General features: G+C 67.5%; 119 protein-coding genes, 3 tRNA genes and 1 pseudogene (1 of these 123 cut by a window edge). 48 read left to right on the top strand and 75 right to left on the bottom strand.

Annotated features, from left to right (window positions below):
- The first annotated feature begins 299 nt into the window (after nt 1-299).
- The gene (locus F793_RS0100895) at nt 300-545 is read left to right on the top strand and encodes a hypothetical protein (RefSeq protein WP_018881934.1); all 246 of its coding nucleotides are present in this window, start codon (nt 300-302) and stop codon (nt 543-545) included.
- 399 nt (nt 546-944) lie between these two features.
- On the top strand, nt 945-1,364 hold the full coding sequence (locus F793_RS0100890; protein ID WP_018881935.1) for an SRPBCC family protein: 420 nt from the start codon (nt 945-947) through the stop codon (nt 1,362-1,364).
- Nucleotides 1,365-1,367: 3 nt separating this feature from the next.
- Here F793_RS0100890 and F793_RS13455 read toward each other — a convergent pair.
- Nucleotides 1,368-1,460: pseudogene (locus tag F793_RS13455) on the bottom strand (peptide deformylase); the annotation flags it as partial.
- Between the two features lie 176 nt (nt 1,461-1,636).
- Between F793_RS13455 and F793_RS0100880 the strand changes: the two are divergent.
- Nucleotides 1,637-1,897 carry a type II toxin-antitoxin system Phd/YefM family antitoxin gene (locus F793_RS0100880; protein WP_018866580.1) on the top strand — a complete coding sequence of 87 codons (261 nt, stop codon included), beginning with the start codon at nt 1,637-1,639 and terminating at the stop codon, nt 1,895-1,897.
- Nucleotides 1,890-2,153, top strand: a complete 264-nt coding sequence (locus F793_RS0100875) for a Txe/YoeB family addiction module toxin (protein ID WP_018866579.1) — start codon at nt 1,890-1,892, stop codon at nt 2,151-2,153. The genes F793_RS0100880 and F793_RS0100875 overlap by 8 nt, the downstream gene beginning before the upstream one ends.
- A 101-nt stretch (nt 2,154-2,254) precedes the next feature.
- Here F793_RS0100875 and def read toward each other — a convergent pair whose 3' ends face one another.
- The 8 genes from def to moaC all read right to left on the bottom strand — a co-directional run bounded on the left by def (nt 2,255) and on the right by moaC (nt 9,043).
- Nucleotides 2,255-2,806, bottom strand: coding sequence for a peptide deformylase (gene def / locus F793_RS0100870; RefSeq protein ID WP_026280342.1), 552 nt, complete (start codon nt 2,804-2,806; stop codon nt 2,255-2,257).
- Nucleotides 2,807-2,871: 65 nt separating this feature from the next.
- Nucleotides 2,872-3,672: a nucleotidyl transferase AbiEii/AbiGii toxin family protein gene (locus F793_RS0100865; protein WP_255349400.1), complete on the bottom strand. Its 801-nt coding sequence runs from the start codon at nt 3,670-3,672 to the stop codon at nt 2,872-2,874.
- A 376-nt stretch (nt 3,673-4,048) separates the two neighbouring features.
- Nucleotides 4,049-4,648, bottom strand: a complete 600-nt coding sequence (locus F793_RS0100860; protein ID WP_018866576.1) for a type IV toxin-antitoxin system AbiEi family antitoxin domain-containing protein — start codon at nt 4,646-4,648, stop codon at nt 4,049-4,051.
- Nucleotides 4,649-4,831: 183 nt separating this feature from the next.
- Nucleotides 4,832-4,907 (bottom strand) — tRNA-Phe (locus F793_RS0100855).
- A 101-nt stretch (nt 4,908-5,008) separates the two neighbouring features.
- Nucleotides 5,009-5,284, bottom strand: coding sequence for an oxidative damage protection protein (locus F793_RS0100850; RefSeq protein ID WP_018866575.1), 276 nt, complete (start codon nt 5,282-5,284; stop codon nt 5,009-5,011).
- Nucleotides 5,268-6,326: an A/G-specific adenine glycosylase gene (gene mutY, locus F793_RS0100845; RefSeq protein ID WP_018880981.1), complete on the bottom strand. Its 1,059-nt coding sequence runs from the start codon at nt 6,324-6,326 to the stop codon at nt 5,268-5,270. The genes F793_RS0100850 and mutY overlap by 17 nt, the downstream gene beginning before the upstream one ends.
- A 51-nt stretch (nt 6,327-6,377) precedes the next feature.
- Nucleotides 6,378-8,558, bottom strand: a complete 2,181-nt coding sequence (locus tag F793_RS0100840; protein WP_018881937.1) for an AsmA family protein — start codon at nt 8,556-8,558, stop codon at nt 6,378-6,380.
- Nucleotides 8,555-9,043, bottom strand: a complete 489-nt coding sequence (gene moaC, locus F793_RS0100835) for a cyclic pyranopterin monophosphate synthase MoaC (protein ID WP_018881938.1) — start codon at nt 9,041-9,043, stop codon at nt 8,555-8,557. Before moaC ends, F793_RS0100840 begins: the two co-directional genes overlap by 4 nt.
- A gap of 45 nt (nt 9,044-9,088) precedes the next feature.
- Here moaC and moaD point away from each other — a divergent pair, with 45 nt between their 5' ends.
- Nucleotides 9,089-9,322 carry a molybdopterin converting factor subunit 1 gene (moaD, locus tag F793_RS0100830; RefSeq protein ID WP_018876739.1) on the top strand — a complete coding sequence of 78 codons (234 nt, stop codon included), beginning with the start codon at nt 9,089-9,091 and terminating at the stop codon, nt 9,320-9,322.
- A gap of 1 nt (nt 9,323) precedes the next feature.
- The gene (locus F793_RS0100825; RefSeq protein WP_018881939.1) at nt 9,324-9,761 is read left to right on the top strand and encodes a molybdenum cofactor biosynthesis protein MoaE; all 438 of its coding nucleotides are present in this window, start codon (nt 9,324-9,326) and stop codon (nt 9,759-9,761) included.
- 142 nt (nt 9,762-9,903) lie between these two features.
- Here F793_RS0100825 and F793_RS0100820 read toward each other — a convergent pair whose 3' ends face one another.
- From F793_RS0100820 to F793_RS0100800, 5 genes are all read right to left on the bottom strand, one after another.
- A complete protein-coding gene (locus F793_RS0100820) occupies nt 9,904-11,253 on the bottom strand; it encodes a DegQ family serine endoprotease (RefSeq protein WP_018881940.1) in 1,350 nt (449 codons plus the stop codon).
- A gap of 28 nt (nt 11,254-11,281) precedes the next feature.
- The gene (locus tag F793_RS0100815) at nt 11,282-12,202 is read right to left on the bottom strand and encodes a DnaJ C-terminal domain-containing protein (RefSeq protein WP_018880194.1); all 921 of its coding nucleotides are present in this window, start codon (nt 12,200-12,202) and stop codon (nt 11,282-11,284) included.
- A 211-nt stretch (nt 12,203-12,413) separates the two neighbouring features.
- On the bottom strand, nt 12,414-12,845 hold the full coding sequence (locus tag F793_RS0100810; protein ID WP_018867691.1) for an Hsp20/alpha crystallin family protein: 432 nt from the start codon (nt 12,843-12,845) through the stop codon (nt 12,414-12,416).
- Between the two features lie 88 nt (nt 12,846-12,933).
- Nucleotides 12,934-13,155, bottom strand: a complete 222-nt coding sequence (locus F793_RS0100805; protein WP_018881941.1) for a DUF2835 family protein — start codon at nt 13,153-13,155, stop codon at nt 12,934-12,936.
- 3 nt (nt 13,156-13,158) lie between these two features.
- Nucleotides 13,159-14,022: a YicC/YloC family endoribonuclease gene (locus tag F793_RS0100800; protein ID WP_018881942.1), complete on the bottom strand. Its 864-nt coding sequence runs from the start codon at nt 14,020-14,022 to the stop codon at nt 13,159-13,161.
- A gap of 84 nt (nt 14,023-14,106) precedes the next feature.
- Here F793_RS0100800 and rph point away from each other — a divergent pair, with 84 nt between their 5' ends.
- The 5 genes from rph (at nt 14,107) to F793_RS0100775 (ending at nt 17,434) form a co-directional block, all read left to right on the top strand.
- Entirely contained in the window at nt 14,107-14,826 is a 720-nt protein-coding gene (rph, locus tag F793_RS0100795) for a ribonuclease PH (RefSeq protein ID WP_026280346.1), read from the top strand.
- A 3-nt stretch (nt 14,827-14,829) separates the two neighbouring features.
- A complete protein-coding gene (rdgB, locus tag F793_RS0100790) occupies nt 14,830-15,450 on the top strand; it encodes an RdgB/HAM1 family non-canonical purine NTP pyrophosphatase (RefSeq protein WP_018881943.1) in 621 nt (206 codons plus the stop codon).
- A gap of 276 nt (nt 15,451-15,726) precedes the next feature.
- Entirely contained in the window at nt 15,727-16,995 is a 1,269-nt protein-coding gene (gene hemW, locus F793_RS0100785; RefSeq protein ID WP_018880974.1) for a radical SAM family heme chaperone HemW, read from the top strand.
- Complete coding sequence (locus F793_RS0100780) at nt 16,995-17,189, top strand: CPXCG motif-containing cysteine-rich protein (RefSeq protein ID WP_026279307.1); 195 nt, start codon at nt 16,995-16,997, stop codon at nt 17,187-17,189. Before hemW ends, F793_RS0100780 begins: the two co-directional genes overlap by 1 nt.
- The gene (locus F793_RS0100775; RefSeq protein WP_018867684.1) at nt 17,186-17,434 is read left to right on the top strand and encodes a transcriptional antiterminator, Rof; all 249 of its coding nucleotides are present in this window, start codon (nt 17,186-17,188) and stop codon (nt 17,432-17,434) included. The genes F793_RS0100780 and F793_RS0100775 overlap by 4 nt, the downstream gene beginning before the upstream one ends.
- Nucleotides 17,435-17,675: 241 nt before the next feature.
- On the opposite strand, the gene rho is transcribed toward F793_RS0100775, so the two are convergent.
- Together rho and trxA are read right to left on the bottom strand one after the other, a co-directional pair.
- Nucleotides 17,676-18,935: a transcription termination factor Rho gene (gene rho / locus F793_RS0100770; protein ID WP_018867683.1), complete on the bottom strand. Its 1,260-nt coding sequence runs from the start codon at nt 18,933-18,935 to the stop codon at nt 17,676-17,678.
- A gap of 189 nt (nt 18,936-19,124) precedes the next feature.
- On the bottom strand, nt 19,125-19,451 hold the full coding sequence (trxA, locus tag F793_RS0100765) for a thioredoxin TrxA (RefSeq protein ID WP_018867682.1): 327 nt from the start codon (nt 19,449-19,451) through the stop codon (nt 19,125-19,127).
- 114 nt (nt 19,452-19,565) lie between these two features.
- Between trxA and F793_RS0100760 the strand changes: the two genes are divergently transcribed.
- On the top strand, nt 19,566-20,852 hold the full coding sequence (locus F793_RS0100760; protein ID WP_018880972.1) for a DEAD/DEAH box helicase: 1,287 nt from the start codon (nt 19,566-19,568) through the stop codon (nt 20,850-20,852).
- Nucleotides 20,853-20,884: 32 nt separating this feature from the next.
- Here F793_RS0100760 and F793_RS0100755 read toward each other — a convergent pair.
- From F793_RS0100755 to F793_RS0100745, 3 genes are all read right to left on the bottom strand, one after another.
- A tRNA-Thr gene (locus F793_RS0100755) sits at nt 20,885-20,960 on the bottom strand.
- 63 nt (nt 20,961-21,023) lie between these two features.
- Nucleotides 21,024-21,461 (bottom strand): Fur family transcriptional regulator, encoded by a 438-nt coding sequence (locus tag F793_RS0100750; RefSeq protein WP_018881944.1) that lies wholly within the window; start codon nt 21,459-21,461, stop codon nt 21,024-21,026.
- 103 nt (nt 21,462-21,564) lie between these two features.
- A tRNA-Gly gene (locus tag F793_RS0100745) sits at nt 21,565-21,638 on the bottom strand.
- Nucleotides 21,639-21,704: 66 nt separating this feature from the next.
- Between F793_RS0100745 and thiS the strand changes: the two genes are divergently transcribed.
- Genes thiS through trmB form a run of 3 tightly spaced genes read left to right on the top strand, consistent with a single transcriptional unit; the run spans nt 21,705 to nt 23,492 of the window.
- Entirely contained in the window at nt 21,705-21,911 is a 207-nt protein-coding gene (gene thiS, locus F793_RS0100740) for a sulfur carrier protein ThiS (RefSeq protein WP_018867679.1), read from the top strand.
- Between the two features lie 43 nt (nt 21,912-21,954).
- Nucleotides 21,955-22,761 carry a thiazole synthase gene (locus F793_RS0100735; protein WP_018881945.1) on the top strand — a complete coding sequence of 269 codons (807 nt, stop codon included), beginning with the start codon at nt 21,955-21,957 and terminating at the stop codon, nt 22,759-22,761.
- A gap of 2 nt (nt 22,762-22,763) precedes the next feature.
- On the top strand, nt 22,764-23,492 hold the full coding sequence (gene trmB, locus F793_RS0100730; protein ID WP_018881946.1) for a tRNA (guanosine(46)-N7)-methyltransferase TrmB: 729 nt from the start codon (nt 22,764-22,766) through the stop codon (nt 23,490-23,492).
- A gap of 21 nt (nt 23,493-23,513) precedes the next feature.
- Here the strand turns inward: trmB and F793_RS0100725 are convergent, their stop codons facing one another.
- Nucleotides 23,514-24,374 (bottom strand): universal stress protein, encoded by an 861-nt coding sequence (locus F793_RS0100725; protein WP_018867676.1) that lies wholly within the window; start codon nt 24,372-24,374, stop codon nt 23,514-23,516.
- Nucleotides 24,375-24,628: 254 nt separating this feature from the next.
- Here F793_RS0100725 and F793_RS0100720 point away from each other — a divergent pair, with 254 nt between their 5' ends.
- From F793_RS0100720 to F793_RS0100690, 7 genes are all read left to right on the top strand, one after another.
- A complete protein-coding gene (locus tag F793_RS0100720; protein ID WP_018878800.1) occupies nt 24,629-26,467 on the top strand; it encodes an SLC13 family permease in 1,839 nt (612 codons plus the stop codon).
- A gap of 48 nt (nt 26,468-26,515) precedes the next feature.
- Nucleotides 26,516-27,406, top strand: a complete 891-nt coding sequence (locus tag F793_RS0100715; protein ID WP_018867674.1) for a phosphoribulokinase — start codon at nt 26,516-26,518, stop codon at nt 27,404-27,406.
- Nucleotides 27,407-27,540: 134 nt separating this feature from the next.
- Complete coding sequence (locus F793_RS0100710; RefSeq protein WP_018878799.1) at nt 27,541-27,999, top strand: hypothetical protein; 459 nt, start codon at nt 27,541-27,543, stop codon at nt 27,997-27,999.
- On the top strand, nt 27,996-29,126 hold the full coding sequence (locus F793_RS0100705; RefSeq protein WP_018881947.1) for an FIST C-terminal domain-containing protein: 1,131 nt from the start codon (nt 27,996-27,998) through the stop codon (nt 29,124-29,126). The genes F793_RS0100710 and F793_RS0100705 overlap by 4 nt, the downstream gene beginning before the upstream one ends.
- 27 nt (nt 29,127-29,153) lie before the next feature.
- Entirely contained in the window at nt 29,154-30,188 is a 1,035-nt protein-coding gene (locus F793_RS0100700) for an NADP(H)-dependent aldo-keto reductase (protein WP_018881948.1), read from the top strand.
- A gap of 16 nt (nt 30,189-30,204) precedes the next feature.
- Nucleotides 30,205-30,987, top strand: coding sequence for a TatD family hydrolase (locus tag F793_RS0100695; protein ID WP_018881949.1), 783 nt, complete (start codon nt 30,205-30,207; stop codon nt 30,985-30,987).
- Entirely contained in the window at nt 30,984-31,724 is a 741-nt protein-coding gene (locus F793_RS0100690) for a ThiF family adenylyltransferase (protein ID WP_018881950.1), read from the top strand. The genes F793_RS0100695 and F793_RS0100690 overlap by 4 nt, the downstream gene beginning before the upstream one ends.
- 150 nt (nt 31,725-31,874) lie before the next feature.
- Here the strand turns inward: F793_RS0100690 and F793_RS0100685 are convergent, their stop codons facing one another.
- The 4 genes from F793_RS0100685 to glyQ form a co-directional block, all read right to left on the bottom strand.
- Entirely contained in the window at nt 31,875-32,516 is a 642-nt protein-coding gene (locus tag F793_RS0100685; RefSeq protein ID WP_018881951.1) for a hypothetical protein, read from the bottom strand.
- Nucleotides 32,506-33,261, bottom strand: coding sequence for a 1-acyl-sn-glycerol-3-phosphate acyltransferase (locus tag F793_RS0100680; protein ID WP_018881952.1), 756 nt, complete (start codon nt 33,259-33,261; stop codon nt 32,506-32,508). Before F793_RS0100680 ends, F793_RS0100685 begins: the two co-directional genes overlap by 11 nt.
- Nucleotides 33,262-33,270: 9 nt before the next feature.
- Nucleotides 33,271-35,352 (bottom strand): glycine--tRNA ligase subunit beta, encoded by a 2,082-nt coding sequence (gene glyS / locus F793_RS0100675; protein ID WP_018881953.1) that lies wholly within the window; start codon nt 35,350-35,352, stop codon nt 33,271-33,273.
- 62 nt (nt 35,353-35,414) lie between these two features.
- Nucleotides 35,415-36,359: a glycine--tRNA ligase subunit alpha gene (gene glyQ, locus F793_RS0100670; RefSeq protein ID WP_018881954.1), complete on the bottom strand. Its 945-nt coding sequence runs from the start codon at nt 36,357-36,359 to the stop codon at nt 35,415-35,417.
- A gap of 162 nt (nt 36,360-36,521) precedes the next feature.
- Here glyQ and F793_RS0100665 point away from each other — a divergent pair, with 162 nt between their 5' ends.
- Both F793_RS0100665 and glnA read left to right on the top strand, forming a co-directional pair.
- Nucleotides 36,522-37,745, top strand: a complete 1,224-nt coding sequence (locus F793_RS0100665) for a cation diffusion facilitator family transporter (RefSeq protein ID WP_018876757.1) — start codon at nt 36,522-36,524, stop codon at nt 37,743-37,745.
- Between the two features lie 218 nt (nt 37,746-37,963).
- A complete protein-coding gene (gene glnA, locus F793_RS0100660; RefSeq protein ID WP_018881955.1) occupies nt 37,964-39,373 on the top strand; it encodes a glutamate--ammonia ligase in 1,410 nt (469 codons plus the stop codon).
- Nucleotides 39,374-39,623: 250 nt separating this feature from the next.
- Here glnA and asnB read toward each other — a convergent pair whose 3' ends face one another.
- The 8 genes from asnB to F793_RS0100620 form a co-directional block, all read right to left on the bottom strand.
- Complete coding sequence (gene asnB, locus F793_RS0100655; protein WP_018881956.1) at nt 39,624-41,642, bottom strand: asparagine synthase (glutamine-hydrolyzing); 2,019 nt, start codon at nt 41,640-41,642, stop codon at nt 39,624-39,626.
- Between the two features lie 95 nt (nt 41,643-41,737).
- Nucleotides 41,738-42,811 (bottom strand): aspartate carbamoyltransferase, encoded by a 1,074-nt coding sequence (locus tag F793_RS0100650; RefSeq protein WP_018878265.1) that lies wholly within the window; start codon nt 42,809-42,811, stop codon nt 41,738-41,740.
- Entirely contained in the window at nt 42,808-42,930 is a 123-nt protein-coding gene (locus F793_RS14215; RefSeq protein WP_018867660.1) for a hypothetical protein, read from the bottom strand. Before F793_RS14215 ends, F793_RS0100650 begins: the two co-directional genes overlap by 4 nt.
- Nucleotides 42,927-44,384, bottom strand: a complete 1,458-nt coding sequence (locus F793_RS0100640; RefSeq protein ID WP_018881957.1) for a sodium:solute symporter family protein — start codon at nt 44,382-44,384, stop codon at nt 42,927-42,929. Before F793_RS0100640 ends, F793_RS14215 begins: the two co-directional genes overlap by 4 nt.
- The gene (locus tag F793_RS0100635) at nt 44,381-45,124 is read right to left on the bottom strand and encodes a cysteine hydrolase family protein (RefSeq protein ID WP_018867658.1); all 744 of its coding nucleotides are present in this window, start codon (nt 45,122-45,124) and stop codon (nt 44,381-44,383) included. The genes F793_RS0100640 and F793_RS0100635 overlap by 4 nt, the downstream gene beginning before the upstream one ends.
- A 25-nt stretch (nt 45,125-45,149) precedes the next feature.
- The gene (locus F793_RS0100630; RefSeq protein WP_018867657.1) at nt 45,150-46,391 is read right to left on the bottom strand and encodes a Zn-dependent hydrolase; all 1,242 of its coding nucleotides are present in this window, start codon (nt 46,389-46,391) and stop codon (nt 45,150-45,152) included.
- Nucleotides 46,392-46,469: 78 nt separating this feature from the next.
- Nucleotides 46,470-46,871: a hypothetical protein gene (locus F793_RS0100625; protein WP_018867656.1), complete on the bottom strand. Its 402-nt coding sequence runs from the start codon at nt 46,869-46,871 to the stop codon at nt 46,470-46,472.
- A gap of 24 nt (nt 46,872-46,895) precedes the next feature.
- Complete coding sequence (locus F793_RS0100620) at nt 46,896-47,432, bottom strand: MarR family winged helix-turn-helix transcriptional regulator (RefSeq protein ID WP_018867655.1); 537 nt, start codon at nt 47,430-47,432, stop codon at nt 46,896-46,898.
- 371 nt (nt 47,433-47,803) lie between these two features.
- Between F793_RS0100620 and F793_RS0100615 the strand changes: the two genes are divergently transcribed.
- A complete protein-coding gene (locus tag F793_RS0100615; RefSeq protein WP_018878263.1) occupies nt 47,804-49,015 on the top strand; it encodes a hypothetical protein in 1,212 nt (403 codons plus the stop codon).
- Nucleotides 49,016-49,120: 105 nt separating this feature from the next.
- On the opposite strand, the gene F793_RS0100610 is transcribed toward F793_RS0100615, so the two are convergent.
- Together F793_RS0100610 and F793_RS0100605 are read right to left on the bottom strand one after the other, a co-directional pair.
- Nucleotides 49,121-50,530 (bottom strand): AmpG family muropeptide MFS transporter, encoded by a 1,410-nt coding sequence (locus F793_RS0100610; protein ID WP_038037015.1) that lies wholly within the window; start codon nt 50,528-50,530, stop codon nt 49,121-49,123.
- Between the two features lie 18 nt (nt 50,531-50,548).
- On the bottom strand, nt 50,549-51,322 hold the full coding sequence (locus F793_RS0100605; protein WP_255349399.1) for an exodeoxyribonuclease III: 774 nt from the start codon (nt 51,320-51,322) through the stop codon (nt 50,549-50,551).
- Nucleotides 51,323-51,436: 114 nt separating this feature from the next.
- On the opposite strand from F793_RS0100605, the gene pyrE reads away from it, so the two are divergent.
- Nucleotides 51,437-52,072, top strand: a complete 636-nt coding sequence (gene pyrE / locus F793_RS0100600; protein WP_018879245.1) for an orotate phosphoribosyltransferase — start codon at nt 51,437-51,439, stop codon at nt 52,070-52,072.
- Between the two features lie 225 nt (nt 52,073-52,297).
- Here pyrE and F793_RS0100595 read toward each other — a convergent pair whose 3' ends face one another.
- From F793_RS0100595 to soxY, 13 genes are all read right to left on the bottom strand, one after another.
- The gene (locus F793_RS0100595; RefSeq protein WP_026280833.1) at nt 52,298-52,654 is read right to left on the bottom strand and encodes a cupin domain-containing protein; all 357 of its coding nucleotides are present in this window, start codon (nt 52,652-52,654) and stop codon (nt 52,298-52,300) included.
- Between the two features lie 8 nt (nt 52,655-52,662).
- Nucleotides 52,663-54,213, bottom strand: coding sequence for a 2,3-bisphosphoglycerate-independent phosphoglycerate mutase (gene gpmI / locus F793_RS0100590; RefSeq protein WP_018881961.1), 1,551 nt, complete (start codon nt 54,211-54,213; stop codon nt 52,663-52,665).
- A gap of 102 nt (nt 54,214-54,315) precedes the next feature.
- A complete protein-coding gene (gene tatC / locus F793_RS0100585) occupies nt 54,316-55,503 on the bottom strand; it encodes a twin-arginine translocase subunit TatC (RefSeq protein ID WP_018881962.1) in 1,188 nt (395 codons plus the stop codon).
- Nucleotides 55,500-56,207, bottom strand: coding sequence for a Sec-independent protein translocase protein TatB (tatB, locus tag F793_RS0100580; protein ID WP_018876771.1), 708 nt, complete (start codon nt 56,205-56,207; stop codon nt 55,500-55,502). The genes tatC and tatB overlap by 4 nt, the downstream gene beginning before the upstream one ends.
- 44 nt (nt 56,208-56,251) lie before the next feature.
- Nucleotides 56,252-56,542 carry a twin-arginine translocase TatA/TatE family subunit gene (gene tatA / locus F793_RS0100575; RefSeq protein WP_018867646.1) on the bottom strand — a complete coding sequence of 97 codons (291 nt, stop codon included), beginning with the start codon at nt 56,540-56,542 and terminating at the stop codon, nt 56,252-56,254.
- Nucleotides 56,543-56,740: 198 nt separating this feature from the next.
- Nucleotides 56,741-57,109, bottom strand: coding sequence for a phosphoribosyl-ATP diphosphatase (locus tag F793_RS0100570; RefSeq protein ID WP_018878256.1), 369 nt, complete (start codon nt 57,107-57,109; stop codon nt 56,741-56,743).
- Nucleotides 57,106-57,900: an imidazole glycerol phosphate synthase subunit HisF gene (hisF, locus tag F793_RS0100565; RefSeq protein WP_018876773.1), complete on the bottom strand. Its 795-nt coding sequence runs from the start codon at nt 57,898-57,900 to the stop codon at nt 57,106-57,108. The genes F793_RS0100570 and hisF overlap by 4 nt, the downstream gene beginning before the upstream one ends.
- Nucleotide 57,901: 1 nt before the next feature.
- Entirely contained in the window at nt 57,902-58,630 is a 729-nt protein-coding gene (hisA, locus tag F793_RS0100560) for a 1-(5-phosphoribosyl)-5-[(5-phosphoribosylamino)methylideneamino]imidazole-4-carboxamide isomerase (protein WP_018867643.1), read from the bottom strand.
- A gap of 10 nt (nt 58,631-58,640) precedes the next feature.
- Nucleotides 58,641-59,297 (bottom strand): imidazole glycerol phosphate synthase subunit HisH, encoded by a 657-nt coding sequence (gene hisH / locus F793_RS0100555; protein ID WP_018880955.1) that lies wholly within the window; start codon nt 59,295-59,297, stop codon nt 58,641-58,643.
- Nucleotides 59,298-59,320: 23 nt separating this feature from the next.
- A complete protein-coding gene (gene hisB / locus F793_RS0100550) occupies nt 59,321-59,914 on the bottom strand; it encodes an imidazoleglycerol-phosphate dehydratase HisB (protein WP_018881963.1) in 594 nt (197 codons plus the stop codon).
- 68 nt (nt 59,915-59,982) lie between these two features.
- A complete protein-coding gene (locus F793_RS0100545) occupies nt 59,983-60,363 on the bottom strand; it encodes a hypothetical protein (protein WP_018867640.1) in 381 nt (126 codons plus the stop codon).
- A 128-nt stretch (nt 60,364-60,491) separates the two neighbouring features.
- Nucleotides 60,492-60,776: a thiosulfate oxidation carrier complex protein SoxZ gene (gene soxZ / locus F793_RS13300; protein ID WP_038032872.1), complete on the bottom strand. Its 285-nt coding sequence runs from the start codon at nt 60,774-60,776 to the stop codon at nt 60,492-60,494.
- Between the two features lie 46 nt (nt 60,777-60,822).
- Nucleotides 60,823-61,293 carry a thiosulfate oxidation carrier protein SoxY gene (gene soxY, locus F793_RS0100535; RefSeq protein WP_018867638.1) on the bottom strand — a complete coding sequence of 157 codons (471 nt, stop codon included), beginning with the start codon at nt 61,291-61,293 and terminating at the stop codon, nt 60,823-60,825.
- A 339-nt stretch (nt 61,294-61,632) separates the two neighbouring features.
- Here soxY and F793_RS13440 point away from each other — a divergent pair, with 339 nt between their 5' ends.
- The 8 genes from F793_RS13440 (at nt 61,633) to hslU (ending at nt 68,265) form a co-directional block, all read left to right on the top strand.
- Entirely contained in the window at nt 61,633-61,773 is a 141-nt protein-coding gene (locus tag F793_RS13440) for a lipoprotein (RefSeq protein WP_018867637.1), read from the top strand.
- A 20-nt stretch (nt 61,774-61,793) separates the two neighbouring features.
- Nucleotides 61,794-63,098: a diaminopimelate decarboxylase gene (gene lysA, locus F793_RS0100525; protein WP_018881964.1), complete on the top strand. Its 1,305-nt coding sequence runs from the start codon at nt 61,794-61,796 to the stop codon at nt 63,096-63,098.
- The gene (locus tag F793_RS0100520) at nt 63,095-63,769 is read left to right on the top strand and encodes a trans-aconitate 2-methyltransferase (protein WP_018876777.1); all 675 of its coding nucleotides are present in this window, start codon (nt 63,095-63,097) and stop codon (nt 63,767-63,769) included. Before lysA ends, F793_RS0100520 begins: the two co-directional genes overlap by 4 nt.
- Complete coding sequence (gene dapF / locus F793_RS0100515; RefSeq protein ID WP_018867634.1) at nt 63,769-64,605, top strand: diaminopimelate epimerase; 837 nt, start codon at nt 63,769-63,771, stop codon at nt 64,603-64,605. Before F793_RS0100520 ends, dapF begins: the two co-directional genes overlap by 1 nt.
- A complete protein-coding gene (locus F793_RS0100510) occupies nt 64,602-65,339 on the top strand; it encodes a DUF484 family protein (RefSeq protein WP_018881965.1) in 738 nt (245 codons plus the stop codon). Before dapF ends, F793_RS0100510 begins: the two co-directional genes overlap by 4 nt.
- Entirely contained in the window at nt 65,311-66,249 is a 939-nt protein-coding gene (xerC, locus tag F793_RS0100505; protein ID WP_018880954.1) for a tyrosine recombinase XerC, read from the top strand. Before F793_RS0100510 ends, xerC begins: the two co-directional genes overlap by 29 nt.
- 92 nt (nt 66,250-66,341) lie before the next feature.
- The gene (hslV, locus tag F793_RS0100500) at nt 66,342-66,884 is read left to right on the top strand and encodes an ATP-dependent protease subunit HslV (protein ID WP_018141092.1); all 543 of its coding nucleotides are present in this window, start codon (nt 66,342-66,344) and stop codon (nt 66,882-66,884) included.
- A gap of 46 nt (nt 66,885-66,930) precedes the next feature.
- A complete protein-coding gene (gene hslU / locus F793_RS0100495; protein WP_018881966.1) occupies nt 66,931-68,265 on the top strand; it encodes an ATP-dependent protease ATPase subunit HslU in 1,335 nt (444 codons plus the stop codon).
- 15 nt (nt 68,266-68,280) lie between these two features.
- Here the strand turns inward: hslU and F793_RS0100490 are convergent, their stop codons facing one another.
- A complete protein-coding gene (locus F793_RS0100490) occupies nt 68,281-69,192 on the bottom strand; it encodes a lysophospholipid acyltransferase family protein (protein WP_018881967.1) in 912 nt (303 codons plus the stop codon).
- Nucleotides 69,167-69,970, bottom strand: a complete 804-nt coding sequence (locus tag F793_RS0100485) for a tRNA 2-thiocytidine(32) synthetase TtcA (protein ID WP_018881968.1) — start codon at nt 69,968-69,970, stop codon at nt 69,167-69,169. Before F793_RS0100485 ends, F793_RS0100490 begins: the two co-directional genes overlap by 26 nt.
- Before the next feature lie 252 nt (nt 69,971-70,222).
- Here F793_RS0100485 and F793_RS0100480 point away from each other — a divergent pair, with 252 nt between their 5' ends.
- The 3 genes from F793_RS0100480 to dtd are packed head-to-tail and all read left to right on the top strand — an operon-like array spanning nt 70,223 to nt 72,022.
- Nucleotides 70,223-70,537, top strand: coding sequence for a hypothetical protein (locus tag F793_RS0100480; protein WP_018867628.1), 315 nt, complete (start codon nt 70,223-70,225; stop codon nt 70,535-70,537).
- 55 nt (nt 70,538-70,592) lie between these two features.
- A complete protein-coding gene (gene pip, locus F793_RS0100475) occupies nt 70,593-71,579 on the top strand; it encodes a prolyl aminopeptidase (RefSeq protein ID WP_018878248.1) in 987 nt (328 codons plus the stop codon).
- Nucleotides 71,576-72,022 carry a D-aminoacyl-tRNA deacylase gene (gene dtd / locus F793_RS0100470; protein ID WP_018881969.1) on the top strand — a complete coding sequence of 149 codons (447 nt, stop codon included), beginning with the start codon at nt 71,576-71,578 and terminating at the stop codon, nt 72,020-72,022. Before pip ends, dtd begins: the two co-directional genes overlap by 4 nt.
- A gap of 310 nt (nt 72,023-72,332) precedes the next feature.
- Here the strand turns inward: dtd and F793_RS0100465 are convergent, their stop codons facing one another.
- The 21 genes from F793_RS0100465 to rpmH form a co-directional block, all read right to left on the bottom strand.
- On the bottom strand, nt 72,333-72,629 hold the full coding sequence (locus F793_RS0100465; protein ID WP_017943077.1) for a hypothetical protein: 297 nt from the start codon (nt 72,627-72,629) through the stop codon (nt 72,333-72,335).
- A 102-nt stretch (nt 72,630-72,731) separates the two neighbouring features.
- Nucleotides 72,732-74,582 (bottom strand): glutamine--fructose-6-phosphate transaminase (isomerizing), encoded by a 1,851-nt coding sequence (gene glmS / locus F793_RS0100460; RefSeq protein WP_018881970.1) that lies wholly within the window; start codon nt 74,580-74,582, stop codon nt 72,732-72,734.
- A gap of 3 nt (nt 74,583-74,585) precedes the next feature.
- Nucleotides 74,586-75,968, bottom strand: coding sequence for a bifunctional UDP-N-acetylglucosamine diphosphorylase/glucosamine-1-phosphate N-acetyltransferase GlmU (gene glmU / locus F793_RS0100455; RefSeq protein ID WP_018881971.1), 1,383 nt, complete (start codon nt 75,966-75,968; stop codon nt 74,586-74,588).
- 79 nt (nt 75,969-76,047) lie between these two features.
- Nucleotides 76,048-76,467 (bottom strand): F0F1 ATP synthase subunit epsilon, encoded by a 420-nt coding sequence (locus tag F793_RS0100450; RefSeq protein WP_018867623.1) that lies wholly within the window; start codon nt 76,465-76,467, stop codon nt 76,048-76,050.
- A gap of 13 nt (nt 76,468-76,480) precedes the next feature.
- Nucleotides 76,481-77,857 carry a F0F1 ATP synthase subunit beta gene (gene atpD, locus F793_RS0100445; RefSeq protein WP_018867622.1) on the bottom strand — a complete coding sequence of 459 codons (1,377 nt, stop codon included), beginning with the start codon at nt 77,855-77,857 and terminating at the stop codon, nt 76,481-76,483.
- Between the two features lie 58 nt (nt 77,858-77,915).
- Complete coding sequence (atpG, locus tag F793_RS0100440; protein WP_018867621.1) at nt 77,916-78,776, bottom strand: F0F1 ATP synthase subunit gamma; 861 nt, start codon at nt 78,774-78,776, stop codon at nt 77,916-77,918.
- A gap of 12 nt (nt 78,777-78,788) precedes the next feature.
- Nucleotides 78,789-80,330: a F0F1 ATP synthase subunit alpha gene (gene atpA / locus F793_RS0100435; RefSeq protein WP_018867620.1), complete on the bottom strand. Its 1,542-nt coding sequence runs from the start codon at nt 80,328-80,330 to the stop codon at nt 78,789-78,791.
- Between the two features lie 13 nt (nt 80,331-80,343).
- Nucleotides 80,344-80,880 (bottom strand): F0F1 ATP synthase subunit delta, encoded by a 537-nt coding sequence (locus tag F793_RS0100430; RefSeq protein WP_018867619.1) that lies wholly within the window; start codon nt 80,878-80,880, stop codon nt 80,344-80,346.
- Nucleotides 80,881-80,889: 9 nt separating this feature from the next.
- Entirely contained in the window at nt 80,890-81,360 is a 471-nt protein-coding gene (locus F793_RS0100425; RefSeq protein WP_018867618.1) for a F0F1 ATP synthase subunit B, read from the bottom strand.
- Between the two features lie 53 nt (nt 81,361-81,413).
- The gene (atpE, locus tag F793_RS0100420; RefSeq protein ID WP_012983953.1) at nt 81,414-81,650 is read right to left on the bottom strand and encodes a F0F1 ATP synthase subunit C; all 237 of its coding nucleotides are present in this window, start codon (nt 81,648-81,650) and stop codon (nt 81,414-81,416) included.
- A gap of 53 nt (nt 81,651-81,703) precedes the next feature.
- Complete coding sequence (atpB, locus tag F793_RS0100415) at nt 81,704-82,546, bottom strand: F0F1 ATP synthase subunit A (protein ID WP_018867617.1); 843 nt, start codon at nt 82,544-82,546, stop codon at nt 81,704-81,706.
- A gap of 31 nt (nt 82,547-82,577) precedes the next feature.
- Nucleotides 82,578-82,964 (bottom strand): ATP synthase subunit I, encoded by a 387-nt coding sequence (locus F793_RS0100410; protein ID WP_018867616.1) that lies wholly within the window; start codon nt 82,962-82,964, stop codon nt 82,578-82,580.
- Between the two features lie 167 nt (nt 82,965-83,131).
- A complete protein-coding gene (locus F793_RS0100405; RefSeq protein ID WP_018881972.1) occupies nt 83,132-83,974 on the bottom strand; it encodes a ParB/RepB/Spo0J family partition protein in 843 nt (280 codons plus the stop codon).
- A gap of 44 nt (nt 83,975-84,018) precedes the next feature.
- Nucleotides 84,019-84,774, bottom strand: a complete 756-nt coding sequence (locus F793_RS0100400; RefSeq protein ID WP_018867614.1) for a ParA family protein — start codon at nt 84,772-84,774, stop codon at nt 84,019-84,021.
- A 3-nt stretch (nt 84,775-84,777) separates the two neighbouring features.
- The gene (rsmG, locus tag F793_RS0100395; protein WP_018867613.1) at nt 84,778-85,401 is read right to left on the bottom strand and encodes a 16S rRNA (guanine(527)-N(7))-methyltransferase RsmG; all 624 of its coding nucleotides are present in this window, start codon (nt 85,399-85,401) and stop codon (nt 84,778-84,780) included.
- The gene (gene mnmG / locus F793_RS0100390) at nt 85,391-87,265 is read right to left on the bottom strand and encodes a tRNA uridine-5-carboxymethylaminomethyl(34) synthesis enzyme MnmG (protein ID WP_018881973.1); all 1,875 of its coding nucleotides are present in this window, start codon (nt 87,263-87,265) and stop codon (nt 85,391-85,393) included. Before mnmG ends, rsmG begins: the two co-directional genes overlap by 11 nt.
- 111 nt (nt 87,266-87,376) lie before the next feature.
- Entirely contained in the window at nt 87,377-88,693 is a 1,317-nt protein-coding gene (gene mnmE, locus F793_RS0100385) for a tRNA uridine-5-carboxymethylaminomethyl(34) synthesis GTPase MnmE (RefSeq protein ID WP_018881974.1), read from the bottom strand.
- 7 nt (nt 88,694-88,700) lie between these two features.
- Nucleotides 88,701-90,401: a membrane protein insertase YidC gene (gene yidC / locus F793_RS0100380; RefSeq protein WP_018881975.1), complete on the bottom strand. Its 1,701-nt coding sequence runs from the start codon at nt 90,399-90,401 to the stop codon at nt 88,701-88,703.
- An 8-nt stretch (nt 90,402-90,409) separates the two neighbouring features.
- The gene (gene yidD, locus F793_RS0100375) at nt 90,410-90,667 is read right to left on the bottom strand and encodes a membrane protein insertion efficiency factor YidD (RefSeq protein WP_017943060.1); all 258 of its coding nucleotides are present in this window, start codon (nt 90,665-90,667) and stop codon (nt 90,410-90,412) included.
- A complete protein-coding gene (rnpA, locus tag F793_RS0100370; protein WP_018867609.1) occupies nt 90,664-91,017 on the bottom strand; it encodes a ribonuclease P protein component in 354 nt (117 codons plus the stop codon). Before rnpA ends, yidD begins: the two co-directional genes overlap by 4 nt.
- 22 nt (nt 91,018-91,039) lie before the next feature.
- Nucleotides 91,040-91,174, bottom strand: a complete 135-nt coding sequence (gene rpmH, locus F793_RS0100365; protein WP_018141118.1) for a 50S ribosomal protein L34 — start codon at nt 91,172-91,174, stop codon at nt 91,040-91,042.
- 153 nt (nt 91,175-91,327) lie between these two features.
- On the opposite strand from rpmH, the gene dnaA reads away from it, so the two are divergent.
- The 9 genes from dnaA to F793_RS0100320 all read left to right on the top strand — a co-directional run bounded on the left by dnaA (nt 91,328) and on the right by F793_RS0100320 (nt 103,993).
- Entirely contained in the window at nt 91,328-92,698 is a 1,371-nt protein-coding gene (gene dnaA, locus F793_RS0100360) for a chromosomal replication initiator protein DnaA (RefSeq protein WP_018881976.1), read from the top strand.
- A 246-nt stretch (nt 92,699-92,944) separates the two neighbouring features.
- Nucleotides 92,945-94,048: a DNA polymerase III subunit beta gene (gene dnaN, locus F793_RS0100355; RefSeq protein WP_018879268.1), complete on the top strand. Its 1,104-nt coding sequence runs from the start codon at nt 92,945-92,947 to the stop codon at nt 94,046-94,048.
- A gap of 324 nt (nt 94,049-94,372) precedes the next feature.
- Nucleotides 94,373-95,455, top strand: coding sequence for a DNA replication/repair protein RecF (locus F793_RS0100350; RefSeq protein WP_018881977.1), 1,083 nt, complete (start codon nt 94,373-94,375; stop codon nt 95,453-95,455).
- Nucleotides 95,456-95,580: 125 nt separating this feature from the next.
- On the top strand, nt 95,581-98,010 hold the full coding sequence (gyrB, locus tag F793_RS0100345) for a DNA topoisomerase (ATP-hydrolyzing) subunit B (RefSeq protein ID WP_018867605.1): 2,430 nt from the start codon (nt 95,581-95,583) through the stop codon (nt 98,008-98,010).
- A 35-nt stretch (nt 98,011-98,045) separates the two neighbouring features.
- Nucleotides 98,046-98,561, top strand: coding sequence for a hypothetical protein (locus tag F793_RS0100340; RefSeq protein ID WP_018881978.1), 516 nt, complete (start codon nt 98,046-98,048; stop codon nt 98,559-98,561).
- A gap of 129 nt (nt 98,562-98,690) precedes the next feature.
- Complete coding sequence (locus tag F793_RS0100335; RefSeq protein ID WP_018881979.1) at nt 98,691-100,739, top strand: M3 family metallopeptidase; 2,049 nt, start codon at nt 98,691-98,693, stop codon at nt 100,737-100,739.
- Nucleotides 100,736-101,503 (top strand): exodeoxyribonuclease III, encoded by a 768-nt coding sequence (gene xth, locus F793_RS0100330; protein ID WP_018878235.1) that lies wholly within the window; start codon nt 100,736-100,738, stop codon nt 101,501-101,503. The genes F793_RS0100335 and xth overlap by 4 nt, the downstream gene beginning before the upstream one ends.
- 42 nt (nt 101,504-101,545) lie before the next feature.
- On the top strand, nt 101,546-103,009 hold the full coding sequence (gene ubiD / locus F793_RS0100325) for a 4-hydroxy-3-polyprenylbenzoate decarboxylase (protein WP_018867601.1): 1,464 nt from the start codon (nt 101,546-101,548) through the stop codon (nt 103,007-103,009).
- 3 nt (nt 103,010-103,012) lie between these two features.
- Entirely contained in the window at nt 103,013-103,993 is a 981-nt protein-coding gene (locus F793_RS0100320) for an alpha/beta fold hydrolase (protein ID WP_018881980.1), read from the top strand.
- Here the strand turns inward: F793_RS0100320 and F793_RS0100315 are convergent.
- Entirely contained in the window at nt 103,990-104,577 is a 588-nt protein-coding gene (locus F793_RS0100315; protein WP_018876800.1) for a hypothetical protein, read from the bottom strand. The genes F793_RS0100320 and F793_RS0100315 overlap by 4 nt on opposite strands.
- Before the next feature lie 178 nt (nt 104,578-104,755).
- Between F793_RS0100315 and F793_RS0100310 the strand changes: the two genes are divergently transcribed.
- Nucleotides 104,756-105,784 carry a CDP-6-deoxy-delta-3,4-glucoseen reductase gene (locus F793_RS0100310; RefSeq protein ID WP_018881981.1) on the top strand — a complete coding sequence of 343 codons (1,029 nt, stop codon included), beginning with the start codon at nt 104,756-104,758 and terminating at the stop codon, nt 105,782-105,784.
- A 230-nt stretch (nt 105,785-106,014) separates the two neighbouring features.
- Here F793_RS0100310 and F793_RS0100305 read toward each other — a convergent pair whose 3' ends face one another.
- The 4 genes from F793_RS0100305 to F793_RS0100290 all read right to left on the bottom strand — a co-directional run bounded on the left by F793_RS0100305 (nt 106,015) and on the right by F793_RS0100290 (nt 109,680).
- Entirely contained in the window at nt 106,015-106,845 is an 831-nt protein-coding gene (locus F793_RS0100305; protein WP_018881982.1) for a uroporphyrinogen-III synthase, read from the bottom strand.
- Nucleotides 106,846-106,849: 4 nt separating this feature from the next.
- Nucleotides 106,850-107,794, bottom strand: coding sequence for a hydroxymethylbilane synthase (hemC, locus tag F793_RS0100300; RefSeq protein ID WP_081618404.1), 945 nt, complete (start codon nt 107,792-107,794; stop codon nt 106,850-106,852).
- Nucleotides 107,795-107,929: 135 nt separating this feature from the next.
- Nucleotides 107,930-108,652, bottom strand: coding sequence for a LytTR family DNA-binding domain-containing protein (locus tag F793_RS0100295; protein WP_018879277.1), 723 nt, complete (start codon nt 108,650-108,652; stop codon nt 107,930-107,932).
- Nucleotides 108,649-109,680: a sensor histidine kinase gene (locus F793_RS0100290; RefSeq protein ID WP_018880938.1), complete on the bottom strand. Its 1,032-nt coding sequence runs from the start codon at nt 109,678-109,680 to the stop codon at nt 108,649-108,651. Before F793_RS0100290 ends, F793_RS0100295 begins: the two co-directional genes overlap by 4 nt.
- A 115-nt stretch (nt 109,681-109,795) precedes the next feature.
- On the opposite strand from F793_RS0100290, the gene argH reads away from it, so the two are divergent.
- Nucleotides 109,796-110,251, top strand: partial view of an argininosuccinate lyase gene (gene argH, locus F793_RS0100285; RefSeq protein ID WP_018867593.1) — the 5' portion only. Its footprint extends 993 nt past the window's final position; only the first 456 of its 1,449 coding nucleotides appear in the window; its start codon is at nt 109,796-109,798; its stop codon lies off the right edge, out of view.

The raw sequence follows: 110,251 nt of genomic DNA, 5'->3' as shown, positions 1-110,251 counted from the left end.
CTTGTGGGGTCCGCACTCCGCTTGGACGTGCTCGGTTCTGAAACGTGGAACTTCGGAACTTTGGGGTCAAACCTTGCCCTTCGGAACTTTGGGGTCAAACCTTGCCCTTTGCGCAGCGGTTTCTCGCCTAGTGAAGCATTCCACCATGCCTATGATGAGCGACTCGTTGAGCTCTTCCCCATCGCTTCCGGGGTCACCTTTGACCGCCTCGGGAACGCGGTCTAGCGTCCAAGGGAAGGGGCAGGAAACGGCCCGGCGAAATCCGTCGCAACCTCGCGGGATCGCGAAGGAGGCACACCATGCGGAGCGTAGACAACATGCCGGTGCTCGACTGGCAGGACGGCAAGAACGCCATGCGGGCGAAGTTCCAGGTGATGCACGAGGAGCCGGTGGTGCTGAAGATGCCGGCCGACATGGACTGGTCGGTGAATGGCGGCGAATTCGGCTGCACGCTGGACGACAACGGTGTCCCGCGCGATTGTGAAGGCGGCAGCCTGCTGCATCGTCTGGCGGAGCTCAATGAGATGCCCGGAGGGAAACACTGACCCATGTACACACTCGCGTTGGTACCCCAGGTTTTCCGAGGCAAGGCGCGGCGTGCAGCGGGTAGTGGTTCTACCCGCAAGCGGTGCAACGCAGGATCGGGGAACCTGGGGTGCCAACCCCGAAGGGGCTCGGCCGCTTTTGTGTGCGCACGGCGTTGCGGCTCCCTTGTGCAGAATGACTGCACGGCAGTCACCGCGCCTTGTTCGCACGCAAAAGCGACTCGAGCGCGAGCGTGTACATGGGTCAGTGTTTCCCTTTAGGACATCGCGAAGGCCTGCGCCTACTCCAGCTCCCGCGTGGATATCGACGCCGCGGGCTCCCGTATCATCGTGCACGACTGATCGGGCCTGGGCCGTCGGTCCGACCGGCGGCGCTTCTTCAACCTGGACCGGTGGGCGATGTCGGTGATCCACCACGAGATGGAGATCGACGCCGCTCCGGAGGCGGTGTTCGAGCTGATGGCCCGGGTGGAGGCGTTCGCCGCCTACAGCGAGGCCATCGAGTCCATCACCTGCGTCGGGCCCGAGCGCTACCGCTGGCGTGTGCGGGTGGCCGGGGTGCCGCTGATCTTCGATGTGGAGGTGCTGGTCGCCGTCCCGCCGCGTCTGCTCGGCTGGCGCGCGCTGGCTGGGTTGTCCTGCGAGGGCTGCTACCGGCTGACGCCGAGCGCGCGCGGTACGCATCTGGAACTGGCCGTGCGCTGCGGCGAGGAGAATCCCCTGACCGATGGCCTGCTTGGCCTGGCGGCCCACCCGCTGCTGGACGCGCTGGGGGCGGAGGTGGTGCGCAACGCATGGCCGCGCCTCCACGGGGCGTGATCCCTACGCCTGCGCGTGGAACTCGCGGTATTCATCGAGGAAGGCGAGGCGGGTAGTTTCGGTGACGCGATCGATGAACAGGGTACCGTCGAGGTGGCCCGAGGCAGCAGGCTCGCGCCCCGCGCGGTGAACACGGGGTCCACCAGCGTCAGGCGAGTGGCTGTCAGGTAACCGGTATTTCACTCGGCGACGCGATAGCACAACCTGCACAGTTGGTTGTACATGTGGGCCGGCCGGCCTATACTTGTACAAGTCAAGGTACAGGAGGCGCCATGAAGATTGTTTCATTCACCGAGGCTCGCAACGGTCTCAAGGCCGTACTGGATGGGGTGGTCAACGATGCCGACACCACGGTGATTACGCGCCGTGATTCGGAGGATGCAGTGGTCATGTCGCTTGATCACTACAACAGCCTGATGGAAACGGTGCATCTTTTGCGTTCCCCTGCCAATGCAGAGCACCTCAACAGGTCCATTACGCAATACAAGGCAGGAAAGGCGACCGAGCGTGCGTTGGTAGGTGGGGATGAGTAGTCGGTTGCTTTGCTGGACCGACGAAGCATGGACTGACTACCTCTACTGGCAACGTCAGGACAAGAAGACCCTGAAGCGGATCAACAAGTTGATAGAAGACGTGAGGCGGTCTCCATTTGAAGGCATTGGCAAGCCGGAAGCCCTCAAGGAGAACCTGGCGGGTTTCTGGTCGCGTCGGATTGATGACACCAATCGACTTGTGTATGCGGTGGAGGATTCGTCTATCACGATCATCTCCTGCCGATATCACTATTAAGTGCGAGGTCGACTACCGACGCATCCTGTATCGGCGATCGACGGTACCGTCCTAGTAGCCGGAGGAAGTCGGGCCCATTCGGATGGCCAGCAGGGGCGGGCTTACGTGGGCTTTGACGAGGGTGCCGCGTGGAACTCGCGGTATTCGTCGAGGAAGGCGAGGCGGGTGGTGTCGGTGACGCGGTCGATGAACAGGGTGCCATCGAGGTGGTCGATCTCGTGCTGGAAGACGGTGGCGAGGAACCCTTCGGGTTCCAGGTGGCGGGGCGTGCCGTCGGGCTCGTAGTAGTCCACGGCGATGTGGCGCGGCCGGGCAACCTCCCCGCGCAGCCCGGGTACGGACAGGCAGCCTTCCCAGTAGCGTTGCGGGGTTGGGTCCAGCACGGTCACGGTCGGGTTGACGAGGACCAAGCGGCCGGTCGGCACGGCTCCGGGGTAACGGGTATTGCCCGGCTGGATCTCGATCACGGCTACGCGTAGCGGAACGCCGATCTGGGCAGCAGCCAGGCCGAGGCCTTCGCTGGCGTGCATGGTATCGACGAGGTCGTCCACCAGGGCGTGCAGCCCAGGGCTGTCAAAGTCCGAGTCGGGTACCGGGTCGCAGACGCGACGCAGATCGGGGTGCCCCATGCGCAGAATACGGCGAATGCTCATGGAAACGATGGTGCCACGGCGCCGCATCTTCCGCTGCTGCGGGAGATGCGCGATGGAATCGCGTGTTAGCTGGAAGGCGTCCAGCCATGCCCGGCATGCCAGGTTTCCCGAAACACCGCACGTTGTTTGATCGCGCGCAGCGGACGCGACAGGAACGCTCGCAGATCCGTTACTACATCGGAAAGCGGGAGGTGTGCCAGGGTGTTTTTCTTCAGGAATGCCTGCCACTGGATCTGCTTCGATCGGTCCTGTGCGAAGTCGTCGCTCAGGCCGAACGGGGTACCTACCGGCAGCGGTGTCATGCGGCGTTCGAATGTCGCGTGAATGGCCTGGTACAGAATTTCGCCTTCGAAATCGGCATAACGCGACAAGACCCAGAGATCGAAGTAATCCTTCATACGACTGTTGGCGATGCCAAGCGACACCAGGGCCTCCAGCTTTTCGGCGACAACGGTCGAGCGGGGATAGGCGCGAAGCCTGGGGGCAGGCATGTCGGGCAAGATCACCGGGAACTCGATGGCGTCGGGGCCTGGTGTCACGGCATCGCCAAAACCCACGTCGATCTGCGTGTGACAGCGCGCACCGTCCAACAGCCCTATCAACGTGATCCGCACACCGGAGTAGCTGGCCTCCTTGCGAATCGCCTCCGCCCGTACCGAGTCGGCCTGAAAATGGATTCCATCGTCCTGCTCCACCGAACAGACATCCCGAAACACAGCCTCAAGATGTGGCAGCTCGGCTGACCCAAAGCCCAGGAGGTCGGCATCACGCGTCGGTCGGTGCGGGATGTCGAACCACAGATCGAACAGCAAGGCGCCCTTGAGAAGGAACTGGTCTGCATGGGAGGAGGTGCTCAGGCGATACAGGAACCGTTCAAGGGCATAGCGGGTTAGGGAAACCCTGATCCATGTACACGCTCGCGTTGGTGTCCCAGGTTTTCCGAGACAAGGCGCGGTGCGCAGCCGGTAGTGGCTCTACCCGCAAGCGGCGTAATGCAGGATCGGGGAACCTGGGGTGCCAACCCCGAGGGGCTCGGCCGCTTTTGCGCGGGAACGGCGTTGCGGCTCCCTTGTGCAGAATGACTGCACGGCAGTCGCCGCGCCTTGTTCGCACGCAAAAGCGACTCGAGCGCGAGCGTGTACATGGACCAGGGTTTCCCTGGTACGAGGTTGTAGTCCTGCTTGTGGTTTCGGGCGTTTTCGAGCAGTCGGGCACGCACCGAGGCGGCGGGGTTTTTGGGACTCACGTCAGGCTCTCCAGATAAGGGCGCATGACATTGCCGACCCGGCACAGCCTGGCAAACTGCCAGAGTTCGTCCATGCGCACCCGCTTCTCACTCCAGGCCTCGCGCAGGGCCTCCAGAGCGACATCCAGGCCAATCTTGTTGCGGTACTTGAAACAGTCCGCGACCGTCCTGGCAATACCGGTAACGCGTACCGGAACCCCTTCGATCAAGTGTTCCTCGACGCCTTCGGCAAGAAGAGGATCGGAAAAGCGGACAATACGCAGGGCCGGGTAGTCGATCCGGGGAGCGCGGGCCTTGTTGGGGATGGCAAGCCAGACCTCGAATGGCGACTGGGTGGTGAGATTATGGAAACGCAATGCCGAGAGCAGGCACACCACCGCTCGCGGATGCTTGCGCGCGGTCTCGGCCAGCGCGGTGTGTTCCGAGACAGGACGGTCCGGCAGCGCATAGAGGCCGCGCGCAACCCGCGCGAGCATGCCCTGACGGACGAGACGCGTCAGCGCAACTCTTGGCAGGCCCAGTGGTTCCAGGTCGCGCGACCGGATCAGTCCGCGTTTGCGCGCGAGATCGAGGATGGCTTCTGCGCTATTGCCCATGCCGGCATGCTGTTCCGTTATGACGGTAGAAGTCAATCACTACCGACAAAAAGAAACACCCTGATTGTCCACGACCGCGAGCGACGGATACGGTGCGGCGTCGCAGATACGACGCAGATCACGGTATCCACGGGCAGGATACGGCGGACGCTTATGGGGAGGATGGTGCTACGGGAAAGATAATGGTGGCCGGGGACGGAATCGAACCGCCGACACGGGGATTTTCAATCCCCTGCTCTACCAACTGAGCTACCCGGCCATACTGCGGGGGGATTCGTCCTGCGGACGAAGGGCGGTATTAAAGCGGCCCGGCGCCGCCACGTCAAGCATGCCGGGCCGGTCGCCGCTGAAAAGCCCGGATCAGGAGGCGTTCGGGTCGACGAAGCCTTCCGGCTTCTCGGAGCCTTCCCCGAACAGGAACTTTTCCATTTCCTCTTCCAGGAACTTGCGCGCCTTGGGATCGACCGGGGTCAGGCGGTATTCGTTGATCAGCATGGTCTGGTGGCTCAGCCAGGCCTGCCAGGCCTCCTTGGACACGTTCAGGTAGATCTTCTTGCCCATCTCGCCGGGATAGGGCGGGAAGTCCAGGCCTTCGGCCTCTTGCCCGAGTTTTACGCAGTTAACGGTTCGTGCCATTGCCGGGATCCTTGTCGTCGTGCAGATAACGCTGGATGGGGGCCGGGATGCCGACCGCCCGTGATGTGCCGGGTTTATACCAAATCACCCTGTCGCCTTCCATGATCCCACACGCGCCAGCCGGGAGGTCGAAGGGGCGGATGCGCAGATCCAGGCGGTAGTGGCTGAAGCTGTGCTGCAGACCGTGATCGGTGGCGGCCGGCGCGGCGCCGGGCCACTGGGCCAGCACCCAGTCCTCCAGGGCTTCGGGGGTTTCGGCCTCGGGCAGGCTGTAGAGCCCGCCCCATATGCCGTCCTGCCCGCGCTGCACCAGGGCGATGCCCTCGGGCGCGCGCAGGCAAGCGGCCCAGCGGGTGCGGGTGGGCAGGTCGCGGCGTGGCCGGGGCGAGGGCAGCGTAGCGGTCAGGCCCTGCTGCGCGGCACCACAGTCCTGATGGACGGGGCAGGCGTCGCAGTCGGGCCGGCTGCGGGTACAGAGCAGGGCGCCCAGGTCCATGATGGCCTGGGTGTAGTCGGCACAGCGCGTAGTCGGGGTGCGCGCCTCGGCCTCGGCCCACAGCTCGCGCTGCACGGCCGGGCTGCCGGGCCAGCCGTGGATCGCGGCGTGGCGCGCGAGCACGCGCTTGGCATTGCCGTCCAGGATGGCCTCGGGCACATCATGCGCCTGGGCGATGATCGCGGCGGCGGTGGAGCGGCCGATCCCGGGCAACGCCTCCAGGCCCTCGCGGCGAGCGGGGAAGACACCCCCGTGCTCCGCGACCACCACCTGCGCGGCGCGGTGCAGATTGCGCGCGCGGGCGTAGTAGCCAAGCCCCGACCACTGGTGCAGCACGGCATCCTGCGGCGCCGCCGCGAGGCTTTGCACGTCGGGGAAGCGCTCCATGAAGCGGAGGAAGTAGGGGACGACGGTCTCCACCCGGGTCTGCTGCAGCATGATCTCGGAGACCCACACCCGATACGGCGTGCGCGGGTGCTGCCACGGCAGATCCTGGCGGCCGTGGCGGTCGAACCAGGCCAGCAGTCGCTCGGCGAAGGCGTTCATGGATGGGCCGGGCATGGCGGCGCCCGCCCGGGAGGCGGGCACCGGCGGTGATCAGCGGCTGCGGAAGCGGTCCAGGAGCCGGTCGGACTCCCGTTCGATGCGCTCGCGGGCGCGATCTTCTTCCTCGTCCAGGCGTTCGCGGACGCGTTCCTCTTCCTCGCGCACCCGCTCGCGGGCCTCGTCCTCGTAGCGACCGCGCAGGGCGTCCTCCAGGTCGAGACGGAAGCTCGGGTCGGTGAAGGTCCCGCTGATGCGGATGGGCAGGGTCACGCCGCGCAGGTCGTCCAGTTCACGGCCGCCCTGGCCTTCCAGCGTGCCTACCACTGTCGTGTTCACGCGGTAGTCGAGGGTGTCGTCGTTCAGGTCGGCCTGGCCTTCGCCGCGCACCCGCAGCAGGGGCGAGCTGGCGGCGAGGTCGTCGTTGCGGACCACGCCGTCGCGAATGGTGAAGCTGCCGGCGAGTTCGCTGAAGTCGGTCTGGTTGGGCTCGTCCTCTTCCAGCTGTTCGCCGCGCAGCCGCGCCTCGGCGCGGCGGATGATCTGGGCCACGTTGATACCGCGCACCGCGCCGTCCTCGAAGCGCATGTTGCCGGAGCCGTTCAGGGCCCCTTTCAGCTCGCTCAGCAGCTCGCCGCGGGTGCTGATGTCCAGCTCCAGGTTGCCGGTGCCCATCAACCGCGCGTCATCGCCCTGGAAGTCCTCCAGCAGGGCGCCAATATCCAGGCCCTGCAGGTCGGCGGCCAGTTCGTAGCGCGGGGCATCGTGGCGGGCGTCCAGGCGCAGGCGGCTGGTCAGCTCGCCGTCGTAGGCGGCGGCGTTCAGCGGCTCGATGTTCCAGTCGCCCGCCTCGCCCCGGATCTGCAGTTCGATGTTGCGCAGGACCATGCCCATCACGTCCAGGCGGTCCAGCGCAGCGCGGCCGTCCACGTCGACGCTGCGCAGCGCCTCCAGCGGCAGTTCGATGGCGAAGTCCTCGTCGGCATCGCGTTCGCCGTTGCCGTTGTCGGTACGCGCCTCTTCCACCTCCGGCGGCAGGTAGCGGTCGAGGTTCAGGCGTTCGCCGGAGACATCGAAGGTGATCTTCGGGCGCTCACCGCGGCCATCCCAGCCGGCGGAGCCGCTCAGCATGGTGTCGTCCACGGTCACCAGGAACGGGGACATCTCCAGGGCCTGGAAGCTGCCGCTGGCCGAGAAATCGAACGCGACGCGCGCCAGCGCGTCGGGGTCGTTGGTCTGCGGCGCCTCCAGGCCCAGGTCGGTCAGCACGTCCTTCAGGTTGACGGTGTTGGTACGCATCTCGGTGCGCACCTGCGGCACTTCGCCATCCAGATCGGACAGCTCGGCGAACCCGGTCAGACGCAGATCGGAAACCCCCAGCGTCAGGCGTTCGAAGCGCAGGGTCATGGCGTCGGCCATCTCCAGCCCCACGTCGCTCTCCAGCGTCATGCCGACGGCGCGCGGCAGGCCACCGCCATCCAGGCCCAGGGTCGCGTTCAGACGGCGCACGGAATAGCGCTCATTGAGCAGGTCGACGTTCATCAACCCGCCCAGATCAAGGGCTAGCTCCACCGGTTCGGCCAGGTCGCCGCCCTCGGCACGCACGACCGCCTCCAGATCAAGGCGCGTCTCGATACCCGGGCGGAAGCGCCCGACCTGCAGCTCGAACGGCTCCAGGGTCGCCTGCATGCCGGACTCGCGGTCATCCCAGTGCACGCGGGCGTTGGTCAGGGAGATCCCGGCCACGTCGATGCGCTGCAGGGCCAGACGGGTCTCGGTCTCGGTGCGCTCGTCGTCATCCGCGCCCACGGCCTCGTCGCGGGCGGCGCCGGCGTGATCCAGCAGGTCGTCCCAGTTGTTGCGGCCCTGTTCGTCGCGCGCCAGGTTCAGGCGCACACCGTCGGCCTCCACGCGCTGAACCTCCAGCTCGCGGCGCAGCAGTGGCATTACCGCGACCGCGACATCCACCACATCGACCTCGGCGAACGGCTCGTCGCCGAAGCCCTCGGCGTTGCCGAAGCGCACCTCTTCCAGGCGCAGCCCGAGGCTGGGGAACAGGGTCAGACCGATCGGCCCGGACAGGGTCAGTTCACGGCCGGTGGCCTCCTGCACCTCGGCCTCGATGCGCTCCTTGTAGTCATTGGCATCGAAGGTGACCAGCAGGTACGCGGCCACGATGATGGCCAGCAGGATCAGGACGGCAATCAGGCCCAGCAGGCGCTTGATCCATTTCATTCGGAATCTCCTTTCGGTTCGGCCCGCCAGGTGCCACTGCGGCCCCCGCGTTTCTCCAGCAGGCGAACACCATCAATTTGCATGCCGCGATCCACGGCCTTGCACATGTCATAGACCGTCAGCAGCGCGGTGGACACGGCGGTCAGCGCCTCCATCTCCACGCCAGTCTGCGCGTGCACCTCGCAGGTGGCCTGTACGCGCACGGCGGTGTCTTCCGTCTCCAGCTCCAGGGCCACCCGGGTCAGGCCGATCGGGTGGCACAGCGGGATCAGGTCGCCGGTCTTCTTGGCCCCCATGATGCCAGCCACCCGGGCAATGCCGAGGACGTCCCCTTTCGCATGGCGGCCTTCGCGGATGCGCTGCAGGGTATCCGGCTGCATATGGATGCGCCCCTCGGCGACCGCCACGCGGTGGGTGACGGACTTTTCGCCGACATCGACCATGTGCGCATGGCCTGCGGCATCGAAGTGAGTGAATTCGTTCATGATGGCTATAATGCTTGACTCGCAGCCATGTTTACAGGGGCCGGAATGACCGTACACGTTCACTATTTCGCGCGTCTGCGCGAGGAACTGGGCCGCCCGAACGAAGAGGCGGAACTACCCGCCGGCGAAACGACCGTTGGCGGGCTGTGGCAGCACCTCCATCAGGAGGCCCCGCCGGAACGCCTGATGGCCGCGGTCAATCAGGAACAGGCCAGCCTGGAGACGCCGGTGCGCGACGGGGACGAGGTCGCCTATTTTCCGCCGGTAACCGGGGGCTAGGGTGGCGGTCGAGATCCACACCGACGACTTCGACCCCTGGGAGATCGTCCGGCAGGCCGAGACGGCCATCCCCGCGAACGCGCGTGGCGCCGCCAGCGTGTTCGTCGGCCGCATGCGCGATTTCAACGAGGACGAGGACGTGACCGGGCTGTTCCTGGAGCACTACCCGGGGATGACCGAGCGCGAGCTGGAACGCATCGTCGCCGAAGCCGAGGCGCGCTGGCCGCTGCTGGGCTGGCATGTGGCCCACCGCGTGGGCGACGTGCGCCCCGGCGACGCCCTGGTGCTGGTGGCGACCTGGTCGGCCCACCGCGTGGCCGCCCGCGACGCCTGCAGCGACATCCTGGAACGCCTGAAGCACGAGGCCCCGTTCTGGAAGCGCGAGACCCTCACCGACGGCACCCAGCGCTGGGTGGAGAAGAACACCCCGGGCTTCTGAACCGACCGGTCGGAGTGGGCATTGTGGGTGTGCCCTTGTGGGAGCGGGCCTGCCCGCGAAGCCCCCGCCCGCGTCCGGCTTTGGCAGGAGCATTCGCGGGCAAGCCCGCTCCCACAAAAGCCGTCGCCGGTAGTGATCTCACCTACCTCAGGGTGAGGTAGAGGGTCTGGTTGCCGCGGCGCAGCTGCAGTTCCAGGGTCTGGTGGGCGGCCAGTTGCTGCGGCAGGTCGGCCAGGCGCTCGATGCGCTGGCGGTTGATCGCCAGCAGCACGTCGCCGGGGCGCAGCCCGGCCCGCGCCCCGGCGGTGCCGGGCTCCACCGCGATGACCGCCACGCGGCTGCGGCCGTCGTTTCCTGTGGTCTCGGACAGGCGTACGCCGTCGAGCCGCGGGTGGATGGCCGCCCCCTCGATGCGCCGCTCTTCCGGGCGATCCAGTCGCGCGACGATCTGCCGTTCCGTCCCGTCGCGCAGGATGTCCAGATCCACCTCGGACCCGGCGCGCAGCAGGCCCAGGCGGTTGCGCAGGTCGCTCGCGCTGCGCACCGTCTGGCCGTCCACCCGCAGGACGATGTCGCCGTGGGCCAGGCCGGCGCGCTCGGCGGCCGAGCCGCGCACCACGCGGGTGATCACGGCGCCCTGCGAGAGGTCCAGACCGAAGGCCTGGGCCAGCGCCGGGGTGAGGTCCTGCATCTCCACGCCCAGCGCGCCGCGCTCGACCCGACCCTCGGCCAGCAGGTGCTCCTGGATCTGGCTGGCCATGTTGGCGGGGATCGCGAAGCCGATGCCGATGTTGCCGCCGCCCCGCGCGAGGATGGCGGTGTTGATGCCGACCAGCTCGCCGCGCAGGTTGACCAGCGCCCCGCCGGAGTTTCCCGGGTTGATGGAGGCATCGGTCTGGATGAAGTCCTCGAAGCCGGCGCCACCCAGGCCGCTGCGGCCCAGGGCGCTGACGATGCCGCTGGTCACGGTCTGGCCGAGGCCGAAGGGGTTGCCGATAGCGACCACGAAGTCGCCCACGCGCAGGGCGTCGGAGTCGGCCAGCGGGATCGCCTTCAGGTCCTCCGCGTCGATGCGGATCACGGCGACATCGGTGGCCGGGTCGGTGCCTACCACCTCGGCCTCGTACTGGCGGCCATCAAAGAGCGTGACCAGGATGGTGTCGGCGCGGGCGATCACGTGGCTGTTGGTCAGGATGGTGCCGGCCCCGGCATCCACGATGACCCCGGAGCCCAGGCCCTGGCGCTCGCGTTCACGCGAACGCTCGGGGACATCGAAGAAACGGCGGAAGAAAGGATCGTCGAACAGCGGGCTGACCGACTCCACCACGCGGGCGCGGGTGGCGATATTGACCACGCCGGGGATGGTCCGCTCGAGCATCGGTGCCAGCGATGGCAGCGGCTGGCCGTCCACCGCGGCCGGTAGCTGGGCGGTGGCCGGTGCGGCCCCGAACAGGGTCAGGGCCAGGATCAGGAGGGGAACAAGCCGACGCATGGGCGCTCCTCGAACGGGGTTCCGGTTATCAGGGCGCCAGGTTGGCGCGCGGGGCGAAGGACGACTTCTCGGCCATCTTGCGGTACCAGTCGCCGGCCTCTTCCTCCGGCGGCACCTGCACCATCAGCTTCAGGTAGAGATCCCCCGGCGGCTTGCCCGGCAGGCCCTTGCCCTTCAGGCGCATCTGCTTGCCCGACTGCGAGCCGGCCGGAACCTTCAGATTGACCCAGCCATGCGGCGTGGGGACCTCGATGGTCGCGCCCAGCGCGGCCTCCCAGGGCGTGATCGGGATCTCGCGGTAGAGGTTGCGGCCGTCCAGGGTGTAGCGGCTGTCCGGCTTGACCCGGATCTCCAGCAGCAGGTCGCCGGCGCCGCCACTGCCGACCCCCGGGTCGCCCTGGCCGCGCACGCGCAGGCGCGAGCCGTCCCGGGCCCCGGCGGGGATGCGCACGCGCTGTACCCGGCCCTCGGCATCGTTGACCGACACCTCGGTGCCCTTGAGCGCCTGATCCAGAGTGATCTCCACCCGGCCCTCGCGGTCGGCCCCGCGCATGTTGAAGCCGGCCCCGCCCGAACGGCGGCGACCACCGCCCATGCCGCCGCCACCAAAGATGGAGTCGAAGAAGTCCGAGAAGCCGCCGAAGTCGGCCCCGGCTCCGGCGCCCCCGCGGGCCCCGCCGTGCTGGGTCCAGCCGTCCCAGCCGGGCGGCGGGCGGAAGTCCTGGCCCTGGCGCCAGTTGGAACCGAGCTGGTCGTAGGCCTTGCGCTTTTCCGGATCGCCCAGGGCCTCGTAGGCCTCATTGACCTCCTTGATGCGAGTCTCGGCGTCCGGGTCCTTGCTGACATCCGGATGGTACTTGCGCGCCAGCTTGCGGTAGGCCTTCTTGATCTCGTCCTGGCTGGCGTCGCGGCTCACACCGAGGATCTTGTAGTAGTCCTTGTATTCCATTGCGTTCCTCGAACGATTGCGTCCTCGGGTGACACCCGGATCCCGCCTGCGGTCATGGCGATCATGATAGCCGGGATGCGGCTGTCACCCAGGGAGACACGAAACCGCGCCTCCTCGGGGCCTAAAAAACCGGGCGCCACCACGGGAAGCCCCGGGGCAGCGCCCATGTTGCGCCCGGTCAGGGATATCCTGCCGGGCCGGTGGGGCCGGATCAGCTCTCGATCTGGATCCGGCGCGGCTGCACGCGGGCCTGCTTCGGAATGCGCACCTCCAGCACGCCGTTCTCGCTGCGCGCGGAGATGTTCTCGGCGTCGGCTGTATCCGGCAGCGAGAAGCGGCGGAAGAAGGTGCCACGCACGCGTTCGATGCGCTTGTAGCCGTTCTTCTCCTCTTCGCTGTCGTGCTTGCGTTCGCCGCGCAGGGTCAGCACGCCGTTCTCCATGTGCAGCTCGATATCCTTCGGGTCCACCCCGGGGATATCGGCATGCAGCACGTAGGCATCGGTCTCTTCGCGGATATCCACCGCGGGGGCCCAGTCGGAGGTCGCGGCGGAGTCCTCGGTGCCGGGCATGTCCGGCATGCGACCGAGTTCGCGCGACAGTTGGCCGAGCAGGCTGAACGGTTCGTAACGGGTCATGGTCATGGCGTTCCCTCCTTGTGCGGGTGTCATCTGACTCACCCATAGACGTAGGGACACATCCCGCGTTTTCAAGGGCCTGGGGGCATACCCGTTACGCGAGACGGCGAAAATCGCGCAGCTTGTAGTCGTCGTCGGTGACCAGCTCGAACACGCCGTGCACCCCGCGCTGATCCAGGTGGCTGCGCAGCAGCCGGGCGGGGAATTGCACGCTCTCGCCGCTGTCGGCCTGGGCGAAGACCACTGCGGCGCGACCCGTGTAGTAGTCCTCCATCTCCTGGCGCGAGATGGCCAGACGCAGGCGAAACCGGCGCATGGGCTATTCCAGGTTCTGCACCTGCTCGCGCAGCTGCTCGATCAGGACCTTCATCTCCACGGTGGCGCGGGTGATCTCCAGGTCATGCGACTTGGACGAGATGGTGTTGGCCTCGCGGTTGAACTCCTGCATCAGGAAGTCGAGCCGCCGCCCGCTGGGGCCACCCTGTTCCAGGACCTCGTGCACGGCCGCCACATGGCCGTCGATGCGGTCCAGCTCCTCGGCGATGTCCATGCGCTGGGCCAGCAGGGCGACTTCCTGCTCCAGACGCTTCGGATCCAGATTCAGGTCCAGCTCGTGAATCCGGGCGAGGATGCGGCCGCGCTGCTCGTCCAGCATCGGCTGGCGCCGCGCGCGAATCGTCCGGGCGTGCTCGGCGAGTGCGTCCAGGCGCGAGCGCATGCCGTCGGCCAGGGCCGCGCCCTCGGTCGTGCGCATCGTGACCAGGGCCTCCAGCGCGTCGTCGAAGCCCGCCAGCAGGGGCTGCGCGAGGCTCTCGCCGACATCGGCGTTGCCCTGGAGCACACCCGGCCAGCGCAGCACGTCCAGCGGCGAGACCGGCGCCGGGTTCGGCATCATGCGCTCGATGGAGGCGCAGGCCCCGATCAGCGCCCGGACGCGCTCGTGATCGAAGGCCTCCGGGGCGTTGTCGGCCTGGCCACGGTCGCGCAGGACCGCATCCACCTTGCCGCGCGCCAGGCGGGCCTTCAGGCGGCTGCGCACCTCGGCCTCCAGCGAGCGCAGGTGATCGGGCAGGTGGACGCGCAGCTCGAGATAGCGGTGGTTGACGCTCTTCAGCTCCCAGTCGAACACGCCCGCGTCCAGGCTCATCGCGTGCCGGGAGAATCCGGTCATACTGGTGATCATGCGTCCCTCCATGGTGATCCCTGCTGCGTGTGGCGGTGGCGGCCCGTATACTGCGCCCCACCCAAATCTAGCAAGGATCACAGCATGCGACCCAGTGGCCGAACAGCCGACGCAATGCGCCCCGTGCGTTTTACCCGCCATTTCACCCGCCACGCGGAGGGTTCCGTACTGGTGGAGTTCGGGGACACCCGGGTGCTGTGCAACGCCACGGTGGAGTCGCGCGTGCCACCGTGGCTGAAGAACAAGGGCCGCGGCTGGGTCACCGCCGAATACAGCATGCTGCCGCGCTCCACCCATGACCGCATGGTGCGCGAGGCCGCGCGCGGCAAGCTGGGTGGCCGCACCATGGAGATCCAGCGCCTGATCGGCCGCTCGCTGCGCGCGGTGGTGGACCTGGAGGCCATGGGCGAGCGCCAGATCATCGTCGACTGCGACGTGATCCAGGCCGATGGTGGCACCCGCACCGCCTCCATCAGCGGGGCCTACGTCGCCCTGTACGACGCCATCCGCAAGGCGCGTGAACAGGGGCTGATCCGCAAGGATCCGCTGCACGGCCAGGTCGCCGCGATCTCGGTGGGCATCTGCGGCGGTGAACCGGTACTCGACCTCGACTACGATGAGGACTCGCAGGCCGAGACCGACCTGAACCTGGTGATGAACGAGGCCGGGGGCGTGATCGAGATCCAGGGCACAGCCGAGGGCCACGCCTTCCGCCGCGACGAGCTGGACCAGATGCTGGACCTGGGCGAGAAGGGCATCCAGGAGATCTGCGAGGCCCAGCGCGCCGTGCTCGCAGAGGGCTGAACCATGAGTGAGGCGCGCCGCGTCGTCCTGGCCACCGGCAACCCCGGCAAGCTGCGCGAGATCCGCGCCCTGCTGGAACCGCTGGGGCTGACGGTCGAGGCACAGTCCGAGCACGCCGTGCCCGAGGCCGACGAGACTGGCCTGACGTTCGTGGAGAACGCGATCCTCAAGGCGCGCAACGCCGCCCGCCACACCGGACTGCCGGCGATCGCCGACGACTCCGGGCTGGAGGTCGATGCCCTGCACGGCCAGCCGGGGATCTACTCCGCGCGCTATGCCGGCCCCGATGGCGACGACGCGGCCAATAACGCCAAGCTGCTGGAGGCACTGGCCGGCGTCCCGCCGGAACAGCGCGGCGCACGGTTCCGCGCGGTCGTGGTGTACCTGGAGCATGCCGAGGATCCGGCGCCGATCATCGCCCAGGGGGTGTGGCCCGGGCGCATCGCGGAACAGGCCAGCGGCGCCGAGGGCTTTGGCTACGACCCCCTGTTCTTCGTGCCCCAGGAGGGCTGCACCTCGGCCGAGCTGCCCCCGGAGACCAAGAACCGCCTGAGCCATCGCGGTCAGGCCCTGCAAGAACTCGGGGGCGCCCTGCGCGAGCGCATGGGCAACCCGCCGGCCTGACAACCCACGCCGTCCGGCACCGGGGCCACCCGGAGAGATCGCCACGGCGCTGCGCGCCTCGTGATGACGGGGACTTCCCGTCGTTGCGAGGCTCCACAGGGGCCGTGGCAACCTCCCGACGACACCCCGGCGCATGTTCGGACCCGCGTCGGGGCCAGGCCGGGGAGATCGCCACGCGCCTGCGGCGCTCGCGATGACTGTGCTTCCTGTCCCCGTCATCGCGAGGCGCGCAGCGCTGTGGCGGTCGGCAGGGGACCACCGGCGCGCAAGGCCGCAATGGCGGGACTGGGTCCTTTCGACGCCACCCGCCCCCTCGCCTATGCTTCGCACATGACTGCCGCGCTGACCCATCCGCCGCCCCTGGCGCTGTATGTGCACCTGCCCTGGTGCGTGCGCAAGTGCCCGTACTGCGACTTCAACTCGCACGAGCCGCGCGGCGAGCCGCCCTTCGATGACTACGTGGACGCGCTGCTGCGCGACCTGGAAGGCCAGCTGCCGGATATCTGGGGCCGGCGGCTGGAGAGCGTCTTCATTGGCGGCGGCACCCCCAGCCTGTTCCCGCCGGAGGCGCTGGATGCTCTGCTTTCCGGCCTGCGCGCCCGGCTGCCGCTGCGACCGGACTGCGAGGTAACGCTGGAGGCCAACCCCGGGACCGCCGACCGCGCCTACTTCCGCGGCTACCGCGAGGCGGGGGTCAACCGGCTGTCGCTGGGCATCCAGAGCTTCGACGACGCGATGCTCGCGCGCCTGGGGCGCATCCACGGTGCGGCGGAGGCCCTGAGCGCGGTGGAGCATGCCCGTGCCGCCGGCTTCGAGGCCATCAACCTGGACCTGATGTTCGGTCTGCCGGGGCAGTCGGTCGCGGCCGGGATCGCGGATCTGCAGGCGGCGATCGAGCAGGACCCGGGACATATCTCCTGGTATCAACTGACCCTGGAACCGAACACCCTGTTCGCGGCGCGCCCGCCCGAGCTGCCGGAGGATGCGACGATCGAGGAATTGTTTGCCCGCGGCCAGTCCCATCTGGCGGCGGCTGGCTATACTCGATACGAGGTATCCGCCTATGCACGTCCGGGGCAGGAATGTCGGCACAACCGCAACTACTGGACCTTCGGCGATTACCTCGGCATCGGGGCCGGGGCCCACGGCAAGCTGACGCAGGTCCATCAGGGCGCGATCCTGCGCCGCATGAAGCCGCGCCAGCCCGAGGCCTGGCTGGCCGCGCCGCAGACGCACAAGGATCAGGCCGTAGACACGGCGGAGCGGCCTTTCGAGTTCCTGCTGAACGCGCTGCGGCTGGTGGAGGGCGTGCCGGCCGCGAGCTTCGAGGCGCGCTGCGGCCTGCCACTGGCGATGCTGGAACCCGCACTTTCGGAACTGCGCGCGGACGGGCTGCTGGTCGCGGATCCGGAACGGCTGCAGGCCACGGAACGGGGCCTGGCGTTTCTCAACAACGTGCTGGAACGTTTTCTTCCGGAAGGGACGCCGCAGGACTCGGTTGCCACGCCGATCGCCTGGCCCGCAGGCCGGGAGGAGGGTCGATGATGCGTCCCGTCGAGTTTGTCGGTTTTGCCTGCCCCTGGTGCGGCGAGCCCGGCGAGACCACGGTGGACATGGTCAGCAACGACCGCGAGTGGATCGAGGACTGCGCGGTGTGCTGTGCCCCGATCGTGTTCCGCCGCGAGGATGCCGGCGACGAGGAGATCCCGCGCATCGAGGCCCGACGGGAGGGCGAGTGAGCGAAGCGCCGCCCTATACCCCGATTGCCTGCGAGCGCTACTCCGAGCTGGAGCTGGCGATCGTGCGCGGGCAGTTTCTGCGCACGCACTGGCGGCGCGGCGAGATGGACCGGATCGCGATCGTGCGCCCGCTGGACCTGCGCACCCGGCGCGGTGCCGAATACCTGATCCTGCGCGACACCGCGGGCCGCCGGCAGTGGTGGCGCCTGGACCGCCTGATCAGCTTCGAACCCGTCTCGGGCTAATCATTCACCACAGAGCACACAGAGAACACAGAGGAATTCAATGCAAGCTCTGCCGTCGGCGACCGCCGGGCTCGGCAGGGAGACTCTGGCATAGGGCCGGCTCAGGGGATCATCCAATGAGCCCGCCCACAATGCGCCACGCATAACGTCTTGGTGTGCCGCACTCTGCTATCGGTGCGGCCTTCCTTTCTCCGTGTTCTCCGTGCCCTCTGTGGTGCAGTCAACCAACGGGGACGACGGGTCAGCTGCGCTTCATCTGGTCGAAGAATTCGGAATTGGTCTTGGACGACTGCATGCGGCCGAGCAGGAATTCCATGGCCTCGATGTCGTCCATGCCGTGCAGGAACTTGCGCAGGATCCAGAGCTTTTGCAGCTCGTCCGGGGCGGTCAGCAGTTCCTCGCGGCGGGTGCCGGAGCGGTTCACGTTGATCGCCGGGTAGATGCGCTTCTCGGCGATGCGGCGTTCCAGGTGCACCTCCATGTTGCCGGTGCCCTTGAACTCCTCGTAGATCACTTCGTCCATCTTGGAGCCAGTATCCACCAGCGCGGTGGCGAGGATGGTCAGGCTGCCGCCCTCTTCCACGTTGCGCGCGGCGCCGAAGAAGCGCTTCGGGCGATGCAGGGCGTTGGCGTCCACGCCGCCGGTCAGCACCTTGCCGGAGCTCGGCGCCACGGTGTTGTAGGCGCGCGCCAGGCGGGTGATGGAGTCCAGCAGAATGACGACGTCGCGCTTGTGCTCGACCAGCCGCTTGGCCTTCTCGATCACCATCTCGGCGACCTGCACATGGCGCTGGGCCGGCTCGTCGAAGGTGGAGGAGACGACCTCGCCCTGGACCATGCGGTCCATCTCGGTGACCTCCTCCGGGCGCTCGTCGATCAGCAGCACGATCAGGTAGCACTCGGGGTAGTTCGCGGCGATGCTCTGCGCGATGTTCTGCAGCATCAGCGTCTTGCCCGCCTTGGGCGGGGAGACGATCAGGCCGCGCTGGCCCTTGCCGAACGGCGCGACGATGTCGATCACGCGGGCGGTGATGTCCTCGGTGGAACCGTTGCCGCGCTCCATGCGCATGCGCTCGTTGGCATGCAGGGGGGTCAGGTTCTCGAACAGCACCTTGTGCTTGGCGTTCTCCGGCGGCTCGAAGTTGATCTCCGAGACCTTCAGCAGTGCGAAGTAGCGTTCGTTGTCCTTGGGCGGGCGGATCTTGCCAGAGATGGTGTCCCCGGTGCGCAGGCCGAAGCGGCGGATCTGGCTGGGCGAGACGTAGACGTCGTCCGGGCCGGCCTGGTAGGAGCTGTCGGCGCTGCGCAGAAAGCCGAAGCCGTCCGAGAGGATCTCGAGGACGCCGTCGCCGTAGATGGCCTCGCCGCTCTTGGCGTGGGCCTTGAGCAGGGCAAAGATGATCTCCTGCTTGCGCGCGCGGGACATGTTCTCGATGCCCTTTTCTTCGGCGAAGGCCACGAGATCGGCAGCGGACATCCGCTTCAATTCGGTCAGATTCATGCGTGGGGTGCTGTATTCAACGTGGATGATCGGCGACCGGGGGTGGCCGCACGGATTGACTGGAAGGAGGCAGGGAATGGCCTGGCGGCCACTCGAACTCGTTCGATGGTAAGCGAGGCGGCGGCGCGGGGCAAGCCCGGCGAAGCCATGCGCCTGCTGGGCCTGGCGGCGGACCGCCAGGCGCGGATATTACAGGTGCTGGTCCAGGAACGCGGTCAGCTGCGACTTGGACAGGGCACCGACCTTGGTGGCCTCGACATCGCCGCCCTTGAACAGCATGAGCGTCGGGATCCCGCGGATGCCAAACTTCGGCGGCGTGGACGGGTTCTCGTCGATGTTCAGCTTGGCGACCTTGACCTTGCCGGCGTATTCTTCGGCGATTTCGTCCAGAATGGGCGCGATCATCTTGCAGGGACCGCACCACTCGGCCCAGTAGTCCACCAGGACGGGCTGGTCGGCCTTCAGGACGTCCTCGTCGAAACCGGCGTCCGATGTGTAAACAATTTTGTCGCTCACTCCGAGCCCTCATGACTTGGGTTGGGGGAACAGCCCGCACCGCCGGCTGCTCGGCCTTACTATCGACGATCAGCGCCGGACAGTTCAAGTAACAGGCAGCACCCGAGGAACCCGATGACCGAAACCGCCCAGGACACGCCCCGCTTCGACCAGCTCGATCTGCCCGAACCCGTCCAGGCGGGCATCCGCGCCACCGGTTTCGAGACCTGCACCCCGATCCAGGCGCAGACATTGCCGATCGCCCTGGCCGGGCGCGACGTCGCCGGCCAGGCGCAGACCGGGACCGGCAAGACCGCGGCCTTCCTGATCGCGACCTTCAACCGGCTGCTGCGCCAGGCGCCCTCGCCGAACCGCCGCCCCACGGACGTGCGCGCCCTGATCCTGGCGCCGACCCGCGAACTGGCCATCCAGATCCACAAGGATGCCGAGTCGCTGGGCGCGGAGACGGGGCTGAAGCTGGCCCTGGCCTACGGCGGCACCGGCTATGACACGCAGCGCGAGCAGCTCGAGGCCGGGGCGGACATCCTGATCGGGACACCGGGGCGCATCATCGACTACTTCAAGCAGAAGGTCTTCGGCCTCAAGTACACCGAAGTGGTGGTGCTGGACGAGGCCGACCGCATGTTCGATCTCGGCTTTATCAAGGATGTGCGCTTCCTGATGCGCCGCTGCGCACCCCCCGGCGAGCGCCTGTCCATGCTGTTCTCGGCCACGCTGTCCTACCGCGTGATGGAGCTGGCCTTCGAGCACATGAACAACCCGGAGAAGGTCCAGGTCGAGGCCGAGACCCTGACCGCGGACCGCGTGCGCCAGGTGATCTACTACCCGGCCAACGACGAGAAGATCCCGCTGCTGCTGGGGCTCGCGCGTGACCTGGAGCCCGAGCGCGCGATCGTGTTCGTGAACACCAAGCATGGCGCCGAGAAGGTCTGCGACTGGCTGAACGCGAACGAGCAGAAGGCCGCCCTGCTGTCGGGGGACGTGCCACAGCGCAAGCGCCAGACCCTGCTGGAACAGTTCGCCTCCGGGGAGTACCGCTTTCTGGTGGCGACCGATGTCGCCGCGCGCGGGCTGCACATCCCCGCGGTCAGTCACGTCTTCAACTTTGACCTGCCGCAGTCCGGCGAGGATTACGTGCACCGCATCGGGCGCACGGCCCGCGCCGGCGCCGAGGGCGACGCGATCAGCTTCGGCTGCGAGGACTCGGCCTTCTACCTGCCGGACATCGAGAGCTATCTGGGCGAGCGCATCCCCACCGCGAGCGTCGACCCCGAGCGGCTGTTCCAGGATGCCGTGAAACCGAAGCCGCGTCCGCGCAAGCCGCGCGACGATCGGCGCGGAGGTGGCCGGGGTGGCCCGCGCTCCGGCGGCGGGCGCCCGCAGCGCGGCGGCCGAAACTGACGCAGACGCGCCGCACCGGGCGCAGGGGAAAATGGTGCCGGCGAGAGGAGTCGAACCTCCGACCTATCGATTACGAATCGATTGCTCTACCAACTGAGCTACACCGGCGAAGCGCGACATGATAGCGGGGGCCGGGATCGACCACAATCCGGCGGGGCCGGACGACCGGATTCAGGAGCGCCGGCTGCCCACACGGATGACGACATCCACACCCTGCAGTTCCTTGCCTTCCGGCAGCGGGGGCAGGTCGGAGATGTCGATCCGCGCCGGGTCCACGTCTTCCAGTTCCCCGGTATCGGTATGGAACAGGTGGTGGTGCGGATTCAGGTTGGAGTCGTAGAACAGCTTCGCGGGGTCGATCAGGACCTCGCGTACCAGGCCCTTCTCGGCGAACAGATTCAGGGTGTTGTAGACCGTGGCCTTGGAGACCCGCGAGGAATGCCGCACCAACTGCGCGAGGATCTGCTCGGCGCTGAGGTGCTGATGGCGGGCGAACATCACGCGGGCAATCTCGACGCGCTGCTCGGTCGGGGAAATCGCATGTTCGCGCAGGAGCTCGCGCGCCGCTTCGACCGACAGCAGATCCGGATTGTGGGAGTCGGTGTTCATGATTCCGAAGATATAACAGGGCTCTGGAGCAAGTCCATATCCCGCCCCGGAGACAGGTCAAGGCGATCGATAGGGCCGGGAAGCCTGATAGAATAAGAAAAGATGGAGCGGGTGATGGGAATCGAACCCACATTAAGAGCTTGGGAAGCTCCCGTTCTACCATTGAACTACACCCGCTTGAGCCGGCGATTGTAGGCCTTGTCGGCCTCCGGCTCAACGGCCCTGAACGCCGGACGAAGAACCATGCAGATCCAGCTGAACGGCGAACCCTTCGAGCTCCCCGACGATCGCGAGGCCACGCTGGCCACGCTGATCGAGGCACGCGGCCTCGGTGGCCGGCGCCTGGCAGTGGAGGTCAACGAGGAGCTGGTGCCGCGCAGCGAACACGCCGCGCACCCGCTGTATCCCGGCGATCGCGTGGAGATCGTGCAGGCGATTGGGGGCGGATGAGTCCGAGCCCCCGTCCGTAACTACTTTCAACGAAGGAATTACCATGACCGAACCGGCCGCCGCGTCTGCCGACGATCTCTTCCGCGTGGGCTCGCGCGAGTTCACCTCCCGCCTGCTGGTGGGCACCGGCAAGTATCGCGACCTGGACCAGACCCGCGATGCCATCGAGGCCAGCGGCGCGGAGATCGTGACCGTCGCGATCCGCCGCACCAACATCGGCCAGAATCCGGACGAACCCAACCTGCTGGACGTGATCTCGCCGGAGCGCTACACGCTGCTGCCGAACACCGCCGGCTGCTTTACCGCCGAGGACGCGGTCCGCACCTGCCGCCTGGCACGCGAGCTGCTGGACGGGCACAACCTGGTGAAACTGGAGGTGCTGGGCGACGAGAAGACCCTGTACCCGGACGTCTTCGAGACCGTGAAGGCCGCCGAGACCCTGGTCGCCGAGGGCTTCGACGTAATGGTCTACACCACCGACGACCCGCTGCTGGCGAAGCGCCTGGAAGAGATCGGCTGCCTGGCGATCATGCCGCTGGCCGCGCCGATCGGCTCCGGACTGGGCATCCAGAACCGCTACAACATCCGCGAGATCGTCGAAAACGCCACGGTCCCCGTGCTGGTGGATGCCGGCGTCGGTACCGCATCGGATGCCGCCATCGCGATGGAGCTGGGCTGTGACGGCGTCCTGATGAACACCGCCATCGCCGCCGCCGACGACCCGGTGATGATGGCCTCGGCCATGCGCCACGCGATCATCGGCGGGCGCCAGGCCTTCCTCGCCGGGCGCATGGCGCCACGCCGCTACGCCTCGGCCTCCTCGCCGCAGACCGGCCTGTTCTTCAGCTGAACATGGACGAAACGATCGATTCCGCTTCCGACGGCAGGCCGTTCTACCGGCGCATACGCAGTTTCGTGCGCCGCGAGGGCCGGCTGACGCCGGGCCAGCAGCGCGCGCTGGACGAACTGCTGCCGCGCTTCGGCCTGCAGCTCCCGGAGCCTGCCGCGCCGCTGGATCTGGCAGCGGTGTTCGGGCGCACGGCACCGGTCACGCTGGAGATCGGCTTCGGCGACGGCGAGAGCCTGGCCGAGCAGGCGGAACAGCAGCCGGAACGTGACTTCATCGGCACCGAGGTGCACCGGCCCGGGGTCGGGCATCTGCTGCGCGAGGTGGAACAGCGCGGGCTGACCAATGTGCGCGTCAGCGACGCCGATGCGGTGGAACTGCTGGAGCACTATCTGGCGCCGGGCAGCCTGGACTGCGTACAGGTGTTCTTCCCCGACCCCTGGCACAAGAAGCGCCACCACAAGCGGCGCCTGATCCAGCCGGCCTTCGTGCGTCATCTGGCGACGCGTATCCGGCCGGGCGGGCGGCTGCACCTGGCCACCGACTGGGCCGAGTACGCCGAGCACATGATCGCGGTGATGCAGGAATGCGCGCCGTGGTTCGCGCAAGACGGCCCGGTTCCGGCCCCGGGTCGGCCACCGGAACGCCCGGTGACGAAGTTCGAGCGCCGCGGGGTCGGCCGCGGCCATCAGGTCGCCGATCTGCTCTACCGGCGGACGAACGAACCCGCCTGAGGCCTCAGGGAAACACTGATTTCAGGGTTTCCCTGAGGCGTTCTTGACCACCAGCACCGGGCACTCGGCCCCGCCGATCACGCGCTCGGAGACGCTGCCCATCAGCAGGCGCTTGAGGCCGGTGCGGCCATGGCTGCCGAGCACGATCAGGTCGCGCTGGTCGCGCCGGGCGATCTCCACCAGCGCGAGCTCCGGCCGGCCTTCCTCGGTGGTGGCATCCGCCTTCCGGCCCTGCTCGCGCGCCTCGCCCTGCAGGCGCTGAACCGCCTCCACGCCCTCCTGGCGGCGCTCGTCGCTCTGGCCCGGTACCGCCACCGTGGCGATCGTCAGGGGCAGGTCGCAGTAACCCGCCAGCTCGATCGCGGCCCGTACCGCCTGGTCGCCCAGGTCGGAGCCGTCGGTCCCGACCAGCAGCCCGCGGTGCGGGGCCTCGGCACCGCGCGGGACGACCATCACGTTGCAGGGCGCCAGACCGATTACCTTGCGCGTGGCGTCGCCCACCATCAGGCGTGACAGATCGCCCCGGTCACGCCGGCCGATCACGATCAGGCCGGCCTTGTACTCCTCGGCAATGGCGACGATCTCCTGATGCCGGTCGACCCCGTGGCGCAGGATCATCGAGGCGTCGATGCCCGCCTCGCGGGCGCGCTTCTCCAGCGCATCCAGATCGGCCTGGCCGGCCACGCTCGCCTCGTGGCTGCGCGGCGGCGACAGGGCGTCGTGCTGGGTGTCCGTTGGAATGATGCGGGCGACCACCAGGCGCGCGCCGCAGCGCTGCGCCAGGTCCAGCGCCACATTCTCGGCGGCTACGCTGAATTCGGAACCATCCGTCGCCAGGACAATGGTCTCGAAACGGCACAGCGGGGCATCGGATTCGGACATACGGGGTCTCCACCTGGACTTTTTGCTCAGCATAACCGACATGCCGGCAAACGCCAGCACGGCGAGTGCCATGGCGCAGCCATCCACGGCGCGTTTTTTGCGTCCGTGCCCGCGGGATGAAATAATCCCGCGCTTTCAAGGGAAAGGCGGAACCCGTTTCCTCCGACCCGCCTCGGCGCCCGCGCCCGGCGCGCGTCCCCTTCGGCTTCCGGCCACGCGCCGTCCGGCGCGGGTCTTCAGGACACGACTGGAACATGGAAAACCTTACGCTGACCACCGAGATGATCGTGGTGCTCGCGCTGCTCGCGTTCACGATCTTCCTGTTTGTATCCGAAATCATCCGGGTGGACCTCGCGGCCATCTCGGTGATGGTGCTGCTGGGCCTGCTGACGCTGGTGCCAGGGCTCGGGATGCTGGTCGGCCAGGAGGAACTGTTCAGCGGCTTTGCCTCCAACGCGGTGATCTCGATCATCGCGGTGATGATCATCGGCGCCGGCCTGGACAAGACCGGCGTCATGCACAAGGTCGCGGCGTTCATCATGCGGGTGGGCGGCACCACGGAGAAGAGCATCATCCCGACGGTCTCCGGCACGGTCGGCGTGATCTCCAGCTTCATGCAGAACATCGGCGCCGCCGCGCTGTTCATGCCGGTGATGAGCCGCATCTCCAACCGCCTGAACATCCCGCTGTCGCGCCTCCTGATGCCGATGGGCTTCGCGGCGATCGTGGGCGGCACCATCACCCTGGTCGGCTCCAGCCCGCTGATCCTGCTGAACGACCTGCTGCCCTCCGACATGGAGCCGTTCCAGCTGTTCGACGTGACCCCGATCGGCCTGGCCCTGCTGGCCACGGCGATCGTCTATTTCGTGCTGCTGGGGCGTTTCGTCCTGCCCTCGGTCAAGACCAAGTCGGCGCAGCGCGAGAACGCGCAGGACTACTTCCAGCGCGTGTACGGCCTGTCCTACGAGATCCACGAGCTGTTCGTCCCGGAAAACGACCCAATGGTCGGGCGCACGGTGGCCGAGATCGAACGCGAGACCGGCATCGCGATCGTCGGGACCTACGTCCGCGACGAGCTGCGCATGGCGCCGTGGACCGGCTACGAGATCCAGGCCAACTCGCATCTGGCGGTGCTGGCCAGCCCCGCGCGGATGGAAAAGCTGTGCGAGGGCACGCGCAAGCGCCCCTCGACGAATCTGGACGTGTTCGCCAACGCCCTGGACAGCGGACGTTCCGGGGTCGCCGAGGTGGCGATCGCGCCGGGCTCGAACCTGGCGGGCAAGACCGTTACCGAGCTGGCCATGCGCCAGACCTACGGGCTGTCGGTGATGCGCATCCAGCGCGGCAACGAGACCTATGGCGAGGGCCTGCGCGACATCCCGCTGGAACCGGGCGACATCCTGGTGGTGCACTGCACCTGGGAATCCCTGGCGCGCCTGGAACAGGATCGCGACTTCGTGGTGATCACCTCGGACTACCCGCACGAGGAACTGCGCCCGTCCAAGGTGCCGCATGCCCTGTTCTTCCTGGCGTTGACCGTGGGCCTGATCGTGTTCACCGACCTGATGCTGTCGGTGGCCCTGCTGACCGGCGCGCTGGGCATGATCCTGACCGGCGTGATCAGCCTCGACAGTGCCTATCGCGCGGTAAGCTGGAAGACGGTGTTCCTGCTCGCCTCGCTGATCCCGCTGGGGATGGCGGTGGAGAACACCGGTACCGCGGCATGGATCGCGCAGAACACGCTCGAGATGCTGGGGACCGTGCCGCCCTGGGTGCTGCAGGCGACGATCTTCGCGCTGGCCACGTTCTTCACTCTGGTCATGTCCAACGTCGGCGCGACCGTGCTGCTGGTGCCGCTGGCGATCAACTTCGCGATCGCCGCGCAGGCCGCGGGCATGGACGCCGACCCGCGCGTGTTCGCGCTGACCGTCGCGATCGCGACCTCGAATTCCTTCCTGATCCCGACCCACCAGGTGAACGCCCTGATCATGGGCCCCGGCGGCTACCGGGTGAAGGACTATATGAAGGCCGGCGGCATCATGACCATCCTGTTCGCCGTGGTCGCCATGTTCATGCTCAATCTGATTTTCTAGGCTTTCTTTCAACGACCTTTGTGCAACCCGTTTGCAAGGAGAAATCCCATGTCCCAGAAGCATCCCGTGATTGCGGTGACCGGTTCCTCGGGTGCCGGCACCTCCACCGTAAAGCGCTCCTTCGAGTCGATCTTCCGTCGCGAGCAGATCAACCCGGTCGTGATCGAGGGCGACAGCTTCCATCGCTATGACCGCAAGGCGATGAAGGAGGCCATGCAGAAGGCCGCGGACGAGGGCAATCACCACTTCTCGCACTTCGGCCCGGAGGCCAACCTGTTCGATCGCATCGAGGGCCTGTTCAAGACCTACGGCGAGACCGGCCAGGGCGAGAAGCGCTACTACCTGCATTCCGACGAGGAAGCCGCGCAGCACAACGAGCGCCTCGGCACCAACCTGGGCCCGGGCGAGTTCACCCCCTGGGAAGAGATCCAGCCGGGCACCGACCTGATGTTCTACGAGGGCCTGCACGGTCTGGTGGTCGACGGTAACGTGAACGCCGCGCAGCACGTGGACCTGGGCATCGGCGTGGTGCCGATCGTGAACCTCGAGTGGATCCAGAAGATCTTCCGCGACAACGCCGAGCGCGGGTATTCCGCCGAGGCCATCGTGGACACGATCCTGCGGCGCATGCCGGACTACGTGAACTACATAACCCCGCAGTTCGGCTACACCGACATCAACTTCCAGCGCGTGCCGACCGTGGACACCTCCAACCCGTTCATCGCCCGTGCGGTCCCGACCCCGGACGAGTCCATGGTGGTGATCAGCTTCAAGGACCCGACGAAGTTCGGCATCGACTTCCCTTACCTGCTGAACATGATCCCGGACTCCTTCATGTCCAACCCCAAGACCCTGGTGGTCCCGGGCGGCAAGATGAGCTTCGCGATGGAGGTCATCCTCGGCCCGATCATCCACGACATGCTGTCGCGTCGCGGCTGATTTGCCGGGAGGCGCCCGCCCGGCGTCTCCCCGGCTCCCGGGAAGTTCCCCAGCCCCGCTCCGGCGGGGCTTTTTTCGTTTCGGGCCCGCCATTCCGCTAGGATTCAGGCTTTAACGGACAGGACGGAGTAGGCGTGTTCGGACTCTTCGGGCCGCGGCCGGCCCAGCAGATGGAGCGCTTTCGCGGCCGCTACACCGGTCGCTCGCTGATCGTTCACCAGGGCTTCACCGGCGACTGGCTGGAGGAGCTCCTGAAGCAGCCGGGCGGCGGCGGGCACTTCCGCATCGACAGCCGCCCGCTGCCACGGCGGCGGCCGAGCCCCGTGGAGTGGCTGGTGCAGACCCATATCCTGCCACTGGAGCTGCCGCAGCCCCTGTTTCTCGATGTGCGCGAGGACGCCATCCTCGTGCGCCACCTGCAGCGCGGGGAACACGCGGTGCATCCCTCGGAGATCGCCTGGTTCCTGGAAGAACTGGACACCCGCCACCACGCCCGCCTGGTCTTCACCGAAGACGGCGGCCTGAACGCGCACCCCGGCCTGCCGGTCGACGACAACGAGGCCCTGAGCATGCTGGAGCAACTCGGTTTATGACCAATGCCTTTCGCAGTGCCACCGCCCGCGGCGATGAACCCCGGGCCCTGGCCGACGCCCTGATCGCCGAGCTGGGCGAACAGCCGCCGCGCGCCGGGGATCAGGTGCGGGTCGGCTTCATCTACCTCTCCGACGCGCTCAGCCGCCACGCCCGCACCCTGCTGAAACACCTGCGCGAGGGGCTGGGGGTGGATCACTTCGTCGGCGGCATGGCCATGGCCGTGATCGGCCCGCACGACGAGCTCTACGAACAGACCGGCGCGACCCTGATGATCGGCGAGTTTCCGGCCGCCAGCGTCCGCGTGATCTATCACCCGGTGCGCGGCTTCGACGAGCTCGTGAAGGAACTCGACGGGTTCCTCGACCCGCAGACCCCGGGCCGGCTGATCCTCAACGCCGACCCGCGCATGGAAGGGCTGGAGGACACCCTGACCGAGATCGGCGAACGGACCGCCTGGTTCGCGACCGGCGGAGTGAACTCCGGCGACGACGGCGTGGTGCAGATTGCCGACGGCGTGGCCGCCTCGGGCATCACCGGGCTCGCGCTGCGCGACGATGTCGCGATCGCCGCACGCCACAGCCAGGGCTGCACCCCGCTGCCCGGCCAGCACGAGCTGACCGAGACCTGGCGCAACATCATCGTGCGCCTGGACGGTCAGCAGGCCCTGCCGGCGTTCAAGGGCATCATTGGCGATGTCCTGTCGCGCGACCTCGAGCGGGCGCTGGGCTACATCCTGGTCGGCTTCCCCATCGCCGGTTCCGACACCGGCGACTACCGCGTGCGCAACATTATCGGCATCGACCTGGACCAGCAGGTCCTGGCGGTCGGCGAAATGCTGGAGCAGGGCTCGCAGATCCTGTTCGTGCGCCGCGACGGCCAGGCCGCGATCGAGGACCTGGAACGCATGCTGGAACAGATCCGCGCCCAGGCCCCCAACGGCATCCGCGGGGCGATCTACGTCTCCTGCGTCGGACGCGGGCGCCACCAGTTCGCGCAGGAGGGCACCGAACTGGGTATCGTGCAGAAACATCTGGGCGACGTACCGCTGGTCGGCTTCTTCGCCAACGGCGAGATCTTCGCCAACCGCCTGTACGGCTACACCGGGGTCCTCACCCTGTTCACCTGACACGCCTGACTGCAGCCGGGAGAAGGCATGGAATACCGCAAACTGGGACGTACCGACATCGAGGTCAGCCTGATCGGCCTGGGCACCATGACCTGGGGCGAGCAGAACACCGAGGCCGAGGCCCACGAACAGCTCGACTATGCGCTGGAACAGGGCGTGAACCTGATCGACGCCGCCGAGATGTACCCCGTGCCCCCGCGCGAGGAGACCCAGGGCCTGACCGAGACCTATATCGGCAACTGGCTGGCGGCGCGCGGCAACCGCGATCGGGTCGTGCTGGCCAGCAAGGTCGCCGGTCCGGGCATGATCGACTACCTGCGCGGTGGCCCGAAGCTGAACCGCGAGCACATCGAACAGGCCCTGAACGACAGCCTGAAGCGTCTGCAGACCGACTATCTGGACCTCTACCAGGTCCACTGGCCCGCCCGTTCCACGAACTTCTTCGGCCAGCTGGGCTATGTCCACAAGACAGACGATGACGCGACCCCGATCGAGGAAACCGCCGAGGCCCTGAGGGTCCTGGTCGACAGTGGCCGCGTGCGTACCATCGGGATCTCCAACGAGACCCCCTGGGGCTTCATGGAGTGGATCCGGGCGCATGACCGCGGGCTGTCCGAGCGCATCGTGTCCATCCAGAACCCCTACAACCTGCTCAACCGCAGCTTCGAGGCGGGGCTGGCGGAGATGGCCATCCGCGAGGATGCCGGCCTGCTGGCCTATTCGCCGCTGGCCTTCGGCATGCTCTCCGGCAAGTACCTCGACGGGGCGAAGCCCGCAGGGGCCCGCCTGACGCTGTTCGAGCGTTTCCAGCGCTACAGCAACGAATCCGGCCTGGCCGCCACCGCGGAGTACGCACGTCTGGCGCACGAACATGGCCTGACCCCGTCCCAGCTGGCGCTGGCCTTCGTCAACCAGCAGCCCTTCGTGACCAGCAACCTGATCGGCGCGACCACCATGGAGCAGCTGCGCGAGAACATCGCGACCGTGGACATCACCCTGTCCGAAGCCGTGCTGGAGGCCATCGAGGCCATCCACGCCCGCCACACCTACCCCTGCCCGTAAACCCGGGGAACCGGGCGTGGAGCTGATCGACACGCATGTCCACCTGGACCTGGACGCGTTCGATCCGGATCGCCCGGCGGTGCTGGACCGCGCCCGCGCCGCCGGGGTGCGGGAGATGGTCCTGCCCGGCGTCACGCGCGCCCGGTGGGCCGATCTCGACGCCCTGCACCATCACGACGCCGGCCTGCATGTCGCCTACGGCCTGCACCCGATCTTTCTGCAGGCCCACGCGGACGCGGACCTCGACGCCCTGGAGGCCTGGCTGGATAGGCACCCGGAGACCATCGCGGTCGGCGAGATCGGGCTCGATGGCTATCAGGAGGGTCTCGACTGGGATCGCCAGTGGCGCTTCTACACGCGGCAGCTGGCCATCGCCCGCGAACGCGACCTGCCGGTGATCATCCACAGCCGGCGCGCGCTGGACGCGGTGCTGAAGGGCCTGCGCCAGCAACCGGGCCTGACCGGCATCCTGCATGCGTTCATCGGAAGTCCGCAGCAGGCCCGCCAGGCGGCCGACCTGGGCTTCTGCCTGGGCATCGGCGGCCCGGTGACCTTCGACAGGGCGAAGAAGCTGCACCGCGTGGTGCGCGACGCGCCGCTGGAGGCCCTGGTGGTGGAGACCGATGCACCCGATCAGCCCCTGGCCGGACATCAGGGGGAGCGCAACGAACCGGCGATGACGGCCGAAGTGAATCGCCGGCTCGCGGCCCTGCGGGACATGGAGCCCGAAGAGATGGCTATAATCACGTCACAAAACGCACGCCGGGTCCTCCGGCTTCCGACCGGTCCCGACGCATGAGTCCCGCCGCCCCGCACAACCCCTACACCGAAAGGACGGATCTGCTACTGGGCCACGAGGTGACGGCCGGCCTGCGGGACCGGCATGTGTTCATCGCCGGTCTCGGCGGGGTCGGCAGCTACGCCGCCGAGGCCATCGCCCGCGCCGGCGTCGGTCGCATGACCCTGGCGGATCACGACGTGGTGGGCGCCTCCAACCTGAATCGCCAGCTGGTCGCGCTGCGCTCCACCGTGGACCGACCCAAGACCGAGATCATGGCGAACCGCATCCACGACATCGATCCCGAAATCGAGCTCACGATCCGCCACGACTTCCTCCAGCCCGATACCGTCGGCGACCTGGTCCCGGAGGATGCCGACTTCGTGCTCGACGCGATCGACTCCATCGTCTGCAAGGCCGCGCTGGTCGCGACGGCCCAGGCGCGCGGGCAGGGCGTGATCTCGAGCATGGGGGCCGGCGGGCGCATCGACCCCACCGCCGTGCGCGTGGGGCCGCTGGCGGGGACGCGCGTGTGCCCGCTCGCGCGCCAGATGCGCAAGCGCCTGCGGCGCCTGGGCGCGCATCTCGACTACCCCGTGGTGTTCTCCATCGAACAGCCGCGCAAGGGCACCGAACACCGCCCGGTGGGGGACGGCGGCCGGCCGCGTTCGGTCAACGGCACGATCTCCTACCTGCCCGCGATCTTCGGCCTGACCGCCGCCGGCCACGTAATCCAGAGCCTGATCGCCCGCGCCTGACCGCCATACACGGCTCGCTCCGTGACCCCTGCAGCCACGGGTTCCGTCCTGCCCTGTGGGAGCTCAGCCCCCTGAGCGATACGGCCCGACCCCATCGGCCAGAGGGCTGGCCTCCTACAGGCCAAGACAACCCCACCCCCTACGAAGATGCTATTCGTCGAATACCGCCTCGATGCGGGCCTGGATGTGCTGGTCGGCGTCCGGGCCATACTGCGTGGTGGCGGGATCGAAGCGGTCGCAGAAGGCATAGGCAAACTTCAGGTCCTTCACGCCCAGGGCGCCGAACAGGCGCGCCTCGAAGGAATGGTCCTCCGGATTCTGGGTCAGCGTGGGCCAGCCATCCGCCCCGGGTGCCAGCGCCGGGCCAAAGAACACGACTCCAGGCAGGTTCTTCAGGCGCAGGGCACAGGTGCCCTCGGTCACCCCGGCCATCGGCAGGAAATCGATGGTGCGCGAAAGGCGCTGCTTGCGGTTGAAGGCGATATCGATCTCGCCGCCGGCCGCGCGGATCGCCGGGGCCTCCGCCTCGAACGCCAGGGTCTCGAGGCCAGCCGCCCGCCAGGCCTCCAGGTCCTGTGCCCCATGGCGGCTGGGCAGGAACAGGTAGGCGGGCCTGGTGATGGCCCGGATCGCCGCCAGCAGGGGTTCCGAATACGCCGGCGCGTTGACCAGGATCCCGCCCAGTTCGAGGTCGTCGATCAGCCAGACCGCCGGCGAACCATCCCCGATGCGGTAAATGGTCCGGTCACGCAGTTCGACCAGCGGCGCGCTGATCACGGGTTCATTCGTCATGAGCGGGCTCCGATGACGGACGGGCGGGACGCGGCTCGATCCCGGTCATAGTGGTCTCGATCCATTCTTCGGCCTCGGCCAGCACCTCCACCGGCTTGCGCCCGGCGGTCTCGATCGGCGGGCCGATCACCACCTCGATGGTGCCGGGGTAGCGGCGGATGCCCTTCTTCGGCCAGAAGCTGCCACTGTTGAGCGCCACCGGCAGCACCGGGTAGCCGGTACGCGCGGCCAGCATCGCGCCGCCCTGACGGTAGCGCCCGTGTTCGCCCGGGGCCACGCGCGTGCCCTCGGGGAACACGATCACCCAGCGGCCCTCGTCGAGGCGCTGCCGGCCTTCGGTGACCAGATTCTCCAGCGCCTGGCGCCCGCCTTCGCGGTCGATTGGCACCGGATCGATCATCGCCAGCGTCCAGCCGAAGACCGGGATGCGCATCAGCTCGCGCTTGAGCACCCAGGTCTGCATCGGGAAGATCGCGACGAAGGCGACGGTCTCCCAGGCCGACTGATGCTTGGACAGCACCACATGCGGACGCGACGCATCGATGTGTTCGGCGCCGCGCACCCGGTAGTCCACGCCACAGGTCACCCGCAGCCACCAGACATTGAAGCGCCCCCACTGCGTCAGCACCCGGTAGCGGATGCGGCGCGAGAACGGCCAGATCAGCGGTGGCACCAGCACGCCGAAGACCAGCATCGAGCTGATGAACCCGAGCTGGAACAGCAGACCGCGGATCAGGGGCAGCATGCGGCGGCGCTATCCCGTGGCCAGGCGGCCGATGTCGGCCACGGTCTCGAACGCGCGGCGCAGTTCACGCAGCAGGGCCAGGCGGTTGCGCCGCTCGGCGGCATCTTCGGCCATCACCATCACCTGGTCGAAAAAGGTATCGACGCGATCGCGCAGGCCCGCCAGCTCGCCCAGGGCGTGCAGGTAGTCACCATCGGCCACCGCCTGCTCGACGCCGGGACGCACCGCCTGCAGGCCCTGGTAAAGCTGACGCTCCTCGTCCAGCGCCAGGGCCTCCGGGTCGAGGTCGGCCTCGGCCTCCTCGCCGGCCTTGCGCAACAGGTTGTGGATGCGCTTGTTCGCCGCAGCCAGGGCCTCGGCCTCCGGGCGCTCGCGGAACAAGCTGACCGCGCGCACGCGGCGGACGAAGTCCAGCGGGGTATCGGGCGCGACCGCGGCCACTGCCTCGATGGTCTCGTGCGCCTGGCCCTGCTCCAGCAGGTAGCCGCGCAGGCGCTCCAGGATGTACTCGCGGACCGGCTCCACCGCCTGGTCGGCCTCCGGCACCCGTTCGCGGATCGGCTCGGCCGCGGCCTGCAGCAGCGGGGTCAGGGCCAGCGGCAGTTCGCGCTCGACCAGGATGCGCACCAGTCCCAGCGCGGCGCGGCGCAGGGCGAACGGGTCCTTGGTACCGGTGGGCTGCTTGCCGATCGCGAAGATCCCGACCAGCGTGTCCAGGCGGTCCGCCAGCGCCAGGGCCTGGGCCAGCGGGACACCCGGCAGTTCCGAGCCGGACTGGCGCGGCCAGTAGTGCTGTTCGATTGCAGCCGCGACAGACTCATCCTCGCGGTCGTGCAGGGCGTAGTAGCGGCCCATCGTGCCCTGCAGTTCGGTGAACTCGAAGACCATCTGGGTCACCAGATCACACTTGGCCAGGCGCGCGGCGCGCGCGGCCAGCCCGGCATCCAGCCCCATCAGGCCGGCCAGGCGCTGCATCAGGGCCTCCAGCCGCACGGACTTGTCGCGCAGCGTGCCCAGGCGCTTCTCGAACACCACGGAGTCCAGCGCATCCAGCCGTTCCTCCAGACGCTTCTTGCGGTCCTGCTGCCAGAAGAACTCGGCATCGGCGAAGCGCGGGCGCAGCACGCGCTCGTTACCGTCGCGCACCGCGTGCGGGTCGCGCGACTCGATATTGCTGATCACGATGAAGTGCGGCTGCATGCGCCCGGCCTCGTCGACCACCGGGAAGTATTTCTGGTTGTCCTGCATGGTGGAGATCAACGCCTCCTGCGGGACATCCAGGAAACGCGGGTCGAAGCCGCCGGTCAGGGCCACCGGCCACTCCACCAGTGCGGTCACCTCGTCCAGCAGGTCGGCATCCACCAGTGCACGCCCGCCCAGGGCCTTGGCCTGTTCGTGCACCTGCGCCAGGATATTCTCGCGCCGCGCCTCGAACGACGGCTCGACAAAGCCGGGGCTGCGCAGCCGCTCGGCGTAGTCGTTGCCGCGCTTCAGCTCCAGCGCGCCGGGCTGGTGGAAGCGGTGACCATGCGTGGCCCGCCCGGCGGTCTGCTCCAGAACCGTCATCTCCAGCACCTCGGTCCCGTGCAGGACCACCAGCCAGTGCGCGGGGCGCACGAATTCGGTGCGGCTGCTGCCCCAGCGCATGCGCTTGGGCGTGGGCAGGGCTTCGAGCGCGGCCTCCAGCATCTCCGGCAGCAGCTCGCCGAGGGCGCGGCCCGGCTGCATCTGGCGAAAGACCAGGTATTCGCCCTTGTCGGTGGTCTCGCGCTCCAGGCGCTCGACCTCCACGCCGCAGGAGCGGGCAAAGCCCAACACCGCCTTGGTCGGCTCGCCGGCGTCATCGAAGGCGGCGGCCACAGCCGGGCCGCGACGCTCCTGCAACTGGTCCGGCTGCTGCCCCGGGACGTCCGGGAACAGCACCGCCAGCCGCCGCGGGGTGGCGTAGGCCTCGGGCTCGCCTGGTTCCAGCCCAGCCTCGCGCAGGCGGGTGGCCAGGCCGTCGGCCAGGGCATCACGCAGGCGCGGCAGGGCGGCGGGGGGCAACTCTTCGGTGCCCAGTTCGATCAGGAGTTCGCGGGCTTCAGCCATGTCGGGTCCGTGTCGGGTCCATCACGACCGCGCGCAAGGGCGCGCGATCCGGGAAATAGGGTTCAGGCGGCGTCGGGCTTGTTGGTGTCGTCATCGGCGCACAGCGGGAAGCCCAGGGCCTCGCGCGACTCGTAATACTTCTGCGCAACGTTTCGCGACAGCTCGCGCACGCGCAGGATGTAGCGCTGGCGCTCGGTGACCGAGATCGCACCGCGGGCATCCAGCAGGTTGAAGCTGTGCGAGGCGCGCAGCATCTGCTCGTAGGCCGGCAGCGGCAGGCCCAGCTCGATCATGCGGTCGCTCTCGTTCGCATGCTGATCGAAGGCGGCGAACAGGGAGTCGCGGTCGGCATGCTCGAAGTTGTAGGTGGACTGCTCCACCTCGTTCTGGTGGTAGACGTCACCGTAGGTCACCGGGCGGCCGTCCGGGCCGACGGTCCAGACCAGGTCGAACACACTCTCCACCCCCTGCAGGTACATCGCCAGGCGCTCCAGCCCGTAGGTGATCTCGCCGGAGACCGGGTGGCAGTCCAGCCCGCCCACCTGCTGGAAGTAGGTGAACTGGGTGACCTCCATGCCGTTCAGCCAGACCTCCCAGCCCAGGCCCCAGGCGCCGAGGGTCGGAGATTCCCAGTTGTCCTCGACGAAGCGCACATCATGGGTGAGCGTGTCGAAGCCCAGCGCCTCCAGGGAGCCGAGGTAGAGGTCCTGGATGTCCGGCGGCGACGGCTTCAGCAGCACCTGGAACTGGTAGTAGTGCTGCAGGCGGTTGGGGTTGTCGCCATAGCGCCCGTCGGTAGGACGGCGGCTGGGCTGCACGTAGGCCGCGCGCCACGGCTCCGGCCCGATCGAGCGCAGGAAGGTCGCCGGATGGAAGGTACCGGCCCCCATTTCCATGTCGTAGGGCTGCAGGACCACACAGCCGTGGTCGTTCCAGTAGTCCTGCAAGCGACGGATCAGGTCCTGGAAGGTGGGGCTGCTGCTGGACGGGGTGCGTTCGTGCGCCATGCGGGATCCCGGGTCAGGGCAAAGCGGACAGTATATCGGCCGGGCTCCAGCCTCGGCCACCGTCAGCGTCAGCGCGAAACGCGGAGACGCCCGCGCGAGTCGGCACTTCCCTGTGGCGGCAGACGGTTTTGCGCCAGCCGGGAAGGCGCCCATACTGGAGGCTTGATCCGGTTCGGGAGAACCGCCCTGAGCGAGCCCCACGCCAATTCGGAGCCGACGGTGACCGCGGAGAACGGTCAGCGCTACCGCGACACCCGCCGAGTGACGCTGGTGGGCGCGACCGTGAACAGCTTTCTGGCCGTCGCGCAGCTGCTCAGCGGCTGGCTTCTGAACTCGCAGGCGCTGGTCGCGGACGGCGTGCATACGCTGTCGGACCTCATCACCGACGGTGTCGTGCTGTTCGCGGCGCGCAAGGCTGCGGCGTCCCCCGACCAGGACCACCCGTACGGCCATGCCCGCATCGAGACCCTCGCAACGGTGATCGTCGGGGTCTTTCTGGCAGCCGCGGGGCTGGGGATCGCCTGGGCAGCCGGCAGCCGGCTGGTCGACCCCGAGGCCATGACCGGTCCCGCCAATATGGCCATCTTCTTTGCCGCGCTGACCCTGGTCGCGAAGGAGGGCCTGTACCAGTACACCCACCGAGTGGCGAAGCGCCTGCGCTCGCGGATGCTCGATGCCAATGCCTGGCACCACCGTACGGATGCAATCTCGTCGCTGTTCGTACTGGTCGGCGTGGGTGCGGCGGTGGCGGGCTTCCCGTGGGCGGACGCCCTGGCGGCGCTGATCGTCGCCCTGTTCATCCTGCATATCGCCGGGCGCCTGATCGTGCGCGCCGCGGCGGAGCTGATCGACACCGCGCTGGAGCCGGAGAAGGTGGATCGCATTCACCGCACCATCCTGGACGTGCCCGGGGTGAAGGATGCGCACATGCTGCGCACCCGCCGCCACGGCAGCGACGTGGTGGCCGATGTGCACATCCAGGTCGCGCCGATGATCTCGGTATCCGAGGGGCATCGGATCGCCGATGCGGTGTTCCATTCGGTGACCGACGAGCATGAGCGGGTCAACGACATCACGGTGCACGTGGACCCGGAGAATGACGCGGAGCAGGCGCGCAGCTCGACGCTGCCGTTACGGCCGGTACTGGTAGAGGCCCTGCGCGAGGCCTGGGCCGACACCCCGGAGCTGGACGCGGTGGAGCACCTGTCCCTGCACTACCTGGGCGGCCGGGTGCACATGACGCTGACCCTGCGCCTTGACGGGGCAACCGCGGCCCCGGATCTGGAGGCGCGGGCCCGGGCCCTGGCCGACCGGCTGCACGGCCACCCGCAGGTGGGCGACATGCTGGGCGAGGTCACGCTACTCTATCGTCCGTGCACTCATTAGGTGCGGCACACCCCAGCAAGCACTATCGTTGTGCGCATACGGCACCATGATGGTGCAAAACGGAGGCGGCGCGGCACCCGGGGTGCCCGTTTTTCGCGCGCCCGGGCCGAATCGGGCCGGATGGCATGATGCCTGCATAATGACCCACGAAGCCGTGCAGGGGCCAACAGGCCGGCCGGCCAAAATCGAAGACTCAAGTGAAGACCAAGGAGACCCCCATGTCCGCAGCCGACGTGCTGAACCAGATCAAGGAAAAGGAAGTGCGCTTTGTCGACTTCCGCTTTACCGACTCCAAGGGCAAGGAACAGCATGTGACCATGCCGGCCCACGACATCGACGAAGAGACCTTCGAGGAAGGCAAGATGTTCGACGGCTCCTCGATCTCCGGTTGGAAGGGGATCAACGAGTCCGACATGATCCTGATGCCGGACGCCGAGTCGGCCGTGATCGACCCGTTCTTCGAAGACATGACCATGAACATCCGCTGCGACGTGGTCGAGCCGGCCACCATGCAGGGCTACGACCGCTGCCCGCGCTCCCTGGCGCGCCGCGCCGAGGCCTACCTGCAGAGCACCGGCATCGCCGACACCGCGCTATTCGGTCCGGAGAACGAGTTCTTCATCTTTGACGACGTGAAGTGGGGTACCAGCCTGTCCGGTTCCTACTGCCGCGTGGACTCCCAGGAGGCGTCCTGGAACTCCGAGCGCGTCTACGAGGACGGCAACATCGGACACCGCCCGGGCGTGAAGGGCGGCTACTTCCCGGTCCCGCCGGTCGACAGCCTGCACGACATCCGCTCCACCATGTGCGAAGTGATGACCGAGATGGGTCTGGAGACCGAGGTGCACCACCACGAGGTGGCCACCGCCGGCCAGTGCGAGATCGGCGTGGGCCCGGCGACCCTGACGCAGAAGGCCGACGAGGTGCAGATCCTGAAGTACGTGGTGCAGAACGTGGCCCACATCCACGGCAAGACCGCGACCTTCATGCCCAAACCGATCGTCGGCGACAACGGCTCCGGCATGCACGTGCACCAGTCGCTGTCCAAGGACGGCAAGAACCTGTTCTCCGGTGACCTCTACGGCGGCCTGTCCGAGACCGCGCTGTACTACATCGGCGGCATCATCAAGCACGCCCGCGCGCTGAATGCCTTCACCAACCCGTCCACCAACAGCTACAAGCGTCTGGTGCCGGGCTTCGAGGCGCCGGTCATGCTGGCCTACTCCGCCCGTAACCGCTCGGCCTCGCTGCGCATCCCGTTCGTGATGAACCCGAAGGCGCGCCGGATCGAACTGCGCTTCCCGGACTCCACCGCCAACCCGTACCTCGCGTTCGCCGCGATGCTGATGGCCGGCCTGGACGGCATCCAGAACAAGATCCACCCCGGCGACGCGATGGACAAGAACCTCTACGACCTGCCGCCGGAAGAGGAAAAGGGCATCCCGCAGGTCTGCCATTCGCTGGACCAGGCGCTGGAAGCCCTGAACCAGGACCGCGAGTTCCTGACCCAGGGTGGCGTGTTCACCGACGACATGATCAATGCCTACATCGACCTGAAGATGGAAGACGTCACGCAGATGCGCATGACCACCCATCCGATCGAGTTCGACATGTACTACAGCCTGTAAGGCGTCCGCTTCCGGCCCCTCGGGGCCGCGAGGCCATCCGCCGCCGCGCCCTCCGGGGCCGGCGGCTTTTTTGTGTCTGGGGGGTTCCACGGGGACCGGCGGGCCAAGCCCCGTTCGTCATCACCGCCGGCGATGCCGGATCGGGCATTTCGGGCAGCACAAATGAAAGGCCCCGCGGATGGTCGATCCGCGGGGCCTTCTCGTGTGGCACCGGGAGGACGCTCCCGGGCCTCTGACCGTTCATCGGCAATCAGGCGTGCCAGCCCAACTCCTCGGCCTTCTGCTGTGCCAGCGCCGGGATGTCGGTGGCCACGAACTTCTCGTACAGCACCTGCACCCCGATCATGTGGTTGATCACCGCGTCCAGCTGGACCTGGGTCGCGGCCGGGGTGTCCTCGGACTCGTGCAGCTCGAACACCTGGCGCACGCCCTCCGGATCCAGCAGACCGGCCTCCTCGACCTTCTCCGGCGCGAGGTAGCGATCGGCCAGGGCCTTCATCGCCGCCCACTTGACCGGATCGGTATGCGCCGGCGGGGCCATGAACGCGAACTTCTCGCGCTCGTAGAGCACCTTCGGCAGCAGGCCCTTCATCGATTCGCGCAGCACGTACTTCTCGGTCGGGCCCTTGATGCGCATGGTCGGCGGCAGGTGGGCGGCGAACTCGGCCAGGTGGTGATCGAGGAACGGCGGGCGCGCCTCCATCGAGTTGGCCATGTCCATACGGTCGCCGCCCCAGGTCAGGATCTGGCCTTCCAGCATGGTCTTGATCCAGACGTACTGGGCCTTGTCCAGCGGGTGCCGGCCTTCCAGCATGTCGTTGTCCAGGGCATCGGCGATCGCCTTGCCCGGCTGGTAGCCCTGCATGCGCTCGCGGCGCTTCGGATGCAGCAGGCCCGGCACGTGGTCAGACGCGGCCAGCCACGGCTGCAGGCAGGACGGGGTGAAGCCCATCATTCGGGTGAACTCGGGGTCATCCACCTCGTCCTCGGCCAGCATCGCGCCGGAGACCAGCTCGTTGGACTCGTTCAGCATCTGCTGCCAGGCCTGACGATCGGCCTCCGGCAGGGTATCCAGCCCGTGCAGGAACATGTCGCGGCGGAACGCCGGGTAGCCGCCGAACAGCTCGTCCGAGCCCTCGCCGGTGACCACCACCTTGTAGCCGGCCTTGTTCACGTGGCGGCTCATCAGGAGCTTGGCCACGCCGAGGGTGTTGTAGATGGTGCGCTCGGCGTGCCACAGCGCCTCTTCGAAGTTGTCGTAGAGGTGGTCGGCGTTCAGGGTCATGATGTCCTGATCGGCGCCGACACTCTCGGCCATCTCGCGGGCGATCGCGGTCTCGTCGTAGTCGTCGTTGTCGAAGCCGATGGTGAAGGCCTTGACCGGCGACTGCTGGCTGGCCGAGGCCAGCCCCAGGGTGATGCAGGAGTCGATCCCGCCGGAGAGGTAGCAGGCCACCGGCACGTCGGCCTCCAGGCGCAGCTGGACGGCCTCCATCAGCTTCTCGCGCACGCCCTCGATCCAGTAGTTCTCGTCGGTCTCGCTCTCGGGCGGGCGCTCGGAGGCCAGCGGGAAGTCCATGTCCCAGTACTTCTCCTGGCGGATCTTCAGCTTGCCGTGGGCGCGCTCGACGATGACCATGTGGCCCGGCTTGACCTGCTGGATGCCCTCGAAGGCGGTGGTGCCGGGCACCATGGTCTGCATCAGCTGGTGGTACAGGCCATCATCGGAGAACTGGCGCGGCACATCGGGGTTGGCGAACAGCACCTTCAGTTCGGAGCCGAACACGAAACTGCCGTTGGCCTCGGTGAAGTACAGCGGCTTGATGCCGAAGCGGTCGCGGATCAGGATCAGCCGGTCGTGCTTGCGGTCATACAGCGAGATCGCGAACTCCCCGCGAAAGTGCTTCACCGCGTCCTCCAGCCCCTCGCGCTGGTACAGATGCATCACCATCTCGGAATCGCTCTTGGTGCGGAACTTCACCCCGCGCGAGGTGAGATCGGTGCGGATGCGCTTGTAGTCGTACAGCTCGCCGTTAACCGCGGTCATAATCTCGCCGTTGGTCATGCAGAACGGCTGGCGCCCGCGGTTCTCGTCGAGGTCGATGATCGACAACCGCGCGTGGGAGAATCCCACACCACGGTCGTCCTGCGTCTTGTAGCCAAAGCCGTCAGGACCGCGGTGATACTGGATCGCGGCCATGTTGACCAGGGTCTGCGGGTCGACCTTGCGGTCCGGGTCGGCGTGAAAGATTCCGGCGATGCCACACATGGCATGTCTCCTTGGTTATCCGTTCGGTGCGAGCGGGGCGCGGCCCGGTCCGTTCCGGCGCGCCACACCACTCGCGGTTCAGTTCAGGGCGAGGTTCAGTCTTCCGGGGTGTCCATGACCGCGCTGATACGGCGGACCACGCTGGTCAGCAGTGCCATGCGCACGAACACCGCCCCGCGCGCCTGGGCGAAATACCAGTTGTGCGGGGTGTCATCGAGGTCCGTCGACAGCTCCGCACCGCGCGCCAACGGGTGCATGATGATCGCGCCCTTCTTCAGCGGCGAGTTGCGGTCCAGCTTCAGGCCCTCACCCATGGACTCGAAGGTATCGCCCACCCAGGCGATGGCGTTGATGTACACCACGTCCAGCTCCGGCAGTACCGGATCCAGCTCGTGCACCACGCGCAGGTTCAGGCCGGCCTCCGCCAGTTCCTCGCGCTGGCCGGGATCGAAGTTCTCGTCCTCGCGCGAGATGATCACGACCTCTTCGATCGCCTCGGGGAACAGGCTCAGCAGGCGCAGCAGCGAACGTACCGTACGCATGCGCGAGGGCACCCCGATGATGCCGACCTTGATGCGGTCCTCCGGGACAACCGGGCCGGTGAACAGCTCCGGGCGCCACTTGGCCAGGGTGTAGACGTCCGCGAGCGCCTGGGTCGGGTGCTCGTCGATGCCGTTGCCGGCGTTGACCAGCGGGATGCGCAGGTTCTCCAGCATGTTGTGCGCGGCCTCGCCATCCGAGGAGCGCAGCACCAGCACGTCGCCGTAGTTGTTGAACATCTCGGCGATGTCCGCCAGCGATTCGCCCTTGGCAATCCCGGTGCTCTTGGGGTCGGTGATCGACATCACCGCCCCGCCAAGCCGGTGCCAGGCGCTCTCGAACGACAACCGCGTGCGCGTGGACGGTTCGTAGAACGCGCTGATCAGGATCTTGCCCGCCAGCGGCAGATGCATCAGGGCGGGCGTGGTCTCGTACTGCGCGGCCAGCCGGAACAGCTGCAGCAGTTCCTCGCGGTTGAACTGCTGGCTGGAGACCACGTGTGCGGCGGCCAGCTTCAGTAGCGGATCCGGGTCTTCCTCCACCGCATCCAGCAACGCCCGCGGCCGGTCGGTACCGGCGGCGCCGTCTTTCGGGTGGAGCACGTGCAGGGGATCTTCGGTGTAGTTCACCAGAGGCGTCCTTTTTTCCAGTCGCGGATAAACAGGGCAATCAGCAGGATCGGGGTCAGGGTCGCCACGCTGGTGGCGATGACCACGATCACGGACAGTGCGGTTGTCGAGATCGTCATGCCGGCACCTCGGCGTCGGAACGGGCCAGCCGGCCCCAGTCGAACGGCCGCGGCATCAGCCAGGTGGTCAGCACCATCACCGCCAGCGAGACGGCGGCCCCGACCAGCGCGGCCACGTAGAACCCGATCAGGAAATAGCTGGCCAGCCCGATACCGGACCCCAGTATCATCGACCAGGCGGCACCCTGCGGGTTCGCCTGCTTCCAGTACAGGCCGGCGACGATCGGCCAGATCGCGGAGGCCACGAAGGCCCCGGTGAAGTACAAAAGCTCCGCCAGCGAGCCGACGATCGGGATCTCGCCGCGGTAGCTGGCCGCCAGCCAGGTCAGCAGCCCCAGTAGCACCACGATCACCTTGGTCGCGTGGAACTGGTGCTGCTCGCTGGCCCGCGGACGGATGTGGCCGCGGTAGATGTCGCGGGTCACCAGATCGGACGTGGCCGCCAGCAGCGAGTCGAGGCTGGAGGCCAGCGCGGCGAAGACCACGATGAACACTACGATCGCACCGGTGAGACCCAGCACCTCGGCGGCCACCAGCGGCCCGACCATGTCCGCCGCGGGGACGTTGATCCCCAGTGCCGGCGTGGCCAGCGCGATGAAGCCGGCGACGATCGGGATCGGCAGCCACAGCAGGCCGCCGAACAGGTAGGCGCGAAAGCCCACGTTGCGCCCGAAGGCGAAGGCGCGCGACCACCAGACGTTGGAGTGGAAGATCTCGCCCACGCCAAACAGCAGGTTGTTGAACAGGAACATGATCGCGGCCGGGAACAGCAGGCTCAGCAGTTCCGGGCGCTCTTCCATCAGGTTGAAGTGGATCGCCTCGAAGCCGACCTTGTCGATGGTCAGCCAGGCGATGAACGCCGCGCCCGCGACAATGATGACCGTCTGGATGAAGTCGGTCCCGATGACCGCGCGCAGACCGCCCAGCAGGGTGTAGATCACGCAGACGGTCAGGATCACGGTCATGCCCACGCGATAGTCGATCCCGGCCAGGGCATTGATCAGCACCCCGCCGGCCATCGCCATCGAGACCAGCCAGCCAAAGGCGTAGATCAGCGAGACCACCAGGAACACGCGCCAGGTGAAGGTGCCGAAGCGCAGGCGGATGAAGTCCCCGGAGGTGAAGCCGCGCGGCATCAGCTCGCGGATGCGTCGCGCCAGCGGCGCGAACAGGATCAGGCCCAGCGCACCCAGCGAATACCCGAGCATGCCCCAGACACCAAGCTGCAGCGCCAGTTGCGGGGCGGTCATCGTGGTATTGGCGGTGACCCAGGTTGCCATCGCGGTCGCGGTGGCGAGCGCCAGGCCGACATTGCGGCCCGCCAGCATGTGGTCCTCGGCGGTCTTGTTGCGACGACCCAGCCACCAGCCCAGCACCACCCAGAGGACGCTGAACGCCGCCAGCAGCCCCCAGGCAATGGAGGTCGGGAGGATGGGGTCGTCGAGACCGGTCACGAGGCCTCCTGCACCTTCTTGATCTCGCGGATCGCCTCGTCCGTGGTCATCACCCGGGCGTAGCGGTCCTTGATGGTGGTGATCGTGGCCTTCTGCATCTCCGGCGTCACCGTGGCCGTGGCGTCGTCCATCAGGGTGACATAAAAGCCCAGGTCACAGGCATCCCGCACGGCCGTGGAGACGCACTCGTTGGAGTACACGCCCACGATGAACAAGGCGGAGATGTTCAGGTTGCGCAGGATGTAGTGCAGGTTGGTGGAGTTGAAGACCCCGCTGGCGGTCTTGTCCAGCACGATCTCGTCCCCCACCGGAGCCACCTGCTCGACGAACTCGGCATCCTTGGAGCCGGGAGCCGCGTGCAGGTTCAGGCGCTTGTGGCCCGGGCTGCGGTCGCGGCCGTCGCGGGTCAGCGAGCGGATGCGGGTGTGGATCACCTCCAGCCCCTCCTCGCGGAAGGCGTCCTGCAGGCGGCGCACATTGGGCAGCACGGTCTGCTCGAGGCGGTTGAAGTAGTACTCCTGCGCCTCCAGCGGCACACCGGATTCGGCGGAATCCGCGAACACGCCGTGGCCCCGCGCGGCATCCAGGTACTGGAGGTCGATACACAGCAGCGCGACGTGGTGCTCCCGCAGCTCCTGACGCAGGACCGGCGTGGTGATCAGGCTCTCCTGGTACTGCTCGCGAAGCGGGTCCAGGGAGTCGTAGTCGGTCAGGCGGGAGACGTTGTTGTTGTCGGCCATTCCGGGCGTTTCCTTTCGTCGGGGTTTATTGCCGGGCCGCCAGCGCCAGGGCACTTTGCAGGGCCACGTTGGCGCCGATCTCGATGTCCTCCCAGTTTGTCCATTCCGCGGCGGAATGGCTACGCCCCTGGAGGCTCGGCACGAAGATCATGCCGGTACGGGTGATCCGGCTCATGCTCTGGGTGTCGTGGGCCGCGCCACTGGGCATAGTGATGTACTCCAGACCCATGCGCTCGGCCTGCGCCTCGATGGTCTGCACAATGCCGGGATCGCAGCGCACCGGGTCGATCTCGGAGAGCACGTCGAATTCGAACATCAGATCACGCCGACGGGCCAGGCTCGACAGGGTGCGACGGGCCGCATGCGCCAGCGCGGTCAGCACCTTTTCGTCGGTATCGCGCACCTCGAAGGAGAAGGTCGCCACCCCGGGCACCGTGTTCGGCGCCCCGGGCGAGAGCTCCACGCGCCCGATGGTGGCACGCGAATTCGGGCTGCCGTGCTCCTCCAGCAGGCGATCGATCTCGCCGCCGAACTCGGCCAGGCCCTGGAAGGCATCGATGCGCATGTCCATCGGCGTGGTGCCGGCATGGTTCGGCTGCCCCTTCAGGCGCACCTCCCACTTGAACAACCCGGTAATCGCCTCGACCACGCCCACGCTCAGGCCGCGCCGGTCGAGTACCGGCCCCTGCTCGATATGCGTCTCGATGAAGGCATGCAGGGTGTGCGGGTCGCGCCGTGCGCTCAGGGCGTCGTCGGCATTCAGGCCCCAGTTGGCCATGGCCTCGACCAGGGTCACGCCCTCGAGATCCCGGGCATGGCTGATACTCTCCGGGGTCAGCTTGCCGGCCATCGCCTGGGAGCCGAACATGCCACCGAAACGACCCTCTTCGTCGGTGAAGTCGATCACCTCCAGCGGGTACTGCAGATCGACCGCGTTCTCCTTGGCCGTGCGCAGCACCTCCAGCCCGATCAGCACGCCCAGCGCCCCGTCCAGCGGGCCGCCCCCGGGCACCGTGTCCAGGTGCGAGCCCATGGCGACCACCGGGCGCTTGCCGTCATAGTCCAGCCGACCATGCAGGTTGGCGGCACCGTCCTGCCAGACGTCCAGGCCGGCGGCCTCCAGGCGACCGCGAAACCACTCCCGGCCCGCACGGTCGCCCTCGCTGAAGGCGCGGCGATGCAGGCCGCGGTCGGCATCGCGGCCGATCTGGCCCAGGTCGTTGATGTCCTGTTGCAGGCGCTGCATGTTGATCTTGAGATCCGTCATGGAACCCTCCGGAAACGGGTCCGTCCCTGCTACGCGAGGGCGGGGCCTCGAGCGTATCGGCAGGACGGACCGGGTGAATCAGTCGCGCGGACGGCCGCGCAAGATGGCCCCGATCAGGACCAGGAAGACGATCGCGCCCACCGCGAAGAAGCCGAAGGCGCGGGTCAGGCTGTGATGCTCCACCGTGACGGTGGTCTGGTCGGCCCAGGCATCCGCATCCGCGGCGCGCAGGCGGAACCGGTACTCGCCATCGGGCAGTCCGCTGATGACGGTGCTGGTATCACCGCCCTGGTAGATCACGCGGGCATCCGCGTGATCCGGCCCCGAGGCCTGCTCCAGCACCACCGCCGCATCCGCCTCCCAGGCGAGGGTGAACCCGCCATCGGTGGCGCGCTCCGGCGGGGCGTCGAATGCCGGCTGGGCGCCCGCCGCAAGCGGCAGGAAGAACAGAATCGGCAGGAGGGAACGAAGGATGCGCATCGGAACCTCCGGACGGGCCCGGGCTCAGGCCTTGCCGTCGAACGGTTGCAGCCCGGCCCGAGGCTCGGTGGTGTTCATCGCCTCGACCAGCAGGTCGAGGTTCTGGTCGAGTTCCTCCAGACACCCCTTCGGCAGCGACTGCAGGGCCCGGTTCAGTTCGCCTTGCGGCGCGGCCGGGGCCTGGTCCAGCAGTTCGAGGCCGGCATCGGTGACATAGAGCCGCACGATGCGCTGGTCCTTTTCCGGACGGCGGCGCTCGATCAGCCCGCGGTGCTCCAGCTTGTCCAGCAGGTTGGAGGTCGTGGAGGCATGCACCGAGAGCCGACGCGACAGGTCGCTGACGTTAAGCCCCGGCGTGCGCTGCAGCTCCCACAGGGCCCACAGCTGCGAGGCGCTGATCCCACAGGCCCGCTCGACCGTGCGCGAGTGCCCCTGCAGCGCGCGGATGATCACCCGCAACTGGCGGATCACCGAACGCGCCAGATCCGGCTCGCCACTCGTGCCGGCGGCGGCACCGGATTCGTTGTCGTGTGCCTGGGGCACGGCCTGGGTGGATGTCATCAAAACTTCCCGCAATTGAATCACTCGTTTAGTTATTTTTGTACAAAAATAGTTCCATTGCAACTTACGCACCGGCTGGCGAAATCCCGCCATGGGCTCTAAACAAGTGGATTGGGGAGCCTGCCCCAGCCAGAAGGCCGCCCCGGTAGGCCGGGCGCCGGTCGGCTGAAGGCCCTCGCGCGAGAAAAGGAACACGGGGCGGGTGTCGTGGTCACACCACAGTGCGCCGGGGCTGCGTATCGTGTTTACAACGCATCGGCCCGCGTGGTCCGCAGACCACCGGTTGCAGCCCGGGACACGCCGTGCACTTCGTGTCCGCCCGGTAAGGCCACTGGCGACACCCGAACCGCCTGACCAGAAGAGGAATCGCAATGAAGAAGACGATGAGCTGGACCCTGGCACCCCTGTCCGGTGCCGTTGCCCTGGCCCTGTTCCTGGGCCCGAATGCCGCCGCCGCCGAATACGACAGCATCCAGGTCGGCAACCTGTCGATCGGCGGCGCCCTGCGCGCCAACTACACCGTAGGTGACTACGAAGGCGACCGACGTGACTGGGACAAGGGCGGCGACTTTCTGCTTGATACCGCACGCATCAATCTCGATTACGAGAACGGCCCCTGGCTCGGCAAGTTCGAGTATCGCTGGTATAACGACGCTGCCAGCTCTTACAACATGCTGCACACCGGCTGGGTTGGTTATCGTTTTGAAAACGAAAGCCAGCTAGAGGTAGGTGTAACCCGTGCACCGTTCGGGCCGGGAGCTTACGGGGTCTCGCAAAGCTGGTTCTTCGACCAGCATTACTACGTCGGTCTTTCCGACAATATGAACCTCGGCGTCAAGTACACGATGCCGATGGGCGACTGGACCTGGGACGTTGCCTACTTCTACTCGGATGCCGGCTCCTACTCTGGCAACAACTCCGATGACAGCGCCCGATACTCTTACGATGTGGTCGACGAGACCGGGACAGGCTTCGAGGAACGAAACCAAGTCAATTTCCGCGGGATCTACAGTATTCCCAACACTGATCACGAGGTCGGTTTCTCGGCCCAGTACGGCGAACTGAAGAGCAATGGCCCGCAAAGCGACGGCGACATGTTCGCTGTCTCGGGCCACGCAGTTAACCGCTTTGGCAACTGGACCCTTGCCAGTCAACTGTCTTACTACAAGTACGACGTAGACGAGCATGATCTTCTAGATGTAGGTGGAGACGTCTTCCGAAGTGACAAACTCGTGCAGTTTGGAGCCTACGACTACTGGAATGAAGTTGCGGCGGAAGCCTGGGTTCCGGCGATCTCGGCCAGCTACTACCACGAGACGCCAAACATCCCTTGGCTGGACTACGTGATCCCGTACGCCGAATATAGCTCGGTAGTGAAGCGCGAAAGTGACTTCAACAACAGCGACCTGTTGGTCCTGGGCGCCGCTTGGGCTCGTGGGAACTGGTACATCTACACCGACCTCGCTTACTCCAACGGCAACGGCTTCGTTGGTGGCGATACGCCTTACGGCGAGCAGCTTGGTGCCAACAGGACCGATGACTGGGAAACCCGTATCAACATCAACTTCGGGTATTACTTCTAGGACCCAAGCACACGACGGCCGCCACTCGGCGGCCCGCTGGCATCACTCGAGCCCGCATCCACGGATGCGGGCTTTTTGCTGTCCGGCACCGAGGCGCTCGGCCGGCTATTCGCGGGCGGGGGATTCCGCCACATCCGGGCGGCCGGGCTGGGGCATGTGGTCGGGATTGGCCCAGCGCATCAGGGCGAAGGCGAGCAGGATGGTGGGGATGCCGATCAGGGCGGAGCTGGCGAAGAACCAGACCCAGCCGATGTGCTCGGCGAGTACGCCGGTGAAGCCGGCGAGGAACTGGCCGGGCAGCGTCATGATGGAGCTGAACAGGGCGTACTGGGTGGCGGTGTAGGCGCTGTTGGTGAGGCTGGAGAGGTAGGCGATGAACACCGAGATCGCCATGCCACCGGAGAGATTGTCGGCCATGATCGCGAACACCAGGCCATAGGTCTCCGGCCCCAGGGTCGCCAGCCAGGAGAAGGTCAGGTTGGTCAGCGGGGCCAGGATCGCCGTCGCGATCAGCATGCGCATGATGCCGAAGCGCACCACCAGCAGGCCGCCGAGGGCCGCGCCGGTCAGGGTCATGGCCAGGCCGAAGGCGGCGGCGATGTTGGCGATCTCGTCCTTGGTGAAGCCGATGTCCAGATAGAACGGATTAGCCATTACGCCCATGAAGATATCGCTGATGCGGAACACGGCGATGAAGGCGATCACCACCAGGGCGATCTTCCCGAAGCGCTGCCAGAATTCGACGAACGGGCAGATCACCGCGCCGATGAACCAGGCCTTCAGGCCGCGCCACCAGCCCGTATCGGAGGTGTTGTTGAGGTAGTGGACCACGCGGTCCTCGAGTCGGGCCGTGGCGGAGTCGCGCCGGGCCACCTCGGGCTCACGGACGATCAGCGTGCAGACGACGCCCACCAGCATCAGGGCGGCCATCGCGCCGTAGGAGAGGCTCCAGCTGCCGATCGCGGCGATATGCAGTGCCCCGGCTCCAGCGGTCAGTAGGGCCACGCGATAGCCGAACACGTAGGCGGCGGCCATCGCGCCCTGGCGCTCCTGGCTGACGGCCTCGATACGGTAGGCATCGATGGCGATGTCCTGGGTCGCGGCGCCGAAGGCCGTGAGTACGGCCCAGACGGCCACCAGCCAGAGCTGCTCCGTCGGGTCGGTCAGGGCGATCCCGGCCAGGCCCAGGATGATTACGGCCTGGGCGAACAGCATCCAGGCACGGCGACGCCCGAACACTCGGGTCAGGACCGGCAGGGCGAGGCGGTCGACCACCGGGGCCCAGAACACCTTGATGCTGTAGGCCATGCCGACCCAGGAGAGGAAGCCGATGGAGGCCAGCTCCACACCAAGGTCGCGCAGCCAGGCTGTGAAGGTGCCGCCGGTCAGCAGCAGCGGCAAGCCCGCGGCAAAGCCGAGGAACAGCATGCCGATGACCCGCGGATGGCGGTAGACCGCCAGGGCCGCGCGCCAGTCGCGGCGCGGGGGCCGTTGCGCTTCGGCGGCGTCGGTCATGCGCGGCACAGGCCCCGGTCAGGGCTGGTAGTCATAGTCGATCCAGAACGGCGCGTGGTCGGAGAAGCGGTCGTCGGTGTGGATGTACGGATCGCGCGCGGTGGCGGCAATGCCCGGGGTGGCGATCTGGTAGTCGATCCGCCAGCCCACGTTCTTCGCCCAGGCCTGTCCGCGGTTGGACCACCAGGTGTACTGCTCGGGGCGCCCGTCCAGCCGGCGGAACACGTCGACCATGCCGATCTCGTCGAACAGGTGGTCCAGCCAGGCCCGCTCCTCCGGCAGGAAGCCGGAGTTCTTGCGGTTGGACTTGTAGTTGGTGAGGTCGATCTCCTTGTGGGCGATGTTCCAGTCGCCGCAGATGACCCATTCACGCCCGTCCTGCATGCGTTCCGCCAGCCAGGGGCGGAAGAACTCGAGGAAGCGCCACTTGGAGTCCTGGCGGTGGTCGCCCGAGGAACCCGAGGGCAGATACAGCGAGAGCACCGACAGGTTGCCGAACCGCATCTCGGCATAGCGGCCCTCGTTGTCGGCCTCCTCGAAGCCGATGCGGGTCACGACTTCGTCCGGCTGGCGTCGGCTGTACAGCGCCACGCCGCTGTAGCCGGGCTTCACGGCGTCGACATAGACGCTGTGGTAGCCGGGTGGATGGAACGGCTCGCCCTGGATCTGATGGATCTGGGCCTTGGTCTCCTGGATGCAGACCACATCGGCCTCGGTGGACGGGAGCCAGTCGAAGAAACCCTTGCGGGCGGCGGCACGGATGCCGTTGGCGTTCATCGAGAGTATGCGCATGGCGGGGAACAATACCCGTGCGCGCGGGCGCGGAAAAGGCCCCGGGACCGCACGGATGCCGGATCCGCAAGCGGGTGTGTCAAAATACGGCGTTTCACGACCGGAGCCGCCCCGATGACCGCCCACGCCTTTCTGGAATACGCCCTGCAACGCGATGTCCTGCGCTTTGGCGAGTTCACACTGAAGTCCGGACGGGTGAGCCCGTACTTCTTCAACGCGGGGCTGTTCAATCGCGGCTCGGACCTGGCGCGGCTGGGCGAGTTCTACGCGCAGGCGATCAGGGATTCCGGTATCGAGTTCGACCTGGTGTTCGGCCCGGCCTACAAGGGCATTCCGCTGGCCGCCGCGGTCACCGAGGCGCTTTATCGCGACCACGGCATGGACCGCCCCTGGGCCTTCAACCGCAAGGAGGCCAAGGACCACGGCGAGGGCGGCAACATCGTCGGCGCCCCGCTGGAGGGTCGGGTGCTGATCGTGGACGACGTGATTACCGCCGGCACCGCGATCCGGGAATCGGTGGACCTGATCCGGGCCGCCGGGGCCACCCCGGTCGGCGTGGCGATCGCTCTGGACCGCGAGGAGCGCGGCCGCGGCGAGCGCTCCGCGATCCAGGAGGTCGAGGCCGATCTGGGCCTGCAGGTGGTGCGCGTCGCCCGGCTGGGCGACCTGGTCCGCATGCTCGAGGAGACCGGCCGCGCGCCGGAACACCTGGAGGCCCTGCGCGCCTACCGCGCCGAGTACGGCGTTTAGGGAGACGCGCACCACCGCTTCAGCGTCCACCTCCGTCATTGCGAGGAGGTGCAGCCGACGAAGCAATCTCCCAGCGCGGTAGAAAGCCGCCGGCCCGCCCCACCCGTCGGTGGCTCCGGCCGGCGGTTACTCGCTTCGCTCGCCCCGCGGCCGTTCAACGCAGCCTTTCCGCTTCGACGGCGGCGGTCCTCACAAGGACGGGTGCGGATGAGCCCGCAGAACGGGCTACAGGAGCTCGGTGTCGTCGTGCGAGTACGCCGGCGAGCAGCTGCACAGGATATGCAGGGGCTCGGCGCCGGTGTTGCGGATGTTATGCGGCGTGCCGGGCGCGATGCAGACCGTGTCACCCACCGTCACCGGGAAGGTCGCCTCACCCAGGCGCATCTCGCCCTGGCCACGGGTGACGTGATAGAGCTCCTCGGTGCGCGCGTGGCGATGCAGGCGCGTGATCGCACCGGGCTCGACCACGGCCTCGGCCAGGCTCTGGGCGGCGTTGCCGTGCACATCGGGGTGCATCAGCTCGCGGATCTCGGAGCCGTCCTTGGTGTCATAGGCCAGGATGTCGGCGTAGCGCGTATGCATCATCGGGCTCACGCGGACTCCGGCACTTCCTCGAGCAGCAGGCTCTGGCCACCCATCGCGGCGGGCTTGGGCACCCCCATCAGTTCCAGCACAGTCGGGGCGACATCGGCCAGGCCGCCGCCGGTGCGCAGGCGCCAGCGCTGGGAGTCGGTGATCATGCACATCACCGGGTAGATGGTGTGCTGGGTATGCGGGGCGCCGGTCACCGGGTCGACGTATTCGTCGCAGTTGCCGTGGTCGGCGGTCACGATCGCGGAGTATTCCAGCTCCCGCGCGGCGTCCAGGACCCGACCGACCTCCTGGTCCAGGGTCTGGACCGCCTGGATCAGCGCCTCGCGCTTGGCGGTGTGTCCGACCATGTCGCCGTTGGCGAAGTTGACCAGAATGAACCCGTAGCGCCCGCTCTGCATCGCCTGGATGGTCTCGTCGGCCACCTCCTTGGCGCTCATCTCCGGCTGCTCGTCGTAGGTATCCACGGACGGCGAGGGGACCATCACCCGCTGCTCGCCTGCGTAGGGTTCTTCCTTGCCGCCGTTGAAGAAGAAGGTCACGTGGGCGTATTTCTCGGTCTCGGCGCAATGGAACTGCGGGATACCGGCGGAGGCGATGGTACTGCCCAGGGTGGTCGACGGGCGCTCCGGGGGGAAGGCAATCGGTGACAGGAAGCGCGGGTCGTACTCGGTCAGGCAGGTTTCCGCCACGGGGTGGAAGTCGCCGCGGTCGAAGCCGTCGAAGTCGTCCATGCCCAGGGCGGCGGTGAGCTGACGCGGGCGGTCGTTGCGGAAGTTGAACAGCACGCAGACCGCGTCCTCGCCCAGCGGGGCGCCGCCGTTGATGATGCGCGGATTGATGAATTCGTCGTCCTCGCCGGCCGCGTAGGCGGCCTCGATGGCCTCGCGGGCGGAACCGGCGGGCTCGCCCTCGGCATAGGCGATGGCACGGAAGGCCTTCTCGGTGCGCTTCCAGCGCTTGTCACGGTCCATTGCGTAATAGCGCCCGCAAACCGTGGCGATGGCGCCGCCGGCGTTGGCCAGTTCTTCCTCCAGCGGGTCGAGGTAGTTCAGCGCCGAGCGCGGGGCGGTGTCGCGGCCGTCGGTGATCATGTGCACCATCGGCCGCGCGCCCTCGCGCTGGCAGATCTCGACCAGGGCGCGCAGATGGCGGATGTGCGAGTGCACGCCTCCATCGGAGACCAGGCCGATCAGGTGCAGGGGCAGGTCGTTGTTGGCGGCCGCCCGGGCGGCGCTGACCAGGGCGTCGTTCTCGTAGAAGCTGCCGTCGGCGATGGAGTCGTCGATGCGCACCAGGTCCTGGTTGATCACGGTCCCCGCGCCCAGCGTCAGGTGCCCCACCTCGGAGTTGCCCATCTGCCCGTCCGGCAGCCCGACCGCGCGGCCACAGGCATCCAGCGTGGTGTGCGTATGGGTCGAGAGATACTCGTCGAGACGCGGGGTGTCGGCCTCGGCGTAGGCATTGTTCAGCTTGGAGGGGTTCACGCCGACTCCGTCCATCACGATCAGCAGGACAGGGCGGCGGGGGGTGGAACGCGGATCGGCCATCGCGGGATCATTACCTGGGTCAATGGGTTACCCGGGTATTTTAGCAACTTCCGATGCTTGGCGGGGCGCCGGGCCGCACAAATCGCGGGCGCCCCGGCCGGTTCAGCGATCGCGCTGCGTGTCATCCGCCTCGGTTGAGGCGTCCCCGGGGTCCGAATCGGCGCCGGGCGGGGTGTCGTCGCCCGCCGTGCCGGAGACCGCCGGTTGCTCTCCAGAGCCGGCGGGCGTGCCCCCGGAATCGCGGGCGGCCCGCTGACGGCGCAGTTCAGCCTGCTCTTCCTCGATGCGGTCCAGCTCGGCATCCATTTCGTCATCGGTCAGCGGGGTGTACCCGGTACGCGCGGCCGCCGTGGCACTTTCGCCCGCCCCGGCGGCGGTCCCGGTCGTCCCGGATGCCGTCGCCGCCGAACTCGCCGCGGCCGTCTTGCGCGATCCGCCGCCGCTGCCGCCACCCCGCGGCTTGCCACCGCCCGGGCCGTCATCATCCGGGCCGTCGTCGTCGCCCGTGTCCGCGTCACCGCCCGCGCCAGCGCGCCGTTCGGCCTTCTTGCGCTCCATGATCCGCGACAGGATCAGGCCGATCTCGAACAGCAGCCACATCGGCAGCGCCAGCAGGGTCTGCGAGATGATATCCGGCGGGGTGAGCACCATCCCCACCAGGAACACCCCGACGATTACGTAGGGGCGCTTCTGCGCCAGCTTGGCCGGGGTGGTCGCCCCCATGGAGACGAGCAGGATGGTCGCCACCGGCACCTCGAAGGCAATGCCGAAGGCGATGAACAGCATGATGACGAACGACAGGTAGCGCGAGATGTCGGTCATCACCGACACGCCCTCGGGGGCGGTGGCGGTGAAGAACGCGAAGATCAGCGGGAACACCACGAAATAGGCGAATGCCATCCCGAGGTAGAACAGCATGGTGGACGAGGCCACCAGCGGCAGCGCCATGCTCTTTTCGTGGGCGTACAGGCCCGGGGCCACGAAGGACCAGACCTGGTACAGCAGGTACGGGATGCTGAGGACCACGGCCAGCAGCAGGGTCAGCTTGAACGGGATCAGGAACGGCGCGGCCACGTCGATCGCGATCATGCTGGTGCCTTCCGGCAGGTGCTGCATCAGCGGGTCGGCCAGCCAGGTGTAGATCGGGTTGGCGAACGGGAACAGGATCAGGAACACCACCAGGATGGCAATGAACATCCTGAGGATGCGGTCCCGCAGCTCGATCAGATGCGTGAGCAGGGTCTCGGTGGCTTCCGGACTCGGCTCGACCCCCGGTTTGGTCTTGCTCATGAGTGCTTGTCAGGGGTCTGGTCGTCGTGAGTGGTGTCGGTCGTCGAGTCCCGTGCCGGGCGCGAGCCCTCGTCCGCGGGATCCGGGGTCCGGCGTTCGCGCACCGCCGGCTTCTTGCGCTCCGGACGCGGCCCGTCGGCCGCCCGTGCCTTCTGCTCGGCGGCCAACGCCGGGTCGTCGGTCATCAGATTGCCGTCCAGATCGCCCTGCGTGGGCACCCGGCGCACCTCGGTCGGTTCGTCGGCTTCGGCGTCGGTATCCGGCGTTTCAGCGTCGCCACCGCGCACCGCCGCGTCGGGGCTGCGCATCGAGGGCTTGTCGCGCACCGCCGGCTTGGCCGGCTTCTTCTCGGCCAGCGCCTTCTGCTCGGAGTCCGAGAGGTGCTTGCCGGTCTTCGGCTGACCCTCGATGTCCTCCCGCAGACCGCGCTCGGTGTCCTCGAACTCCTCGCGCAGGCTGGTCTCGGTCTCGTCCATCATGTTCTTGAGCTGGCGGATCTCGCGATCCTGGCTCTTCAGCATCTTGCGCAGCTCGTCGGTCTGCAGCTCCTGCTCGAAATCCGAGCGCACGCTGTGGACGAAACGCCGGGTCTTGCCCACCCAGCGCCCGATCTCGCGCGCAAGCCCGGGCAGCCGCTCCGGCCCGACGACCAGCAGCGCCACCAGCACGATGATGATGATTTCCCAGAAGCCGATATCGAACATGGACTACCGCCGTTCGAGCCGGGCCACCGCGCCGGGCGCGAGGCTCAGGACTTCTTGTCCGATTGCGAGGCGTCGGAATCCTTTTCGCTGCTCTTTTTGACCTCGGCGTCGACCACGCGACCCTTGTCGTCGGTCTGGTCCTCGACCTCGCGCGTCTCGCCGTCTTCGCCTTCCTTCTTCTCTTCGGCGTCGGGGTCCTTGACCGCCTGGCGGAAGTTCTTCATCGCCGAACCGATATCCCCCCCCATGTTGCGCAGCTTCTTGGTGCCGAACAGCAACACGACGATGAGCAGGATAATGAGGAGCTGCCAAATACTGATACCACCGATACCCATGGATTCTGTCTCCGGTAAAACAACTTTTGGGTAGCCTGAACGGCGCCAGGCCCATAATCAACTGTGCGGCACGCCGGGTCATGTACATGCTCGCGCCCGGATTGCTCTGGCACACGGACCCGACACGGTGACCGCAGTGTAGCCGGGCAACATGAACGAACGCTTTACCGGAGCCAGTCAAAGGCCGCCGGGAGATCATCAGTGATCGGAGCGACGTCCACTCGTTTCGCGCGCGGCCTTCTCCGCGACACCCGACAGGCCGAAACGTCGCGCCAGTTCGTCGAGGACATCGTCCGGGTGCCGGCCGCGCGCCGCGAGCACCACCAGAGCATGAAACCACAGGTCGGCCATTTCCGACACCAGGGCGTCGGTATCATCGTTCTTCGCGGCGATCAGGGTCTCCGCCGATTCCTCGCCCAGTTTCTTCAGCATCTCGTCCAGGCCGCGCGCGTGGAGCTTCGCCACATAGGACTGCTCCGGGTCGGCCTGACGGCGCTGCTCGATGACCTCGGCCAGTGCGGCGAGCACCTCGGCGCCGGCGGGATGGTTGGGCGCGGACTCGGTCATTGCGTGGCCACCTCGGCATCGTTCGGTCGCACCGGCACACCGGCCGCCGCCATCGCGTCCTTGGCCTCGCCCACGGTGTGCTGGCCGAAATGAAAGATACTGGCCGCCAGCACCGCGTCGGCATGGCCCTCGGTCACGCCCTCCACCAGGTGCTGGAGCTCACCGACGCCGCCGGAGGCGATGACCGGGATGCCCACCGCGTCGCTGACCGCGCGGGTCAGGGCCAGATCGAAGCCGATGCGGGTACCGTCGCGGTCCATGCTGGTCAGCAGGATCTCGCCGGCCCCCAGGGCCTCCATGCGCTGCGCCCACTCGACCACGTCCAGCCCGGTCTCGCGGCGCCCTCCGTGGGTAAAGACCTCCCAGCGCGGTGGCTCATTCCCCGTGCTGACCTGCTTGGCGTCGATCGCGACCACGATGCACTGGCTGCCGACCCAGTCGGCGGCCTCGCGCACCAGCTCCGGGCGGTGCACCGCGGCGGTATTGATGGAGACCTTGTCGGCCCCGGCGTTCAGCAGGCGGCGGATGTCCTCGACCGCGCGCACGCCGCCCCCGACCGTCAGCGGGATGAAGACCTCGCGCGCGACCGCCTCGACCACGTGCAGGATGGTCTCGCGGTCGTCGCTGGAGGCGGTGATGTCGAGAAAGGTGATCTCGTCCGCGCCCTGCGCGTTGTAACGCCGGGCAATCTCCACCGGGTCCCCGGCATCGCGGATGCCGACGAAGTTGACGCCCTTGACCACGCGGCCGGCGTCGACATCCAGGCAGGGGATGATGCGCTTGGCGAGCATCTCAGCTCCCGGCGGCCGCGCGGGCCTCCTCCAGGGTGAAGGCGCCCTCGTACAGGGCCCGGCCGACGATCGCGCCGGTAATACCGTCTTCCTCGCGCGCCGCCAGGTTGCGGATGTCGTCCAGTGAACTGATACCGCCGGAGGCGATCACCGGCACGCGCACGTTGCTCGCCAGGCGTGCGGTGGCCTCCACGTTGGGACCCTTCATCATCCCGTCGCGGGCGATGTCGGTGTAGACGAAGGCCACCACGCCGTCGGCCTCGAAGTGCTGGGCCAGGTCGATCACATCGTGGTGCGAGAGCTTGGACCAGCCATCCACCGCGAGCTTGCCGTCCTTGGCGTCCAGCCCGACGATGATGCGGCCGGGAAACTCCAGGCACAGGTCGTTCACGAAGTGCGGGGCGCTGACCGCGCGGGTGCCGATGATCACGAACTCGACCCCGGCATCGAGATAGGCCTGTACCGTGTCCTCGTCGCGTACGCCACCGCCGATCTGGATCGGCAGGTCGGGGAAGGCCTTCGCGATGGCGTGCACCGCCTGGGCATTGCGCGGCTGGCCGGCGAAGGCGCCGTCCAGGTCCACGATGTGCAGGCGTTCGGCCCCGGCGTCCACCCAGCGCTTCGCCATCTCCACCGGGTCCTCGCCGAACACGGTGGAATCGTCCATGTTCCCCTGGCGCAGGCGAACGCACTTGCCTTCCTTCAGATCGATTGCGGGGATGACCAGCATCTTCGACTCCTCACGACGCGCCGGGACCGTCTCCGTCCCAGCGCAGAAAATTGTGCAGCAGGCGCAGCCCGCAGGCAGCGCTCTTCTCCGGGTGGCACTGCATGGTGAACAACGAGCCCCGTGCCAGTGCCGAGGCAAAGGTCTCGCCATAATCGGTGCGCCCGGCCACATCCGCCTCGCGCTCGGGCTGCACCCGGTAGCTGTGGACAAAGTAGAACCAGGGGGTCTCGGGCAGACCGTGCCACAGGGGGTGCTCGCGCGCCGGCAGCACGCGGTTCCACCCCATGTGGGGGATCTTCAGGCGGCGGCCATCCGCACCCTCCATCGCAGGGAAGCGCGCCACCCGGCCCGGCAGGATGCCCAGCAGGTCGACCCCGCCGCTCTCCTCGCTGGTGTCCATCAGGATCTGCTGGCCCAGGCACAGGCCGAGGAAGGGCCGGTCCGCCGCCAGTTCCGGCAGCAGCCGGTCCAGGCCGCGCCCGGCCAGCGCCTGCATGGCATCCCCCGCCGCACCCTGGCCGGGGAACACCAGGCGGTCCGCCTCGCGCAGGGTCTCGGACTCGTCCGTGAGCAGCACACGCTGATCGGCCGCGGCCTCGTGCTCCAGCGCACGCACGACCGAGTGCAGATTGCCCATGCCGTAATCGATGACGGCAACAGTTTCCATGGCCGGGTCTCGTCCCTTGTCCGTTACAGGGTTCCCTTGGTGGACGGCATCATGCCCGCCGAGCGCGGATCCATTTCCGCCGCCACGCGCAGTGCACGTCCGAAGGCCTTGAAGATGGTCTCGGCGACATGGTGGGCATTGTCACCACGCAGACAGTCGATATGCAGGGTCATCCAGCCGTGGTTGACCAGGCCCTGGAAGAACTCGTGGAACAGGTCGACATCGAATTCGCCGATGTGCGAGCGGCGGAAGTCGGCGTGCATCTCCAGCCCCGGGCGCCCGGAAAAGTCGATCACCACGCGCGACAGGGCCTCGTCCAGCGGGACGTAGGCATGGCCGTAGCGGCGGATGCCCTTCTTGTCGCCCAGCGCCTGCGCCAGCGCCTGGCCCAGGGTGATGCCGATGTCCTCCACCGTGTGGTGGGCATCGATATGCAGATCGCCCTCGGCACGCACGTCGAGATCGACCAGGCCGTGGCGGGCAACCTGATCCAGCATGTGATCGAGGAACGGGATGCCTGTCTCGAGGCGGCTCTGCCCGGTGCCGTCGAGGTTCAGCTCGATGGCGATGCGGGTCTCCAGGGTGTCGCGGCGGACGGATGCGGTGCGTTCAGTCATGTTCCGGTTCAGGCACGATAAAACGCCAGTGTAGCAAGGCTGGCCCGCGCCCGGTATGACTGCGGGACTTATCCGCGCGACCCCAGCTTCGGGCCGACCAGCAAGGCCTCGGGGACAGCCTCCTGGATGGCGCAGGGCAGTTCGCTGCAGATCCCCGGCCGCGCGCTCAGCGAGACCCACAGCGTGTTCAGCTTCAGGTTCAGCTCGACGAACGCGATATCGGCCCCGTAGCCATGGAGGACCCGCTCGATGGCCAGCGCCCGGGCGTGGATCTCGGCGCGCGGGCGCTGGCGCAGACCGGGGATCAGCATCATGAAGTCCGCCAGCCGACGGCCTTCGGCGTCGCGCCGCGGCAGGCGCTGCCACAGGGGCTGGTGGGGTTCGAGGAGCAGGGCCGGGCGCAGCGCGGGTTCAGCATCCGGGTTTCGCGGCGGGGAATGGGGTGGCATGGCTCGTCGCTCGGCATGGGCCTGTCTGGAGTGTAGGCCAGAAAGGCCGGGGTGCGACGGGCCGAACCCGGGCACAAAAAAAGCCGGGGCAAGCCCCGGCTTTGATTCAAGAGCATGAATGCTCCTGATTACCGCACTTCGACCTCGGTCGAGTCGGATTCACCCTGGTTGTCCGTCCAGGAGATGGACACAGTGTCGCCAGAGGCGCCGTCGATCTCGGTCTGCAGGAACGGGTTGCGGGAGACGGTGTAGTTCCAGTTGGCGGTGACGACGGTGGTGCCGTTACGCGCAATTTCCACAGTCTCGATGAAGTGCGGGCCACCGTCATCGTCGGGGACCAGCATGTCGTGGCTCATCAGCGCACGGATATTGATAACGCCGTTGCTTTCCTGGGCGCGAACTCGAATAGACATATCTTAAACCTCCAGTAGTGTTCGGATCAGCGGTTCGGGGTCGGCGTTAGCCGCCGCAGCCACCAACCGTGACCTTCACTTCTTGAACCGTCTTGTACCAGGTGTCGCCGGACTTCACGGCGGCGACCACGTTGGAGGACTCGCCCATGCGGATACGGCCGGAGACGTTCGCATGCGCGCCATCACCCAGGACGTAGTGGGCGGTCAGCGGCTGGTTGTTCAGCTCGACGAACACGGCCATTTCGGTCACGTTGTCCAGGCTGGACTCGATGGACACCGGGACCACGGCGCCATTCTCGGCGATTTCCGGGGCGCTCAGGGTGACGTCACCGTCAGCGATGTCGCTGGAACCGGTCACCGCTTCAAAGGCGGCTTCCAGACCTTCGGCGGCGAAGGCTTCGGACGGCCAGGCGGCAAGCAGCTTGCTCGGGGCGAGCAGACCGGCCCCGACGGCGACACCGACAGTACCGGCGGCGAGAGTGCCTTTCAGGAAGACACGGCGCTTGGTGCTAATCATGGATGATCTCCTCTCATCTTGTGGGTCAGTTCCGGATAATCCGGGACGTCTTCGCGGTGAACCGCTGTGACGCCTGTTGCTTTGGACGGCGACCTGCAGGGGTCTATTCCCTGCGGACCGGAATCCGCCCCCTGACCAGCTTCAGTGGTCTTTTTGCTGGTCTCGCAGATGCATCGTCCCAAACCTCGCTGAATCATTGATGAACGAATCATCGCGATTCGAAATCGGGTGAATTTCATCGGGATGCAACGGCCTGTCAGGGGCCCTGGCACCTGAAGCCAGCGGCGTATCAATGGCACACTATCGCCTTTCCATGCAACGTAGACCCCGGACCCGACCATGTTTTCCTGCAAGGCCCAATGGCTGTTGATCGCCGTGATCGTCGTACTCGGCACGATGCAGATGCTCGCCTCCTGCGGCCAGAAGGGCGATCTCTACCTGCCCGATGACGAGGAAGCCGAGGAGCACAACCCGCAATGATCCCGCTGAAGGACCACTAGATGGACTATTTCGACTACCACGGCGACACGCTGTTCTGTGAGGGTGTGGCCCTGGACGGCCTGGCCGAACTGGTCGGCACCCCGGCCTACGTGTATTCCCGTGCCACGCTGGAGCGCCACTATCGCGCGTTCAGCGAGGCGCTGATCGGGACCCCGCACCAGGTCTGCTTCGCGGTGAAGGCGAACTCCGCGCTGGGGGTGCTGAACGTGCTCGCGCGCCTGGGCGCCGGCTTCGACATCGTCTCCGGCGGCGAACTGGAACGCGTGCTGCGCGCCGGCGGCGACCCGGCGAAGATCGTGTTCTCCGGCGTCGGCAAGACCGCCGCCGAGATGCGCCGCGCGCTGGAGGTCGGCATCCACTGTTTCAACGTCGAGTCCGCGCCGGAGCTGGAGCGGCTGGAGACGGTCGCGGCAGAGCTCGGCATTCAGGCCCCGGTGTCGATCCGGGTGAACCCGGACGTCGATGCCGAGACCCACCCCTACATCGCCACCGGGCTGCGCGAGAACAAGTTCGGTGTGGCGATCGAGGAGGCGCCGGCGCTGTATGCCCGGGTGCGTGACAGCCAGCACCTGGCGGCCACCGGCGTCGACTTCCACATCGGCTCGCAGCTGACCCGCATTGATCCGTTCACCGATGCCCTCAAGCGTGTGCTGGCGCTGGTGGATCAGCTGGCCGAGGACGGCGTCACACTCGAACACATCGATGTCGGCGGTGGCCTGGGCGTGCGCTACCGCGACGAGACGCCGCCGGAGCCCGATGTCTGGGCCAGCGCCCTGCGCGAGGTGCTGGGCGAACGAAGCCTGAAGGTGCTGCTGGAGCCGGGCCGCGCCATCGCGGCGAACGCCGGCGTGTTCCTGACCCGGGTGGAATACCTCAAGCACACCGAGGCGCATGACTTCGCGATCGTCGACGGCGCGATGAACGACCTGCTGCGCCCGGCGCTGTACGGCGCCTGGCAGGAGATCGTGCCGGTGGTACAGCGCGACGACACGGCGACGCGGACCTACGACATCGTCGGCCCGGTCTGCGAGACCGGCGACTTCCTCGGCCGCGAGCGCGAACTGGCGCTGGCCGCCGGTGACCTGCTCGCGGTGCGCTCTGCCGGGGCCTACGGCTATGTGATGGCCGGCAATTACAACTCGCGGCCGCGCCCGCCGGAGGTGATGGTCGACGGCGACCACTTCCAGATCATCAACCGCCGCGAGCAGGTGGATCACCTGATGATGCGCGAGAGCATGCTGCCCCAGGATTCTGAAGACGTGGACCCGGATGACACGGACCCGCCCGGGAGCGTGGCCCCGTGATCCCGCGCCAGCCCGAACCGGAGCTGATGCTGGAGCCTGCGCAGGCACGCGCCTACGCCGAGGCCGACTTCGCCGCCCCGCACGAGGGCTTCGTGGATGCCTTCGCCGAGGTCTTCCCGGGCCCGGTGACCGGGCCGGTGCTGGATCTCGGCTGTGGCCCGGGTGACGTCTCGCTGCGCTTCGCCGCGCGCTACCCCGACTGCGAGGTGGACGGCCTCGACGGCGCGCCCGCGATGCTGGCCGCCGGCGACGCCCTGATGGCCGGTCACCCGGCCGCGCGGCGGGTTCATCTGGCCGAGGGCTGCCTGCCCGAGGCCCGCGGCCCGCGTGCCCCGTATGCCACGATCATCAGCAACTCCCTGCTGCATCACCTGCACGACCCCGCGGTGCTGTGGCAGGCGATCCGCCGCGACGGGGCACCGGGGGCAGCGGTATTCGTGATGGACCTGCGCCGCCCGGACTCGACCGAGTCCGTCCAGGCCCTGGTCGCGCAGTACGCAGCCGATGACCCGGACGTCCTGCGGCGCGACTTCGAGCACTCCCTGCACGCCGCCTTCACGCCCGAGGAGGTGCGCGCGCAGCTGGCCGCCGCCGGCCTCGACGGTTTTACCGTCCACGTCACGTCGGACCGCCACATGATCATTTTCGGTCACCTGCCGGGGCACCGCTGATGCGTCTCGAATTCACCAAGATGCACGGGCTGGGCAACGATTTCGTGGTGATCGATGGCATCCGCCAGTCGGTCCGGCTGGACGCATCGACGCTGCGCCATCTCGCGGATCGCCACTTCGGCATCGGCTGCGACCAGGTGCTGCTGGTGGAGGCGCCGAGCGATCCGGCGCAGGCACTGTTCCGCTACCGCATCTTCAATGCCGACGGCTCCGAGGTGGAGCAGTGCGGCAACGGGGCGCGCTGCTTCGCCCGCTTCGTGCGCGAGCAGGGCCTGACCGAGGCCCGCGAGATCCCGGTCGAGACCCTGGGCGGGCGCATCGTGCTGCATGTCGAGGACGACGAGCGGGTGCGCGTGGACATGGGCCGACCCGAGTTCGCGCCGGCGCGCATCCCGCTGGTCGCCGAGGCCGAGGCCGACGCCTACACCCTGGACGTACAGGGCCACTCGATCACCCTCGGCGCGGTGTCCATGGGCAACCCCCATGCGGTGATCCTGGTCGACGACGTCGCGCGCGCCCCGGTGGCCGAGATCGGCCCGATCATCGAACGCCACGAGAGCTTCCCGCGGCGCGTCAACGTCGGCTTCGCCGCGCTGCGCGACCGCGGCCATGTCGACCTGCGGGTATTCGAGCGCGGGGTCGGCGAGACGCTGGCCTGTGGCAGTGGCGCGGCCGCCGCGATGGCCGTGCTGCGCCGCCGCGGACTGGTCGACGATGACGTCGAGGTGGCCCTGCCGGGCGGGACCCTTGTGCTAAGCTGGGACGGACAGGCCGAGGCACCGGTTTGGCTGACCGGGCCGGCCACCACGGTATTCAACGGCTGGATCGATCTATGACTGGGCAATCCTCCAACGCCTCTGCTGCAGAGACCGCGAAGACCCGCTCGCCGAAAAAGAACCCGCAAGCCCCGATCGGCGCCGCCGACGTCGAGGCCTACCTGCGCGCGCACCCGGATTTCTTCCAGGACCACCTGCCGCTGCTGGACATCCTGCGCATCCCCCACCCATCCGGCGGGGCCGTCTCGCTGCTGGAGCGCCAGGTCGCGCTGCTGCGCGAGAAGCACCGCGCGATGGAGCAGCACATGGGCGAGCTGGTCGAGCGCGCCCGCGACAACGAACGCATGGGCCAGCACCTGCACGAACTGGCCAAGACCCTGATGCGCGCCGAAAACCTGGACGCCGTGCTGGCCCTGACCCAGGACGCCCTGCGCAACGAGCTGGGCGCGGAGCGCGTCAGCATCCGCCTGGCGCATCGCAAGGTCGACGACCTGCATGCGCTGGACAAGGGTGAGCTGGGCACCTTCGACCCGCTGTTCAGCCGCGGCAAGGCCCAGTGTGGCCGGGTCCCCGCCGAGATGCTGGATGTACTGTTCGACGATGCCGAGGAGATCGGATCCGCGATCCTGATGCCCCTGGGCGATGATGCCGACCGGATCGGCGTGCTCGGCCTGGCGAGCGAATCCGCGAACCGCTTCCAGCCCGACATGGGCACCTATTTCGTGACCCACATCGGCGACCTGCTGGCCGAGTCGATCCGCTGCCATGTCGAGCGGACCCACGCCGCGGCCTGACCCGGCGACCGGGGACGCGCCCGCGCAGGATGCGGATATCACGGCGTTTCTGGGCCACCTGAGCGACGTTCGCGGCCATTCGCCGCATACCGTCAAGGCCTATCGACGCGACCTGACGCGCCTGCGCAGCCTGCATCACGGCCCCTGGGAGGCGCTCAGGCCGGCCGACATGCGCCGCATCGCCGGGCAACTGGCGCGCCAGGGCCATCACCCGCGCTCCATTCAGCGCTTCCTGTCCGCTGCACGCGGCTTCTTTGCCTACCAGGTGGAACAGCGGCGCATGCCCGCCAACCCGGCGTCCGGCATGCGCGGCCCCCGGGCCGGGCGCGCCCTGCCGCGCGATCTCGATGTCGACCAGACACAGCAGGCCCTGGCTCCGGCCGAGGGCCCGGACCCGACGCTGGCCGCCCGCGACCAGGCGATGCTGGAGCTGCTGTATTCCTCCGGGCTGCGCCTGTCGGAACTGACCGGGCTGGATCTGACCGATCTCGACCTGGACGCGGGACTGGTGCGGGTGCTCGGCAAGGGCCGGCGCGAGCGCAGCGTGCCGGTGGGGCGCAAGGCGCGGGAGGCCCTGCGCACCTGGTTGCGGCACCGGGGGGACTGGGCAGCGCCGGACGAGCGGGCGGTCTTCGTCAGCCGTCGCGGCCCGCGCATCGGCAACCGCGCGGTGCAGCGCCGCGTCGCCGAGGCGGGACGCCGCGCCGGGCTGGACGTGCGCCTGCACCCGCACCGGCTGCGCCATGCGTTTGCCAGCCATCTGCTGGAATCCAGCGGCGACCTGCGGGCCATCCAGGAACTTCTCGGCCACGCCAACCTTGAAACCACCCAGATCTATACCCATCTCGACTATCAGCATCTGGCACAGGTGTATGATGCCGCCCATCCGCGGGCCCGCCGGAGAGATTGATCCGGCTGCGATCGCACCCGCCGGGTGAACGATCCCGGGTCGCCGCGACCCAACACCGTGCCCCCCGATACACAGCCGGACAGGAGAACCCCGTGGAACAGTTTCGCGGCACCACCATCGTTTGCGTCCGCAAGGACGGCGCCGTCACCCTCGGGGGCGACGGCCAGGTATCCCTTGGCAACACCGTGATGAAGGGCAACGCGCGCAAGGTGCGCCGGGTCTATCACGACCGCATCCTGGCCGGGTTTGCCGGCGGCACCGCCGATGCCTTCACCCTGTTCGAGCGCTTCGAGGGCATGCTGGAGAAGCACTCCGGCAATATCACCCGGGCTGCGGTGGAGCTGGCCAAGGACTGGCGCACCGACCGCGCCCTGCGCAAGCTGGAGGCCCTGCTGGCCGTGTCCGACCGCGAGAACTCGTTCGTGATCTCGGGGAACGGCGACGTGATCGAGCCGGAGAACGCACTGATCGCGATCGGTTCCGGCGGGCCCTACGCCCAGGCCTCCGCCCAGGCCCTGCTGCAGAACACCGACCTTTCGGCGCGCGAGATCGTGGAGAAGTCCCTGAACATCGCCGCCGACATCTGCGTGTATACCAATCACAACATCACCCTGGAGAGCCTGGACGCGGAGTAACGCGCCAGGCCCCGGACGACCCGATCCGACCAAGGCCCCTTTTGCCATGACCGACATGACCCCCCGCGAGATCGTCCAGGAACTGGACCGCTACATCATCGGCCAGGACGAGGCCAAGCGCTCCGTCGCCATCGCCCTGCGCAACCGCTGGCGCCGGCGCCAGCTGCCGCCGGAGCTGCAGCCCGAGGTCACGCCGAAGAACATCCTGATGATCGGCCCGACCGGTGTCGGCAAGACCGAGATCGCCCGGCGCCTGGCCAAGCTGGCCCGCGCGCCGTTCATCAAGATCGAGGCGACCAAGTTCACCGAGGTCGGCTATGTCGGCCGCGATGTCGAATCGATCATCCGCGACCTGGCCGAGGCCGCGGTCAAGCAGCTGCGCGACGAGGCCATCAAGGAAAACCGCGTCAAGGCCGAGGACGCCGCCGAGGAACGCATCCTCGACGCCCTGCTGCCGCGCCCGCGCAATGCCGGCTTCACCGAGTCCGAGCCGGAGGACGCCGGCAGCGAGACCCGGCAGAAGCTGCGCAAGCGCCTGCGCGAAGGCGACATGGACGAGCGCGAGATCGACATCGAGGTCTCGCAGAACCCGCAGGGTGTGGAGATCATGACACCGCCGGGCATGGAGGAGATGGCCAGTCAGCTGCAGTCGATGTTCCAGAACCTCGGCGGTCAGAAGACCCGCTCGCGGCGGCTCAAGATCGCCGAGGCCCGCAAGCTGCTCATCGAGGAGGAGGCCGCGCGCCTGATCAACGAGGAAGACCTGAAGGAGCGCGCCATCGAGCGGGTGGAGCAAAGCGGCATCGTGTTCCTCGACGAGATCGACAAGGTCGCCAAGGGCAGCGAGAAATCGAGCGGCGGCGAGGTCTCGCGCGAGGGCGTGCAGCGCGACCTGCTGCCGCTGATCGAGGGCACCACCGTGTCCACCAAGCTGGGCATGGTGCGCACCGACCACATCCTGTTCATTGCCTCCGGCGCCTTCCACCTGTCGAAGCCCTCCGACCTGGTGCCGGAGCTGCAGGGGCGGCTGCCCATTCGGGTGGAGCTGGATGCGCTGTCGGCGGACGCCTTCGTGCGCATCCTGACCGAACCCACCGCCTCGCTGACCGAGCAGTACACCGAGCTGATGAAGACCGAAGGCGTGGAGCTGCGCTTCGAGGCGGACGGGGTGCGCCGCCTGGCCGAGATCGCCCATGACGTGAACGCGCGCACCGAGAACATCGGCGCCCGCCGCCTGCACACCGTGCTCGAACGCCTGCTGCAGGACGTCGCCTACCGCGCCCCGGACGTGGACGGCGCCGTGACCGTGGACCGCGAATTCGTCGATCAGCGCCTGGGGGATCTGGTCGAGGACGAGGACCTGTCCCGCTACATCCTCTGACGCCGCGCCGCGCCGTTACTCGGGCGCCCCCGGGCGGTAGGGATCCGGCCAGCCCTCGGGCGGCGGGTGGAAGCGCTTGTAGGCCCAGTTGTACTGTTCGGGGCAGCGCCGCACCAGCGTCTCCACATGGGCGTTGATCGCCGCGGCCGCGCGGGTGAAGTCGCGGTCGGCCACCTCCGGCCCGGCCTCGACCTCGTGATAGCGAAAGCCCCGGCCCCCGGGCAGGCGCTCGGCAAACAGGAAGACCACGTGATCCCCGCGCCCGCGCAGCAGGCGCGGGAGCAGGGTCATGGTCAGGGCCGGGCGGCCGAAGAACGGGGCGTGCTGCCCCGAGGCGCCCTTGGGACTCTGGTCCGGCAGGATGCCGATAATCGCGCCGCGATCGCGGGCCTGCTGGAGGATACGCAGGCCGCTGCGATCGGCCGGGGCCAGCTCGGCGCCGGTGGAGGCCCGGGCCTCGCGCACCCAGCGATCGATCTCCGGCGTCTTGAACGGGCTGTACAGGGTGGCCATGGGCCCGTGGCGGGCGGCGCGCAGACCGGCGAACTCCCAGGATCCGAGATGCGGGGCGCACAGGAACAGGGCCCGGCCGACGGGCCGGTCGCGCAGGCGCGCGTAGTGCGGTGGCTGGACCGCCAGCGCCTCCAGCGTCTCCGGGCGCGCCTGCCACAGCCAGGGGGACTCGGTCAGGGCGCGGCCCATGCCCATCAGGGAACGCCGTCCGACGCGCCGGCGCCAGGCCGGGTCCTTGTCCGGAAAGCACAGCGCCAGGTTGATTCGGGTGATGCGCGCCGAGCGGGTCGGCAGGTACCAGACCAGCGCCCCCACCAGGCCGCCCAGGGCGTGGTTGACCCGCAGCGGGAGGCGCGCGAGCAGACGCAGGCCACCCCCGATCAGGCGATCACGCAGATGCCGACGTCGGGCCATGTTCGGGGGCTTCGGGTTCGATGGTCGCGGATGGCGGCTCGCGCGGGGGAATGCCGCCTTCGGTCATCAGCGGCTTGAGGGTCGTGCGCAGGTTGCGGAACAAGCGCGGGTGCTGCGCCTCCTCCTGCGCCAGGAGCTGTTTCATGTGCTCGCGCTGGGTGGGCATCGCGAAGCAGGCGGGGCAGTTGTCGAGGATCACCGGCAGCCCGGCGGCCTCGGCAAAGTCCCGCGTCTGGCGCTCGCGTACGTAGACCAGCGGGCGGATCACCCGCAGGTCGCCTGCATCGATCGCGTAGTGGGCCTTCATGGTGCGCAACTGGCCGCCGTGGAACGCGCTCATCATGAAGCTCTCGGCGAGATCGTCCAGATGCTGGCCCAGCGCCAGCACGTCGTAGCCGTGTTCCCGCGCGGTGCGATACATCAGGCCGCGCTTCATGCGCGAGCAGAAGGAACAGAACGAGTCGTTGTCCATGTGCGCGTCGGCCAGCTCGGCGATCGGCTCGGACACGAAGTGATAGGGAATGCCGTAGGCGGCGAGATAGTCCATCAGGCGCTGCGGCTCGAAGCCCTCGATCTCCGGATTGATGGTGACCGCGCCGACCTCGAAGTGCACCGGGGCCCGGCGTGCGAGGTTGTGCAGCAGCCACAGCAGGGTCAGGGAATCCTTGCCGCCGGACAGGCCGACGAGGATGCGATCGCCCTCGCGCACCATGTCGAAGTCGGCGATGGCGCGGCCGGCGAGGCGGCGAATCGAGGCGGGAACGGCGGGTGTCTCCATGGGGCCGCAACATAGGCCGCCGCCGCCCGGCACGCAAGCACCGGCATGCCAATCCGGGGAGAGGGCACGCCAGGCTTTGGGGCGCAGCGGGCCGCGCATGCACCGTGGCCGGGCAAGCGTTGCGCCGCCAGGGTGCGGGATCGCGGTGCGGGATCGCGGCGACCGGGGCGCACGCTGGGCCTGCGCGGCGGGTCCCGCCGTGGCATTGGGTTTGCATGAGCTCGGGAACACCCATGTCCACCGGGGACCCCCATGCACGACCGCAAGAGCCTCAGCCTGGCCGCCGAACTGCGGCGGAACATGCGGGCCGAATTCCCCGCAGTGGCCCGGCTGTCGGTCAGTGACCCGGACTTCATGGAGACCATTCTGGATTATGCGGCGCGCTCGCAGTCGAGCCTGGTGCAGGCCGCGGCGCTGACCCTGCGCAGCCAGCTCGAAGGGTCGGGGTATCTGCACGCGCCGCGGCGCGAGCCGCCCGCCGGGACCGACGCGGCGCCATCCGCAGGGGGCCGGCCCACCCACAAACGCCGGGTCTACCGCGGGCGGGTGATCGACGACCCGGAGTAGTCTTTCGCCCGCGGGACTTTTTGGCGACACTCGGGGTTTTGGCCGGAGACCCCTGATGGACGCACTGTACCCCGAGATCGAACCCCACGGGATGGGCCGCCTGGCGGTCGGCGACGGCCACGAACTCTACTTCGAGGAGTGCGGCAATCCCGACGGGATCCCGGTGGTATTCCTGCATGGCGGACCGGGCTCGGGCTGCGAGAGCTGGCACCGGCGCTTCTACGACCCGGAACGCTACCGGATCGTGCTTTTCGACCAGCGGGGCTGCGGGCGCTCGACCCCGCATGCCGGTCTGGAGGCGAACACCACCTGGCACGTGGTCGCGGACATCGAGCGCCTGCGCGAGCACCTGGGGATCGAGCGCTGGGTGGTATTCGGGGGGTCCTGGGGCTCCACCCTCGGCCTGGCCTACGCCGAGACGCATCCGGAGCGGGTGCTGGGCCTGGTGCTGCGCGGGATCTTCCTGTGCCGGCCGCAGGATATCCAGTGGTTCTACCAGTCCGGGGCCGACCGTCTGTTCCCCGAGGCCTGGGCCGAGTACGAGGCGCAGATCCCCGAGACCGAGCGCGACGACATGGTGGGCGCCTACTACCGGCGGCTTACCTCCCCGGAACGCCCGGTGCGCGAGGCCGCGGCCCGGGCCTGGTCGGGCTGGGAGGGGCGCACATCCTGTCTGGTGCCGAACCCCGATGTCATCGCCCACTTCGAGGACCCGGACGTCGCGGTCAGCCTCGCGCGGCTGGAGTGCCACTATTTCATGCACGACACCTTCCTCGAGCCGGATCAGCTGCTGCGCGACGCGGGGCGGCTGACGGGGATCCCCGGGACGCTGGTGCACGGGCGCTATGACGTGGTCTGTCCGGTCAACCAGGCGGTGGCGCTGCACCGGGCCTGGCCACAGGCGCAGCTGGAGATCGTGCCGGATGCGGGCCATTCGGCCGCCGAGCCCGGGATCCTGCGCCGCCTGGTGGCCGCGACCGACCGGCTGGCCGCCGACCTGGCGGGGCAGGTGGAGCCCGGGACCGGGGGAGCGCGCGCGTGATCGCGGTGATCCAGCGCGTCACCGAGGGCCGGGTCGCGATCGACGGGGAGGCAGTCGGGACCATCGGGCCGGGGTTGCTCGCGCTGGTCGCGGTGGAGCCGAACGACACCGAGGCGGGCGCAGATCGCATGCTCGACCGGTTGCTGGGCTACCGGGTCTTCGCCGACGCCGAGGGCCGGATGAACCGGAGCCTGGTCGAGGCCGGCGGCGGGCTGCTGCTGGTGCCGCAGTTCACCCTCGCGGCCGACACCCGCAAGGGGATGCGCCCGAGCTTCTCGGGATCCGCCACCCCGGAACACGGGGCGGCACTGTTCGACTATCTGGTGCGGCGGGCCGGGGAACGCCACGCACCGGTGGCCAGTGGTCGCTTCGGCGCGGACATGCAGGTGAGCCTGACCAACGACGGGCCGGTCACCTTCTGGCTGGAGGCCCGTGGCCAGTAACCCGCGACAGGCGACGGAAACGGAAACGAGGTCAAGGGCGGGTTGCACCACGAAGTGCACGAAGGCACGAAGAAGGGCGATAGCACCACAGAGGGCCCAGAGGACGCAGAGAAGGTCCCGGCTCGCGTGCTGCGGATGCCGTGGCCGCGCCGGCGGCCCGGCGAAGGGATTCGCTCCAAGCCCCTCCGTACTTTCTCCGTGTCCTGTGTGTGCTCTGTGGTGACCAAAATGGTTTGCGGGGCCGGAAACGAAGAGACCCGGCACAGGGCCGGGTCTCCAGGGACAGCGCGGGGTTCGCTGCGGGCGCGGATCAGGCCGCGCGGCGCAGGAACGGACGCTGGCCGGACTGGACCGCGCGACGGATGAAGTCGGCACGGCCGGCCTCGCGCTGGTTCAGGTTGTCGGCGCACTGCGACGGCTCGTAGGCGGCAGCGGAGAGCATCACTTCCAGCTCGCACAGGTCGACCTTCGGCTGGGTCAGTTCGTCCGGGGTGGTGTTCAGCTTGCGGCCCACTTCCCAGAACATGCGCGGGTTCCAGAGCTTGGTCTGGATGCGCGGGGACTGGAACAGGGTGACGCAGCGGTTGTTGAGCTCTTGCTGATCCATGAGGGACTCCTGTGACAGATTGTTCAAGCGCGCCCGAATCTAGCCGACCCGGGGCGCGAATACAAGCGTTTCCTGATGGAACGAGCGGTTTGGCGCGGCGCGTTATTCGACGGTGACCGACTTCGCGAGGTTGCGCGGCTGGTCCACGTCGGTGCCCTTCAGCACGGCCGTGTGATAGGCGAGCAACTGCAGCGGGATGGTGAACAGGACTGGCGCCAGCCAGGGACTGAGGGCCTCGTTCTGCGGGAGGCCGATCCAGGTGTCTTCCGGGGCCAGCGCCCGTGCGGCGCTGGATTCGCCGATCACGATCAGCTGCCCGCCCCGCGCCCGAACCTCCTGCAGGTTGCTGGAGAGCTTTTCCAGCTGGGCGTCGTCCGGGGCGACCGCGATCACCGGCATCTCCGTATCGACCAGGGCCAGCGGGCCGTGTTTCAGCTCGCCCGAGGGATAGGCCTCGGCGTGGATGTAGGAGATCTCCTTCAGCTTGAGGGCACCCTCCAGGGCGATCGGGAAATACGCGCCCCGGCCCAGGAACAGGGCGTGTTGGCGTTCCAGCAGGTCCTCGGCGATCCGCGCGATGGGGGTGTCCAGGGCGAGGATCCGCGCGACCTGATCCGGCAGACCCCGCAGGGCCGCGACAGCGGCGGCACGGTCGCTGGCCGGCATCCGGGCGGCCGTCGCGACCTGACCCAGCAGCAGGACCAGGATCCCCAGGGCGGCGAGCTGGGTGGTGAAGGCCTTGGTGGAGGCGACACCGATCTCCGGGCCGGCGTGCGTCATCAGGATCAGGTCGGCCGCGCGCGCCATGGTGCTCTCGGGGACATTGCAGATGGCCAGGCGGGCGAGGAACGGCTCCTCCTGGGACTGGCGCAGCACCGCGAGGGTGTCGGCTGTCTCACCGGACTGGGAGATCACCACAAGCAGCGTGCCGGGGGCGAGGACATGGCGGCGGTAGCGGTACTCGCTGGCGACCTCCACCCGCGCCGGCAGGCCCAGGTGCTCCTCGATCCAGTGGGCCGCGACCATGCCGGCGTGATAGCTGGTGCCGCAGGCCACGATCTGGACGGCGGCGACGTCGGCGAGCCGTTCGTCACTGCCCGGGCCGAGGATGTTTTCGAGGATGGCCGCTTCGCCGAGGCGACCGGACAACGTCTCCTCGAGGGCGTGGGGCTGCTCGTAGATCTCCTTGAGCATGAAATGCCGGTATTCGCCACGATCCGCGACGTTCACCTGGCAACGACTCTCGCGGATGCCGCGCTCGACCGGGGCCCCGCGCGCATCCTCGACCTCGACGCCGGCGCGCGTCAGACGGGCGATGTCGCCGTCCTCGAGGTCGACAAAGCGCTGGGTCACCGGGAGCAGGGCCTGCACGTCGGAGGCGGCAAAGGTCTCGCCAATCCCCAGGCCGAGCAGCACCGGGCTCCCGGAGCGGGCGACGATCAGCTCGTCGGGGAAGTCCGCGAACACCGCGGCGATGGCGTAGGCCCCCTGGAGCTCGGCGCAGGTGCTGCGCATCGCCTCTCGCGGGGTGGCACCGGCCTCCAGCGCCTGTTCCAGCCGGTGGGCGATGACCTCGCTGTCGGTCGCCGACACGCAGGGCCAGCCCGCAGCGTCCAGACGCGAGCGCAGGTCCGCATGGTTCTCGATGATGCCGTTGTGCACGATCGCCACGCGGCCATCCCGCGAGCGATGGGGGTGGGCATTCTCCTCGCTCGGGGCACCGTGTGTGGCCCAGCGGGTGTGGGCGATGCCCACGCGCCCCTGCAGGCCGGCGGCGTCGATGCGCTGCTCCAGCGCCGCCACCTTGCCGATGGCGCGGATGTCGGCAACCGCCCCGTCGTTCACCACCGCCACGCCGGCGGAGTCATAGCCCCGGTACTCCAGGCGGTGAAGCCCTTCCACCAGGACGGGGACCAGGTTGCGCTCGCCGATGCCTGCCACCAGACCGCACATGGGTTAGCTCTCCTTGTTCTTGCTGGTCTTCTTCGGACGCGGCCAGTCGCGGATGGTGCGGGGCCGGGCGCGCGTGAGCGCCAGGGCACCCGGCTCGACGTCGTCGGACAGGGTGGACCCGGCACCCACAGTGGCATCGTCGCCGATGCGGATGGGCGCCACGAGCGCGGTGTTCGAGCCGATAAAGGCCCGTTCGCCGATCTCGGTGTGGTGCTTGTTGGCCCCGTCATAATTGCATGTGATGGTGCCGGCGCCCAGGTTCGCGCCCGCCCCTACCCGGGCATCACCGACATACGTCAGGTGATTCGCCTTCGCTCCCGGACCGAGGGTGGCGTTCTTCATCTCCACAAAGTTGCCGACCCGCGCGCCCGTGCCGAGAACCGTGCCCGGCCGGAGGCGCGCAAACGGCCCGATCCGGGCATCCGCGTCCACCCGCACCCCCTCGAGGATGCTGTGCGCCGCGATCTGCGTGCCCGACCCGATCTGGCAGTCGCGCAGCACGCAGCCGGGGCCAATGTAGACATCATCCGCCAGCGTGACCGTGCCCTCGATCACGACGTTCACGTCCAGGGTGCAGTCCTGCCCGAAGGTGAGAACGCCTCGGACATCGACACGGTCGGGATCGGCCAGTGCCAGGCCGTCGCGCATCATGTCGGCGGCCTGCGCCTGCTGGTAGAGCCGTTCCTGGACGGCCAGCTGGGCGCGATCGTTCACGCCGAGCACCGCGGCCGGATCCCGACTCTCGGCAACCGTGACCGCGGATCCGTCGGCGCGGGCCGCGGCGACCACGTCGGTCAGGTACCACTCGCGCGCGCCACCCGATGCCGGCTCGCAGGCAGCCAGCCAACGGCGCAGATCGCCCGCCGGCGCGGCCAGGACCCCGGTATTGATCAGATCCACGGCCCGTTCGTCGATCGACGCCTCCTTGTCCTCGACGATTCGCTCGAGGGCGCCGTCCGGGGCCAGGATCAGGCGCCCGTAGCCCCCGGGATCGGCAACACGCGCGGCGAGCACGGTCACCCCATCGCCCGCCGCGCAGGCCTCGAGGTCGGCGACCGGGATCCGCGGCACATCGCCGTAGGTCACCAGCACGCGCGCTGCATCGGGGACATGTTCCAGCGCGCGAAACACCGCGTGTCCCGTTCCGCGGGGCTCACCCTGATCGATCCAGTCGAGGGGCAGCGTCGATTCCGCGAACGCGGCGCGCACGCGTTCCTGCTGGTGGCTCACCACGACGTGGCAGGCGGCGGCGTCCAGCGCGGCTGCGCGGTCGAGTACGTGGGCAAGGAGGGGCCGGTCGGCCAGGGGCTGCAGGACCTTCGGCTTGCGCGAACGCATGCGCGTGCCCTTGCCGGCGGCCAGTACCACGAGATGGAGGGGTGTCATTTCAGGCATGGCTGCAATGATAAAGGGCCAACCGAGATGGTTGGCCCTTGGGGTAGGTCATCCGTCGCAATTCGCCGGATTATTTCCGGCGCAGCTTCTGGATCATCTGCAGGCGGGCGGCCGCCTCGACCAACTCCGCCTGGGCCTTGGCGTAGTCGAAGTCGGCCTTGGAGTTCTCCAGGGCCTCCTCCGCGCGCTTCTTGGCCTCCAGCGCCTCGGCCTCGTCGAGGTCCTTGGCCCGCACTGCGGTGTCCGCGAGGACGGTTACGTGGTAGGGCTGGACCTCGAGGATGCCGCCGGATACGAACACCGGCTGCGGCTCGGCGCCTTCCTTTTCCTGGATGCGCAGTTCGCCCGGGTTGAGCCGGGCGAGCATCTGGGTATGCCCGGCATATACGCCGACCTCGCCACCTTCGGCGGGCGCGGCGATCATCAGGGCCGTACCGGAGTAGATGGACTCCTCCGCACTGACCACATCCACATGCATATTCATGGGCATAACGCCTTGCTCCTTAGCCGAGCTTCTCGGCCTTCTCGACGGCTTCCTCGATGGTGCCGACCATGTAGAAGGCCTGCTCCGGCAGGTGGTCGTATTCACCGTCGACGATCGCCTTGAACGCACGGATGGTGTCCTTCAGGGACACGTACTTGCCGGGCGCCCCGGTGAAGACCTCGGCCACGAAGAACGGCTGCGACAGGTAGCGCTGGATCTTGCGCGCGCGGGCCACGACCAGCTTGTCGTCTTCCGACAGCTCGTCCATCCCGAGGATCGCGATGATGTCCTTCAGCTCCTTGTAGCGCTGCAGGGTACCCTGCACCGCACGGGCGGTGTCGTAGTGCTCCTGGCCAATGATCTGCGGGTCCAGCTGGCGCGAGGTGGAATCCAGCGGATCCACCGCCGGGTAGATCCCCAGCTCGGCGATCTGGCGCGACAGCACGACGGTCGCATCCAGGTGCGCAAAGGTCGTGGCCGGGGACGGGTCGGTCAAGTCATCCGCCGGCACGTAGACGGCCTGGATGGAAGTGATCGAACCCTTCTTGGTTGAGGTGATGCGCTCCTGCAGCACACCCATCTCTTCCGCCAGGGTCGGCTGGTAACCCACCGCGGACGGCATACGACCCAGCAGCGCGGAGACCTCGGTCCCGGCCAGGGTGTAGCGGTAGATGTTGTCGATGAACATCAGCACGTCGCGGCCTTCGTCACGGAAGAACTCGGCCATGGTGAGACCGGTCAGCGCGACGCGCAGACGGTTGCCCGGCGGCTCGTTCATCTGGCCGTAGACCAGGGCCACCTTGTCGAGGACGTTGGAGTCCTTCATCTCGTGATAGAAGTCGTTCCCTTCACGAGTACGCTCGCCCACGCCGGCAAACACCGAATAACCGGAGTGCTCGATCGCGATGTTGCGGATCAGCTCCATCATGTTGACGGTCTTGCCCACGCCGGCGCCGCCGAACAGGCCGACCTTGCCGCCCTTCGCGAAGGGGCACAGCAGATCGATGACCTTGATGCCGGTTTCCAGCAGCTCGGTGGAGCCCGCCTGCTCGTCGAAGGTCGGGGCGGCGCGGTGGATCGACCAGGTCTCCTGGGCCTCCACGTCGCCGGCGTTGTCCACCGGACGACCGAGGACGTCCATCACGCGGCCCAGAGTCCCCTTGCCGACCGGCACGGAGATCGGCTTGCCGGTCGCGGTGACCGGGGTCTGACGCTTCACACCCTCGGTGGTCCCCATGGCGATCGTGCGCACGACACCGTCACCCAGCTGCTGCTGGACTTCCAGGGTCAGGCCGTTTTCCAGGGTCAGGGCGTCGTAGACCTTGGGCACTTCGCCGTGGGGGAACTCCACATCCACGACGGCGCCGATGATTTCGACAATCTTTCCAGAACTCATTTGTTCATCCTCGTAAGTCGTAATTCGTGCCGAGTCGACCGATACGTGACGGCGGGCGCTAGACCGCGGCCGCGCCGCTGACGATCTCGGAGATCTCCTGGGTGATCGCGGCCTGGCGCGCCTTGTTGTAGACGAGCTGCAGGTCCTTGATCATCGTGCCGGCGTTGTCGGAGGCGGACTTCATCGCCACCATGCGCGCGGCCATTTCGCAGGCCACGTTCTCGACCACCGCCTGGTAGATCAGGGACTCGACATAGCGCTCGAGCAGCGTATCCATCACCGGATGCGTGTCGGGCTCGTAGATGTAATCCCAGTGGTGCTTGAGCGATTCGTCCCGGCTCGGCGCCGTCGGCAGCAGCTGGGTCACCTCGGGCTGCTGCGTCATCGTGTTGACGAACTTGTTCTCCAGCAGCACGACGCGGTCCACCTTGCCGTCGCGGAAGTTGTCCAGCACCACCTTGATCGACCCGATCAGGTCGTTGATGTGCGGACGGTCACCGAGATCCTTGGCTTCGGCCACGATGTTGCCGCCAAGGCGCTTGAAGAACTGCAGCGCCTTGTTGCCCACCACGCAGAGATCGACCTCGACACCCTCGTCGCGGTACCGGCGCATCTCGCCGACAGCCTTCTTGAACAGGTTGGTATTCAACCCGCCGCAGAGGCCGCGATCGGTCGACACGATGATCAGCGCCACGCGCTTCACTTCGCGCTCCACCATGAACGGATGCTTGTACTCGGCATTCGCCATGGCGACGTGACCGATCACGTCGTGGATCTTCTGCGCGTAGGGCCGGGACTCTTCCATACGGTCCTGGGCCTTGCGCATCTTGGACGCGGCGACCATCTCCATCGCCTTGGTGATCTTCTGAGTATTCTGGATACTCTTGATCTGCGTCCGAATCTCCTTAGTGCCCGCCATTGCGTGCTCCCGTTACCAGCTGTGCTTGGCCTTGAACTCTTCCAGGGCCTTCTTCAGCTTTTCCTGGATGGAGTCGTTGTAGTCGCCAGTGCTGTTGATTTCGTCCAGGAGCTCCTTCTGCGAGGAACGCGCATAGGCGATCAGTTCCTTTTCGAAGCTCACGACCTTTTCCGCCTCGACGTCGTCGAGGTAGCCCTCGTTCGCGGCATACAGGGAGAAGGCCATCTCGCCAATGGACATCGGCTGGTACTGACCCTGCTTCATCAGCTCGGTCACGCGCTTGCCGCGATCCAGCTGCTTGCGGGTCAGTTCGTCCAGATCGGAGGCAAACTGCGAGAATGCCGCCAGCTCGCGATACTGGGCCAGCGCCAGACGCACGCCACCACCGAGCTTCTTGATGATCTTGGTCTGCGCCGAACCACCCACGCGGGAGACCGACAGACCGGCGTTGATCGCCGGACGGATACCCGAGTTGAACAGGTCGGTCTCGAGGAAGATCTGGCCGTCGGTGATCGAGATCACGTTGGTCGGCACGAACGCGGACACGTCGCCGGCCTGGGTCTCGATGATCGGCAGCGCGGTCAGCGAACCGGTCTGGCCCTTCACCTCGCCGTTGGTCTTTTCTTCCACGTACTCGGCGTTCACGCGGGAGGCCCGCTCCAGCAGACGCGAATGCAGGTAGAAGACGTCGCCCGGATAGGCTTCGCGGCCCGGCGGGCGGCGCAGCAGCAGGGAGACCTGACGGTAGGCCCAGGCCTGCTTGGTCAGGTCGTCGTAGACGATCAGGGCGTCTTCGCCACGGTCGCGGAAGTATTCGCCCATCGCGCAGCCGGCATACGGGGCAATGAACTGCATCGCGGCCGACTCGGAGGCGTTGGCGGCGACGATGATGGTGTTCTCCATCGCGCCGGCCTCTTCCAGCTTGGCCACCACGGACGCAACCGACGAGGCCTTCTGGCCCACGGCGACGTAGATACACTTAACGCCGGAGTCCTTCTGGTTGATGATCGCGTCGATCGCCACGGCGGTCTTGCCGGTCTGACGGTCGCCGATGATCAGCTCGCGCTGGCCGCGGCCGACCGGAACCATGGCGTCGATCGCCTTGATGCCGGACTGCAGCGGCTGGTCGACGGACTGGCGTTCGATAACGCCCGGGGCGATCTTTTCGATCGGGCTGGTCACGTCGGTGTTCACCGGGCCCTTGCCGTCGATCGGGCGACCCAGGGAGTCCACCACGCGACCGAGCAGGGCCTCGCCCACCGGGACCTCGAGGATGCGGCCGGTGCACTTGACCGTGTCGCCTTCCTTGATGTGCTTGTAGTCACCCAGGATCACGACGCCGACGGAGTCGCGCTCGAGGTTGAGCGCCATGCCGAAGGTGTCCTCGGGGAACTCGAGCATCTCGCCCTGCATGACGTCACCCAGGCCGTGCACACGCGCGATACCGTCGGTCAGGCTGACCACGGTGCCCTCGTTGGAGGCCTCGGAGGAGGCATCGAATTTCTCGATGCGCTGTTTGATCAGATCACTGATCTCGGAGGGATTCAGTTGCATGTTAAATATCCTCTTAGCGACTCAAATTGGCAGCCAGGCGGTTCAGCTGGCCTCGCACGGAGCCGTCGATTACCAGGTCGCCGGCGCGGATGATGGCGCCCCCCAGCAGGGAGCTGTCGACTGAGCATTCGAGATCGACTTCGCAGCCCAGGCCCTTGACCAGGGCGTCGTGGATCTCTTTCTCCTGCGCCTGCGTGAGCTTGCGGAAGGCGGTGACATCGGCGTGCACGCGCTGTTCCGCGGCGGCCTTGAGTTCCTCGAAGGCGTCACGGACGGCGGGAAGGGCCGGCAGGCGGCCGTTCTCCGCCAGCAGGCGCACCAGATTGCCGGCCTCGGCACCGACCTTGTCACCGGCCACGTCCAGCACCAGCTGGGCGCGATCGGCACGCGGGAGCCGCGGGTTGGAGAGGAGACTGTGCATCTGCGAGTCGCTGGCGATCGCCGCCAGCAACTCGAGCTGCTCGGCCCAGCCGGCGAGATCCTTGGCCTCGCGGGCCCGCTCGAATGCCGCGCGGGCGTAGGGTCGGGCGACCGAAATCAGGTCTGACATAACGTCTCCTTAGAGCTTGGCCGCGAGCTTCTTGAGCAGATCGCCGTGGGCCTTGGCGTCAATCTCCTTGGCCAGGATCTGCTCGGCGCCGGCAACCGCCAGTTCGGAGACCTGCTTGCGCAGCTCTTCCTTCGCGCGATTGAGCTCCTGCTCGATTTCGGATTGCGCCGCTTCCTTGATGCGGTCGCCTTCCTCGCGGGCCGTGGTCTTGCTCTCCTCGACCAGATCGTTGGCACGCTTCTGGGCGGAGGCGACGATCTCGTTGGCCTGCTGCTTGGCTTCCTTGATCACCTCGGTCGCACGCTCCTGGGCGAGCTCCTGCTCTTTCTCGCCGCGCTCCGCTGCGGCGAGACCGTCGGCAATCTTCTTGCGACGCTCTTCCAGGGCGTTGGACATGGGCGGCCAGACGTAGCGCATCGTGAACCACACGAAGACGCTGAACGCGAGCAGCTGGCCGATGATGGTCAGATTGATATTCATCCTGCTACCTCGGGTTGACGAGTGTGAGGGATCCTCGGGACTCGGTCAGCCTCTTAGCCCAGGGCGAACAGAACGTACAGGCCGATACCCACACCGATCATCGGCACGGCGTCGGTCAGACCCATGACGATGAAGAACTGGGTACGCAGCATCGGGATCAGTTCCGGCTGACGCGCGGCGCCTTCCAGGAAGCGACCACCCAGGGTGCCCACGCCGATCGCGGCGCCGACAGCGGCCAGACCCAGGAGCAGAGAGCCAGCCAGAACGATCAGAGCGTTTGCCATTTCCATTTTTGTATCTCCAGTCGAGTGTTGAAACAGTCAGTTGAGTAGGAAGATCGGAATCAGTGGTCTTCGCTGTACGCCATGTCCAGATAGACGACGGTCAGCACCATGAAGATGAAGGCCTGCAGCGGCACCACGAGGATGTGGAAGATCGCCCAGCCGACATGCAGCACGCCGCCGGCCAGACCCAGGATCAGGCCCGCGGAGTACATCACGCCGATCAGGATGAAGATCATTTCCGCGGCGTAGAGGTTGCCGAACAGTCGCAGGGCGAGCGAGGCCGGCTTGGCCAGCAGGTTGATGAACTCCAGGACGAAGTTGATCGTCCAGAAGATCGGCTTCAGGAACACGATGTTGGTCTGGAACGGGATACCCGTGAGTTCCTTGATGAAGCCGACCGGGCCCTTGATCTTCAGCGAGTAGTAGATGATCAGGATAAACACGCCCAGCGCGAGGCCGGCGGTCACGTTGATATCCGTGGTGGGCACGATCTTGAAGTACGGGATGCCCAGCAGATAGGCGATGTGCGGCAGCAGATCCACCGGCACCAGGTCCATCAGGTTGAGCAGGAAGATCCAGACAAAGATGGTCAGCGCGAGCGGCGCGACCATGTCGTTCTTGTGCTTGAAGGAACCACGGACGTTGTCGTTGACGAAGTCCATGGTCATTTCGACGAAGTTCTGCCAGCCGCCCGGGACGCCGGCGGTGACCTTCTTGGCCGCGGCGCGGAACGTCAGGATAAACAGCAGACCCAGACCGATCGACCAGAGCATGGAGTCGACATGGATCGCCCAGAAGCCCATCTCGGCGGCTTCGGTGCTGGTCGAGGCGAAGCTCAGTCCGTTCTCGGGGTGGAGCCCGAAGGTGAGGTTCGTGAGATGGTGAGCAATGTGCTCTTCCATCGTGGGCAGTTCGCTTTCTGAAGCCATGCAGTTATCTCGTCATTGCTTGATCAGAAACCCGGTGCAGCCACCACAGGGGGGCCAGGTGCACCAGGAGGAAGATGCCGAACAGGGCCGGTAGGTCCGGCTCGTCCAGGTAAGCGAACGCCACCCCGAATGCCACCGCGATGATTGCCAGTCGTCCCAGCTGTGCGCCCATCATGCGGGCGGTCAGCGAGCCCACCTGATCGGCTCGATAGGGCCGAAACACGACGACCGCGGCCACGGCGTTGCCGAGGGTCGCGGTCATGCCGCCCACCGCGGCCGAGATCGCCACGATCGGGGGGAACAGGGCCAGAAGCAGGCCCGACAGAATCAGCGTTAAGGCGAGCTGCAGACCCAGCGATTGTAAGGCGTGTCTGAAGCGTCGCGGTGTCATTCAGCGGATGGGCACACCCACCCCTCTCCCAAAAAGTGCGCGTAGTATAAGAGCGCCCTTCTATTAGGTCAAACCGTTATGGGGCTGTAAGCAGGGGTTTGGGCCCGGTGCGGGCGGGGCGCGCGGACGGCGTTGCCGGGAGGATTGGCGCGGGGAGTCCGCGGCCTCTACTGGATGTGTTCGAGGATCCCGTCGAGCTCGTCGAGGCTGTTGTACTCGATGACCAGGCGACCCTTGCCCTGGCGGTTGTAGCGCACCTGCACCGGGGCGCCGAGCTGGTCGGACAGGCGGCTTTCCAGTTGCCGGACTTCGGGCGAGGGTCCGGTGTCCTTCTTCGGCTCCGGGGTGGCGGCCAGGACCTTCTTCACCAGTTGTTCGGTTGCGCGCACGGAGAGCCCGCGCTTGACGACGGTGGCGGCCACCCCCGGCTGATCGTCGAGGGGAACAGCGAGCAGGCAGCGCGCATGGCCCATTTCCAGGCGGCCCTCGTTGACGTGTTCCTTCACGCTGTCGTGGAGTTCCAGCAGGCGCAGCAGGTTGGTCACCGAGGTGCGCGAGCGGCCCACGGCATCGGCCGCGGCCTGGTGGGTCATCTCGAACTCCCCGATCAGGCGGCGGATCGCCTGGGCCTCCTCCAGCGGGTTCAGGTCCTCGCGCTGGATGTTCTCGATCAGGGCCATCGCGGCGGCGGCCTGGTCGGGGATTTCGCGCACCACCGCCGGCACGGTCTCCAGCCCCGCGATCTGGGCCGCGCGCCAGCGGCGTTCGCCGGCGATCAGTTCGTAGCCATCCTCCAGCCGCCGGACGACGACTGGCTGCACGATCCCCTGGGCACGAATGGAGTCCGCGAGTTCCGCCAGGGCGGCCTCGGCCATATGCACGCGCGGCTGGTATTTGCCACGCCGGATCTGCTCGATCGGGAGTTGATCCAGGCTGTCGGCTTCGTCGCCGCCGGCCTGGGCGCCGGAGAGGAGGGCATCGAGGCCGCGGCCCAGTCCACGTTTCGCCATGGTCGATCGTTCCTGCAGACAGTCGGTTGGGGGGACGGGCGGCGTCAGCGCCGCAACATCTCGCCGGCCAGGGCCAGGTAGGCCACCGCGCCGCGCGAGGAGGCATCATACAACAAGGCCGGCTGGCCAAAACTGGGGGCCTCGGCCAGGCGGATGTTGCGCGGGATCACGGTGCGGAACACACGGTCGCCGAAATGGCCGGTCAATTGTTCGGAGACGTCGCCGGACAGGCGGTTGCGCGGGTCGAACATGGTGCGCAGCAACCCGGAGATGCGCAGCTTCGGGTTCGGCCCGCGCTGGATGCTCTCGATGGTGCGCATCAGCGCGGTCAGACCCTCGAGGGCGTAATACTCGCACTGCATCGGGATCACGACGCCGTCGGCGGCGACCAGGCCATTGACGGTAAGCAGGTTCAGCGACGGCGGGCAGTCGACCAGGATGTGATCGTAGTTCGCGGCGGCCGCGCCCAGCGCATCCTGCAGGCGGTATTCGCGGCGATCGGCCTCCATCAGCCGGACCTCGGCCACGGTCAGGTCGCCGTTCGACGGGACCAGGTCGTAGCCGGCCTCGACCCGGTGGGCAGCCTCGGCGACCGTGGCCTGGCCCAGCAGCACCTCGCAGGAGGTGGGGTCGTCGGCATGCTTGTCCACGCCGGAGCCGGTGGTGGCATTGCCCTGGGGATCCATGTCCACCACGAGTACGCGCTTGCCCAGGCGCGCCAGCGATGCGGCCAGGTTAACGCAGGTGGTGGTCTTGCCGACCCCGCCCTTCTGATTGGTGATCGCCAGTGTATCGGTCACGGCTCAGGCTCTCTCGATAATGGCAACGTGGCGCTCGGCCACCTCGCCGGGAATGGTAACCGGATCCACCCGGCGGTACGCCCAGGGCGCCGGCAGGGGGTCATCGACCACCCGCCGCTGTCCGAGCATGGCCAGCACCCGCCCCCCGGGCGCCACGGTGTGCGCGACCCGCGCGAGCATCTCGGCCGGGGCCTTGAACGCCCGCGACAGCACGGTGGTATACGGCGCCTCGGGGTGGAAGTCCTCGATGCGCGCGTGGATCGCCTCGGCGTTCGCCAGACCGGTCAGGCCGATCACGTTACGCAGGAAGCGGATGCGTTTGGCCGCGCTGTCCAGCAGACAGAAGTCGCGCTCGCGTTCGGTCGCGGCCAGGATGAACCCCGGGAGCCCGGCCCCGGTGCCCACGTCGAGCACGCGCTCGCCCTGAAGATACGGGCGCAGGGTCAGGCTGTCGAGTACGTGACGTGGAATCAGCAAGGCGGGATCGCGCACCGCGGTGAGGTTGTGCACCCGGTTCCAGCGCTGGAGCTCGGCGAGGTACGTCGCCAGCACCTCGCGGGCGCGGGCATCCAGGTCCCAGGCATCGGCACAGGACGCGAGCCGCGCCCCCCAGTCCTCACTCGCCACTGGCGCGCTGCTTCAGATGTACGGCCAGGGCCGACAGCGCGGCCGGGGTCACGCCGGGAATGCGCTGGGCCTGGGCCAGGGTATGCGGACGGAATTCGGCCAGCTTCTGGCGGATCTCGTTGGACAGGCCGTGGACCCGGTCGTAGTCGAGACCGTCCGGCAGGGCCGTCTGCTCGGCGCTGGCCTGGCGCTCGATCTCGGCCTGCTGGCGCTCGATGTAGCCGGCGTACCGGGCCTGGATCTCCGCCTGCTCGCGCACGTCCGGGGCGCAACCCGCATCCAGTTCCGGGAGGGCCTGCATCAGGGCGTCATAGTCGGCCTCCGGCCGGCGCAGCAGGTCGAGCAGCGTGGCATCCGGGTCCGGGGCCTTGCCGAGGAGCTCGACCAGGTCCGGGCGGCTGCGCTGATCGCGGTCCGGTCGCGTCTGGGCCAGCCGGCTCATCTCCGACTCGATCGCCGCCGCGCGGCGCTCGAACCGTGCCCAGCGGGCATCATCGACCAGGCCGTGCTCGCGGCCGACCGGGGTCAGGCGCAGATCCGCGTTGTCCTCGCGCAGCAGCAGCCGGTACTCGGCGCGCGACGTGAACATGCGGTAGGGCTCCTGCGTGCCGCGGGTGACCAGGTCGTCGATCAGCACGCCGATGTAGGCCTCGGAACGCTGCGGGATCCAGGGTTCGGCGTCCCGGGTCAGGCGGGCGGCATTGAGCCCGGCGACCAGGCCTTGCGCCGCGGCCTCTTCGTATCCTGTGGTGCCGTTGATCTGCCCGGCGAAGAACAGATTGGCCACCTCGCGCGTGGCCAGCGACGGGCGCAGGCCACGCGGGTCGAAGTAGTCGTACTCGATCGCGTAGCCCGGACGGGTAATGCGGGCGTGCTCGAAGCCCTCGATGCTCTGCACCAGCGGCACCTGGATCGCATAGGGCAGGGAGGTGGAGATCCCGTTCGGGTAGAGCTCTTGGGTGGTCAGCCCTTCCGGCTCGACGAAGACCTGGTGGCTGGTCTTGTCGGCAAAGCGCACCACCTTGTCCTCGATCGAGGGGCAGTAGCGCGGTCCGGTGCTGTCGATCTGGCCGGAATACATCGGGGCCTGATCGAGGTTGGCGCGGATCAGGTCGTGGGTCTTCTCGCTGGTGCGCGCGATATGACAGGGGCGCTGGGCCGGGTGGTCGTCGGCCGAGCCGGTGAACGAGAACACCGGGCGCGGGTCATCGCCCGGCTGCACCTCGAGGCGCGCGAAGTCGACGCTGCGCCCGTCGATGCGCGGCGGGGTGCCGGTCTTCAGGCGCCCGACCGCAAAGGCCATCTCGCGCAGGCGCGCGGCCAGGCGCACGCTCGGCGGATCGCCCGCGCGACCGCCCGGCTGCCGGGTCAGCCCGGTGTGCATCTGGCCGTTGAGGAACGTCCCCACCGTCAGCACGACGGCACGGGCCTGGAACGCAGTCCCCGCCTCGGTGACCACGCCGGTCGCACGATCGCCCTCCATGGTGATGTCGGCCACCGGCTGCTGGAAGATCTCCAGATTCGGCTCGGCCTCCACGAACTGGCGAATGGCCTGGCGGTAGAGCTGCCGGTCGGACTGGGCGCGGGTCGCGCGCACCGCCGGGCCCTTGCGCCGGTTGAGGATGCGGAAGTGGATGCCGGCGGCATCCGCCGCACGTGCCATCACGCCCCCCAGGGCATCGATCTCCTTCACCAGGTGGCCCTTGCCGATGCCGCCGATCGCCGGATTGCAGCTCATCTGGCCGATGGTCTCGATGTTGTGGGTCAGCAGCAGCGTGCGCGCACCCGCGCGTGCCGCGGCCAGTGCGGCCTCGGTGCCGGCGTGTCCGCCGCCAATCACGATGACATCGAATGTTTCTGCCATGACCTCTGCAAGCCCGGCCGGTGGTCGGCCCGAAAACGTAAAATCAGCAGTTTAGCAGGAGTGGCGGCGGCGTCGAAGCGGCCGCATGGGGATCCATGTTTCCCTGCGCCATCACTTGCCGATGCAGAACCCGGCGAAGATCTCGCCGAGCAGGGCCTCGTGGTCCTGGCGACCCAGCAGGGCATCCAGCGCGGCCTCGGCCAGGCGCAGCTCTTCGGCAATCACATCCGGCGGGGCCTGCGCGTCGATCGCGGCCAGGTGGTGGGCGGCCGAACGCAGACCTTCGAGATGGCGCGCGCGCACGCTGAATCGCTGCTGCCCGCCCTCGCCGGCGCCCAGGCGCTCGACGATCGCCTGCTTCAGTGCTTCGATGCCCGCACCCGTGCGCGCGGAGATGGCGATCCCCTCGCCTGGAAGGGAATCCTTTGCAACGCAGTCCTGCTTGTTCCAGACCGTAAGACGCGGGATCTCGGGCGCGGCCTCCAGATCGGGGACGGCCTCCGGTCGGGTCAGGTCCCGCAGCTCCAGGATCAGGTCGGCCCCGGTCGCCGCCTCGCGCGCGCGCTCCATGCCGATCCGCTCCACCGGGTCGTCGCTGGCATGGAGTCCGGCGGTGTCGATCAACTCGACCGGGATGCCGTGGATGGCGATCGGCGAGCGCAGCACGTCGCGCGTAGTCCCGGGGCGGTCGGTGACGATCGCCACCTCACTCTCGGCCAGGCGGTTCATCAGGCTGGACTTGCCGACATTCGGGGCCCCCACCAGGGCCAGACGCAGGCCCTGGGCGAAGTACCGGGCCGGGCGCAGGCGCTCCAGCAACGCGACGATGGTGGCGTGCAGTTCCTCCGCCCGCCGGGCGATGTCCGGGGCCGCCTCGGATTCAAGATCGGTCTCGCCGAAGTCGATCTCGGCCTCGATGACCACGCGCATGTCGCGGATCGCGCGGGAGACCGGCTCCAGCTCCGCGGCCAGCGCACCATCGAGGCTGGAGCGGGCCAGGCGCGCGGCCTCGGCCGTCTGGGCATGGATCAGGTCGGCGACGGCCTCCGCCTGCGCGAGGTCGAGGCGGCCGTTCAGAAAGGCCTGTTCGGTGAATTCGCCCGGCCGCGCGCGGCGGGCCCCGAGATCGACCGACGCCGCGACCAGCGCCTCCAGCAGCACCGGGCTGCCGTGCCCCTGCAGCTCGACCACGTCCTCGCCGGTGAAGGAATGGGGGGCGGGGAAATAGAGGATCAGGCCATCGTCGATGGCCTCGCCACTGGCCGGATCGATGAGGCGGCCGTAGTGGGCATGGCGCGGTCGCAGGCTGTCGCGCCCGGTCAGGCGCCGTGCGATCTCCAGCGCCTCGGCGCCCGACAGGCGCACGACGCCTATTCCGCCGACCCCCGGCGGGGTGGCGACCGCGACGATAGTGTCCGTCACGGTCACGCGGCGCCTACTCCTTTTTCTTTTCCGGGTCCTGTCCAGCCTCGATCTTGCGCGTGATGTACCACTGCTGGGCGATGGAGAACAGGTTGTTGGTGAACCAGTACAGGACCAGACCTGCCGGGAAGAAGGCGAAGAACACGGTGAACACGAACGGCAGCGCCATGAAGATCTTCTGCTGCACCGGATCCATCGGCGGCGGGTTCAGCTTGTACTGCACGAACATGGACACGCCCATCAGGATCGGCAGGATGAAGTACGGATCGCGTGAGGACAGATCCTGGATCCACAGCCACCACGGGGCCTGACGCAGTTCCACACTCTCCAGCAGCACCCAGTACAGGGCGATGAATACCGGGATCTGCACCAGGATCGGGAGACAGCCACCCAGCGGGTTGATCTTCTCCTTCTTGTACAGGTCCATCAGCGCCTGGTTCATGCGCTGCTTGTCGTCCTTGTAGCGCTCCTTCAGGGCCTGCAGCTTGGGCGCGACCTTGCGCATGCGCGCCATCGAGCGGTAGCTGGTCGCGGACAGCTTGAAGAACGCCAGCTTGATCAGGATCGTCAGGATGACGATCGCCCAGCCCCAGTTGCCGACCACCGCATGGATCTTGTCCAGCAGCCAGAAAAGGGGCTTGGACAGGAAGGTGAAGATGCCGTAGTCGACGGTCAGCTCCAGACCCTGTGCGATCTGGGAAAGCTCGTCCTGCAGCTTCGGGCCCACCCACAGGCGCGTGGAAAATGCGCCGCTGGAGCCGGCCGGGATCTGGATCGATTCGGAGTGGAGGCCGATCAGGTACTCGTCACCCACCTCGCCCGGCACCGCGCGGGCATAGAGCGCATTGACCTCGTCCTCGCCCGGGACCCAGGCGGACACAAAGTAGTGCTGAATCATCGCGACCCAGCCACCCTGGATGCGCGCCTGGATGGGGTCGTCGCGCAGCGACTCGAAGCGTTCGCGCTCGTAGCTCCCATCGAAATAGGCGGCACCGGTGAAGGTGTAAAGCCACCAGGACTCGCGGTCGGGCGTGGGGCCGTGACGCAGCTGACGGTACTGGCGACCGCTCCAGGTGGAATCCGAGCGGTTGTGGACCTCGTAGTCCACCTCGATCAGATGCGAGCCGCGGGTGAAGGTATAGGTCTTGATGACCTCGATCTCGCCATCCTCGGAGGTCCAGCGCAGCGGGACCTCGAGGGTGTCCTGACCCTCGGCCAGTTCGAAGCGGTCCTGGTCGACCTTGAAATTGGCGTGATGCGACGGGGCGCGACCCTCCATGGAACGGTCGTTGACCCGATCATGGGTCAGGCCGCTCTGGGCAACATAGCCCCGGACCCGATGGTCGAACAGGCGCACAGGGACCAGCGGATCGTCCTGCAGGTCCCGCGGATACTGCAGCAGGTCCGCCCGCAGGAGCGTACCGCCACGGGTATCGATCAGGATCTCGTGGGTGTCGGTGCGCACCGTGATCTGGCGGCGGTCCGGCTCCTGCAGCGTACTGACCTGCGGCGCATCGTCCGCGCGCGGCTGGTCCTCCGACTCGAACTGCGGCGCGTCCGGCACATCCTCCGGCCGCGCGTCCGGATCCTCCTCGGCCTGCTCGGCGGTACGATCCGGCTGGGAGGGAGTGCCGTAATCCTGATTCCAGGCCTGCCACATCAGGAACAGGACAAAGGCCAGGGTTAGCCACAGGAGGGGACGAAGGTTATCCATGAGCGCGACTACTTTGAGGGTCGGGTGCTGGGAGAATCGGAACGCGGTGCCGGAACCGGATCATAACCGCCCGGGGACCAGGGGTGGCAGCGCAGGATGCGCCGCAGACCCAGCCAGAAGCCCCGCAGGACCCCGTGGGTCTCGACCGCCTCGACGGTATACGCCGAGCAGGTCGGATAGTGACGGCAATGCGGGGCCATGAACGGCGAGATCCCGTACTGGTAGGCCCGCACGGGCAGCAGGGCAATCTTGCGGGGCAGGCTCATTGCAGACGTTCCAGCAGGCTGTCGATTTCGGCGCGCAATGCGCGTCGCTCGGCGCTCGCCGCGCCACCCCGCGCCAGCACGATCATGTCGAGCGGCGGCAGCTGGGCGCGGCGCACGCGGAACGCCTCGCGCACGATGCGCTTGATCCGGTTGCGGTCCGTGGCATGGCGCACATGCCGCTTGCCGATAGCCAGGCCCAGACGCGCCTCGCCGGTCTCCGAACGCCGATAGAGCAAGGTCAGGTCGCGACCGCGCTGACGCCGGGCATCCTCGAATACACGCTGGTAATCGGCGCCCGTCAGCAAACGGACGCGGCGCGGAAAGGTCTGGATGGCTGGCGCCGCGGTCACGGGAGCCGGCGCGCCGCCCGGTTTACGGGCAGAGGCGCTTGCGGCCCTTGGCGCGACGGGCGTTCAGGACCTTGCGACCACCACGGGTGGCCATACGGGCCCGGAAGCCGTGCGTGCGGGCGCGGACGAGCCGGCTGGGTTGGAAAGTGCGCTTCATGTCGGTTCCCGGTGACGCTTGGTTAAAGGGCGGTGAAAACTATCGCCATCCGGGGACAAAGTCAATCTCGGGGTCGGCAAGCCGCTGGCACCGCGGGGGCCCATCGGCGTAGACTCGGTGACTTCCATTCCCCGCCGCCCCGGAGACAAACGCGTGTCAGCCAATGCCCTGTGGACAGCCTGTCTGGACCGCCTGCAGGGGAAGGTCAGCGAGCAACAACTCAACACCTGGCTAAGGCCACTGCATGCCGAAGAATCGGAGGGCTCGCTGCGCCTGCTGGCGCCGAACCAGTTCGTATTCGAGCACGTGCGCGACCACCTCCTGGCGTCGATCGAGGAAACAGTGGGCGAGCTGCAGCCCGCGAACGACCATTCGGGTCGGCGTGTGCGCCTCGGCATCGGTGGTGCGGAACTGTCGTCAAAACCGCCCCCCGATCCCCACGAGTCCCAGCGCGCGCGGGCCGCGGCGGAAAAGGCGAGCCCGCCACCCCGTCCCCAGGGCCCGGTCAGCAACCTGAACCCGGCATTCACCTTCGACACCTTTGTCGAGGGGAAGTCCAATCAACTGGCACGAGCCGCGAGTCTGCAGGTCGCAGAGAATCCCGGGGTCGCCTACAACCCGCTGTTCATCTATGGCGGGGTGGGGCTCGGCAAGACCCATCTGATGCACGCGATCGGGCACAGCATCCTGGCGCGGCATCCGGAGGGGCGGATCATCTACCTCCACTCCGAACGTTTTGTGGCGGACATGATCAAGGCGCTGCAGCACAACGCGATCGACGAGTTCAAGCAGCACTACCGCTCCGCGGACGCACTGCTGATCGATGACATCCAGTTCTTCGCCGGCAAGGAGCGTTCGCAGGAAGAGTTCTTCCACACCTTCAACGCCCTTCTGGAAGGCCAGCAGCAGATCATCCTGACGTCGGATCGGTATCCGAAGGAGGTCGAGGGGCTCGAGGAGCGCCTGAAGTCGCGCTTTGGCTGGGGCCTGACGATTGCGATCGAACCGCCCGAACTGGAGACGCGCGTCGCGATCCTGCAGCGCAAGGCCGAACAGGCCGGGATCGAGCTTCCCACCGAGGTGGCCTTCTTCATGGGCAAGCGCATCCGGTCCAACATCCGCGAACTGGAAGGCTCCCTGCGTCGGGTGATCGCCAACGCCCATTTCACTGGCAAGCCGATCACGCTGGATTTCGCGAAGGATGCGCTGCGCGATCTTCTGGCTGTCCAGAACAAGTTGATTACGCTGGAGAATATCCAGAAGACCGTGGCGGATTACTATCGCGTGAAGGTCGCGGATCTGCTCTCCACCCGACGCAGCCGATCCATCGCCCGGCCGCGTCAGATCGCGATGGCACTGGCCAAGGAACTGACCCAGCACAGCCTCCCGGAGATCGGCCAGGCCTTCGGCGGGCGTGACCACACCACCGTGATCCATGCCTGCCGGAAGGTTGCGGAATTGCGCGAGGCGGATGCGAGCCTGGACGAGGACTACTCCAACCTGTTGCGGACATTGAGCAGTTGAACGCGGGGCATTCCGGTGGGCCGAAACCTGTGGATAAGCTGGGTGCAACACCGGTATGGATGCGGGGAAAAATCGAGGGGGCAAACTGTCCACAGGTTGGCAACAGGCTTCACAGAGGTAGCATAACCCCAAGGGACAGAATTAAGTTTCTGATAAAAAAGAAGATATAGGGTTTTCTTCACAGGGAAGTCGGCCTCTTATTATCACTAGATGAATATCTAAACAGACTAGATACAGGACATCGCCATGGAACTGTCTTTCAATCGCGAGACGATGACCGAAGCGCTGCAACGGATTGTGGGCGCGGCCGAGAAACGATTGACGATGCCCATTCTCGGGAACGTGCGCCTGCGCCCGGATGACCATGGCGCGATCCGGATGGACACCACCGATCTCGAACTCGCTTGGCAGGCCGGCGCCGAGGGCTCAATTCCCGGGGAATGCGATGTTACGGTCTCGGTTCGCAAGCTGCTCGACGTGGTCAAGGCCGCACCGGCCGACAGCGAGATTCGCGCGAAGGTCGAGGGCGAACGCATGACGGTCGGTTTCGGGGGCTCGCGCTTCAGTCTGGCCACGCTCCCGGGGGCAGATTTTCCCGATTGGGAGGCGCGTGGGTCTGAGGTCGTGCTGGATGTGCCGCAGAATCGGCTACGGCGATTGCTCGAGGCCACGATGTTCTCCATGGCCCAGCAGGACGTGCGCTACTACCTGCAAGGGCTTCTCCTGGTCGCCAGTGGCAACAGTCTGCGGGCGGTAGCCACGGATGGTCATCGCCTGGCGCTCGCCGAGGTGGAGCTGGAACAGCCGGTGGAGGAGCGGATCGAACGCATCGTGCCGCGCAAGGCCGTCGCCGAACTGCGGCGTAACCTGGCCGATGACGACACGTCGGTGCGCATCGGCTTTGGGGAAGACCAGGTGGTGTTCGAACTCGGCAGCGCGGTGTTGCGCAGCAAGGTGATCGAAGGGCGGTTCCCGGACTACGAACGGGTGATCCCGGCGGACCTTCCGGCCACCCTGCGGGTGGACCGCGAGATCCTGAAGCAGGCACTGGGGCGCGTCGCGATCGTCGCGAGCGACAAGTATCGGGGTGTGCGGATGGTGCTGGGCGAGAGCGGGTGTCAGGTCATGACCCATAACGCCGATCGTGAAGAGGCCCAGGAGTCGGTGGAGGCGGAATACGACGGGGGCCCGATGGAGATCGGGTTCAACCTGGGCTACCTCGCGGATGTGCTGAATGTGCTGGAGACCGACCAGGTGCGGATCGGGCTGCGCGATGGCAACTCGTCCATCCTGATCCAGGCGGAACCGCCAGGCGGGGCACGCTACGTCGTCATGCCGATGCGGCTCTAGGGAAACACCGATCCATGTATACGCTCGCGTTGGTATCCCGGGTTTTCCGAGACCGGACGCGTCGTGCATCGGCTAGTTCTACCCGCCCGTTTCTGATGGATTCGGGGCGCAACGCAGGATCGGGGAACAGGGGGCGCCAACCTCGCAACCGAATCAACGAAGGGGCTCGGCCGCTCGTTTTTAATGACAACGGGCGCGCGCACGGCGTTGCGGCTCACCTGTAGCAGAATGACTGCACGGCCGTCGCAGCGCATTAAACGCACGCAAAAGCGACTCGAGCGCGAGCGTGTCGATGAATTTGTGTTTCCGTAGGCTGGAGGTTGTGTGCTGGAGTCGCTCTGGTGGCAGGGGGTGCGGAATCTCGAGGAGCAGACGCTGGCACTGGGGCCGGGGATCAATCGCCTGATTGGCCCGAATGGCGCGGGAAAGACTTCGGTGCTCGAGGCCGTCCACATCCTCGCGGCGGGGCGTTCGTTCCGGACGCAGCAATTACGGCGGGTATTGCGTACGGGCGGCGAGTCGCTTTGGGTTGGCGGAGAGGTCCGGGACGGGCGTGGCGGTGCGCATCGCCTGGGCGTCGTCTGGGATGGGACGCGGCGATCTCGCCTGGATGGTCGCTGGATGGAGGGCCATGCGACGGTGGCCGAATGGCTGCCGGTGCGCACCCTGCATGCCGGTTCGTTCGAATTGCTGACCGGGGGTCCGGAGGAGCGGCGTCGTCTGCTGGACTGGGGCTGTTTTCATTCAATCCCGGGATACCGTGAGAACTGGCAACGCTGGAAACGCGCCCACGATCAGCGCAATGCGGCCCTGCGCACCGGTGACCGGGCCGCCGCCCGGGAGTTTGAACGCCCGTGGGTGGAATTCGGGGTGGCCATCAGCGAGGCGCGGGCGCGATACGTCGAGGCTTGGGAAGGGGGCACCGCAGAGGCAGCGGAACGATTCGGGTTTGGCGACCGGCTGGGCGACCTGGGCTTGCGGGTTCGCATGGGGTGGGATCGGGACCGCAGTCTTGGGGAGGCCCTGGAGCGTAGCCGAGGCAGCGATGAGGAGCGCGGGTTCGCGCAGGTCGGGCCACAACGGGCGGACATCGACCTCCGGCTAGCGGGGCGGGCGGCAGCCGAGGCCTCCAGGGGGGAGCAAAAGCGGGTTGTGACAGCGCTGGTTGGGGGGCAGGCTCGAATGCTGGAACGCGAGTGCGGTCGGGCACCCGTGGTGCTGCTGGACGATGTCGTCTCGGAACTGGACCGGGAGGCGGTGGAGGGGTTGATGGCCGGACTGAGGGTGTCGGGTTGGCAGATCCTGGTGACGGCCGTGGAGGATGCGGTGCCGGGGCTGGTTGGAGCGGACGCGGGCGAATTGTTCCACGTGAAACATGGCCGCGTCACACCGAGCACCCTCGCCTGATCCTCTTCGCTGTCGCGGGCCCATGGACGCCCCGACGCTCCCGCGGCCTCTCGACGCCCCCCCACCGGTCGCCCCCGTCTTTGCGCTATACTGGCGTGTCTGCAACTCGCCGGATGACCACCTGCATGTCCGATATCGAATCCCAAGATCCCGCCGCCTACGATTCTTCCCAGATCCGTGTCCTCAAGGGTCTCGACGCCGTGCGCAAGCGACCCGGGATGTACATCGGCGATACCGATGACGGGACGGGCCTGCACCACATGGTCTTCGAGGTCGTCGATAACTCCATCGACGAGGCCCTGGCCGGTTACTGCGACAGCATCGAGGTCACGATCCACGAGGACAACGCGGTCTCCGTCAGCGACAACGGTCGCGGTATCCCGGTGGATATCCACGAAGAAGAAGGCAAGTCGGCGGCCGAGGTTATCCTCACTGTCCTGCACGCCGGCGGGAAGTTCGACAACAACTCGTACAAGGTCTCCGGCGGGCTTCACGGTGTGGGTGTCTCGGTCGTGAACGCCCTTTCGGAAGAGCTGCGCCTCGAGATCCATCGCGACGGCAAGCGCCACGAACAGACCTACCACCTCGGGGTCCCCGCGGCGCCGCTGGCCGAGGCCGGCACGACCGACCGCCACGGCACCCGCGTATGGTTCCGGCCCAGCCCCGAGATCTTTACCGACATCAACTTTCACTACGAGGTGCTGGCCAAGCGTCTGCGCGAACTGTCGTTCCTGAACTCGGGGGTCCGCATCACCTTGCGCGATCATCGCGACAACCGCGAGGAGACGTTCGTCTTCGAGGGCGGGATTCGGGCCTTCGTCGAGCATCTCAACCAGAAGAAGACCGCGTTGCATCCCACCGTGGTCTATGCCGACCAGATGCGGGATGACTATGCGGTCGAGGTGGCGCTGCAGTGGAATGACTCCTACCAGGAGAATATCTTCTGCTACACCAACAACATCCCGCAGCGCGATGGTGGCTCCCACATGGCGGGCTTCCGCGCGGCGCTGACGCGGACCATCAACCAGTACCTGGAGACCGAAGGCCTGATCAAGAAGGCCAAGGTGGCCACGGCGGGCGACGACATGCGCGAGGGCCTGACGGCCGTACTGTCGGTGAAGGTGCCCGATCCGAAGTTCTCCTCCCAGACCAAGGACAAGCTGGTCTCCTCGGAGGTCAAGCCGATTGTGGAGAGTGTGCTGTCGGACGCCCTCAACAACTTCCTGCTGGAGAATCCGCAGGAAGCCAAGGCGATTACCGAAAAGGTCCTGGACGCCGCGCGTGCTCGCGAGGCCGCCCGCAAGGCCCGCGAGGTGACCCGCCGCAAGGGGGCCCTGGATATCGCCGGGCTCCCCGGCAAGCTGGCCGACTGCCAGGAGAAGGATCCGGCCCAGTCCGAGCTCTACCTGGTGGAGGGCGACTCCGCGGGCGGATCGGCCAAGCAGGGGCGGGACCGTCATTTCCAGGCCATTCTGCCGCTGAAGGGCAAGATCCTGAATGTCGAACGGGCGCGTTTTGACCGCATGCTCGGCTCGGCCGAGGTCGGGACCCTGATTACCGCCCTGGGCTGCGGTATCGGCAAGGAAGAGTACGACCCGGACAAGCTGCGCTACCACCGCATCATCATCATGACGGATGCCGACGTGGACGGCTCCCATATCCGAACCCTTCTGCTCACGTTCTTCTTCCGCCAGATGCCGGAGCTGATCGAACGTGGCCATGTCTATATCGCTCAGCCACCGCTGTACAAGATCAAGCGGGGCAAGCGCGAACAATACGTGCGCGACGAGGCCGAGATGGGCGAGATCGTGATCTCTCTGGCCCTGGATGGTGCCGCGCTTTATCCCAGCCCGGATGCCCCGCCCATTACCGGCGAGGCCTTCGAGGATCTGGTGAAGGGCTACCAGAAGGCCGCCCGCGCGGTCGAGCGCCTGGGCCGCATGTACGACCCGCGCATCCTCTGGGCGATGCTCGAGGCCGACGCCATACCGGAGCCGCGTAGCGTCACCAATCCGGAGGTGCAGGCCTGGTTCGGCCGCATCCTCGAGGGGCTCTCCAGCGACAAGGCCGGCGCGACGCGCTACAGCCTGGGGGCGGTGACCGACCGCGACGGCCATGCCCAGCTGAGCCTGGACCGGATCGAGCACGGCGCGGCCCTGTCCCAGTACATCAACGACGATACGCTGGCCTCGCGTGATTTCCAGGCTGTGCTGGACCTCTCCGCCCGACTCAATGCGTTGCTGGACGAAGGCGCCTACATGAAGCGCGGCGAACGAGTCCACCTGATCGAGGGATTCTCGGAAGCCATGGAATGGCTCCTGCACGAAGGCCGACGCGGCCTGGCCACTCAGCGTTACAAGGGTCTGGGCGAGATGAACCCGGACCAGCTGTGGGAAACCACCATGAATCCCGAATCCCGCCGCCTCCTGCAGGTGCGTGTCGAGGACGCGATCCGGGCCGACGAGATCTTCACCACCCTGATGGGGGACCAGGTCGAACCCCGACGCGACTTCATCGAGACACGGGCGCTGAGCGCGGAGAACGTCGATATCTGACGGGCCCCGCCTCGCCCCGAATGTAGCCCCTGCGCATGGAGGTCCTGGCTGTCATCCTCACGCTGGTGGTCCTGAGCCTCGTCGGCTTCCGGGCGCACACCCACCTGGCAATCCACGAACGCCGGGTGGTATCCGCCTGGAATCGCCTGGACACACTGCTTACGCAACGCAACGGCGTCCTGCACATGATGGGATTGGCCGACCCCGATCCGCTCGTCGACGTCCAGACCGCCCTGCGTGCGCAGGAGGCTGCCCGACGCCGCGGCGATCTCCCCGCGCTGGCCCGAACCGAGCGCAGCATTCGAGCCACGTGGGACACCTATCTATCTGAATTATCAGACGAAAACGAGTTTCCATCGGCGGTTGTCGAGCGCACACCGGAACGCGTTGCGGCCCTGGATCAGGCCATCACTGACGCCCTCGCGCGATACAACGCCGCGGTAGCCGACTTTTCCGCCCTGCGCAGGCACTGGGCCCTGGGTCCGCTGGCGCGCCTCGCGGGCTATCAAACCTTCGATCCCATCGGACCCCCACCGGACACCTCGGCCTGAACCGGCTTGCATCGCCAGGGGGAACACCCTCCCGGGGATGCGGTCCGAATGGCATAATCCGCAGGCAGTCGCGCCCGTATGTTCTGACCGGTTCGCGCGACCCTGGCTCACCCGACCCCTGGAGAGACCGTGTCCAATCCCCTGCTGCAGACCGACCGGCTGCCCGCCTTCCGCTCCATTGAACCCGAACACGTGCTGCCGGCGGTGGAAACCGTGCTGGTCGAGAATCGAACCGAGATCGACCGTCTCGTGGAAGCGGCCGGGGACCAGCCGAGCTGGGATTCGCTGATCCGACCACTGCAGGAACTGGATGCCCGTCTGGATGCCGTCTGGTCCCCGGTCGGCCACCTGAACGCGGTGATGAACGGCCCCGCGATCCGCGAGGCCTACAACGCCAGCCTGCCCCTGCTTTCCGACTATGGCAGCTGGGTTTCGCAGCATCAGGGACTGTACCGCGCCGTCCGTGCCCTGGCCGACAGCGACGAATATGGAGATCTCCCGGCCCCCCGGCGCAAGGTCCTGGACGACATGCTGCGCGACTTCCATCTCAGCGGCGTGGATCTTCCCGAGTCCGAGCGCGACCGGCTGCGCGCGATCAACGCCCGGTTGTCCGAGCTCACTGCTCGTTTCGAGGAGAATGTGCTCGATGCCACCCAGGCGTGGACCTGGCAGACCGATGATCCCGCGGCCCTGGCGGGCATCCCCGAGTCGGATCGCGCCATGCTGGCCCAGAACGCCCGCGACCATGATCAGTCGGGCTTCGTCGTCACCCTCGACATCCCGAGTTACCTCGCGGTGATGACCCATGCCGAGGATCGCGAGCTGCGTTACCGGGTCTACGAGGCCTTCACCACGCGAGCCTCCGATCGCGGGCCGGGGGCCGGCAACCATGACAACTCCGAGATCATGGTCGAGATCCTGCAGCTGCGCGCGGAAAAGGCAGATCTGACGGGCTTCGCCCACTATGCCGAGCGTTCGCTGGCGACCAAGATGGCCACCAGCGCCGAACAGGTCGAAGGGTTCCTGCTGGATCTTGCCCACCGCGCACGCCCCCGGGCGGAACGCGACCTCGCTGAATTGCAGAGCTTTGCGCGGGACGAGCTCCATCTGGAGACGCTGGAGGCCTGGGACATGGCCTTCGCCGCGGAGAAGATGCGCGAACGGCGCCTGGGCCTGAGCCAGGAGATGCTGAAGCCCTATTTCCCCGCCGACCAGGCCGTGAACGGCCTGTTCGGCCTGGTCCAGCGCCTGTTCCAGGTCCGCTTCGAGCCTGACGACAGCGTCGAGACCTGGCATGATGATGTCCGCTTCTACCGTATTTTTGACGCGAAAGGCGCGGAACGCGCCGGCTTCTACTTCGATCTCTACGCCCGCAAGAACAAGCGCGGGGGCGCCTGGATGGATGTCTGCCGCAACCGCTTTGTCTCGGGTGATCGCGCCCAACTGCCGGTCGCGTACATGACCTGCAACTCCACTCCCCCGGTGGACGGCAAGGCCGCCCTGTTCACCCATGACGAGGTGATCACCCTGTTCCACGAATTCGGGCATGGACTCCACCACATGCTGACCCGCGTCGACGAACCGGACATCGCCGGCATCAACGGGGTCGAGTGGGATGCGGTGGAACTCCCCAGCCAGTTCATGGAGAACTGGTGCTGGGAGCGCGAGGCCCTGGACCTGTTTGCCCGTCACCACGAGACCGGGGAGGCGATGCCCGAGGACCTCTACCAGCGTCTTCTGGGCACGCGTCACTTCCATGCCGCCCTGCAGCTGCTGCGCCAGGTCGAGTTTTCCCTGTTCGATATGCGCCTGCACGCCGGTCCGCCCCCGGGCGACGCGGCCGCCATTCAGCGCCTGCTGGAGGCGGTTCGGGAAGAGATCGCGGTGGTGCATCCGCCGGAATTCAACCGCTTCGCCCACGGCTTTGGCCACATCTTCGCCGGCGGCTATGCCGCCGGCTATTACAGCTACAAGTGGGCCGAGGTCCTGTCCGCGGATGCCTTTGGCCGCTTCGAGGAAGAGGGCCTGTTCTCCCCGGAAGTCGGCGCCGCCTACCTGCACGAGATCCTCGAGGCTGGAGCCTCGCGGCCCGCCGCTGATTCCTTCCGGGCGTTCCGGGGTCGTGATCCCCAGATCGATGCCCTGTTGCGCCACAGCGGCCTGGAGGACGCCGCGTGAAGATCGCCAGCTGGAACGTCAATTCGCTGAAGGTTCGCCTGCCGCAGGTGCTCGAGTGGCTCTCGAGCTCGCGCACCGACATCCTGGCGCTGCAGGAAACCAAGCTGACCGACGAGAACTTCCCCGTGTCCGCCATTCAGGACGCCGGCTACCAGGTGGTGTATTCGGGCCAGAAGACCTACAACGGCGTGGCGATCCTGTCGCGCACCGAGGCGACCGAGGTCGTCACCGATCCGCCCGGGCTCGAGGATGCCCAGCGCCGTATCCTGGCCGCCACCATCGGCGACATCCGCGTGGTCAACCTGTACGTGGTCAATGGCGAGAACGTCGGCACCGAGAAATACGCCTACAAGCTCGACTGGCTGGCACGCATGCGCGACTGGCTGGCCGACGAGATCGCCCGGCATCCGAATCTGGTGGTTCTGGGCGACTTCAACATTGCCCCCGACGACCGCGATGTCCACGACCCCGAGGCCTGGCACGAACGCATCCTCTGCTCCACGCCCGAACGTGAGGCCCTGGCAGCCCTCACCGGTCTGGGCCTGGTCGATACCTTCCGCGCCTTCGACCAGCCGGAGGCGGAGTTCTCCTGGTTCGACTATCGCGCCGCGTCGTTCCGCCGCAACCGCGGCCTGCGCATCGACCTGGTCCTGGCCAGCGCGCCACTGCAGGCGCGCCTGCAGGCCGCCGGCATCGATCGCGAACCGCGCTCCTGGGAGCGTCCTTCCGACCATGCCCCGGTCTGGGCGGAATTCTCCGACTAGCCGAGACCCCTCACCGGCCCGCCTGACCACTGGGAGCGACCCGTGAAGTACAAGGACCTGCGTGATTTCATCGACGGCCTCGAACAGCGCGGCGAGCTGCGTCGCATCACCCGCGAGGTGGACCCGAACCTCGAGATGACCGAGATCGCCGACCGCGTCTTGCGCGCTGGCGGCCCGGCGCTGTTGTTCGAGAACCCCACCGGATCCGACATCCCGGTACTGGCCAATCTCTTCGGTACTCCCGAGCGGGTGGCCATGGGTATGGGCGAGGACTCGGTCGAGGCCCTGCGTGAGGTGGGACGTCTGCTCGCCTTCCTCAAACAGCCGGATCCGCCCAAGGGGTTGAAGGCCGCCTGGGAGCAGTTGCCGGTCTTCCGCAAGGTCCTGGACATGGCCCCGAAGAAGACCCGCGGGGCCGCCTGCCAGCGCCATGTGATCGAAGGCGACGCGGTCGACCTGTCGACCCTCCCGGTGCAGACCTGCTGGCCCGGGGACGCCGGGCCCCTGATCACCTGGGGCCTGGTGGTCACGCGCGGCCCCGAGAAGTCACGCCAGAACCTGGGCATCTATCGCCAGCAGGTGATCGGTCGCAACCGGGTGATCATGCGCTGGCTGTCGCATCGTGGCGGCGCGCTGGATTTCCAGGAGTGGACCCGCGCCCATCCCGGAGAACCGTTTCCGATTGCCGTAGCCCTGGGCGCCGACCCCGCCACCATCCTCGGCGCGGTCACCCCGGTGCCCGACACCCTGTCGGAATATGCCTTTGCCGGCCTGCTGCGTGGCAGCCGTACGGAGGTTACCCGTTGCATGGGTTCGGACCTCGAGGTGCCGGCGTCGGCCGAGTTCGTGCTGGAGGGCCATATCCACCCGGGCGACACCGCGCCCGAAGGCCCGTTCGGCGACCATACCGGCTACTACAACGAGGTCGACGAGTTCCCGGTGTTCACCATTGACCGGATTACCCACCGCGACGACCCGATCTATCACTCCACCTACACCGGCCGCCCCCCGGATGAACCCGCCGTCCTCGGCGTGGCCCTGAACGAGGTCTTTATCCCGATCCTGCAGAAGCAGTTCCCGGAGATCGTGGACTTCTACCTGCCCCCCGAGGGTTGCTCCTACCGCCTTGCCGTAGTCTCCATGCGCAAGCAGTACCCGGGCCATGCCAAGCGCGTGATGATGGGCGTGTGGTCGTTCCTGCGTCAGTTCATGTACACCAAGTTCGTGATCGTGGTCGATGACGATGTGAACACCCGCGAATGGAATGACGTGATCTGGGCCATCACCACGCGCATGGACCCGGCGCGGGATACCACTCTGGTCGAAAACACCCCGATCGACTACCTGGACTTCGCCTCCCCGGTGTCCGGACTCGGATCGAAGATGGGCATGGACGCCACCTCCAAGTGGCCGGGCGAGACGGATCGCGAATGGGGGCGACCAATCGCCATGGACGAGGCGGTGAAACGCCGGGTTGACGAGATCTGGGATGACCTGGGGTTATGACGCGTGAGCCGCCGCGCTGTCCGGGCCGGTGGCTGGCTCCTGCCGGGCGTGCTGCTGGCCCTGGCCGGTTGTGCCGCCGTCCCGGAGCGTGACTCGATGCGCGCGGACTCAACCCCTGTCGAGCAAACCCCCACCGCGACCGCGATTGCGCCCGACCGCATCCGCCACTGGCCGGCCGATGCCCCGGCCGCGGTCGTGATCGCCCTGCACAGCTTCCGCGACCATGCCGGGGCGTATGCCTCCCTCGGTCCGTGGCTGGCCGAACGCGGGTACAGCGTTCACGCCCTGGATCAGCGCGGGCATGGCGCCAGCGAGCCGCATGGGCGCTGGCCCGGGATGCAGCCCGTGATCGAGGATGTGGTTGCGATGGTCCATGCCGCCCGCGCGGAGGATCCGGACCGGCCCGTCTTCCTGCTGGGGGAGAGCATGGGGGGCTCGGCCGCACTGGCGAGCCTCGCGACGTATCCGGAACTCGATGTCGCCGGCGTGATCGCGGTGGCCCCGGGCCTGCGTGGCGGCATACCCGCGCGCGGGTTCTGGGACGCCGCGGTGCGCACCGGCGAGACCCTGGCCGGGGGCCTGACGCTCACTATCGACCCCGACTACGCCGACAGCCTGGACCCCGCCGCGGTGGAGCGATTCGCCAACGACCCGCAGGTCATCCGCCGAGTGCGGTTGGATACCTATGCCGGCGTGGTCTGGCTCGCGCAGTACGCCACCGATTACATCCACCACGTGACGGTCCCGGTGGTCTATTTGTGGGGCGAGCAGGACGGGACCATCCTGAAACCCTCGGTATGCGCCGCCGCCCGCGCGCACCCCGGGCATCGGGCGGAGGTCTGGACCGAACCGCACTGGCCGCACCTGCTCCTGCACGCCCCGGACTGGCCGACCACCGCCACCCGTCTGGTCGACTGGATGCAGCGGGTGACGGACGACGCACCGGGCCCGCGGGTTGCGCGGGCTCCCGCCGCCTGCGACTAGTCGCCCAGGTGGGCGCCATCCTCCGGCGCCGCCGACCAGGTCGCGATATCGCGGCCCATCGCCTGTACCGTGCGGCCGAGCACCGAGCACGACCCCTTGAAGCCTCCAAACGCACCGCCACCGGAGAAGCGCCGCGAGGTAAAGCTGGCCTCTTCCTCACCATCGCTGTAGAGCGTGCCGGCGGCCTCGGTGACCTTGCGATGGCCGATCCAGGCATTGCCGCCACTGACCGCGTCGGTCAGTTCCACCACCAGTACCTGACCCCCGGCGGAGGGGTCGACGCTCGCCTCGCGTTCGAAGCGCAGGCCCTGGTCGGCGCCATAGTGGGCGATGAACTCGGAGAACTGTTCCTCCAGGTTGCACTCCTGACGGATATTGCTGGCGATGGTGGCATCGGCACTGTAGGGCACCGAATGGGCAACCCGGATCACCGGTGCGTCCGCCGGGACATCCGCGGTCGCGGCCGGGGCGTCGGCCTCGGCCTCCGCCGCGCGGTCGCTGGAATCGGTGGAACGGGTCTCGTTGGAGGCACAGCCTGTCGCGAGCAGCAGGCCGGCCCCGGCCGCAATCAGCAAATGACGCATGGCATTCCCTTGTCGTTTTTGTGGAACGCACCTGATTCTGCCCAACCCGCTCGCGGGGCGAAACCCCCAGGGCTGGTTCCCGCGAGATCTCCATCCGGGCCACCCGGCGGGATTGCGGTTGCTTGCGTTCCGCTTGCTACTGGCGAGAATGATCGGCTTTCCGCGACCGGGGGTTTCCATGGCGTTCGATGTCACCATTCAGCCCAGTGGCCACGTGTTCGAGGTCGAGGACGACGAGACCGTCCTCGAGGCCGCCCTGCGCCAGGGCTATGCGTTTCCCTACGGCTGCCGCAATGGCGCCTGCGGCTCCTGCAAGGGGCGGGTCCTGCAGGGCGAAGTCGATCACGGACCGACCCGGCCGCAGGGCATCACCGACGCCGAACTGGCCGACGGCATGGCCCTGTTCTGCCAGGCCGTGCCGGTGGACGATCTGGAGATCGAGGTGCGCGAGATCGGCGCCGCCCGGGATATCGTCGTCAAGACCCTGCCGTGCCGTGTGGCGGAGCTGAACCGCCTCGCGGACGATGTGATGGAGCTGCGCCTGCAGCTACCGGCCACCGAACGCCTGCAGTTCCTGGCCGGGCAGTACCTGGACGTGCTGCTGAAGGGTGGCGACCGCCGCAGCTACTCGCTCGCCAACGCCCCGCATGACGATGCCCAGCTGGTTCTACACGTGCGGCAGATGCCGGGCGGGCGTTTCTCCACCATGGTGTTCGAGGAGCTCAAGCCCAAGGCCCTGCTGCGCATCGAGGGCCCGCTCGGCAGTTTCTTCGTCGACGAGGAATCGCCGAGGCCGCGCCTGTTCGTCGGCGGCGGCACCGGTTTCGGACCGCTGAAGGGTATGTTGGATCACCTGGCCGCGGAGGGGCTGGATCGGCCGCACCACCTGTTCTGGGGCGCGCGCGCGGCGGAAGGCATCTATGCCCCGGACTGGCTCACCCGAATGACGGACGAGCACGCCGAGTATTTCCGCTTCACGCCGGTCCTGTCCGATACCCCGGCCGAGACGGCCGCCGGTTTTGCCGCGGTCAGCGGCTGGCCGCACGACGCGGTGCTCGCTGAATATCCGGACCTGTCCGGCTTCGACGTCTACATGGCCGGGCCTCCGGCCATGATCCACGCCGCCCGCGAGGCCTTCCGCGCCGCCGGCCTGCCGCCGGAGCAGCTCTACTACGACAGCTTCGAGCCCGCCACCCCGGCCGAGTAAACCCGCCGGCGTTCGCAGGGCTTGTTCACCACGAAGCGCACGAAGGCACGAAGAAATTCAAGGGCGAAAAGCCTGAACAGGAAGACGCGAAGAAGGAAGATTTCTTGGCGGCATCAGAGAGTTCCCTGACGCTGGTGCTTGCAAGGCGTTGATCGTTTGGTCAACGCCCAAGCTGTAGAACCTTCCGATCTTCCAGTCTTCCTGTGAAAGGCTCTTGTCGTGGTGGATGATCAGGTGCGGTCCGTGCGTAGTTGGTCTGCCAGGCGGTGGACGGCGGCCAGCATGGCGGTGTCGGTGGGGTCCTCGGCGGTTTCCACCGCGGCCTTGAAGCCGAGTTCCCGCGCGATCTCGGCGATGCGCTCGCTGCCGACCACCAGCGGGGTCTTGCGCAGCCACATGCGGCCCAGCTTGCCGACCATCTCGTAGAGGTTGCGCAGGCCCTCGCCACTGGTGATGGTGATGATGTCGATCTGCCCGCGCGAGAAGGAATACATCAGTTCGCCGGTATCGCCCTCGGGGCGTCCGCGGCGGTAGGCCTCGGCAAAGGTCACCTCGGCGCCGCGTTCCTTCAGCGTGTCGCCCAGCAGCTCGCGCCCGCCGTCCCCGCGGAAGATCACCACGCGCTTGCCGGCCACGTCCTGCATGGCCTCCTGCGCCAACAGCGCCTCGCTGTCGAAACGCCGTGGGGGCAGGATATCCGCCGGGCGACCGAAGCCCTTCAGCTCCTGCGCGGTGCGGTTACCGATGGCGGCGATCTGCGTGGTCACCGGCCAGTCGCGCTCCGCCAGTGCCAGGTTGAGTACGCGCTGCACCGCGTTCGGGCTGATGAACACCGCGATGTCGAAGCGGTCCAGCCGCTCCAGGATCTCGCGCAGGTTGGTGGGGTCGCTGGGGGCCAGGATCTCCAGCACGGGGAAACGGATCACCGTTGCGGCCTCCGCCGCCAGCGCCTCGCAAAAGGGCTCGGCCTGGGCGGCCGGGCGGGTCACCAGGATGCCGAGGCCGGCCAGCGGACCCTGACCCTCGGTGGCCACGGCGTTCTCGTCTGCGGATGCGGTCATGCGTCTACCCCTTCGTGTCCTGGCCGTGTTCGCGGTGGGCGGCCGCGAGCAGTTCACCCGCCCCCAGTTCCAGCAGCATGTCCGCGAGGCGAATCCCCAGGGCCTCGGCCTCGCCGCGCGGCCCGTCCACCTGGCGGCGCAGCAGGCGGCTGCCATCCACCGCGCCCACCAGTCCGTCCAGGTGCAGCTGGTCACCGTCCAGCGTGGCATGGGCCGCCAGCGGCACCTGGCAGCCGCCCTCCAGACGGCGGTTGAAGGCGCGTTCGGCACGCACGCGGTCGGCGGTGTCGGGGTCGTTGAGAGGCGCAATCAGGTCGCCGATCGCGCGGTCGCCCGCGCGGCATTCGATGGCGATGGCCCCCTGGCCGACCGCCGGGAGGCTGACGTCCGGCTCCAGGCAGGAGCGGATGCGTTCGTCGAACCCGAGGCGCTTGAGCCCGGCCGCGGCCAGCAGGATCGCGTCGTACTCGCCGGCATCCAGCTTGCCCAGGCGCGTGTTCACGTTGCCGCGCAGGTCGCGCACCTCCAGGTCCGGCCGCCGGGCCCGCAGCTGGCACTGGCGGCGCAGGCTGGAGGAGCCCACCCGCGCGCCCTGCGGCAGCTCGTCGACATGGGCGTAGCGGTTGGACACGAACGCATCATGCGGGTCTTCGCGGTCCAGGATCACGGGGAGTTCCAGCTGCTCCGGGAGCTCCATCGGTACGTCCTTCACCGAGTGCACCGCGATGTCGGCGCGGTCCTCCAGCAGCGCGATCTCCAGCTCCTTCACGAACAACCCCTTGCCGCCGATCCGGGCCAGCGGCGAGTCCAGCACGCGGTCGCCCTGGGTGGTCATGCCGACCAGTTCGACCGGACGCTCGGGTTCGCGGGCGCGCAGGCGGGCGGCGACATGTTCCGCCTGCCACATGGCAAGCGGGCTCTTTCGGGTGGCGATGCGTACAGGCTTCATGGGTTGTCCGGGCGAGCCACGGCGCAGGCGGCCGGGCGTTCAAAACGCACTAGTATAACGATCATGGCGGTCGGCCCCGAATCCCGCGCGTTTCCCCGGCCTTGATCCGCCGGATGTCCGGGGCGGGCCAGGTAGTCAGGTGCCGTTGCGCAGGTACTCGCGCACCCGCGGGAGCTGGCGGCGGCTGATCGGCATCGGGTCCAGGTCGTCGTGGAACAACAGGCGGTTGTCGGTAGGTCCGAGGGTTTCGATCCCCTTGATCGACGCCTTCACCGCCAGGCAGCCGCGGTGCACCCGCAACAGCGCCGGGCCGTAGAGACTCTCCAGATCCCGCAGGCGGCCATCCACAAAACCCGCCAGGCGCGCGGAACGCGCCATCACGTAGCCGCCCTCGGCGATGAAGATATCGACCCGCTCCAGCGGGACGCGCTCCTCGCGCCGACCCACCGTGATGTGCACCTCGTTGGGAAAGGTTTCGACCCGCCCCTGCTTCTGTTGCACCGCGCGCTGCAGCGCCTGGTCCAGTCGTTCGCGGCGTACCGGCTTCAGCACATAGTCGCGCACCCCCGCCTCGAAGGCCTCCAGAGGGAAGCGATCATGGGCGGTGACCAGGATCACGGTCAGCCCCGGGTCGGCGGCATGCAGGCGCCGCGCGAGCTCCAGCCCGGTTTCGCCGGGCATGTCGATGTCCAGCAGCAGGGCATCTGGCGTGTGGTCTCGCAGGCGCGTCTCGACCTCACCGGCGTGCGCGGCCTCTGCCACCACCCGATGCCCCAGCTCCCGGGCCAGAGCGCTCAGGCGCTGGCGGGCGATGGGTTCATCGTCGGCGACCAGCAAGTCCAGTGGGCGGTCGTTCATGGGGTTCCCTCCCGGGTCGCGAGGGGCAGCCGGATGCGGACCTCGAACGCCCCGTCGCCCCCCTCGGTTTCGAAGTGTACCCGTTCACCGAAGGCATGCTGCAGTCGCAGCCGCACGGCCTCGGTGCCGGTCCCGGTACCCTCGCCGCGGGCCTGCGCGTCCACGCTGTTGCCGAGGATCAGCGTCACCCGGCCCGAGTCCATGCGGCAGCGTACCCAGATGCGGCCCGCGCCGCGCGCCGGGGCGATCCCGTGCTGGATGGCGTTCTCCGCGAGCGGCTGCAGGAACAGCGTGGGCACCGGCACGTCCAGTCCGGCATGGTCGGGACAGTCCCAGTCCAGTTCCAGGCGTTCGCCGAAGCGGGTCTGCTCGATCCCGAGGAAGGCGCGGACCAGCTCCAGCTCCTCGCGCAGCGAGTGGCGGTCCCCGGTTGCGAAGGTGGCGCGGAACAGGTCCGCCAGATCCAGGGTGATCTGCTCCGCCCGTTCCGGGTCACTGCGGCACAGGCCGGCGATGGTGTTCATGCTGTTGTAGAGAAAGTGCGGGCGCAGGCGGGCGCGCATCGCCTGTTCGCGGGCCGCGGCCACGGCCCGGGTCTCGCGCTGCCAGGCCGCCTGCAGGTAGAGGTAGTGCATCGCCACCAGGCTGAGGATGGTCGCCACACCGATCACCGGCCAGCGCAGGGCCGGGTCGGCCAGCACCAGCTCCTCCGCCAGACGATAGACGATGGCCGTGTTGGCGATGGGCACCAGCGGCGGCAGCACGATCTGGGCGGTCAGGGGGAGCCGGTGCAGCGGGCGCTTCAGGGCGCACAGGATCAGAAGGCTGGTCAGCGCCACCCAGAAGATGAACAGGGCGTGCAGCGCCAGGGCCGACAGCCAGTCCTGCCCCCCGCCGCGCAGCAGGGCGATCGCCAGCGCCAGCAGCACGGCGACCATCAGCACCCGCAGCAGGGTCTCCGCGCTGCAGAAGTCCGGCAGCGGCGACAGCTCCCCGTTGGTCTGCCTGGCGGAGTCCCCCTGGGCCATGCGTCAGTTGCTCCCCTGGTACCGGGCCTCGTTCCGGGGACGTGGTCGTGCCATGTTCACCCCCCCTTTGTGCCCGTATACTTCCGTGTCTTTCCAAGTCCCTTCAGGAAGCACCATGACGCAGGATTCCCCGCACGACAAGCCAGCCGCCACACCCGCCGCCTCCGGCGAGGCCAAGCTGTGGGGCGGACGCTTCTCCGAGCCGACCGATGCCTTCGTCGAGCGCTTCACCGCCTCGGTGGCGTTCGACCGCCGTCTGTATCGCGAGGACATCCAGGGCTCCCAGGCCCATGCACGCATGCTGGCGAAGGTCGGGGTGCTGACCGACGCCGAGGCCGCGCAGATCCTCGAGGGGCTGGACGCGATCCGCGACGAGATCGCCGCCGGTGCGTTCGACTGGCAGGTCGGGCGCGAGGACGTGCACATGAACATCGAGGCACGGCTGATCGAGCGTATCGGTGACGTCGGCAAGAAGCTGCACACCGGGCGCTCGCGCAATGACCAGATCGCCACCGACATCCGGCTGTGGCTGCGTGCGAGCATCGACGACATCCTGCGCCTGATCCGCGGC

Source organism: Thioalkalivibrio sp. ALE22, from assembly GCF_000381445.1.
In the GTDB taxonomy this organism is placed as follows: domain Bacteria; phylum Pseudomonadota; class Gammaproteobacteria; order Ectothiorhodospirales; family Ectothiorhodospiraceae; genus Thioalkalivibrio.
This window is presented reverse-complemented; position numbering and strand designations above follow the sequence as displayed.

What these genes read in the sequence shown, in the direction of transcription:
- F793_RS0100570 (WP_018878256.1), bottom strand. Translation starts at nt 57,109, where the DNA reads ATGACCGAGTCCGCGCCCAACCATCCCGCCGGCGCCGAGGTGCTCGCC.
- atpG (WP_018867621.1), bottom strand. Translation starts at nt 78,776, where the DNA reads ATGGCGGGCACTAAGGAGATTCGGACGCAGATCAAGAGTATCCAGAAT.
- F793_RS0100815 (WP_018880194.1), bottom strand. Translation starts at nt 12,202, where the DNA reads ATGGAATACAAGGACTACTACAAGATCCTCGGTGTGAGCCGCGACGCC.
- gyrB (WP_018867605.1), top strand. Translation starts at nt 95,581, where the DNA reads ATGTCCGATATCGAATCCCAAGATCCCGCCGCCTACGATTCTTCCCAG.
- F793_RS0100725 (WP_018867676.1), bottom strand. Translation starts at nt 24,374, where the DNA reads ATGTCCGAATCCGATGCCCCGCTGTGCCGTTTCGAGACCATTGTCCTG.
- xerC (WP_018880954.1), top strand. Translation starts at nt 65,311, where the DNA reads ATGTCGAGCGGACCCACGCCGCGGCCTGACCCGGCGACCGGGGACGCG.
- F793_RS0100545 (WP_018867640.1), bottom strand. Translation starts at nt 60,363, where the DNA reads ATGCCACCCCATTCCCCGCCGCGAAACCCGGATGCTGAACCCGCGCTG.
- F793_RS0100820 (WP_018881940.1), bottom strand. Translation starts at nt 11,253, where the DNA reads ATGCGTCGGCTTGTTCCCCTCCTGATCCTGGCCCTGACCCTGTTCGGG.
- atpE (WP_012983953.1), bottom strand. Translation starts at nt 81,650, where the DNA reads ATGGAAATGGCAAACGCTCTGATCGTTCTGGCTGGCTCTCTGCTCCTG.
- F793_RS0100610 (WP_038037015.1), bottom strand. Translation starts at nt 50,530, where the DNA reads ATGACCGACGCCGCCGAAGCGCAACGGCCCCCGCGCCGCGACTGGCGC.
- hemC (WP_081618404.1), bottom strand. Translation starts at nt 107,794, where the DNA reads ATGAAGCCTGTACGCATCGCCACCCGAAAGAGCCCGCTTGCCATGTGG.
- pip (WP_018878248.1), top strand. Translation starts at nt 70,593, where the DNA reads ATGGACGCACTGTACCCCGAGATCGAACCCCACGGGATGGGCCGCCTG.
- yidC (WP_018881975.1), bottom strand. Translation starts at nt 90,401, where the DNA reads ATGGATAACCTTCGTCCCCTCCTGTGGCTAACCCTGGCCTTTGTCCTG.
- F793_RS0100310 (WP_018881981.1), top strand. Translation starts at nt 104,756, where the DNA reads ATGGCGTTCGATGTCACCATTCAGCCCAGTGGCCACGTGTTCGAGGTC.
- atpD (WP_018867622.1), bottom strand. Translation starts at nt 77,857, where the DNA reads ATGAGTTCTGGAAAGATTGTCGAAATCATCGGCGCCGTCGTGGATGTG.
- F793_RS0100735 (WP_018881945.1), top strand. Translation starts at nt 21,955, where the DNA reads ATGACCGAACCGGCCGCCGCGTCTGCCGACGATCTCTTCCGCGTGGGC.
- F793_RS0100315 (WP_018876800.1), bottom strand. Translation starts at nt 104,577, where the DNA reads ATGCGTCATTTGCTGATTGCGGCCGGGGCCGGCCTGCTGCTCGCGACA.
- glyQ (WP_018881954.1), bottom strand. Translation starts at nt 36,359, where the DNA reads ATGGCGCACGAACGCACCCCGTCCAGCAGCAGCCCCACCTTCCAGGAC.
- F793_RS0100295 (WP_018879277.1), bottom strand. Translation starts at nt 108,652, where the DNA reads ATGAACGACCGCCCACTGGACTTGCTGGTCGCCGACGATGAACCCATC.
- F793_RS0100880 (WP_018866580.1), top strand. Translation starts at nt 1,637, where the DNA reads ATGAAGATTGTTTCATTCACCGAGGCTCGCAACGGTCTCAAGGCCGTA.
- F793_RS0100290 (WP_018880938.1), bottom strand. Translation starts at nt 109,680, where the DNA reads ATGGCCCAGGGGGACTCCGCCAGGCAGACCAACGGGGAGCTGTCGCCG.
- pyrE (WP_018879245.1), top strand. Translation starts at nt 51,437, where the DNA reads ATGACCGCCCACGCCTTTCTGGAATACGCCCTGCAACGCGATGTCCTG.
- F793_RS0100480 (WP_018867628.1), top strand. Translation starts at nt 70,223, where the DNA reads ATGCACGACCGCAAGAGCCTCAGCCTGGCCGCCGAACTGCGGCGGAAC.
- F793_RS0100425 (WP_018867618.1), bottom strand. Translation starts at nt 81,360, where the DNA reads ATGAATATCAATCTGACCATCATCGGCCAGCTGCTCGCGTTCAGCGTC.
- gpmI (WP_018881961.1), bottom strand. Translation starts at nt 54,213, where the DNA reads ATGGCCGATCCGCGTTCCACCCCCCGCCGCCCTGTCCTGCTGATCGTG.
- F793_RS0100615 (WP_018878263.1), top strand. Translation starts at nt 47,804, where the DNA reads ATGAAGAAGACGATGAGCTGGACCCTGGCACCCCTGTCCGGTGCCGTT.
- F793_RS0100620 (WP_018867655.1), bottom strand. Translation starts at nt 47,432, where the DNA reads ATGACATCCACCCAGGCCGTGCCCCAGGCACACGACAACGAATCCGGT.
- glyS (WP_018881953.1), bottom strand. Translation starts at nt 35,352, where the DNA reads ATGGCTGAAGCCCGCGAACTCCTGATCGAACTGGGCACCGAAGAGTTG.
- rho (WP_018867683.1), bottom strand. Translation starts at nt 18,935, where the DNA reads ATGAATCTGACCGAATTGAAGCGGATGTCCGCTGCCGATCTCGTGGCC.
- hemW (WP_018880974.1), top strand. Translation starts at nt 15,727, where the DNA reads ATGGCGGGACTGGGTCCTTTCGACGCCACCCGCCCCCTCGCCTATGCT.
- F793_RS0100840 (WP_018881937.1), bottom strand. Translation starts at nt 8,558, where the DNA reads ATGAAATGGATCAAGCGCCTGCTGGGCCTGATTGCCGTCCTGATCCTG.
- F793_RS0100485 (WP_018881968.1), bottom strand. Translation starts at nt 69,970, where the DNA reads ATGGAGACACCCGCCGTTCCCGCCTCGATTCGCCGCCTCGCCGGCCGC.
- F793_RS0100715 (WP_018867674.1), top strand. Translation starts at nt 26,516, where the DNA reads ATGTCCCAGAAGCATCCCGTGATTGCGGTGACCGGTTCCTCGGGTGCC.
- glmS (WP_018881970.1), bottom strand. Translation starts at nt 74,582, where the DNA reads ATGTGCGGTCTGGTGGCAGGCATCGGCGAGCGCAACCTGGTCCCCGTC.
- rph (WP_026280346.1), top strand. Translation starts at nt 14,107, where the DNA reads ATGCGACCCAGTGGCCGAACAGCCGACGCAATGCGCCCCGTGCGTTTT.
- F793_RS0100780 (WP_026279307.1), top strand. Translation starts at nt 16,995, where the DNA reads ATGCGTCCCGTCGAGTTTGTCGGTTTTGCCTGCCCCTGGTGCGGCGAG.
- trmB (WP_018881946.1), top strand. Translation starts at nt 22,764, where the DNA reads ATGGACGAAACGATCGATTCCGCTTCCGACGGCAGGCCGTTCTACCGG.
- hisB (WP_018881963.1), bottom strand. Translation starts at nt 59,914, where the DNA reads ATGACTGAACGCACCGCATCCGTCCGCCGCGACACCCTGGAGACCCGC.
- def (WP_026280342.1), bottom strand. Translation starts at nt 2,806, where the DNA reads ATGAGCATTCGCCGTATTCTGCGCATGGGGCACCCCGATCTGCGTCGC.
- tatB (WP_018876771.1), bottom strand. Translation starts at nt 56,207, where the DNA reads ATGTTCGATATCGGCTTCTGGGAAATCATCATCATCGTGCTGGTGGCG.
- hslU (WP_018881966.1), top strand. Translation starts at nt 66,931, where the DNA reads ATGACCGACATGACCCCCCGCGAGATCGTCCAGGAACTGGACCGCTAC.
- F793_RS14215 (WP_018867660.1), bottom strand. Translation starts at nt 42,930, where the DNA reads ATGACGATCTCGACAACCGCACTGTCCGTGATCGTGGTCATCGCCACC.
- moaC (WP_018881938.1), bottom strand. Translation starts at nt 9,043, where the DNA reads ATGAACGAATTCACTCACTTCGATGCCGCAGGCCATGCGCACATGGTC.
- F793_RS0100490 (WP_018881967.1), bottom strand. Translation starts at nt 69,192, where the DNA reads ATGGCCCGACGTCGGCATCTGCGTGATCGCCTGATCGGGGGTGGCCTG.
- mutY (WP_018880981.1), bottom strand. Translation starts at nt 6,326, where the DNA reads ATGAACGCCTTCGCCGAGCGACTGCTGGCCTGGTTCGACCGCCACGGC.
- rpmH (WP_018141118.1), bottom strand. Translation starts at nt 91,174, where the DNA reads ATGAAGCGCACTTTCCAACCCAGCCGGCTCGTCCGCGCCCGCACGCAC.
- moaD (WP_018876739.1), top strand. Translation starts at nt 9,089, where the DNA reads ATGACCGTACACGTTCACTATTTCGCGCGTCTGCGCGAGGAACTGGGC.
- F793_RS0100635 (WP_018867658.1), bottom strand. Translation starts at nt 45,124, where the DNA reads ATGGCCGACAACAACAACGTCTCCCGCCTGACCGACTACGACTCCCTG.
- F793_RS0100465 (WP_017943077.1), bottom strand. Translation starts at nt 72,629, where the DNA reads ATGGATCAGCAAGAGCTCAACAACCGCTGCGTCACCCTGTTCCAGTCC.
- F793_RS0100405 (WP_018881972.1), bottom strand. Translation starts at nt 83,974, where the DNA reads ATGGCGAAACGTGGACTGGGCCGCGGCCTCGATGCCCTCCTCTCCGGC.
- F793_RS0100805 (WP_018881941.1), bottom strand. Translation starts at nt 13,155, where the DNA reads ATGCGCCGGTTTCGCCTGCGTCTGGCCATCTCGCGCCAGGAGATGGAG.
- F793_RS0100305 (WP_018881982.1), bottom strand. Translation starts at nt 106,845, where the DNA reads ATGACCGCATCCGCAGACGAGAACGCCGTGGCCACCGAGGGTCAGGGT.
- F793_RS0100605 (WP_255349399.1), bottom strand. Translation starts at nt 51,322, where the DNA reads ATGCGCATACTCTCGATGAACGCCAACGGCATCCGTGCCGCCGCCCGC.
- F793_RS0100810 (WP_018867691.1), bottom strand. Translation starts at nt 12,845, where the DNA reads ATGACCATGACCCGTTACGAACCGTTCAGCCTGCTCGGCCAACTGTCG.
- F793_RS0100685 (WP_018881951.1), bottom strand. Translation starts at nt 32,516, where the DNA reads ATGACGAATGAACCCGTGATCAGCGCGCCGCTGGTCGAACTGCGTGAC.
- tatC (WP_018881962.1), bottom strand. Translation starts at nt 55,503, where the DNA reads ATGAGCAAGACCAAACCGGGGGTCGAGCCGAGTCCGGAAGCCACCGAG.
- F793_RS0100700 (WP_018881948.1), top strand. Translation starts at nt 29,154, where the DNA reads ATGGAATACCGCAAACTGGGACGTACCGACATCGAGGTCAGCCTGATC.
- asnB (WP_018881956.1), bottom strand. Translation starts at nt 41,642, where the DNA reads ATGTGTGGCATCGCCGGAATCTTTCACGCCGACCCGGACCGCAAGGTC.
- F793_RS0100510 (WP_018881965.1), top strand. Translation starts at nt 64,602, where the DNA reads ATGACTGGGCAATCCTCCAACGCCTCTGCTGCAGAGACCGCGAAGACC.
- hisF (WP_018876773.1), bottom strand. Translation starts at nt 57,900, where the DNA reads ATGCTCGCCAAGCGCATCATCCCCTGCCTGGATGTCGACGCCGGCCGC.
- F793_RS13440 (WP_018867637.1), top strand. Translation starts at nt 61,633, where the DNA reads ATGTTTTCCTGCAAGGCCCAATGGCTGTTGATCGCCGTGATCGTCGTA.
- F793_RS0100895 (WP_018881934.1), top strand. Translation starts at nt 300, where the DNA reads ATGCGGAGCGTAGACAACATGCCGGTGCTCGACTGGCAGGACGGCAAG.
- hisH (WP_018880955.1), bottom strand. Translation starts at nt 59,297, where the DNA reads ATGGAAACTGTTGCCGTCATCGATTACGGCATGGGCAATCTGCACTCG.
- F793_RS0100875 (WP_018866579.1), top strand. Translation starts at nt 1,890, where the DNA reads ATGAGTAGTCGGTTGCTTTGCTGGACCGACGAAGCATGGACTGACTAC.
- F793_RS0100860 (WP_018866576.1), bottom strand. Translation starts at nt 4,648, where the DNA reads ATGGGCAATAGCGCAGAAGCCATCCTCGATCTCGCGCGCAAACGCGGA.
- F793_RS0100690 (WP_018881950.1), top strand. Translation starts at nt 30,984, where the DNA reads ATGAGTCCCGCCGCCCCGCACAACCCCTACACCGAAAGGACGGATCTG.
- F793_RS0100450 (WP_018867623.1), bottom strand. Translation starts at nt 76,467, where the DNA reads ATGCCCATGAATATGCATGTGGATGTGGTCAGTGCGGAGGAGTCCATC.
- F793_RS0100890 (WP_018881935.1), top strand. Translation starts at nt 945, where the DNA reads ATGTCGGTGATCCACCACGAGATGGAGATCGACGCCGCTCCGGAGGCG.
- rdgB (WP_018881943.1), top strand. Translation starts at nt 14,830, where the DNA reads ATGAGTGAGGCGCGCCGCGTCGTCCTGGCCACCGGCAACCCCGGCAAG.
- F793_RS0100800 (WP_018881942.1), bottom strand. Translation starts at nt 14,022, where the DNA reads ATGATCACCAGTATGACCGGATTCTCCCGGCACGCGATGAGCCTGGAC.
- F793_RS0100720 (WP_018878800.1), top strand. Translation starts at nt 24,629, where the DNA reads ATGGAAAACCTTACGCTGACCACCGAGATGATCGTGGTGCTCGCGCTG.
- soxZ (WP_038032872.1), bottom strand. Translation starts at nt 60,776, where the DNA reads ATGTCTATTCGAGTTCGCGCCCAGGAAAGCAACGGCGTTATCAATATC.
- lysA (WP_018881964.1), top strand. Translation starts at nt 61,794, where the DNA reads ATGGACTATTTCGACTACCACGGCGACACGCTGTTCTGTGAGGGTGTG.
- F793_RS0100750 (WP_018881944.1), bottom strand. Translation starts at nt 21,461, where the DNA reads ATGAACACCGACTCCCACAATCCGGATCTGCTGTCGGTCGAAGCGGCG.
- yidD (WP_017943060.1), bottom strand. Translation starts at nt 90,667, where the DNA reads ATGAGCCTGCCCCGCAAGATTGCCCTGCTGCCCGTGCGGGCCTACCAG.
- hisA (WP_018867643.1), bottom strand. Translation starts at nt 58,630, where the DNA reads ATGCTGGTCATCCCCGCAATCGATCTGAAGGAAGGCAAGTGCGTTCGC.
- dnaN (WP_018879268.1), top strand. Translation starts at nt 92,945, where the DNA reads ATGGAACTGTCTTTCAATCGCGAGACGATGACCGAAGCGCTGCAACGG.
- F793_RS0100630 (WP_018867657.1), bottom strand. Translation starts at nt 46,391, where the DNA reads ATGACGGATCTCAAGATCAACATGCAGCGCCTGCAACAGGACATCAAC.
- F793_RS0100760 (WP_018880972.1), top strand. Translation starts at nt 19,566, where the DNA reads ATGACCGAAACCGCCCAGGACACGCCCCGCTTCGACCAGCTCGATCTG.
- F793_RS0100625 (WP_018867656.1), bottom strand. Translation starts at nt 46,871, where the DNA reads ATGCGCATCCTTCGTTCCCTCCTGCCGATTCTGTTCTTCCTGCCGCTT.
- atpB (WP_018867617.1), bottom strand. Translation starts at nt 82,546, where the DNA reads ATGGAAGAGCACATTGCTCACCATCTCACGAACCTCACCTTCGGGCTC.
- tatA (WP_018867646.1), bottom strand. Translation starts at nt 56,542, where the DNA reads ATGGGTATCGGTGGTATCAGTATTTGGCAGCTCCTCATTATCCTGCTC.
- mnmG (WP_018881973.1), bottom strand. Translation starts at nt 87,265, where the DNA reads ATGGCAGAAACATTCGATGTCATCGTGATTGGCGGCGGACACGCCGGC.
- dapF (WP_018867634.1), top strand. Translation starts at nt 63,769, where the DNA reads ATGCGTCTCGAATTCACCAAGATGCACGGGCTGGGCAACGATTTCGTG.
- F793_RS0100410 (WP_018867616.1), bottom strand. Translation starts at nt 82,964, where the DNA reads ATGACACCGCGACGCTTCAGACACGCCTTACAATCGCTGGGTCTGCAG.
- glmU (WP_018881971.1), bottom strand. Translation starts at nt 75,968, where the DNA reads ATGACACCCCTCCATCTCGTGGTACTGGCCGCCGGCAAGGGCACGCGC.
- atpA (WP_018867620.1), bottom strand. Translation starts at nt 80,330, where the DNA reads ATGCAACTGAATCCCTCCGAGATCAGTGATCTGATCAAACAGCGCATC.
- F793_RS0100850 (WP_018866575.1), bottom strand. Translation starts at nt 5,284, where the DNA reads ATGGCACGAACCGTTAACTGCGTAAAACTCGGGCAAGAGGCCGAAGGC.
- thiS (WP_018867679.1), top strand. Translation starts at nt 21,705, where the DNA reads ATGCAGATCCAGCTGAACGGCGAACCCTTCGAGCTCCCCGACGATCGC.
- F793_RS0100430 (WP_018867619.1), bottom strand. Translation starts at nt 80,880, where the DNA reads ATGTCAGACCTGATTTCGGTCGCCCGACCCTACGCCCGCGCGGCATTC.
- F793_RS0100340 (WP_018881978.1), top strand. Translation starts at nt 98,046, where the DNA reads ATGGAGGTCCTGGCTGTCATCCTCACGCTGGTGGTCCTGAGCCTCGTC.
- F793_RS0100595 (WP_026280833.1), bottom strand. Translation starts at nt 52,654, where the DNA reads ATGCATACGCGCTACGCCGACATCCTGGCCTATGACACCAAGGACGGC.
- F793_RS0100680 (WP_018881952.1), bottom strand. Translation starts at nt 33,261, where the DNA reads ATGCTGCCCCTGATCCGCGGTCTGCTGTTCCAGCTCGGGTTCATCAGC.
- soxY (WP_018867638.1), bottom strand. Translation starts at nt 61,293, where the DNA reads ATGATTAGCACCAAGCGCCGTGTCTTCCTGAAAGGCACTCTCGCCGCC.
- F793_RS0100705 (WP_018881947.1), top strand. Translation starts at nt 27,996, where the DNA reads ATGACCAATGCCTTTCGCAGTGCCACCGCCCGCGGCGATGAACCCCGG.
- glnA (WP_018881955.1), top strand. Translation starts at nt 37,964, where the DNA reads ATGTCCGCAGCCGACGTGCTGAACCAGATCAAGGAAAAGGAAGTGCGC.